General features: G+C 66.1%; 97 protein-coding genes, 1 tRNA gene and 3 pseudogenes (2 of these 101 running past the window's edge). 50 read left to right on the top strand and 51 right to left on the bottom strand.

Annotation, left to right across the window (positions count from 1 at the left end; translation table 11 throughout):
• The 4 genes in view from AX767_RS14980 to AX767_RS14965 are tightly spaced (at most 14 nt apart) and all read left to right on the top strand, a layout consistent with a single transcriptional unit that may run on beyond the window.
• Positions 1 to 342, top strand: the end of a protein-coding gene (locus tag AX767_RS14980; protein WP_237288649.1) for a glycosyltransferase. Its footprint begins 498 nt before the window's first position; 342 of the gene's 840 nt are visible here — the last part of the coding sequence; its start codon lies off the left edge, out of view; it ends in the stop codon at positions 340 to 342.
• 14 nt (positions 343 to 356) lie between these two features.
• Entirely contained in the window at positions 357 to 1,223 is an 867-nt protein-coding gene (locus AX767_RS14975; RefSeq protein ID WP_156481048.1) for an O-antigen ligase family protein, read from the top strand.
• A 5-nt stretch (positions 1,224 to 1,228) separates the two neighbouring features.
• Complete coding sequence (locus AX767_RS14970) at positions 1,229 to 1,645, top strand: hypothetical protein (RefSeq protein WP_156481047.1); 417 nt, start codon at positions 1,229 to 1,231, stop codon at positions 1,643 to 1,645.
• A complete protein-coding gene (locus AX767_RS14965; protein ID WP_068632063.1) occupies positions 1,642 to 2,889 on the top strand; it encodes a glycosyltransferase WbuB in 1,248 nt (415 codons plus the stop codon). Before AX767_RS14970 ends, AX767_RS14965 begins: the two co-directional genes overlap by 4 nt.
• Before the next feature lie 90 nt (positions 2,890 to 2,979).
• Here the strand turns inward: AX767_RS14965 and AX767_RS14960 are convergent, their stop codons facing one another.
• The 7 genes from AX767_RS14960 to hemC all read right to left on the bottom strand — a co-directional run bounded on the left by AX767_RS14960 (position 2,980) and on the right by hemC (position 11,162).
• The gene (locus tag AX767_RS14960) at positions 2,980 to 5,268 is read right to left on the bottom strand and encodes a polysaccharide biosynthesis tyrosine autokinase (RefSeq protein ID WP_082755027.1); all 2,289 of its coding nucleotides are present in this window, start codon (positions 5,266 to 5,268) and stop codon (positions 2,980 to 2,982) included.
• Positions 5,247 to 5,684 (bottom strand): low molecular weight protein-tyrosine-phosphatase, encoded by a 438-nt coding sequence (locus tag AX767_RS14955; protein WP_068632062.1) that lies wholly within the window; start codon positions 5,682 to 5,684, stop codon positions 5,247 to 5,249. Before AX767_RS14955 ends, AX767_RS14960 begins: the two co-directional genes overlap by 22 nt.
• A 17-nt stretch (positions 5,685 to 5,701) precedes the next feature.
• Complete coding sequence (locus tag AX767_RS14950; protein WP_082755158.1) at positions 5,702 to 6,778, bottom strand: polysaccharide biosynthesis/export family protein; 1,077 nt, start codon at positions 6,776 to 6,778, stop codon at positions 5,702 to 5,704.
• A gap of 316 nt (positions 6,779 to 7,094) precedes the next feature.
• Positions 7,095 to 8,378: a heme biosynthesis HemY N-terminal domain-containing protein gene (locus AX767_RS14945; protein WP_068632060.1), complete on the bottom strand. Its 1,284-nt coding sequence runs from the start codon at positions 8,376 to 8,378 to the stop codon at positions 7,095 to 7,097.
• Between the two features lie 5 nt (positions 8,379 to 8,383).
• On the bottom strand, positions 8,384 to 9,475 hold the full coding sequence (locus AX767_RS14940) for a uroporphyrinogen-III C-methyltransferase (RefSeq protein WP_156481046.1): 1,092 nt from the start codon (positions 9,473 to 9,475) through the stop codon (positions 8,384 to 8,386).
• A complete protein-coding gene (locus AX767_RS14935) occupies positions 9,472 to 10,245 on the bottom strand; it encodes a uroporphyrinogen-III synthase (RefSeq protein ID WP_068632059.1) in 774 nt (257 codons plus the stop codon). The genes AX767_RS14940 and AX767_RS14935 overlap by 4 nt, the downstream gene beginning before the upstream one ends.
• Before the next feature lie 11 nt (positions 10,246 to 10,256).
• Positions 10,257 to 11,162 carry a hydroxymethylbilane synthase gene (gene hemC, locus AX767_RS14930; RefSeq protein WP_068632058.1) on the bottom strand — a complete coding sequence of 302 codons (906 nt, stop codon included), beginning with the start codon at positions 11,160 to 11,162 and terminating at the stop codon, positions 10,257 to 10,259.
• A gap of 97 nt (positions 11,163 to 11,259) precedes the next feature.
• Between hemC and ppc the strand changes: the two genes are divergently transcribed.
• Positions 11,260 to 14,088 (top strand): phosphoenolpyruvate carboxylase, encoded by a 2,829-nt coding sequence (gene ppc, locus AX767_RS14925; protein ID WP_068632057.1) that lies wholly within the window; start codon positions 11,260 to 11,262, stop codon positions 14,086 to 14,088.
• 185 nt (positions 14,089 to 14,273) lie between these two features.
• Here ppc and AX767_RS14920 read toward each other — a convergent pair.
• A pseudogene (locus AX767_RS14920) lies at positions 14,274 to 14,980 on the bottom strand (IS5 family transposase).
• A 137-nt stretch (positions 14,981 to 15,117) separates the two neighbouring features.
• Entirely contained in the window at positions 15,118 to 16,014 is an 897-nt protein-coding gene (locus AX767_RS21400) for a hypothetical protein (protein ID WP_156481045.1), read from the bottom strand.
• A 163-nt stretch (positions 16,015 to 16,177) separates the two neighbouring features.
• On the opposite strand from AX767_RS21400, the pseudogene AX767_RS14915 reads away from it, so the two are divergent.
• The 7 genes and pseudogenes from AX767_RS14915 to AX767_RS14895 form a co-directional block, all read left to right on the top strand.
• Positions 16,178 to 16,429: pseudogene (locus AX767_RS14915) on the top strand (phosphoenolpyruvate carboxylase); the annotation flags it as partial.
• 61 nt (positions 16,430 to 16,490) lie between these two features.
• Entirely contained in the window at positions 16,491 to 17,567 is a 1,077-nt protein-coding gene (locus AX767_RS14910; protein ID WP_068632055.1) for a GGDEF domain-containing protein, read from the top strand.
• 167 nt (positions 17,568 to 17,734) lie between these two features.
• Positions 17,735 to 17,953: a hypothetical protein gene (locus tag AX767_RS21040; RefSeq protein ID WP_082755026.1), complete on the top strand. Its 219-nt coding sequence runs from the start codon at positions 17,735 to 17,737 to the stop codon at positions 17,951 to 17,953.
• A gap of 1,023 nt (positions 17,954 to 18,976) precedes the next feature.
• Positions 18,977 to 23,004: pseudogene (locus tag AX767_RS21925) on the top strand (glucoamylase family protein); the annotation flags it as partial.
• A gap of 117 nt (positions 23,005 to 23,121) precedes the next feature.
• The gene (locus AX767_RS21920) at positions 23,122 to 26,151 is read left to right on the top strand and encodes a GH36-type glycosyl hydrolase domain-containing protein (RefSeq protein WP_443082782.1); all 3,030 of its coding nucleotides are present in this window, start codon (positions 23,122 to 23,124) and stop codon (positions 26,149 to 26,151) included.
• 104 nt (positions 26,152 to 26,255) lie between these two features.
• Positions 26,256 to 26,738 (top strand): Rrf2 family transcriptional regulator, encoded by a 483-nt coding sequence (locus tag AX767_RS14900; RefSeq protein ID WP_068632054.1) that lies wholly within the window; start codon positions 26,256 to 26,258, stop codon positions 26,736 to 26,738.
• Positions 26,725 to 27,621, top strand: coding sequence for an NAD(P)/FAD-dependent oxidoreductase (locus AX767_RS14895; protein WP_068632053.1), 897 nt, complete (start codon positions 26,725 to 26,727; stop codon positions 27,619 to 27,621). The genes AX767_RS14900 and AX767_RS14895 overlap by 14 nt, the downstream gene beginning before the upstream one ends.
• Before the next feature lie 72 nt (positions 27,622 to 27,693).
• Here AX767_RS14895 and AX767_RS14890 read toward each other — a convergent pair whose 3' ends face one another.
• Genes AX767_RS14890 through AX767_RS14880 form a run of 3 tightly spaced genes read right to left on the bottom strand, consistent with a single transcriptional unit; the run spans position 27,694 to position 30,688 of the window.
• Complete coding sequence (locus tag AX767_RS14890) at positions 27,694 to 28,863, bottom strand: AI-2E family transporter (RefSeq protein ID WP_237288467.1); 1,170 nt, start codon at positions 28,861 to 28,863, stop codon at positions 27,694 to 27,696.
• Positions 28,860 to 29,609, bottom strand: a complete 750-nt coding sequence (locus AX767_RS14885) for a LytR/AlgR family response regulator transcription factor (RefSeq protein WP_068632052.1) — start codon at positions 29,607 to 29,609, stop codon at positions 28,860 to 28,862. Before AX767_RS14885 ends, AX767_RS14890 begins: the two co-directional genes overlap by 4 nt.
• On the bottom strand, positions 29,606 to 30,688 hold the full coding sequence (locus tag AX767_RS14880) for a sensor histidine kinase (RefSeq protein ID WP_068632051.1): 1,083 nt from the start codon (positions 30,686 to 30,688) through the stop codon (positions 29,606 to 29,608). Before AX767_RS14880 ends, AX767_RS14885 begins: the two co-directional genes overlap by 4 nt.
• Before the next feature lie 49 nt (positions 30,689 to 30,737).
• Between AX767_RS14880 and argH the strand changes: the two genes are divergently transcribed.
• Complete coding sequence (gene argH / locus AX767_RS14875; protein WP_068632050.1) at positions 30,738 to 32,135, top strand: argininosuccinate lyase; 1,398 nt, start codon at positions 30,738 to 30,740, stop codon at positions 32,133 to 32,135.
• A gap of 4 nt (positions 32,136 to 32,139) precedes the next feature.
• Here argH and AX767_RS14870 read toward each other — a convergent pair whose 3' ends face one another.
• The gene (locus AX767_RS14870; protein WP_068632049.1) at positions 32,140 to 32,694 is read right to left on the bottom strand and encodes a DUF3455 domain-containing protein; all 555 of its coding nucleotides are present in this window, start codon (positions 32,692 to 32,694) and stop codon (positions 32,140 to 32,142) included.
• Positions 32,695 to 32,878: 184 nt separating this feature from the next.
• Between AX767_RS14870 and AX767_RS14865 the strand changes: the two genes are divergently transcribed.
• Genes AX767_RS14865 through AX767_RS14855 form a run of 3 tightly spaced genes read left to right on the top strand, consistent with a single transcriptional unit; the run spans position 32,879 to position 34,990 of the window.
• On the top strand, positions 32,879 to 33,454 hold the full coding sequence (locus tag AX767_RS14865) for a sigma-70 family RNA polymerase sigma factor (RefSeq protein ID WP_210392490.1): 576 nt from the start codon (positions 32,879 to 32,881) through the stop codon (positions 33,452 to 33,454).
• Between the two features lie 13 nt (positions 33,455 to 33,467).
• Positions 33,468 to 34,226, top strand: coding sequence for an anti-sigma factor (locus AX767_RS14860; RefSeq protein ID WP_068632047.1), 759 nt, complete (start codon positions 33,468 to 33,470; stop codon positions 34,224 to 34,226).
• Entirely contained in the window at positions 34,223 to 34,990 is a 768-nt protein-coding gene (locus tag AX767_RS14855; RefSeq protein WP_237288466.1) for an SGNH/GDSL hydrolase family protein, read from the top strand. The genes AX767_RS14860 and AX767_RS14855 overlap by 4 nt, the downstream gene beginning before the upstream one ends.
• On the opposite strand, the gene opgC is transcribed toward AX767_RS14855, so the two are convergent.
• Positions 34,935 to 36,098, bottom strand: a complete 1,164-nt coding sequence (opgC, locus tag AX767_RS14850; RefSeq protein ID WP_068632045.1) for an OpgC domain-containing protein — start codon at positions 36,096 to 36,098, stop codon at positions 34,935 to 34,937. The genes AX767_RS14855 and opgC overlap by 56 nt on opposite strands.
• 104 nt (positions 36,099 to 36,202) lie before the next feature.
• Between opgC and AX767_RS14845 the strand changes: the two genes are divergently transcribed.
• Entirely contained in the window at positions 36,203 to 42,145 is a 5,943-nt protein-coding gene (locus AX767_RS14845) for an alpha-2-macroglobulin family protein (RefSeq protein ID WP_210392652.1), read from the top strand.
• Between the two features lie 63 nt (positions 42,146 to 42,208).
• Here AX767_RS14845 and AX767_RS14840 read toward each other — a convergent pair whose 3' ends face one another.
• Positions 42,209 to 42,418 carry a thrombospondin type 3 repeat-containing protein gene (locus tag AX767_RS14840; RefSeq protein ID WP_068632043.1) on the bottom strand — a complete coding sequence of 70 codons (210 nt, stop codon included), beginning with the start codon at positions 42,416 to 42,418 and terminating at the stop codon, positions 42,209 to 42,211.
• 151 nt (positions 42,419 to 42,569) lie between these two features.
• Between AX767_RS14840 and pbpC the strand changes: the two genes are divergently transcribed.
• Entirely contained in the window at positions 42,570 to 44,768 is a 2,199-nt protein-coding gene (pbpC, locus tag AX767_RS14835) for a penicillin-binding protein 1C (protein WP_068632042.1), read from the top strand.
• Positions 44,769 to 44,798: 30 nt separating this feature from the next.
• Entirely contained in the window at positions 44,799 to 46,079 is a 1,281-nt protein-coding gene (locus tag AX767_RS14830) for a CynX/NimT family MFS transporter (protein ID WP_068632041.1), read from the top strand.
• Here the strand turns inward: AX767_RS14830 and cynS are convergent.
• Positions 46,073 to 46,516, bottom strand: a complete 444-nt coding sequence (cynS, locus tag AX767_RS14825) for a cyanase (RefSeq protein WP_068633738.1) — start codon at positions 46,514 to 46,516, stop codon at positions 46,073 to 46,075. The genes AX767_RS14830 and cynS overlap by 7 nt on opposite strands.
• 113 nt (positions 46,517 to 46,629) lie before the next feature.
• Between cynS and yccS the strand changes: the two genes are divergently transcribed.
• Positions 46,630 to 48,831, top strand: coding sequence for a YccS family putative transporter (gene yccS, locus AX767_RS14820; RefSeq protein WP_068632040.1), 2,202 nt, complete (start codon positions 46,630 to 46,632; stop codon positions 48,829 to 48,831).
• Between the two features lie 28 nt (positions 48,832 to 48,859).
• A complete protein-coding gene (locus AX767_RS14815; RefSeq protein WP_068632039.1) occupies positions 48,860 to 50,017 on the top strand; it encodes an alpha-hydroxy acid oxidase in 1,158 nt (385 codons plus the stop codon).
• A 1-nt stretch (position 50,018) separates the two neighbouring features.
• On the opposite strand, the gene AX767_RS14810 is transcribed toward AX767_RS14815, so the two are convergent.
• Entirely contained in the window at positions 50,019 to 50,348 is a 330-nt protein-coding gene (locus tag AX767_RS14810) for a hypothetical protein (RefSeq protein WP_068632038.1), read from the bottom strand.
• Between the two features lie 122 nt (positions 50,349 to 50,470).
• Between AX767_RS14810 and AX767_RS14805 the strand changes: the two genes are divergently transcribed.
• The 4 genes from AX767_RS14805 to AX767_RS14790 all read left to right on the top strand — a co-directional run bounded on the left by AX767_RS14805 (position 50,471) and on the right by AX767_RS14790 (position 55,681).
• Positions 50,471 to 53,152, top strand: a complete 2,682-nt coding sequence (locus tag AX767_RS14805; RefSeq protein ID WP_068632037.1) for a response regulator — start codon at positions 50,471 to 50,473, stop codon at positions 53,150 to 53,152.
• Positions 53,153 to 53,240: 88 nt separating this feature from the next.
• Positions 53,241 to 54,572, top strand: coding sequence for an MFS family transporter (locus AX767_RS14800; protein ID WP_068632036.1), 1,332 nt, complete (start codon positions 53,241 to 53,243; stop codon positions 54,570 to 54,572).
• A gap of 151 nt (positions 54,573 to 54,723) precedes the next feature.
• On the top strand, positions 54,724 to 55,437 hold the full coding sequence (locus tag AX767_RS14795; protein WP_068632035.1) for a glycosyltransferase: 714 nt from the start codon (positions 54,724 to 54,726) through the stop codon (positions 55,435 to 55,437).
• Positions 55,438 to 55,447: 10 nt separating this feature from the next.
• Entirely contained in the window at positions 55,448 to 55,681 is a 234-nt protein-coding gene (locus tag AX767_RS14790) for a hypothetical protein (protein WP_068632034.1), read from the top strand.
• Here the strand turns inward: AX767_RS14790 and AX767_RS14785 are convergent.
• Positions 55,665 to 56,228 (bottom strand): putative glycolipid-binding domain-containing protein, encoded by a 564-nt coding sequence (locus tag AX767_RS14785; RefSeq protein WP_068632033.1) that lies wholly within the window; start codon positions 56,226 to 56,228, stop codon positions 55,665 to 55,667. The genes AX767_RS14790 and AX767_RS14785 overlap by 17 nt on opposite strands.
• A gap of 32 nt (positions 56,229 to 56,260) precedes the next feature.
• Here AX767_RS14785 and AX767_RS14780 point away from each other — a divergent pair, with 32 nt between their 5' ends.
• Entirely contained in the window at positions 56,261 to 57,565 is a 1,305-nt protein-coding gene (locus AX767_RS14780; protein ID WP_068632032.1) for a Y-family DNA polymerase, read from the top strand.
• On the opposite strand, the gene AX767_RS14775 is transcribed toward AX767_RS14780, so the two are convergent.
• Positions 57,562 to 58,590, bottom strand: a complete 1,029-nt coding sequence (locus tag AX767_RS14775) for a purine-nucleoside phosphorylase (protein ID WP_068632031.1) — start codon at positions 58,588 to 58,590, stop codon at positions 57,562 to 57,564. The two genes, AX767_RS14780 and AX767_RS14775, sit on opposite strands and share 4 nt — an antisense overlap.
• A 120-nt stretch (positions 58,591 to 58,710) precedes the next feature.
• Here AX767_RS14775 and AX767_RS14770 point away from each other — a divergent pair, with 120 nt between their 5' ends.
• Complete coding sequence (locus tag AX767_RS14770) at positions 58,711 to 59,859, top strand: DNA topoisomerase IB (RefSeq protein WP_068632030.1); 1,149 nt, start codon at positions 58,711 to 58,713, stop codon at positions 59,857 to 59,859.
• On the opposite strand, the gene AX767_RS14765 is transcribed toward AX767_RS14770, so the two are convergent.
• From AX767_RS14765 to yaaA, 6 genes are all read right to left on the bottom strand, one after another.
• Positions 59,802 to 60,482 (bottom strand): hypothetical protein, encoded by a 681-nt coding sequence (locus AX767_RS14765; RefSeq protein ID WP_068632029.1) that lies wholly within the window; start codon positions 60,480 to 60,482, stop codon positions 59,802 to 59,804. The genes AX767_RS14770 and AX767_RS14765 overlap by 58 nt on opposite strands.
• Positions 60,479 to 60,829, bottom strand: coding sequence for a response regulator transcription factor (locus tag AX767_RS14760; protein WP_068633737.1), 351 nt, complete (start codon positions 60,827 to 60,829; stop codon positions 60,479 to 60,481). The genes AX767_RS14765 and AX767_RS14760 overlap by 4 nt, the downstream gene beginning before the upstream one ends.
• A gap of 84 nt (positions 60,830 to 60,913) precedes the next feature.
• Positions 60,914 to 61,780, bottom strand: a complete 867-nt coding sequence (gene queF / locus AX767_RS14755) for an NADPH-dependent 7-cyano-7-deazaguanine reductase QueF (protein ID WP_068632028.1) — start codon at positions 61,778 to 61,780, stop codon at positions 60,914 to 60,916.
• Complete coding sequence (locus tag AX767_RS14750) at positions 61,777 to 62,688, bottom strand: alpha/beta fold hydrolase (protein ID WP_068632027.1); 912 nt, start codon at positions 62,686 to 62,688, stop codon at positions 61,777 to 61,779. Before AX767_RS14750 ends, queF begins: the two co-directional genes overlap by 4 nt.
• 15 nt (positions 62,689 to 62,703) lie before the next feature.
• Positions 62,704 to 63,543 (bottom strand): 2OG-Fe(II) oxygenase, encoded by an 840-nt coding sequence (locus AX767_RS14745; RefSeq protein ID WP_068632026.1) that lies wholly within the window; start codon positions 63,541 to 63,543, stop codon positions 62,704 to 62,706.
• 13 nt (positions 63,544 to 63,556) lie between these two features.
• Positions 63,557 to 64,342 (bottom strand): peroxide stress protein YaaA, encoded by a 786-nt coding sequence (gene yaaA / locus AX767_RS14740; RefSeq protein WP_068632025.1) that lies wholly within the window; start codon positions 64,340 to 64,342, stop codon positions 63,557 to 63,559.
• 57 nt (positions 64,343 to 64,399) lie between these two features.
• On the opposite strand from yaaA, the gene AX767_RS14735 reads away from it, so the two are divergent.
• Together AX767_RS14735 and galU are read left to right on the top strand one after the other, a co-directional pair.
• Positions 64,400 to 67,285, top strand: coding sequence for a valine--tRNA ligase (locus AX767_RS14735; RefSeq protein WP_068632024.1), 2,886 nt, complete (start codon positions 64,400 to 64,402; stop codon positions 67,283 to 67,285).
• A 103-nt stretch (positions 67,286 to 67,388) separates the two neighbouring features.
• Positions 67,389 to 68,279, top strand: a complete 891-nt coding sequence (galU, locus tag AX767_RS14730; protein ID WP_068632023.1) for a UTP--glucose-1-phosphate uridylyltransferase GalU — start codon at positions 67,389 to 67,391, stop codon at positions 68,277 to 68,279.
• Between the two features lie 3 nt (positions 68,280 to 68,282).
• On the opposite strand, the gene AX767_RS14725 is transcribed toward galU, so the two are convergent.
• Genes AX767_RS14725 through cysM form a run of 4 tightly spaced genes read right to left on the bottom strand, consistent with a single transcriptional unit; the run spans position 68,283 to position 71,086 of the window.
• On the bottom strand, positions 68,283 to 69,386 hold the full coding sequence (locus AX767_RS14725; protein WP_068632022.1) for an SGNH/GDSL hydrolase family protein: 1,104 nt from the start codon (positions 69,384 to 69,386) through the stop codon (positions 68,283 to 68,285).
• Positions 69,387 to 69,395: 9 nt separating this feature from the next.
• Positions 69,396 to 69,623, bottom strand: coding sequence for a sulfurtransferase TusA family protein (locus AX767_RS14720; protein WP_068632021.1), 228 nt, complete (start codon positions 69,621 to 69,623; stop codon positions 69,396 to 69,398).
• Between the two features lie 27 nt (positions 69,624 to 69,650).
• Positions 69,651 to 70,187: an NUDIX hydrolase gene (locus AX767_RS14715; RefSeq protein WP_068632020.1), complete on the bottom strand. Its 537-nt coding sequence runs from the start codon at positions 70,185 to 70,187 to the stop codon at positions 69,651 to 69,653.
• On the bottom strand, positions 70,184 to 71,086 hold the full coding sequence (gene cysM / locus AX767_RS14710; protein WP_068632019.1) for a cysteine synthase CysM: 903 nt from the start codon (positions 71,084 to 71,086) through the stop codon (positions 70,184 to 70,186). Before cysM ends, AX767_RS14715 begins: the two co-directional genes overlap by 4 nt.
• A gap of 122 nt (positions 71,087 to 71,208) precedes the next feature.
• Between cysM and AX767_RS14705 the strand changes: the two genes are divergently transcribed.
• A tRNA-Leu gene (locus AX767_RS14705) sits at positions 71,209 to 71,293 on the top strand.
• Between the two features lie 18 nt (positions 71,294 to 71,311).
• Here AX767_RS14705 and AX767_RS14700 read toward each other — a convergent pair.
• Positions 71,312 to 71,947 carry a response regulator gene (locus tag AX767_RS14700; protein ID WP_068632018.1) on the bottom strand — a complete coding sequence of 212 codons (636 nt, stop codon included), beginning with the start codon at positions 71,945 to 71,947 and terminating at the stop codon, positions 71,312 to 71,314.
• On the bottom strand, positions 71,944 to 73,299 hold the full coding sequence (locus tag AX767_RS14695; RefSeq protein WP_068632017.1) for a cache domain-containing protein: 1,356 nt from the start codon (positions 73,297 to 73,299) through the stop codon (positions 71,944 to 71,946). The genes AX767_RS14700 and AX767_RS14695 overlap by 4 nt, the downstream gene beginning before the upstream one ends.
• A 239-nt stretch (positions 73,300 to 73,538) precedes the next feature.
• Between AX767_RS14695 and AX767_RS14690 the strand changes: the two genes are divergently transcribed.
• The 4 genes from AX767_RS14690 (at position 73,539) to AX767_RS14675 (ending at position 78,324) form a co-directional block, all read left to right on the top strand.
• Entirely contained in the window at positions 73,539 to 74,678 is a 1,140-nt protein-coding gene (locus AX767_RS14690) for an ABC transporter substrate-binding protein (RefSeq protein WP_156481134.1), read from the top strand.
• Positions 74,679 to 74,757: 79 nt separating this feature from the next.
• Complete coding sequence (locus tag AX767_RS14685; RefSeq protein ID WP_068632015.1) at positions 74,758 to 75,633, top strand: branched-chain amino acid ABC transporter permease; 876 nt, start codon at positions 74,758 to 74,760, stop codon at positions 75,631 to 75,633.
• Positions 75,634 to 75,644: 11 nt separating this feature from the next.
• Positions 75,645 to 77,591, top strand: coding sequence for a branched-chain amino acid ABC transporter ATP-binding protein/permease (locus AX767_RS14680; RefSeq protein WP_068632014.1), 1,947 nt, complete (start codon positions 75,645 to 75,647; stop codon positions 77,589 to 77,591).
• Between the two features lie 10 nt (positions 77,592 to 77,601).
• Positions 77,602 to 78,324, top strand: a complete 723-nt coding sequence (locus AX767_RS14675; protein WP_068632013.1) for an ABC transporter ATP-binding protein — start codon at positions 77,602 to 77,604, stop codon at positions 78,322 to 78,324.
• Positions 78,325 to 78,346: 22 nt separating this feature from the next.
• Here the strand turns inward: AX767_RS14675 and AX767_RS14670 are convergent, their stop codons facing one another.
• Positions 78,347 to 79,270 (bottom strand): NAD-dependent epimerase/dehydratase family protein, encoded by a 924-nt coding sequence (locus tag AX767_RS14670; RefSeq protein WP_068632012.1) that lies wholly within the window; start codon positions 79,268 to 79,270, stop codon positions 78,347 to 78,349.
• Positions 79,271 to 79,307: 37 nt separating this feature from the next.
• On the opposite strand from AX767_RS14670, the gene AX767_RS14665 reads away from it, so the two are divergent.
• From AX767_RS14665 to AX767_RS14650, 4 genes are read left to right on the top strand one after another with little or no spacing between them, the layout of a single operon-like run.
• Positions 79,308 to 80,372, top strand: coding sequence for a CDP-6-deoxy-delta-3,4-glucoseen reductase (locus AX767_RS14665; RefSeq protein WP_068632011.1), 1,065 nt, complete (start codon positions 79,308 to 79,310; stop codon positions 80,370 to 80,372).
• Complete coding sequence (locus AX767_RS14660) at positions 80,369 to 81,343, top strand: Bug family tripartite tricarboxylate transporter substrate binding protein (RefSeq protein ID WP_068632010.1); 975 nt, start codon at positions 80,369 to 80,371, stop codon at positions 81,341 to 81,343. Before AX767_RS14665 ends, AX767_RS14660 begins: the two co-directional genes overlap by 4 nt.
• A 12-nt stretch (positions 81,344 to 81,355) precedes the next feature.
• A complete protein-coding gene (locus tag AX767_RS14655) occupies positions 81,356 to 81,895 on the top strand; it encodes a hypothetical protein (protein ID WP_068632009.1) in 540 nt (179 codons plus the stop codon).
• Between the two features lie 8 nt (positions 81,896 to 81,903).
• Complete coding sequence (locus tag AX767_RS14650) at positions 81,904 to 83,076, top strand: PrsW family intramembrane metalloprotease (RefSeq protein ID WP_237288465.1); 1,173 nt, start codon at positions 81,904 to 81,906, stop codon at positions 83,074 to 83,076.
• Between the two features lie 9 nt (positions 83,077 to 83,085).
• Here the strand turns inward: AX767_RS14650 and AX767_RS14645 are convergent, their stop codons facing one another.
• The 8 genes from AX767_RS14645 to AX767_RS14610 form a co-directional block, all read right to left on the bottom strand.
• On the bottom strand, positions 83,086 to 83,802 hold the full coding sequence (locus AX767_RS14645; RefSeq protein WP_068632007.1) for an ABC transporter ATP-binding protein: 717 nt from the start codon (positions 83,800 to 83,802) through the stop codon (positions 83,086 to 83,088).
• 1 nt (position 83,803) lies between these two features.
• Positions 83,804 to 84,574 carry an ABC transporter ATP-binding protein gene (locus tag AX767_RS14640; RefSeq protein WP_068632006.1) on the bottom strand — a complete coding sequence of 257 codons (771 nt, stop codon included), beginning with the start codon at positions 84,572 to 84,574 and terminating at the stop codon, positions 83,804 to 83,806.
• 13 nt (positions 84,575 to 84,587) lie between these two features.
• Positions 84,588 to 85,778, bottom strand: a complete 1,191-nt coding sequence (locus AX767_RS14635; protein ID WP_068632005.1) for a branched-chain amino acid ABC transporter permease — start codon at positions 85,776 to 85,778, stop codon at positions 84,588 to 84,590.
• 11 nt (positions 85,779 to 85,789) lie between these two features.
• Entirely contained in the window at positions 85,790 to 86,719 is a 930-nt protein-coding gene (locus AX767_RS14630) for a branched-chain amino acid ABC transporter permease (protein ID WP_068632004.1), read from the bottom strand.
• Between the two features lie 237 nt (positions 86,720 to 86,956).
• Positions 86,957 to 88,249, bottom strand: a complete 1,293-nt coding sequence (locus AX767_RS14625; RefSeq protein ID WP_068632003.1) for a replication-associated recombination protein A — start codon at positions 88,247 to 88,249, stop codon at positions 86,957 to 86,959.
• Between the two features lie 25 nt (positions 88,250 to 88,274).
• Complete coding sequence (gene lolA / locus AX767_RS14620; protein WP_068632002.1) at positions 88,275 to 88,907, bottom strand: outer membrane lipoprotein chaperone LolA; 633 nt, start codon at positions 88,905 to 88,907, stop codon at positions 88,275 to 88,277.
• Between the two features lie 16 nt (positions 88,908 to 88,923).
• Positions 88,924 to 91,314: a DNA translocase FtsK gene (locus AX767_RS14615; protein ID WP_068632001.1), complete on the bottom strand. Its 2,391-nt coding sequence runs from the start codon at positions 91,312 to 91,314 to the stop codon at positions 88,924 to 88,926.
• 130 nt (positions 91,315 to 91,444) lie between these two features.
• Positions 91,445 to 92,119 (bottom strand): Crp/Fnr family transcriptional regulator, encoded by a 675-nt coding sequence (locus AX767_RS14610; protein ID WP_068632000.1) that lies wholly within the window; start codon positions 92,117 to 92,119, stop codon positions 91,445 to 91,447.
• A gap of 172 nt (positions 92,120 to 92,291) precedes the next feature.
• Here AX767_RS14610 and trxB point away from each other — a divergent pair, with 172 nt between their 5' ends.
• The 3 genes from trxB (at position 92,292) to rpmG (ending at position 93,792) form a co-directional block, all read left to right on the top strand.
• Entirely contained in the window at positions 92,292 to 93,254 is a 963-nt protein-coding gene (gene trxB / locus AX767_RS14605; RefSeq protein WP_068631999.1) for a thioredoxin-disulfide reductase, read from the top strand.
• Positions 93,255 to 93,373: 119 nt separating this feature from the next.
• The gene (gene rpmB / locus AX767_RS14600; RefSeq protein ID WP_028251282.1) at positions 93,374 to 93,607 is read left to right on the top strand and encodes a 50S ribosomal protein L28; all 234 of its coding nucleotides are present in this window, start codon (positions 93,374 to 93,376) and stop codon (positions 93,605 to 93,607) included.
• An 11-nt stretch (positions 93,608 to 93,618) separates the two neighbouring features.
• Complete coding sequence (gene rpmG, locus AX767_RS14595) at positions 93,619 to 93,792, top strand: 50S ribosomal protein L33 (RefSeq protein WP_007830291.1); 174 nt, start codon at positions 93,619 to 93,621, stop codon at positions 93,790 to 93,792.
• Positions 93,793 to 93,913: 121 nt separating this feature from the next.
• On the opposite strand, the gene AX767_RS14590 is transcribed toward rpmG, so the two are convergent.
• Both AX767_RS14590 and AX767_RS14585 read right to left on the bottom strand, forming a co-directional pair.
• A complete protein-coding gene (locus AX767_RS14590; RefSeq protein WP_068631998.1) occupies positions 93,914 to 95,128 on the bottom strand; it encodes a DesA family fatty acid desaturase in 1,215 nt (404 codons plus the stop codon).
• A gap of 131 nt (positions 95,129 to 95,259) precedes the next feature.
• Entirely contained in the window at positions 95,260 to 96,531 is a 1,272-nt protein-coding gene (locus AX767_RS14585; protein WP_068631997.1) for an RsmB/NOP family class I SAM-dependent RNA methyltransferase, read from the bottom strand.
• Positions 96,532 to 96,570: 39 nt separating this feature from the next.
• Here AX767_RS14585 and AX767_RS14580 point away from each other — a divergent pair, with 39 nt between their 5' ends.
• Positions 96,571 to 96,807 carry a DUF1653 domain-containing protein gene (locus AX767_RS14580; RefSeq protein WP_068631996.1) on the top strand — a complete coding sequence of 79 codons (237 nt, stop codon included), beginning with the start codon at positions 96,571 to 96,573 and terminating at the stop codon, positions 96,805 to 96,807.
• On the opposite strand, the gene purN is transcribed toward AX767_RS14580, so the two are convergent.
• Positions 96,804 to 97,412 (bottom strand): phosphoribosylglycinamide formyltransferase, encoded by a 609-nt coding sequence (gene purN / locus AX767_RS14575; protein ID WP_068631995.1) that lies wholly within the window; start codon positions 97,410 to 97,412, stop codon positions 96,804 to 96,806. The genes AX767_RS14580 and purN overlap by 4 nt on opposite strands.
• A gap of 141 nt (positions 97,413 to 97,553) precedes the next feature.
• Here purN and AX767_RS14570 point away from each other — a divergent pair, with 141 nt between their 5' ends.
• The 3 genes from AX767_RS14570 to AX767_RS14560 all read left to right on the top strand — a co-directional run bounded on the left by AX767_RS14570 (position 97,554) and on the right by AX767_RS14560 (position 101,358).
• On the top strand, positions 97,554 to 98,735 hold the full coding sequence (locus AX767_RS14570) for an acyl-CoA dehydrogenase family protein (RefSeq protein ID WP_068631994.1): 1,182 nt from the start codon (positions 97,554 to 97,556) through the stop codon (positions 98,733 to 98,735).
• 37 nt (positions 98,736 to 98,772) lie between these two features.
• Positions 98,773 to 99,888, top strand: coding sequence for an acyl-CoA dehydrogenase family protein (locus tag AX767_RS14565; protein ID WP_068631993.1), 1,116 nt, complete (start codon positions 98,773 to 98,775; stop codon positions 99,886 to 99,888).
• A gap of 87 nt (positions 99,889 to 99,975) precedes the next feature.
• Entirely contained in the window at positions 99,976 to 101,358 is a 1,383-nt protein-coding gene (locus AX767_RS14560; RefSeq protein WP_068631992.1) for an alpha/beta fold hydrolase, read from the top strand.
• A 17-nt stretch (positions 101,359 to 101,375) separates the two neighbouring features.
• On the opposite strand, the gene AX767_RS14555 is transcribed toward AX767_RS14560, so the two are convergent.
• Positions 101,376 to 101,936 (bottom strand): HNH endonuclease, encoded by a 561-nt coding sequence (locus AX767_RS14555; protein WP_068633735.1) that lies wholly within the window; start codon positions 101,934 to 101,936, stop codon positions 101,376 to 101,378.
• A 177-nt stretch (positions 101,937 to 102,113) separates the two neighbouring features.
• Here AX767_RS14555 and AX767_RS14550 point away from each other — a divergent pair, with 177 nt between their 5' ends.
• The 4 genes from AX767_RS14550 (at position 102,114) to AX767_RS14535 (ending at position 108,327) form a co-directional block, all read left to right on the top strand.
• A complete protein-coding gene (locus AX767_RS14550) occupies positions 102,114 to 103,151 on the top strand; it encodes a bifunctional riboflavin kinase/FAD synthetase (protein ID WP_068631991.1) in 1,038 nt (345 codons plus the stop codon).
• A 118-nt stretch (positions 103,152 to 103,269) separates the two neighbouring features.
• Positions 103,270 to 106,128, top strand: coding sequence for an isoleucine--tRNA ligase (gene ileS / locus AX767_RS14545; protein WP_068631990.1), 2,859 nt, complete (start codon positions 103,270 to 103,272; stop codon positions 106,126 to 106,128).
• Positions 106,128 to 106,628 carry a signal peptidase II gene (lspA, locus tag AX767_RS14540; RefSeq protein WP_068631989.1) on the top strand — a complete coding sequence of 167 codons (501 nt, stop codon included), beginning with the start codon at positions 106,128 to 106,130 and terminating at the stop codon, positions 106,626 to 106,628. The genes ileS and lspA overlap by 1 nt, the downstream gene beginning before the upstream one ends.
• 37 nt (positions 106,629 to 106,665) lie before the next feature.
• Positions 106,666 to 108,327, top strand: coding sequence for a Na/Pi cotransporter family protein (locus AX767_RS14535; RefSeq protein WP_068631988.1), 1,662 nt, complete (start codon positions 106,666 to 106,668; stop codon positions 108,325 to 108,327).
• Here the strand turns inward: AX767_RS14535 and AX767_RS14530 are convergent.
• Positions 108,324 to 109,334, bottom strand: coding sequence for a bile acid:sodium symporter family protein (locus AX767_RS14530; RefSeq protein WP_068631987.1), 1,011 nt, complete (start codon positions 109,332 to 109,334; stop codon positions 108,324 to 108,326). The two genes, AX767_RS14535 and AX767_RS14530, sit on opposite strands and share 4 nt — an antisense overlap.
• Positions 109,335 to 109,404: 70 nt before the next feature.
• On the opposite strand from AX767_RS14530, the gene AX767_RS14525 reads away from it, so the two are divergent.
• Entirely contained in the window at positions 109,405 to 110,301 is an 897-nt protein-coding gene (locus AX767_RS14525; protein ID WP_068631986.1) for a LysR family transcriptional regulator, read from the top strand.
• Here AX767_RS14525 and AX767_RS14520 read toward each other — a convergent pair.
• The 6 genes in view from AX767_RS14520 to AX767_RS14495 are tightly spaced (at most 49 nt apart) and all read right to left on the bottom strand, a layout consistent with a single transcriptional unit that may run on beyond the window.
• A complete protein-coding gene (locus tag AX767_RS14520) occupies positions 110,288 to 110,680 on the bottom strand; it encodes a response regulator (protein ID WP_068631985.1) in 393 nt (130 codons plus the stop codon). The genes AX767_RS14525 and AX767_RS14520 overlap by 14 nt on opposite strands.
• Before the next feature lie 49 nt (positions 110,681 to 110,729).
• On the bottom strand, positions 110,730 to 111,716 hold the full coding sequence (locus AX767_RS14515) for a quinone oxidoreductase family protein (protein ID WP_068631984.1): 987 nt from the start codon (positions 111,714 to 111,716) through the stop codon (positions 110,730 to 110,732).
• 43 nt (positions 111,717 to 111,759) lie between these two features.
• Complete coding sequence (locus AX767_RS14510; RefSeq protein ID WP_068631983.1) at positions 111,760 to 112,563, bottom strand: SDR family oxidoreductase; 804 nt, start codon at positions 112,561 to 112,563, stop codon at positions 111,760 to 111,762.
• Positions 112,564 to 112,572: 9 nt separating this feature from the next.
• The gene (locus AX767_RS14505) at positions 112,573 to 113,541 is read right to left on the bottom strand and encodes a DMT family transporter (protein WP_068633733.1); all 969 of its coding nucleotides are present in this window, start codon (positions 113,539 to 113,541) and stop codon (positions 112,573 to 112,575) included.
• Positions 113,519 to 115,132 carry a gamma-glutamyltransferase family protein gene (locus AX767_RS14500; RefSeq protein ID WP_068631982.1) on the bottom strand — a complete coding sequence of 538 codons (1,614 nt, stop codon included), beginning with the start codon at positions 115,130 to 115,132 and terminating at the stop codon, positions 113,519 to 113,521. The genes AX767_RS14505 and AX767_RS14500 overlap by 23 nt, the downstream gene beginning before the upstream one ends.
• 4 nt (positions 115,133 to 115,136) lie before the next feature.
• Positions 115,137 to 115,343, bottom strand: the end of a protein-coding gene (locus AX767_RS14495; RefSeq protein WP_068631981.1) for a tripartite tricarboxylate transporter substrate binding protein. Its footprint extends 765 nt past the window's final position; only the last 207 of its 972 coding nucleotides appear in the window; its start codon lies off the right edge, out of view; its stop codon occupies positions 115,137 to 115,139.

The raw sequence follows: 115,343 nt of genomic DNA, 5'->3' as shown, positions 1-115,343 counted from the left end.
GTGCTGCCCAGCCGGTTCGACGGATGGGGTGCGGTGGTGAGCGAAGCGCTCACCTCCGGACTGCCGGTGGTGTGCAGTGACCGCTGCGGCGCCAGCGACCTGCTCGTCAACCAGGCCAACGGATTCGTGTTCCGTGCCGACAGCGCGGCCGACCTAGAAAAAGGCATCCGCTACACACTGACGTCGCCAGAAGTGATCAAGGGCAAAGCCCTGCGCGACTGGTCGGACAAAATCGCGGGCCCGTCCGCTGCCGACTACTTTGTCGACATCGTGGATCATCTGGCCGCAGACGCGAAAAGTGCCAAACCTCGTTGCCCCTGGCTCGAGACCCGTACGGCTTGAGCAAGGAAAAAAACATGCGCACGATCAAGCTTCCGAAGCCTTCACGCAACGCACCGGTCAGTGCGCTGTCATTCATTGCATTGATGGTGTCAGCACTATCCTCAATCAGCGAACAACAGCGAATAATTCAAGTTGGCGCCGTTATCTGCTTGGCTTGCGCGGCGATGCTGGCACTTTTGATGCGGCGAATTCAGCCGGTGAAATTAAGTTTTTTTGAACTTCTTTTGCTTTTTTGTGCATTGACTTCAGCCTTTATTTCCTCGCTTCTCGGTTACGACACCGTCTCTCAGTACTCATTTTTATTTTTTCTTTGCATGATTTCTATTACAGCCATTGTGCGAACTTTGGCTCTTAGAGATTTATTTGACATCTTTGTACTCGTCGCCTTTGCCTTGTTGATGATTCCTCTGTTTGGATACATGCCTCAGCTCGTCGCTGCGCTCTCGCTCCGCATTAGCGACACTGGACTCGAGCGCTTCATGCCGCTCGACATGCACCCCAATCTGGTCGGGTTCACATATGCAGGGATGTTCATGATCATGGCGTGCCGCTTCATGATCGCTTCAAGCTGGTTTGGGAGAGTCTTTTTTCTTGCATTGACTGGCCTGTCGTTGGTTTACATCATCGCGTCGTCATCTCGATCAGCCATGTTGGGCGTCTTGGTGGCAGGCACAATTTACATTTGGGCGTTCGCCACGGCGCGCGATGGAAACCGCAAACGTAGGTTGCAGATACTTTTTATCTTAGGCGCCCTAGCACTGGCAGTTTTGTTGTTGGGACCGATGCGCGGCTATCTCTTCAGCGCATTCGAAGTCCAGTCTGACGCACGGGGTGTGAATTCTGGTGCGACGGGTCGCGTCGAGCTTTGGGGGCTGGCATAGATCTTTTGCTGTCCAGTCCGTTTCGTCTGCTGTTTGGGTATGGATTTCGGAGTGCCGAGTTCAACATCATCGGCTTTCCTGTAGAAAGCTCTTATATTGTCTTGTGTCTCGAGATTGGCGTGCTGAGCGCAGCACTGCTTATTGGCCTATTTCTTTTATCGGCGCTCAAAATGGTGTTGATCGGGCGATTGGGCGCCTACGCAGACGAGGGACGCATATACCAATTTTTTGGCTTGGCGATCGTGGCATTCATGGTGCATTCAGCTTTCAATCGATATCTGGTGGGGATCGGCAACCCAGCGTCCCTTATGGCGCTCATGATGATGAGCGCATTCGGTGTCCGTCAGCGCTTTCTTGCAAAGAGACTAGCACCGCCTCAGTTCAGTACACCCACCTTGCCACGAATGGGCAATCTGTCGTGAAAATTTTGCTCTATGGGATCAACTTCACGCCGGAGTTGACGGGGATCGGTAAGTACACGGGTGAGATGGCGCGCTGGCTTGCCAAGGCGGGCCACGAAGTCCGGGTGATCACGGCGCCGCCCTACTATCCCAACTGGTCGGTGCAGCCGCCGTTCCGGGCCGATCGCTATACCCGGGAAACCTGGGAAGGCGTCGAGGTGTACCGGGCACCGCTCTGGGTGCCCGCTGTGCCCTCCGGCCTCAAGCGTCTGGTGCATCTTGCGAGCTTTGCCGCGAGCAGCTTCCCGCTGCTGGTCGCGCAATGGCGCTGGAAACCGGACGTGGTGTGGGTGACCGAACCCCCCTTGCTCTGCACGCCGGGTGCCTTGTTGTTTGCCAAGCTGCGCCAAACGATTGCCTGGCTTCATGTGCAGGACTACGAACTGGACGCCGCATTCGATCTGGGCCTGCTGCGTGGCGAGACCACGCGCTCGGTGGCCACCGCCATGGAGCGCCGGCTGATGCGCGCGTTCGACTGCGTCTCCACGATCTCCGGGCGGATGCTCGATCGCGCACGCTCGAAAGGCGTGGACGAAGCCAACCTGTTCCTGTTGCCGAACTGGGTCGACCTGAACGGCGTCCGGCCACTGGCCCAGCCGAGCGCGTACCGTCAGAAGCTGGGCATTCCGCTGGATGCGACCGTCGCGCTGTACTCCGGCAACATGGGAAACAAGCAAGGCCTGGAAATCCTCTCGGACGTTGCGCGCCGCGTTCACGACCGACCCGACATCCATTTCGTTTTCTGCGGCGACGGCTCGGGCCGTGCCGAACTGGTTGCGCAGTGCGCGGGACTGGACCGTGTCCACTTCCTGCCGTTGCAACCACTCGAGAATCTTTCGGACCTGCTGGGACTGGCCGATGTGCACCTGCTGCCACAACGCGCCGATGCGGCCGACCTCGTCATGCCGTCCAAGCTGACCGGCATGCTCAGCAGCGGTCGACCGGTCATTGCGACGGCGCACCCCGGCACCGAGCTGGCATCGGTGGTCGAGCAGTGCGGCATCGTCGTCGCGCCGGCCGATGCGGCTGCGCTGACCACGGCATTGCTGACGCTGGCGGCCGACGCGCCCTTGCGAAGCGAACTTGGTACAAAGGCACGACACTACGCTGAACAGCATCTGGGCCAGGATGCCGTGCTTCGCCGGTTCGAGCTCGAGTTGGAAAAGCGCGTTGCAGCGCGGCGCGGCGAAGTCGCCGCCACCTGAACCCTCGGGTCTGGCCAACGCGAAAGCGGGCCTCCCAAAAAAAACCGGCGTCAAGCGCCGGTTTTTTCATGGCCGTCAGGGCCGCAACACTCACTGCTCGTCCGGCATCACGCTTTCGTAGTTGTAATTCGTGTATCGATAGCGACCGTACTTGTAGGTTCCAAAGTTGCGACGCTTGGTATCGATCGCGTTCAACAGAATGCCGGAAGCCGCCTTGCCGCTCAACGCGAGCCGGCGCGTGCTTTCCTTGAGCTCACCCATGGTCGACACACCGGCGCGCGCCACCAGCAGCACCGTGCCGGCCTGCATGGCGATGGTCGCCGTGTCGGCTGCCACGAGCACAGGCGGGGTGTCGATGATGACCAGCTCGTAGAGCTCCGACAGCTTTTCGAGCGCGGTGAAGAATGACGCGGACGTCAGCAACTCCGAGGGGTTGGGCGGCAGCTGCCCGGTGGCCAGAAAATCGAGCTGCGTCACGACATTGCGGTGCACCGTCTGCTGGATCGTCAGGCTGCCCGCGATGAGTTCGGACAGACCGCCGTGCCGCTGCAACCCGAAGTACTGGTGCATGTGGCCACGACGCATGTCGGCATCGATGACCAGCGTCTTCTTGCCCGCCAGCGCCATCAGCACAGCGAAATTCGCCGTCACAAAGCTCTTGCCGGCGCCGGGTGTCGCGCTGGTGATCACGACGCGGTTGTTGGGCGACTCGATCATGGCGAACTGCATCGCCGTGCGAAGACTGCGCAGGCTTTCGATCGCCGGATCGTCGGGCAATTCGAGCGCCAGCAGCCGGGCGCCAGTCGCACCCGTCAGACGCTTGCGAGCAAGGCTAAGCTGCAGGGGGCTGTGCGGAATCGTCGAGAACACAGGCAAGCCGATGCTGTCTTCGAGTTCGTCCGGATCCTTGATGCGCTGTTCGACGAACGCATTGCGCACGAAGGCCATGAAAATGCCCATCAACAAGCCCGCGGCCAGCGCCACGGCCAGGATCGTCTGGCGCTTCGGCTTCACCGGGTTCTCGGGCACGACGGCGTTGTCGAGCATGCGCGCATTGCCGACCTTGCCTTCCTTGACCAGTCGAAGCTGCATCGCCTGATTGAGCAGCGATTGGTACAGCGTGGTGTTGACCTTGACGTTGCGCTCCATGCGGACGGCGTCCTGCTGGATACCGGGCAGCGCCTTGACGCGGCTCTGGATGCTGCCGATTTCACCGGTCAGGGCGGCGATCTGGCTGTCGAGCGTTTGCATCAACGGGTGGTTGTCGGTGAAGCGCGCGGTGAGGTCGCGACGCTTTTGCCGCGCTTCCAGCAGCTTGGCTTGACGATCGACTTCGGTCGCGAGAATCAGCTTGGCTTCTTCATCGAATGCGACGGTGCCCTTCTGGTTGCGGAAACGGCTGTACACCTCCTCCGAATCTTCCATCTGCTTCTTGTAGGTCGGCAGCTGGTCATCGAGGAAGCTGAGCGTTTTCTGGGCTTCTTCACCCTTGCGGTCGACGTTCTGACGAACATACTGGGCGCCGATGGCGTTCAGAATCTGCGCGAGGCGCGCACGGTCGGTGTCCTGCAGCGCGACGTCGATCACGCCGGACTGCTTGCCGCGTTCGCTCAGCACCAGGCGCGACTGGAGGCTGTCGATCATCTGGTCGAGCGAATTGCGCACGACAACGAATTCGGCACCCGGTTTGCCCGACATCTGGCTGACCAGGAGCTCGACGCGGCCGCTCGGCGTGTCGGCCACCAGAGGCACGCCAACCTTGCCGGCGATCGCTTCCTTCCAGTCGCGGTAGTGGAGCTCGTAGAGCCCATCGCCCTTGGCTCTCAGGATGAAGTCGTAGCCTTCGACCTTGGCCGGAACCACGAAGCGGGTCACCGTGATTTTCTCGGTCCCGGACACATAGCCGCCAAACCCCAGGAGCCCCGGGTTGGAAAGCCCTTGTGCTCTCCTGGACAACCATCCGCCGATCACCGGGAGGTAGTGCGGCTCCGCGGTGATCGCCTGGCCGGTCGCTTCCACGGCCCGGCCGATGACTGCGCGCGAACGGATGATTTCCATTTCTGCACTGGTCGCCGTCTTGACGTCGAACATCGAGGACGCTTCCCCGAGGAAACTCTTGTTCGCCCGGTTTTCGGTGTCTTCCACCTGGACCAGCAGGTTGGCTTCGTACACCGGCTTGGTGAACAGCGCCACGCACATGCCGATCGCCAGGGCGACGACCGTGATCGCTGCGATCAGGTATTTGTTCGCCCCGAGGATGTCCAGGTAGTGACCGACGTCGAGCACATCGTCCGCTGGCTGCTGATTGGCGTAGGCGCCGGAAGGCCCGAGCGTCGAACGCGTATTCGCCGCGGGATTTATCGTTTGGAGAGTTGACATATACGCTCGACCCACTGTTTCACGCCACCTTCGATTTGCGCCATGGCGCACGTAAACGCGTCGATACCCAGGTGGTACGGGTCCAACACGTCGCCACGGGGTCCGAGAAACCGGAACAGTTTCCCGCTGGCGAAAGGAAAACGCTGCCGCACCTCAAGGCGATGCACGTCTTCCATGACAAGAATCAGATCTGCTTGCGTGCACATCTCGCTGTCGAGCTGCCTCGCCCGGTGAGCGTCGATCCGCACATCGCGCCGAAGCAACAGCTCGCGCGCAAGCGGGTCGGCTGGACGCCCGACCAATGCCGCGGTGCCGGCAGACGTCACGCGCGCGTCAGGCAACGCCGCCGCCATCAGGCCTTCGGCGATCGGGCTGCGACAGATGTTGCCGGTGCACACGAAGAGGATGTTTTGCATGGCCGCTCGAGCCGGACCTACTTGTAGGTCGCGCGGATCAGGTTGGCACCCTGGGCGCTCGGCAGCAGCAGGTTGACCACGCGGCTCCAGCGAACGAGTGGCACCGGATCGACGAAAACGACGTCTTTCGGCTCCAGTGCAAACCCATCGGCCATGGCCAGCGCCGTCGCATTGCTCGCATCCAGATGGAAGATCGACTGCCCGCCTTCGACCCGGTTGCGCACCACGTAGATCTGCGCCGGATTTGCCGTGCCCAGATCCACGCCACCTGCTTCGCCGAGTGCATCGTTCAGGCTCAGGCGGCCGTTGCGCATCGGCATGGCTTGCGGACGAAGCACTTCGCCCATGACGGTGACCTTGCGGTCCTCACGGCTGCGCACGGTGATCATGTCGCCGTTGTGCAGCGGAATGCGGCTCGGGTCGACGCCGACCTCGGCCATGCCCATCAGGTCGATCGCCGTGGTGGCGCCGCTGCGCGTGAGCGTCACGAAAGAGCGGTCACCCGTCGTCGGCAAAACGCCACCGGCGCGGCTGATGGCTTCGGGCAACGTCATCGGAATGTCGGTGAACACCTGAAGACCGGGCAGCCGGACTTCGCCCTCGACATAGGCGCGCTTGCTACGGAAGGCCTGGATGCGGACGTTGACCTGCGGTTCCTTGAACACGCGCGCGAGCCGTTTCGTGATGGTGTCTTCCAGCTCCTGGACGCTCATGCCGGCCACACGCAGCGTGCCGGCATACGGGAAGCTGAGTTGCCCGGTGTTCGACACGATGAAACCCGGTGCCGGCGAGACGCTGGCCGGATCGGCCACGGTGGTGGCTGGAACTGCGCTGGAGATGATTTCAGGGTGATCGAAGACCGTGATGCCGATGACGTCTCCGGGCCCGATCTTGTAGACCTCCGGCTCGCCCAGCAGCGCTGCCACGCTGGGTGGCAGCCCCTTCGGACGGGCAGCGAACTGCGTCCGGATGAGCTCTGGCGAGATGGCGGCAAGCACGCCCTCCGGCGGACGGTCGGCGTCGGCGCCGCCGACCCCGGTCGTCGCGGCGACCGGCTTCGTGCTCGCGGTGCGCGCTGCGTCCGCAGTTGACATGTAGCCGGGCCCGATCGCGCACCCCGACAAGGCGATTGCCGCAAGTGCAGAGACCACCGACACAACAGATTGATGAATTCGCTTCAAACCAAACCCCCGAGATCACCCAAGAATGAATACTTTTGCTAACAGTTACGAATGTACCTCACCTCCTGCCCGATGCCCAAATTGTTTCTGGTGCTAAGTCGTTTGGCAGAGAAATGCGAACTTTCGAACTAGCTCCAAAAAGTACCAAAATGAGCATTTTTGCCTTGCAGAGCAAGCTTTGTTTGCTACGAATTCAATAGCAAAACCTCACTTACAAATTCAGCTGCGCTCAGGGGTTTTCGGTTTGGGCCGCACGCTTCCAGGCCACAGCGGCCTGATCAGGGTCGTTCCGGCCCTCGGCCAGCACCGCCAAAGCCTGCCAGGCACGCCGGCAAAGACCGACGTCCTGGAGGCCGGAGCCTGCCTGCGTCAGCAATTGCTGGGCCTTGCCCCAGAGCTGACGCTTCATGCAGGCCATGCCGGCGAGGTACTGCAGATTGGCGTCGCGTGGATTGTTGCGCTGCGCCAACTCGATGCGTGCCAGCCATTCGGCGTCGACCGAGTCGAGCCCCGCCTCCAGTGCGCGCGTCAACTTCACGCGAAGGGAATCGCCCACGCTGTCCGGCTGCGCGACCATGCGGTTCCACACGGGCAACAACCAGTTGCGCGCCACGCCGGCGTCGCCTTGCAGCGCAACCATTCGCTGCGCGGCGTGGATCGCGACCTCGGGCATCTCGCGTTCACCGACCTCCAGCTGCGCCCAAGCGCCGCGCAACTGCGTCGGATCGTGCGCGCCCGACAGCAAATCGGTGGCCAGCCCGCGCACGATGCCTTGCGCCCCTGCCTCGGAAAACGCACCGTGCTTGGCGAGCATGCGTGCCGTCTCGAGCGCTTCGAGCGTGCGCTTGTCCTGCCGAGCCGCCTGGAGGTGAAGCCGCAGCGCCAGCGTGCGACGCTGCGCGCCTTGCGGCAACTCTGTCAGCCGTGCGAGTGCCGCCGGCGCATCCCGGTCTTCCAGCGCCCAGCGCGCAGCGCGCAGCTGGACGCCTTCGCGCGTTTCCGGCGTCGGCACGCCGGTGCCGCCGGCACTTTCGTTGAGCGCCTGCTGCAGATGCGCATCGCGCGCCGGATGGTCCTGCAAGGCTTGCGCACTCTCGGCAGCCAGCAAGTGCGCCAGCACCCGAACCTGCTGCGCCTGGGGCAGCTGCGCGTCGAGCGCGGCGAGGGTTCGCTCCTGCACCAAAGCAGTCTGTGCCGCCTTGCGTGCCCGCGAAAACCGGCCTGCCAGCAACTGCGCCAACGCGTCCAGGAGCGATGCATGCAGCACCCGCTCTTTTTGCTGCATTCGCCATTGCCGCGCCTGGCGGGGCAATGAAAACAGGGCCGAGAGACCGCGCAATGCCAGATGCAGCAGCACGAAGGCGCCAGTCAGCAAGAGCAGCACGAGGTTCAGCGACAGATCGACGCGCCACGGTGGCCAGAAAACAGTGATCGTCCCCTGGTTGTTGCCGGCGAACAGCGCCACCGCGGCCGCGATGCCGAACAGCGCCAGGAGCCAGAGCGCGATACGCATGCCCGCTAGCGCCCCGCGGCCGCGGTGGCCAACGCAGCGACGGTGTCGTCGATGCGCAGCGGCTCCGTCGACTTCACCTGCGCCTGCAACTGCTGAAGCAGCGTGGCGGCCGCCTGCGTGCGACGCGATGCCGGGTCGAAATAGCGGTTGAGCGTCGCGCTCACGGTGGCGAGCTCGGTGCGCGCGCTGTCGACCTGACGCGACAACAACGCGAGCCGCAGGTTCAGGAGCTTCAGCTTGAGATTTTCCCGCAGGAAGTAGGTTTGTTCCGGCGCCAGCAACACCGCCTCGGGTTGGTCGATGCGGCCGACGCGCACCAGCGAACGCGCCTCGCTGCGCACGGTGAGGAGCAGCCGCCGCCACCATGGCGCATCGGCCGGCACGGCGTCGGCCTGCCACTCGTTCAGGCCGCCACTGCGCGCGGCCACCGCATTGATCGTGGGCAGGTCGTCGACGCTGCGCATCAGGTCGTCGAGCTTGCGCAGCCCCTCGCTGCTGTCGCTGTTGGCACGGCTGCGGATGCGGTCGGCATCGCGCTGCATGGCGCGCTGCAAGGGCGCGAGCCGCGGTTGCGCCGCGCGCGCGATGCGCTGGTCGCCGGCCTTAAGCGCCGCCAGCAACGGCTCGGTGTTGCCGGTGACCTCGGCTTGCTGCAACGCCAGCCGGACCGCCGATTCGATGTCGACCACCAGGTTCTCGTCGCGTGAGCGCGAAAGACTCTGCATGAGTTCTTCGAGCTGCGAACGCTGCAGCGCCACTTCGCCGACTCGCGTTTCGGCGAGCGCGAGCCGCGCCGCGGTGTCGCGTACCGTTTCGTGTGCCTGGCGCGCCAGGGTGCGCGCTTCGAGCGATTGCGCGAGCGCATCGCCGCTCTGCCGGGCCAGTTGCTCCTGCATGTTGCCGACCTTCTGCCACAGCGCGATCGCGATCGCCAGGGCCACGAAGGCCACCAGCGCCAGCAGGCCGAACACGATGCGCGACAGGGTCTGCGCGGCAAGGCTCGCGTGCGCCGCGGGGGTCAGCGTCGCCGGCACCTGCGCCATCGCCACCGGCTCTTGCGGCAGGTCTTCGTTGGGCAGGGAAGCAGATGCGCTCATGCCAACGATTCTATCGACGCGACCAGCGACGCCTGGAGCGGCTGCGAGAGGCAAACCGTGCCGAAACCCGCATCCGCCGCGGCTTGCGCGATGCGCGGATGCGTCGCCACAGCGCGCGCAGCGTGCCAGTTCGCGGCGGGCATCGCCTGCTGCAGATTGGCGATGGCTTCCGAGCTGCTGAACAGCCAGATCGCCCGGCCCGATGCGCCCTCCGCGGCGATCGCTTGTTCATTGGCGGCGAATCCGGGCGCGAGTCGCCGATAGGCCACCACGGTGTCGCGCCGTGCGCCCGCCGCGTCGACTTCCTGCGCCAGCCAGTCACGCCCCGTCGGACGCCCCGACGCATCGCCGCCGCGCACGATCAGCACGCGCGCACCGGGCGTCACCTGCGCACGGACGTGCGCCCACAGCGCTTCGGAATCGAAGCGGCCTGCGTCGTGGGCGGGCGTGTCGATCGACGCTGCGGGCACCCCGGCCTGCCCCAGCGCGCGCGCCGTGCCGGGGCCGGTCGCCCACCAGCGCGGGAGGGGCTGCAAAGCCTCGGCCCGTTGGTGCCGGAAGAATTCTTCGACGGCCGCAGCGCTCACCGACATCACCGCTGCGTACGCGTCGATACGGCGCCAGGCCGCGCGCAACGGCTCGACATCGTCCACCGGCGCGATCTGGATGAGGGGCAGAGCGACGGCATCGACCCCGGCGGCGCGAAGGTCGTTCACCCACCGTTGCGCCTCGCGCAAGGGCCGCGTGACAATGACACGCACACCGCCCATCGTCGTCGCCTTCAGCCCGCGCCGCCGGCGCGCAACATCCCGGCCGCCCGTTCCCCGAGCGAGCGGGCCTCGGTCATGTCGTCGGCCCGGTCTTCCAGATGCACGCGGACCAGCGCGGACCGGCCTTCGGGGTCGCCCCAGGCAGCATCGATGCGCAAATGGCCGCTCGGCTGCCAACGCGCGTGCGCGGCCAGCGGCATCGAGCAGCTGCCGCCCATCGACCGGCTCACCGCGCGCTCGGCCGCGGTGGCGAGCCCGTCGCGCTGGCTGGCCAGCGGCGCCAGCGCCTCGATGAGGTCCACGCGATCCGCCCGCACTTCGATGCCCAGTGCGCCCTGCCCGGCCGCGGGCAGCAGGGTGTCGGGCTCGAAGGCGACGCGGATGCGGCTGGCGAGGTCGAGCCGGATCAAGCCCGCCGCGGCCAGCACGATCGCGTCGTACTGGCCCTCATCGAGCTTGCGCAAGCGGGTGTCGAGGTTGCCGCGCAAGGGCTCGATGCGCACGTCGGGACGCAGCGCCTTCAGCAGCACCACGCGGCGCAGGCTCGACGTGCCGACGACGGCGCCCTGCGGCAGCGCGTCCAGCGATGCATAGCGCGGCGACACCAGGGCATCACGCGGGTCTTCGCGCTCCAGCACGCAGGCCAGCACGAAGCCGGCGGGCAAGTCCATCGGTACGTCCTTGAGCGAATGCACCGCGATGTCGGCGCGACCGTCTTCAATGGCGGTTTCGAGTTCCTTAACGAACAAACCCTTGCCGCCGACCTTGCTCAGCGAGCGGTCGAGGATCTGGTCGCCCCGGGTGGTCATTCCGAGCAGGCTGACGCTGTGGCCCTTTTCTTGCAGCAGTGCCTTGACATGCTCTGCCTGCCACAAGGCCAGACGGCTTTCGCGCGTGGCGATCACGATGTTGCTCAAGGCCGTTTTCCAGTGGTAAAGAAGACCCGCGGAATGCTAGCATGTTGCGCTGCAGCAACGCCCCGCTATCCCTGTCACCCCGAGGAGATCAGTCGAAGTGAAGAACAACAAGACACCGCCTGCCACCAAACGCTCCGCGAGGAGCGAGGACCAGCCGCTCATCGACGACATCCGGCTTCTGGGCCGCATCCTCGGCGACGTGATCCGCGAGCAGGAAGGCGAAGCCACTTATGCGCTGGTCGAAAAGATCCGCACGCTGTCGGTGGCCTTCCGCCGCGATGCCGACCATCAGGCCGACCGCGCGTTGAAGAACCTGCTCAAGGGCTTGAGCGCCGCCGAGACGGTGCGCGTGATCCGCGCCTTCACTTATTTCAGCCATCTGGCCAACCTCGCGGAAGACCGCCACCTGATCCGCCGCCGGACCGACATCGACCGAGCCGGAGAAAGCGTCGACGGCAGCCTGCAGACGGCGCTCGCGCGCATCAAGAAGGCCGGCATCGCCCCGGCCGCCATCGTCGAAAGCCTCGCGCACAGCTACGTGTCGCCGGTGCTCACCGCGCACCCGACCGAGGTCCAGCGCAAGAGCATCCTGGACGCCGAACGCGGCATCGCGCAGCTCATCACGCTGCGCGACGAGATTCGCCAGCGCCAGCAACTCTTTGCCGGCCAGAAAGACGCGCTCACGCCGCTCGAGCTGGCCGACAACGAACAACAGATTCGCACCCGCGTCACGCAGATCTGGCAGACCCGCCTGCTGCGCTTTTCCAAGCTGACGGTGGCCGACGAAATCGAGAACGCGCTGAGCTATTACGAAGCGACCTTCCTGCGCGAGATTCCGCGCGTCTACGCCGAACTCGAACTCGCGCTCGGGCAGGACGGCACCGCGCCGATCGCGCCCTTCCTGCGCATGGGCCAGTGGATCGGCGGTGACCGCGACGGCAATCCGTACGTGACATCCGAAACGCTCGAGTACGCGCTCAAGCGCCAGTCGGAACTCGTGCTGCGCCACTACCTCACCGAAGTGCATTACCTCGGCGGCGAGCTGTCGCTGTCGGCCACGCTGGTCGATGTGTCGGTCGAGATGAGCACGCTCGCCGAGCGCTCGCCCGACACCAACGAACATCGCGTCGACGAGCCCTATCGCCGCGCGCTCACCGGCGTGTATTCGCGCCTTGCCGCGACGCTGAAAAAGCTCACAGGCGGCGACGCCGCGCGCCACGCAGTGGCACCGCAGAACCCGTACGCCAACGCGGAAGAGTTTCTCGCCGACCTGCGCACCGTGGCCGATTCGCTGCGCGAAAAACATGGCGGCGTGCTCATCGCCCACCGCATCGGACCCCTGATCCGCGCGGTCGAGGTGTTCGGCTTTCATCTCGCGACGGTCGACCTGCGCCAGAGTTCCGACAAGCACGAAGCCGTGGTGGCCGACCTGCTCAAGGCGGCGCGCATCGAGTCCGACTACAGCGCGCTCGACGAAGAGGCCAAGCAGGTGCTTTTGCTGAAGCTGCTCGACGACGCCCGGCCGCTGCGCGTGCCCGATGCCGACTACGAACCGCTCACCACCAAGGAGCTCGCCATCTTCGCGGCGGCCCGCACGATGCGCGCGACCTACGGCACCGCCGCCATCCGCCACTACATCATCAGCCACACCGAAACGGTCAGCGACCTGCTCGAAGCACTGGTGCTGCAAAAGGAGGTGGGCCTGCTGCGCGGCACGCTGAGCGCCGACGCGGTGGTCGACCTCATCGTGGTGCCGCTGTTCGAGACCATCGAAGACCTGCGCAATGCCGCGCCCATCGTGCGCGCGTATTACGCGCTGCCCGGGATCGCCGCGCTGGTGCAGCGCTCAGGCGCCGAACAGGACGTGATGCTCGGCTACAGCGACAGCAACAAGGACGGCGGCATCTTCACCAGCAACTGGGAGCTGTACCGCACCGGCACCGCGCTCGTCGCGCTGTTCGATGAGCTCGCCCTCGGCATCCGCCTGCGCATGTTCCATGGCCGCGGTGGCACGGTCGGTCGCGGCGGCGGACCGAGCTACCAGGCGATCCTCGCGCAGCCCCCCGGCACCGTGCGCGGCCAGATCCGGCTCACCGAACAGGGCGAAGTCATCGGCTCGAAATACGCCAACCGCGAGATCGGCCGGCGCAACCTCGAGACGCTCGTGGCAGCCACGCTCGAAGCGACCTTGCTGCCGCCGCCGAAAGCAGCGCCGGCCTCGTTCCTCGCGACCGCCAACGTGCTGTCGACGGCGAGCATGGCGGCCTACCGCAAGCTGGTCTACGAAACCCCCGGCTTCGGCGACTACTTCTTCGGCGCCACGCCGATCCGTGAGATCGCCGAACTCAACATCGGCTCGCGCCCCGCATCGCGCAATCCGAGCCACAAGATCGAAGACCTGCGCGCGGTGCCGTGGAGCTTCAGCTGGGGCCAGTGCCGGCTCACGTTGCCGGGCTGGTACGGCTTCGGCTCGGCCATTGAACAGTTCCTGGCCGACAGCAAGCCCGCCGAGCGCAAGGAGCGCGCTGTCCTGTTGCAGCGCATGTACGCCCAGTGGCCGTTCTTTCGCACGCTGCTGTCGAACATGGACATGGTGCTCGCCAAGAGCGACTTGGCGCTCGCATCGCGCTACGCCGAGCTGGTGGCCGATCGCAAGCTGCGGCAAAAGGTGTTTTCGATGATCGAGGCCGAGTGGCATCGCACGTCCGATGCGCTCACCCTCATCACCGGCGCCAAGCAACGGCTCGAAGGCAACGCCGACATGCAGCGCTCGGTGCGGCACCGCTTTCCGTACATCGATCCGCTGCACCACCTGCAGGTCGAACTGATGCGCCGCTATCGCGCGGGAGAAGGCGGTGAACGGCTTCAACGCGGCATCCACATTTCGATCAACGGGGTGGCTGCGGGGTTGCGCAACACGGGGTGAGTCGGGCTCAGTTCTCCGGGCGCTTAGGGATGGTCTGAACAAAGCGATTCCCAGCGTGCATCTGAGATGCCTGAAGGTCAGCGGCCCCCGCTGAAGCCGACTTCACATTGATTGGGGCACCGCGCGAAGGCAGATTGCGGCCCCTTTCGCCCTTGCACGCGAGTTTTGCCAGGCAGCACGCGCGCTCATCCCTGCATCGCAATCAATTTGTGCCGCACCATCCACAGGTTCGACAGCGCGAACAGTGTGACCAGTTGCGCCGTGTTCTTCTTCAATCCACGGTAGCGCACCTTCGCATGGCCGAACTGCCGCTTGATCACCCTGCACGGATGCTCGACCTTGGCGCGCACGCCAGCCTTGAGCTTCTCGACCTGGTCGATCAAGGCATCGATCGCGTTTTCTTGGACTGATGCATCTCGGGGTCCCGCTGGCCATCCTTGTTCTTGGTCGAGCTGGGCGCTGCGATCAACGTGGCATCGACCACCGTGCCGGCCTTGAGCAGCAAGCCTTTGCCGGTCAGAAGATCGTTGACGAGCGCGAGGATGTGCTCGGCCAGCTTGTGCTTCTCCAGCAGGTGGCGGAACCGAAGGATGGTGCTCTCGTCGGGCAATCGGCTGTCCCAGCCCAGGCTGGCGAACTCGCGGAACAAAGGCACGTCGTGCAGCGCCTCTTCCATCGCCGGATCCGACAGGGTGAACCACTGTTGCATGAAATGAATGCGCAGCATGGTCTCCACTTCGAAGGGTGGGCGGCCTTTCTTGCCTTCGGGGGCGAAGGGCGCCAGCAGTTCGACCAGCGCCGCCCACGGCACCACGCGCTCCATCTGCGCGAGGAACTCACGCTTGCGTGTGCGCTTGCTCGTGAGGTTAAGGCCCAGATCGCTTTGCTTCATGCATCACATCGTCGCCGCAGCCACACGATCAGACAAGCACACCGGGGATGGATTTATGCAGACTGTCCTTAGTACATGTTGCCGCGGGGCGAAGAAAGTCAGCATTCGCGCGTTGAGTGGTTATCTACACCGTAAATCTACTTACAAATGGTCTTCAGCGTATTTTGGTTACAAATATTGCTGTAGAAAATTTTATCCAGTACGGTGTTTCCGTCGCGACTTGGGTGAATTTCATCACGATAGAGAGCTGGCGTCCATTCGACAGAATCCGCAACCTTGAAAATTCGCACATTCCTCGAAATACTTTTCTCTATATCAGGAATCAACGCATTAAGACGATTTGTTGAAATATTTCCAGCCTTCAGTTCGCCAATGTCGGGATACAAAAATAAATAGATTGGCTTATTAAATTTTTCTGCAACCTCATTAAAATCATTGCGCCATTCCCTCTTGGCCACTTTAAGTTGAGATGGTGACGGCTGAGGCCTCTCCTTGAGCAGGTACTTTTTTGCCAAATATATAATTCCAGGAAAAGGATGATGCCGTGGGTGCGTCATTTCAGACGCCCAGCTGGACGGCTCGTCAAAATCACCAGAATTTGACAACCAAATAATAGCGTCAATTTTTTCAAGAAGATCGCGATGCTGTTTCAAGTAGGTCAACTCGTTTTGCAGCGCCCAACTCCCTGCGGAAATCGGCCACACCTGCCAATTGGTCAGCTTTTCCAACTGCGGTCCCAACCGATCTTCCTCGGAAATTGGATTGCCGCCAAGCACTAGAGAGTCCCCGATCAACAACACATTGAAACGATTAGAGTCGGGTTTGAATGGGCCAGCGCCCATACTAAACTCATTGAATCGCCAATCATGGGATCGCAAAAATGAACCCGACTGATTTGGAGCTGGGATATAGCCAATTTCCTTATCTGCCATATAAATCGGGAAATCAACCATTCCAGATAATTGCACAGCGGCTTCGCCCAGAGCTAGAACGGCGATTAACGCCAACACTAAAATTCTCTTCTTGATCTTCATGCGTTTCCCCAGTGCGATTTAAGTTTTAAAGTTTACCAATTGTAAACAAAAGATCTGATTTCTCGGTCGATACTGCTCGGGGAATGCTCAGCTTGTGCGCTTCGTCACGAGTCGGCCAAAAAAAGCACCTTAACCACGCAGGCACCACCCAACGCGGGACCACTCGATGATCGAGGCCGAGTGGCATCGCACGTCCGATGCGCTCACCCTCATCACCGGCGCCAAGCAACGGCTCGAAGGCAACGCCGACATGCAGCGCTCGGTGCGGCACCGCTTTCCGTATATCGATCCGCTGCACCACGTGCAGGTCGAACTGATGCGCCGCTATCGCGCGGGAGAAGGCGGTGAACGGCTTCAACGCGGCATCCACATTTCGATCAACGGGGTGGCTGCGGGGTTGCGCAACACGGGGTGAGTCGGGCGGCACCGGCCCGAACCCGGCAAACTCCACCTCCTTGCCAGAACAAGAGGTGCCATTGAAATCCGACAAGACAGTCGCCGCCGCGCGCGAAGACGCCTATCGCCAGCAGACGCTCAGGCGCCTGCAGCTCACTGCATTCGAAATGGGCACGACGGCCGTGCTGGGGTCGGCGGTGGCCCTGCTGGCGCGGCTGCTGATTCCCACACCGGAGTACGTCTGGCTGCGGGTGCTGCTGCTGCCGATGACGGCGCTGTTCGCCTTCATCATCGTCCGGGCGCCTTCGGTTCGCGCCTACGGCTTCGCGTGCATGGCGACCATTGCCACGGTGAGCTTCAACAGCTACCTGGGCGCGTTGGGCACCGACCGACCGCTGATTTACTTCGTGCCGGCGGCCGCGATCATCGTGTTGACGAGCAGCTTCTTCTGGATCACGCTGGGCCAGTGGATCGGCGGCGCGCTGGCCTGCTACGCCATGTTCCTGCCTTTCCTGATCGATTACACCGCCAGCCGCACCGACACGGTGTTCAGCGTGCTGTTCGCGGTGATGGCCCTCGTCACGGGTCTGGTCAGCCACCTCCGACTGCAGGACTACCAGCAACGCGCTTTCGACCAGGAATGCCAGTTGGCCGAGCTGTCGGTCACCGACACGCTCACCGGCGCCCGGAGCCGGGCGGAGTTCCTGCAACTGGCCGAAACCGCGGCCGCCCGGGCGCGCGCGTCCGGCGCGCCGCTCACGCTGCTCTATCTGGACATCGATCATTTCAAGCGCCTCAACGACGGTCACGGCCACGCGGCCGGTGATGCCGTGTTGCGCAGCATGTCGGACGTGTTGCGGCAGGCATTGCGCGCCAGCGACGTGTTGGGCCGGCTGGGCGGGGAAGAATTCTGCGTTCTGCTGCCCGACCAGGGGGAAGACAAGGCCCTGAAACTCGCGGTTCGCCTGCGCCTGCTGCTGGCAGCCGTGCCGCGGCCCGACGGACAACTCACCGTGTCGGTCGGCGTGGCCGGCATGCGCAACGGCGAAGCCGTCCTGGAAACGCTGCACCGAGCCGACCTGGCCATGCTCAAGGCCAAACAATCTGGTCGCGACACGGTGCGCGTGGCAGACGCCTCCGCGACACCAGTAGCGTAGGATGGGCCGCGTCGGTGCCCGTTGTGCGCCGCCTCCTACGCTCACAACCGCTGCAACGGCGGTGTTCCCGGCAAGGTTCCGGACTACCCTGAAGTCCACCACACAGCTTGCTTTTTTTGCGCATTTTTCATTGCGCAGCGGCTGCAAGGCCGTCACAGGGAATCCCCATGTCAACGCCCCAGTCCTCCGCTCTTTCGCAAGCCGATTTCGTCACCGGTGATGTCAATGCACTCGCGTTGCATATGCGAGATTGCGCGCGGGCGCATGGCAGGATGTTCTCGCTGCGCAGCGGCATGCAGCGCGTGCACTCGATCGCGGCTGGCCGCATCGTGACGGTGGCGTTTGCAGCCCTGGTGATTGCACTCGGCATGGTGGCCCTCGCCTGACGCGTGGCTGCCGATACCCTCTTCGATCGCCTCGACTCGCTCAGCGACTACGCACTCCAGCTTCTCACCCGACCGCACGACGCGGTTGAACCTCCGATTCGTGCCGAGCTCTTCGGCTCACAGCGCTTCGAGCAGCACGGGCGCAGCCTCGCGCGCGCGCAGGTGGTGCAGGACGAGAACGCGGCCATTGGCGGCGCGCCGTTCTTTCCGCGCGTCGACGAGAACCTCGCTTCGCTGCGCAGCGCCTTCGACTACATCGCGCTGACCTCGCGCACCGGGCGCTATGTGTCGCCGGCGGCCGAATGGCTGCTCGACAACTTCCATCTGGTCGAAGCGCAGCTGCAGCAAATCCGCGAGGGGGTTCCGCGCAGCTACTACGCGCGCCTGCCCAAGCTGGAGGCGCCGCCGCTGGCGGGCCTGCCGCGCGTCTACGGCATCGCGTGGGCCTATGTGGCGCATACCGACAGCGTGCTGAACCAGGCGCTGTTCACCGCCTTCCTGGACGCCTACCAGGACATCGACGAACTCACCCTCGGCGAGCTCTGGGCGCTGCCGACCACGCTGCGCGTCGTGCTGCTCGAGAACCTCCGGCGGGTCGCCGAGAGCATCGCCGCGAACAAGGTGGCGCGCGAGGTCGCGCATGCCGCGTGGGACGCGGCCGCCACGCTGTCGGTGCAAGACCTCGACGTGCTTTACCGCGGGCTCCAAAGCCGCGGCCTCGAAGACAGCTACCTCACCCAGCTGTGGCAGCGCCTGCCGGTCGAGCACGGTGACAACGCGCCACCGCTGGTGCGCTGGACCGAACAGCACTGCCCGAGCGGCCCTGCGCTGATCGGCGTGGCGCATGCCGACCAGGCGGCCGCCAACCTCACGGTCGGCAACATCATCACCACGTTGCGGCTGATCGGCCAGGTCGAGTGGGCCGACCTGATCGAGCCGGTGAGCCGTTCGCTGCGCGTGCTGCGCGAGCTCCCGAGCTTTGCCGACGAAAGCGAGCTCACGCGCCAGCAGATCACGCACGCGATGGAGCAGGTCGCGCGCACCACGCAACGGCCCGAACGCGAAGTGGCGCAAGCCGTGGTGCGTCTCGCGTGCGCGGTGCCGCCCGATGGCGCGGCGCCCTGCACCGCAGGCTATTACCTCTTCGGCCGTGGCCGGCGGGTGCTCATCGGCGCGCTGCGACCGACGGTTTCAGACAGCGGCAGCGACAGAGCCGTCAGTGGCCGCGCGACGAACGCCGCACGCGACGGGTCGTTGCGCCTGCCGCTCTACGTGGGCACCGTCGTCGCCAGCACCGCGCTGGTGCTGATGCTCGTGGTGCATTTCCTGCACAAGGCCGGCTGGCCGGATGCGGGATGGATGACCACGCTGGCGCTCGCGCTGCTGCTCTGGCCGCTGTCCGAATCGGTGATGGCGCTGGTGCATCGCATCGTCGCCGAATCGGCGCGCGTACAGCCCCTGCCGCGCCTCGAATTCCCCGACGGCATCCCGTCTGCCCACCGCGTGCTGGTCGTCGTACCCGCCATGCTGACGTCGGTGCGCGGCAGCGCCCAACTCGCGCGCCGGCTCGAACTGCACTGGCTCGCCAACCGGGAAGACAACGCCCAGTTCGCCTTGCTGACCGACTGGGCCGATGCACCGCAGCAGTCGCTGCCCGCCGATCAGCCGCTGCTCGACGAGGCGCTGCAACGCATCGCCGACCTGAATGTGCGCTACCCCGCCGGCAACGGCGAGCCGCCCCGCTTTCTGCTGCTGCAGCGACCGCGTACTTGGAGCGAGACCGAACGACGCTGGATGGGTTGGGAACGCAAGCGCGGCAAGCTCGAAATGCTGGTGCGGTGGCTGGCCACCGGCGACGCCAGCGGCTACCTGCCCCTGGCCGAGGGCCTCCAACTCGCGCAGCAGGCGCCGTATATCGTCACGCTCGACAGCGATACCGGCCTGCCGCCCGGCGCATTGCGCGAACTGGTGGCCATTGCCGCGCATCCGCTCAACACACCGCAGATCGACCCGGCGACGCGGCGCGTCACGCACGGCTTCGGCATCCTGCAGCCGCGCATCGTGACGCCGTTTCCGGAACGCCACGAGCGCTCGTTCTTCCATTGGCTGTTCGCTGGCCAGTGCGGGCTCGACCCCTACAGCAGTGGCGCCTCCGACATCTACCAGGATCTCTTCGGCACCGGTTCCTTCACCGGCAAGGGCCTGCTTCACGTGAGCGCCATGCACGATACGCTGGACCGCCGCCTGCCCGAAGGCGCGGTGCTGAGCCACGACCTGCTCGAAGGCACGGTGGCGCGCTGCGCCGTGGTGAGCGACCTCGTGCTCATCGAAGACCATCCGCACCACGCCGGCGTGGCGGGCTCCCGCGTGCACCGCTGGACGCGCGGCGACTGGCAACTGCTGCCCCTGATGCTGCGCGCCGGCCGTTACGGCATCGATGCGCTCGGCCTCTGGAAGATGGCCGACAACCTGCGCCGCTCGACGGTGGTGCCGGTATCGGTCTTGCTGCTGGTCTGGGTCGTGTTCACCGGCGCGCTGCCCTTGCAGTGGACGCTGGCCGCCGTGGGCAGTGCGCTCATCCTCGGACCGCTGCTCGGCGCGCTGGCCGGCCTGGTGCCCACGCGCCGGTCCATCGAGCTGCGCCACTTCTTCGACGTCGGCTTCGTCGACCTGCTGCGCGGCCTCGCCAGCGCGGCCTGGCAGTTCGTGCGACTCTTCTCGCAGGCACGCCTCTTGGTCGACGCCACGCTGCGCGCGCTTTGGCGCCTCGGCGTCAGCCGCCGTCACCTCCTCGAATGGACGACCGCCGACCAGGCACAGGCACAGGCGCGCTATCACCTGGTGCCCTTCCTGCGCGCCGGCCTCACCACGATCACGCTGTGCACCGCGCTGGCCATCGCCGCGCACTGGACGCGCCACCCGTGGCTGGCACCGGCGCTCTTCGTGGTGTGGGCCTGCGGCCCCTTGCTCTCGTGGTGGAGCAGCCGCGTGCCGCACGCCGATGCCCCGGCGTATCCGCTCAGCGACGACCACCGCGACTACCTCGCCACGCTCGCGCGCGACACTTGGCGCTTCTTCGAGCACGTGGTCGGCCCGGACGACAACCACCTGCCGCCGGACAACCTGCAGCTCGAACCGCAGCCGACGCTCGCGCACCGCACCTCGCCCACCAACATCGGCATGTACATGCTGGCGGCCTGTTGCGCGCGCGAGTTCGGCTGGACCGATTCGGCCGGCCTCGCGACGCGCCTGAACGCCACGCTCGACACGATCGACCGAATGGACAAGCACCAGGGCCATCTCTACAACTGGTACGACACGCAGTCGCTGCGCCTCTTGCCGCCGGCCTACGTGTCGAGCGTCGACAGCGGCAATTTCGCCGGCCACCTCATCGCCGTCGCGCAGGCCTGCCGTGCCTTCGCGGCACAGGACGGCGCCGAGGCCGCCGCGCTGGAGACCTTGGCGAAGCGCTGCGAAGCGCTGAGCGACGGCATGGACTTCAGCGGCCTCTATGACGCCAAGCGTCACCTGTTCCACATCGGACTGCGGGTGGAAGACAACGCGCTCGACGCGAGCTATTACGACCTGCTGGCCTCGGAGTCGCGCCTGCTCAGCTTCCTGGCGATCGCCAAGGGCGATGCGCCGCGGCGACACTGGATGGCGCTCGGCCGGCCTTTCCTCTCGGTCGGCGACAAGCCCAGCCTCAAGTCGTGGTCGGGCTCGATGTTCGAGTACCTGATGCCGGCGCTGGTGATGCCCGAACCCGACAACGGCCTGCTGCAAGTGGCCAACCGCGCCGCCGTGGCCGAGCAACAGGCCTTCGGGCAGGCGCAGCAACTGCCCTGGGGCGTTTCGGAATCGGCCTACTTCGCGCAGGACCATTCGCTCGCCTTCCAGTACTCGCCCTTCGGCGTGCCGCGCCTCGCGCTGCGCAGGACGCCGCCGACCGACCGCGTCGTCGCACCGTACGCGAGCGCGATGGCGACGCTGATGGCGCCCGACGATGCGGTGGTCAACCTGCGTCTGCTCGAGTCGATGGGCGCGCGCGGCGAATTCGGCTTCTTCGATGCGGTCGATTTCACCGTGTCGCGGCAGCCGGAAGGCCAGCCTTCGACCGTGGTGCGCAATGTGATGGCGCACCACCAGGGCATGTCGCTGGTCGCGCTGTGCAACGTGCTGAGGGACGATGCGCCGCGCCGTTGGTTCGCCAGCGCGCCGCTGGTCGAGGCCCATGTGTCGCTGCTGCACGAACGCACGCCGCGCCAGATCATCGGCAGCGCCGACCCGCGCACGCCGCCCGAGCCGACCGAGGGCGAAGCGCCGCCGGTGTTCCAGCCGCGCGCGGTCGATCCCTCGGCGCCCGGTTTCCAGCCCACGCACCTGCTGTCGAACGGCCGCTACACGGTGGCATTGCGCGCCAACGGCGCCGGCGTGAGCCGCTGGCGTTCGTTCAACGTCACGCGCTGGCGCGACGACCCGCTGCGCGACAGCTACGGCACCTTCTTTTACCTGCGCGACGTCGGCGATCGCGTGCTCACCTCGGTCACGGCCCTGCCGGCACCCGGCGCCGACTGGCAGTACCGCGCGCGCTTCCTGGCCGACCAGGTGCAGTTCGATGCGAAGGCGCCCGGCCTGCAGGTGCGCACCACCGTGCTCATCAGCCCGAGGACGACACCGAGCTGCGCACCGTCGCGATCCACAACACCGGCGACACCCCGCGCACGATGGAACTGATCTCGTACTTCGAGCCGGTGCTGTCGAACCCGAAAGCCGACGAGGCGCATCCGGCCTTTGCCAACCTGTTCGTCGAAACGCGCTGGGAAGCGGGATGGCGCGCGCTGCTGCTGTCGCGCAAGCCACGGCTGCACGGCGACCCGGTGGTGGCCGCCGCGCACTTCGTGGCCTCGGTCGATGCGCACGTGCTGTCGGTCGACTGCATGGTCGACCGCCGTGCCTTCATCGGGCGCAATCGCACGCTGGCCACGCCCGCGCTCGATCCGCAGCCGATGGCGACCGACGGCACGCCGATCAACGGGCTCGACGCCATCGCCTGCCTGCGCGTGAAGCTCGAGATCGCCCCCGGCGCCACGGCGCGCGTCACCTTCGCCACCGCCGCCGACGACAACGTCGCAGCGCTGGAACCCGCCATCGACCGCTACCTGCAACCGATGCACGTGGCGCGCGCGGCCCGCATGGCGGCCACGCTGGCGCAGGTGCGGCTGCGCGACCTGAGCATCGACCCGGCGCAGAACCTCGCGCTGCAAGACCTCACGACCATCCTCACCTACACGACGCCGCGCGTCATGCGCGACCGCGGCCTCATCGACCTGCGCCAGATCTGGCGCTTCGGCATTTCGGGCGACAAGCCGATCGTGCTGGTGCTGATCCACTCGCTCACCGGCATGCGCCTCATCAACACCCTGCTGCGCGCCCAGCCGTGGTGGGGTTTCGGCGGCGTGGCCTGCGACCTGGTGGTGATCAACAGCGAGCCGAATTCGTACCTGATGCCGCTGCAACGCGAGATCGAGGCGCTGCGAGCCCGGGTCGGGCAGGAAACGCAGAACAGTTTTCCGCGCAACGACGCGGCCGGCTTCTACCTGCTGCGCGACCAGGACGTTGCGCCCTCGGAAAAGGCGGCGCTGTCGAGCTTGGCACGCGCCGTGTTCAGCGCCGACGGCCGCGCGCTCGAAGTGCAGGTGGCGGCCGCGTTGCGCGATGCCTCGGCCGCCGCTTCGCCGTCGACGGCCACCGACGCCCCCAGGCCGCGCAGCATTCCGCTCGCGGCGCTGCCGTCCTTCGGCCAGCTGGCCGAGAGCGTGACCGCGCCGCAGGGCGGCTTCGACGCGCCGACGGGCGAGTTCACCTTCGAGGTCGACCTGAACCGCCGCACGGCGCGGCCCTGGGTCAACGTGATCGCCAACGCATCGTTCGGTTTCCAGGTGTCCGAGGCCGGCACCGGCTACACCTGGGCGGTGAACAGCCGCATGCACCAGGTCACGCCGTGGTCGAACGACCCGGTGACCGACCCGGCCTTCGAGCACTGGCTGCTGCAGGACCTCGACACCCGCGAGCTGCTGCCGCTGACGCCGGCCGGGCGCGGCGCGGTCGCGGCGCGACACCGCGTTCGCCACGGCCAGGGCTACACGGTGTTCGAGTGCCTTCACCACAACCTCGTGCTCGAAACCACCTTCTTCGCCGACCGCGACGACCCGGTGAAGCTGGTGCACGTCAGCGTGCGGCACGAGGGCATCGGCTCGCGCCGGCTGCGCGCACTCGCGATGGTCGAGTGGCAGCTTGGCGACAAGCGCGGCGACCGCCGCACCGTCCACACCTGGAAGCCGGAAGACCAGCCGGCCGTGTTCGGGCAACAGCGCGAATCGGGCGGCGGCTTCGGAGGCAGCACGGCCTTCGTGCAGCTCGCCGGACTCGATACGCTGAACGGCGGCATCACGCAATGGACCTGCGACCGCAGCGAATTCTTCGCCGGCCGCGGCACGGTGGAACTGCCCGACACGCTGGCGCAACGCGCCGGCAGCGGCCTCGATGCCTGCGCCGCGATCGCCGGCGAATTCACGCTCGCGCCGGGCGCGACCGCCCGCTTCACCTTCGTGCTCGGCCATGCCGCCGATGCCGACGCGGCCACGCAGCTCGCGCGCCGCTGGCAGCAGCGCGACGTGCCGCAAGCGCTCTCGCAAGCGCGCGGCTTCTGGGACGAATTGCTCGGCCGTCTGCAGGTGCGCACGCCCGATCCGCTGTTCGATGCGATGGTCAACCGCTGGCTGCCGTATCAAACGCTGGTGTGCCGACTGTGGTCCAAGGCCGGCTTCTACCAGGCTGGTGGCGCCTTCGGTTTCCGCGACCAGTTGCAAGATGCCATGGCCTTCGCCCTGACCGACCCCAAGCGGCTGCACGACCAGATCCTCGTCAACGCCGCGCGGCAATTCCCCGAAGGCGATGTGCAGCACTGGTGGCACATGCCCGGCGGTGCCGGCGTGCGCACGCATTTCTCCGACGACCTGCTGTGGCTGCCCTACGCCTGCGCCCACTACGTCGAGGTGACCGGCGACCACGCGGTGCTCGATGCGATCGTGCCGTTCATCGACGGCCCCGGCATTCCGGACGGCGCTGAAGACGCGTACTACGCGCCGCAGGTCACCGGCCAGGTGGCGAGCCTGTTCGAACATGCGGCCCGCGCCATCGACCACAGCCTGAAGACCGGCGTGCACGGTCTGCCGCTGATGGGCACCGGCGACTGGAACGACGGCATGAACCGTGTCGGCCACGAAGGCAAGGGCGAATCGGTCTGGCTCGGCTGGTTCTTGTGCAGCGTGGTCGCGCAGTACCTCCCGCTGGCCGAAGCCCGCGGCGAGCACGAACGCGTCGCGCGCTGGACCGACGCACGGCAAGGCTGGATCGCTGCACTGCACGACGCCGGCTGGGACGGCGCCTGGTTCCGTCGGGCCTTCTTCGACAACGGCGCACCGCTCGGCTCGTCGGCCAACGACGAATGCCGCATCGACCTGATCGCGCAGGCGTGGTCGGTCATCTCCGGCGCGTCGAGCGAGCAGTTCACCAAGCCCGCGATGGCCTCGCTCGAATCGCATCTGCACGACGAGCCCGCGGGCTTGTTGCGCCTGTTGGCACCGCCGCTCGCGAACTCAGTCAACAGCCCCGGCTACATCCAGGCCTATCCACCGGGTGTGCGCGAAAACGGCGGCCAGTACTCGCACGCCGCCGTGTGGGGCCTCATGGCACAGGCGCTGCAGGGCGACGTCGACGCGGCGTGGCAGAGCTTCGAGGGCCTCTCGCCCGCCCACCGCGCGCGCCATCCCGAGCGCGGCCCGCTCTACGAGATCGAGCCCTACGTGATGGCCGGCGACATCTACGGCGCGGCGCCCTATGTGGGCCGCGGCGGCTGGAGCTGGTACACCGGGTCCGCCGCGTGGCTGCACCGCGCTGCCATCGAGACCCTGCTCGGCCTCGAAGTGCGTGGCGACAAACTCGCTGTGACGCCCCGCATTCCGAGCCACTGGCCAGGCTTCGAGATCACCCTGAATCTCGACGGCCGCACGCTCACCATCCGCTGCAGCCGCGACACCCATCACGGGCAGGAGAGCGGTGCGACGCACGCGGCGCCGGGCGAATGGGTCTCGCGGACCGCACTGCCGGATGGTGGTGTGCTGCATCTGAAGATCTGACCTGGGGCGGGGTTGCCGTTCAGGGCGGGGCCGAGGGCGGCGGGTAGCCCCTCCCGATTGACATCCTCCTCACGGGGCGAATGTTATGCAACTATGATGGTTGCATGAAACAAAACAGCCGACTCTCCGATGTTCTGCATGTGCTTCTTCATTTAGCGCACGCTGAAGCTCCGGTCACTTCGGAGGTGCTCGCCGCGGCGATGAGCACCAACCCTGTCGTGCTCCGCCGGCTGATGTCCGGCTTGCGCGAGGCAGGCTTCATCACGTCCGAAAAGGGGCACGGCGGCGGCTGGGTGATGGCCGCGCCGCTGGAAAGCGTCACGCTGCACGATGTGCACATGGCACTGGGCGCTCCTGCGCTGGTGTCCCTCGGATTTCGGGAGGACCGGCCCGAATGCTTGGTCGCGCAGGTCGTCAATGACTCACTTCGGACTGCGATGCAGGAGGCGGAGGCCTCTTTGTTATCGCGTCTGGAAGGTATCACTTTGGCCCAGCTGTCGAAGGGTTTCGACAGCCGCTTGAGGGCACATCGACCGGCGAAAGGGGCCGCCATCCATCGTTTGGAGGACCACCATGGTCAAGACTGAGTTCGCTGTCATCGGCGGAAGCTACGCCGGCCTGTCGGCAGCCCTGCAACTGGCCAGGGCGAGGCGGAACGTGACCGTCGTCGATGCCGGCCTGAGACGCAATCGCTTCGTCGATGAGGCTGGCGGTACATCCCACGGGTTCCTGTCGCGTGATGGCGTGGCGCCCGGCGCCATCGCGGCGGAGGCCCGTCGGCAGCTGTTGCGCTATCCGACCGTGCGATGGCTGGATGGCCTCGCAGAGGAAGCCTCGCAGCGCGAGGACGGGCGCTTCGGCTTTCAGGTCGGCGGTGAGAGCGTGGACGCGGCGCGGCTTGTGTTGGCCACCGGCGTGCGGGATGAGTTGCCGCCTGTCTCGGGTCTGGCCGAGCGCTGGGGGCGGAGCATCTTTCACTGCCCCTATTGCCACGGGTATGAACTGGAGGCCGGCCCCATCGGCATCATTGCGGCATCGGAGTTGGCCCACCACCACGCTGTGATGCTGACCGATTGGGGAACGCCCACCCTGTTCCTCAACGATGCCTACCGGCCGTCAGAGGATGACCTTGCCGCTTTCGCGCGTCGCGGCACACGAGTGGAGGCGGCACGCATCGTTCGCATCGACGGGGTGGCCGATGTGGTTCTGGCCGATGGGCGCACGCTGTCGATGAACGGGCTTTTCACGCAGCCACGCACGCACCTCGCCAGCCCCATCGCGGCACAACTGGGTTGCACGCTGACGCAGGGGCCCATGGGGGCCTTTATTCAGGTGGACGCCATGCAGCAAACGTCTGTGTCAAATGTTTTTGCCTGCGGCGATGCAGCGCGTGCAGCGGGCAACATCGCAATGGCAGTCGCCGATGGCGCGATGGCGGGGGTCGCCGCACACAGGTCGACCATGGTTTAGATCCAACAGAGCCCAAACCTGACCGGCTGCTCCGCACAGAAAAGCGGAAGCCAACAGTGGGCGCAAACCGCCTCAGTCCCCCAGCAGTTCCCCGATCGGTTGCAGGTCTTCCACCCGGTCGCAAACGGCCTTGATCACCATCGTGATCGGGATGCCGAGCAGCAAGCCCCAGATGCCCCAGAGCCAGCCCCAGAAGATCACGCCGACGAACACCGCGACCGGGTTCATGCGGCTGGTGCGGCTGGTGAGCCAGGGAACCAGCAGGTTGCCCACGAGCGTATGGATCAGCAGCGAGACGCCGCCGATCGTGAGCGCCATCGACACGGTTCCGAACTGCAGGAAGGCCACCAGGCCCGCAGCGCCCATGACAATCACCGAACCGATGTACGGAATGAGGTTGGTGACGGCCGCGATGATTCCCCACACCGCGGCATCCTGCAGCCCGAGCGCCCAGAAGGCCAGGCCGGTGGCGACGCCGACCAGCACGCTGCTGAGGATCTGCACGAGCAGGTAGCGCTCGATGTTGCGGGTGATGTCGTCCAGCACATGCACCGTGATCTTTTTCTTTTCGAGGCTCGAGCCGGTGATCTTCACGAGCTTGCGCCGGAAGGTGTTGCCCGATCCGAGCGCGAAGAAGGTGAGAAAGGCGACCAGCGTGAGTTGCCCGGCCGCGCCGAGCAGGCCGACCGTACCGCTCCAGAGATAGTCGCGCACGTTGAACGAAGGTCGCTCGATGGTCACGCGCGTCACGCCGCGGCGCGCCGCCACCTGCGCCGAATTTTCCGAAGCCGCTTGCTCGAGTTGCGCGGCCGCCTGCTGCACCGTGTCGATTGGGCTCGTGTTAGCGCGCGCGTTGGCGCGAATCGCCATGCGCAATTTCTGCGTGGCGACCGGCACCGAATCGAGCAGCTGCGATGCGCTACCGGCCAGCGAGAACGCAGTCCACCCCATCGCACCGCCGATGCCCAGCAGGACGACGGCAGCACCGATCCAGCGCGGCATGCGCCAGCGTTCCAGCCGATCGACCACGGGCGACAGCGCGTAGGTCAGCAACAGGCTCAGCATCAGCGGAATGAAAACCGCGGCAGCCCATCGCAACGCGAAGATGCTGGCGAGCACGGCCAGCACGACGAGCGATGCACTGCGCACGTCGACCGGCATGTGCAACATGAGCCGCTCGCGCTGTTTCTGGACATTCGCCGCCTTGGCAACGGCTGCAGGATTCGTCTCGGGAGTGCTCATCGGCCTTCTTTCATCGCTTCACGCACGCCCGGCAGCTGCCGGCGCGACACCACCACGGGTTCGGGAATGCCTTCGAGGCGCAGCGCCCAGCCTTCGGCGTCTTCGCCATCGTCGTGTTTCTCCAGCGCGCGGATCGCGGCGCGCGCCACCAGCGCATTGCGGTGGACCCGCACGAACCGGGTCGGGTAGCGCTCTTCGAAATCACTGAGTGCGCCGTCGAAGATGTGGCTGCGCGTCGCGGTGCGCACGGTGAGGTATTTGTATTCGGACTTGAGGTAGAGCACCTCGGCCAGCGGCACGCGCTCGGCGCGTCCGCGGTCCTGGATCAGCAGCGATTCCTGCGGCGTATTGGGCTGCAGTGCGCGCCGGTCTTTCAGGAAGCGCTGGGCTTTTTGCAGCGCCTGCTGCAGCCGCTCGACGCGCACCGGCTTCGTGAGGTAGTCGACCGCGTCGAGCTCGAAGGCGGTCACTGCGTGCGACGCGTGCGCGGTGACGAACACCACGGCCGGTGCATCGGGCCGGCCGCGCAGCGTGCGGGCGACCTCGATGCCGTCCATGCCCGGCATGTGGATGTCGAGCAGCACCAGGTCGAGCGGCGCGCCGCTGTTCAGGTGCAGCACCGCATCGCTGCCCTGCGCGGCTTCGGCCACCACGTCGGCGCCCGGCGCATGGCAGTCGCCCAGCAAGGTGCGCAGGCGCGAGCGCGCCAGGGCTTCGTCGTCGACGATCAGGGTCTTGAGGGTCATGGTTCCGCCGGGATCACGATGCGCACGCGGTAGTGGTCCTGGTCGATGCCGGCGCTGAACTGCGCCTGCATGTCGTGCATCAAGCGCAGCCGGTCGCGCACGTTGTCCAGTGCGATGCCGTGGCCGCGCGGCAGCGGCTGGTCGGCCCAGCGCAGCGGCGGCAGGCTGTTGGTGACCTCGATCACCACCATGCCGCCGCGTCGCTCGGTGCGGATGCGCAGGCGCGCGCCCTCGGGGCTGGGCTCGACACCGTGCTTCACCGCGTTCTCCACCAGCGGCTGCAGCAGCAACGGCGGCAGGCGGGCATGGCTCGCGTCCGGATCGAGGTCCCAGCGAATGCGCAGTCGGTCTTCAAAGCGCACTTGCTCGATCGCGAGGTAGCGTTCGGCCAGCGCGATCTCGTCGGCCAGCGTGACCGACTCGTTCGGTTCGGCCAGCGCCTGGCGGAACAGCTCGCTCAGGTCTTCCAGCATCGCCTCGGCCTTGGCCGGCTCGTCGCGCACCAGCGCGATGGCGCTGTTGAGTGTGTTGAAGAGGAAGTGCGGACGGATGCGGGCCTGCAACTCTTCGAGTCGCGCCGTGGTGGCGGCCGGCGTACGGCCGCGCGCCCGCAGCACCAGTGCCGCCATGACGATGGCGGCGAACATCGCGCCGGCCAGCGCACTCGCGACCCAAGGCGCGGCGCCCAGCACGCCAGTGAGGCGCAACAGGCCGCAGCCGTAGAGCGCCGCCACCGCACCGAGCAGCGCGCCGGTCGCGAACTGCGCCTCGCGGCGCATGCGTCCCAGCATTCTCTTGAGCCCGCAGGCCGCGACCAACCAGAGCAGCGTGGCCGGCAACGCGCCGCCCGTGATGGTCGCGGCGAGCGTGAGCCAGTCGACCGCCGTGGAGGCCGCGAACAGCGTGGCAATCGCGACCACGGCTTCCACGAAGAGCACCGTGCGCAGCACCACGCCGATCTGGCAGGCATCGAACAAGGCAGGCACCGCTTTGCGCGACGCGCGCGGCTTGACCGGCGCCGGAGCGCCCGCCCTGTGGGGCCTGGCAGGGGTGGCCGATAAAATCGACGGATTGCGCATCGCAGATACGTTGGGTGACAAACCCATTATTGCTTTCTGATCGGCTCCCATGACCCAAAACCAACTCGACAAGAAATCCGAAGCCTGGTCCGCCCTCTTCTCCGAGCCGATGAGCGACCTCGTCAAGCGCTACACCGCCAGCGTGTTCTTCGACAAGCGGCTGTGGCAAGCAGACATCGAGGGTTCTCTGGCGCATGCCGGCATGCTCGCCGCGCAGAACATCATCAACGCGCAGGACCATGCCGCGATCCAGCGCGGGATGACGCAAATCCGCAACGAAATAGAGTCCGGCGGGTTCGACTGGAAGCTCGACCTCGAAGACGTGCACCTCAACATCGAGGCGCGCCTGACGCAACTGGTGGGCGACGCCGGCAAGCGCCTGCACACCGGCCGCAGCCGCAACGACCAGGTCGCGACCGACGTGCGCCTCTGGCTGCGCGGCGAGATCGATCTGATTTCAGAATTGCTGGTCGCGCTGCAGAAGGCACTGGTCGACATCGCCGAGAAGAACGTCGAGGTGATCCTTCCGGGCTTCACGCACCTGCAGGTCGCGCAGCCGGTGAGCTTCGGCCACCACATGCTGGCGTACGTGGAAATGTTCAGCCGCGACGCCGAGCGCCTGGTCGACGTGCGCCGCCGGCTCAACCGCCTGCCGCTGGGCGCCGCGGCGCTGGCCGGCACGAGCTATCCGCTGGACCGCGAAATGGTCGCCCGAACGCTGGGCATGGAGGGTGTTTGCCAGAACAGCCTGGACGCCGTGAGCGACCGCGACTTCGCGATCGAATTCAGCGCCGCGGCCAGCCTGTGCATGGTGCACATCAGCCGCATGAGCGAAGAACTGATCCTGTGGATGAGCCAGAACTTCGGCTTCATCCAGATCGCCGACCGCTTCACGACCGGCTCGTCGATCATGCCGCAGAAGAAAAACCCGGACGTGCCCGAACTGGCGCGCGGCAAGACCGGGCGCGTGGTCGGCCATCTGATGGCGCTCATCACGCTCATGAAGGGCCAGCCGCTGGCCTACAACAAGGACAACCAGGAAGACAAGGAGCCGCTGTTCGACACCGTCGACACGCTCAAGGACACGCTGCGGATCTTTGCGGAAATGATCGAAGGCATCACGGTGCGGCCCGAGGCGATGGAGGCCGCCGCCCTGCGCGGTTACGCCACCGCGACCGACCTGGCCGACTACCTCGTCAAGAAGGGCCTGCCCTTTCGCGACGCGCACGAGACGGTGGCGCACGCGGTCAAGGCGGCGATCTCGCACCAGGTCGACCTGTCGGAACTGCCGCTCGCCGTGTTGCAGCAGTTCAACCCGAGCATCGAGAAGGACGTGTACGACGTGCTGAGCCTGCGCGGCTCGCTCAATGCACGCAGCACGCTGGGCGGCACCGCGCCGGCCCAGGTGAAGGCGCAGGTCGCGCGCCACCGCGCGCGTCTGGCCTGAGGCCTTACATCGCCTTGTAGAAGATGTAGTCGGCCTGGTACTTCACGACCTGCTTCTGTCCCATCGAGGCCGCGGCGCAGGGCGCCATCGGTGCGACGCCGCCCTGGGTGGCGACGCGCTGAATGTAGGTCACGCCTTGCATCGCGCCGCTGCCCATCGCCGGGTTGGCCTTGACCAGCTGGTACGGGATGTTGGCCATGCCGTTGGGCGCGACGGCGACCTGCGTGGCGGTCAGCTTGGAGCCGTCCATGCTCTCCCAGGTGGCGGGCGGGCCGTAGTACTTGCCGACCTGCTTGCCCGCACGGTCCATCAGTTTCGCGTCGGGGCCGACGAACACCCACTCGAACTGGCCGGGCATGCCCGCCTTGGCGCGGCACTCGTAGGTGATGTCGCCGGCGCCCACGGTCTGCATCGCCACGGCGTTGCCGGCCGGCACCTTCACGGTGTCGGGCAGGCTGGCCTGCGAATACATCATCGGCTTCGCGCCCATGCCGGAGCATGCGGCGAGGCTGGCGACGGCAGCCACGGCTGCGAGGGAGGTCAGGGTGCGGAAGGTCATGGACTTTTTTCCTGTTTCGGAGGGTTTGTTGCAGAAATGCGAGACCTTTTTTGTCGTTTTGAACGGGTCTCTCCCCTTGAGCGTGGGGCATTGACACCCACGCTGCTGACTTTCCCACGTTGAATCCGACCGGGCCGTAGGACCGTATCGTTTGACATGAGCAGCAATGTTTCACAATCCGTGCATGACCGATTCAAGCCCCGACGCCGAATTGATGGCGCTGCTCGACCGTGTGGGTCGCAAAGACGAAGCCGCGCTGCGCCTCCTGTATGACCGCACTTCTCCCAAACTTTTCGGGTTGGCGCTGCGCGTCGTTCGGCAGCGCGAACGGGCCGAAGACGTCCTGCAGGAGGCGTTCATGACGATCTGGCGCGTGGCCGGCGATTACCGCAGTACCCTGAGCCCGCCGATGGCCTGGATGGGCCTGATCGTGCGCAGCCGTGCGCTCGACCTGTTGCGTCGCCGCACCGCCGACCGCGCCCAGCTCACGCAGGAGTTCGACGAGGTGCTGGCCGACACGCTCGAATCCGACGCACCGAACCCGGTGGACACCGCCGACGCCAGCGAGCAGGCGTGGGCGCTTCACCAGTGCCTGAGCCAGCTCGAAGGCCGCCAGCGCGAGGTTGTGAGCTTGGCTTACCTTCGCGATATGAGCCACGGCGAACTGGCCGAACAACTGAAGCTGCCGCTGGGCACGGTCAAGACGTGGATCCGGCGCGGCATCGAGAAACTGCGCGTTTGCATGGGCCGCTTCGCGTGAGACAGGAATCCCCATGAACATCGCCTCACACCCCGAACTCGTCGAACTGCTGGCCGCCGGCCATGCGCTCGGCACCCTGCGAGGCGGCGCCCGCCGTCGCTTCGAAGCCATCGCGCGCGAACAGGCGCCGGTGCGCGCGGCGGCACTGGTCTGGCAGATCCGGCTGGCCAGCATGACCGAGCTGGAGCGCCCCGTCGTGCCGGACGGCGCGGTCTGGACCCGCATCCGCAACCTCATCGAGGCCGAGCAGAGCGAGCAGGCGATCCAGCGGCAACGCGCTGCCGTGACCACGACGCCAGCGGCGGCACCCGTCGCCGGATGGCTGCGCAGCCTGGCGCTCTGGCGCGGCGCGGCGGGCGTCGGCGCGCTGGCGACGGTGCTGGCCGTGGTGGTCGGTTTCAACCTGCGCGAACAGCTGAACGCTGCGCCGGCCGTGCAATACGTGGCCGTGCTGCAGGACGACAAGTCCGCCGCCTCGATGCTCGTCACCTTCGACCCGAAGAACCGCCAACTCGTGCTGCAACGCGTGGGCGGCTACCAGGAAGCGTCGGACCGCTCGCTCCAGCTGTGGGCACTGCCACCGGGCGGCGCACCGCGTTCGCTGGGCGTGCTCGGCTCTCAGCCGGCCCTCAAGCTGGCCGCAGCCGCCTCCGAAATCCAGGCCGTGCCCACGTTGGCGATCAGCCTCGAGCCCAAGGGCGGCGTCCCGAGCGCGGGCGGCCCGACCGGCCCGGTTCTCTTCAAAGGCGCACTGATCGAGAAGATGCTTTGAGGCCCGTTCCGCTGGTGCGCAGCGCGCTGCTGGCGCTGTCGCTGGCGCTCGCGGCAGGGTTCGCTGCACAGGCCCAGCTGTCGGTGCCGGCCGTCGATCCGGATGCCGCCGCGACTCTGAAGGCGACCGACGCGGCGCGCGCACGCTGGCGCAGCGAACTCGAGGCCTACGACGCCGCCGACAGAGAGCGACCGCCGCCCGAAGGCAGCGTGCTCTTCGTCGGCAGCTCGACCATCCGGCTCTGGCCGCACTTCGCGCAGGATTTCCAGCAGCAGACGCCGCACACCATCAACCGCGGCGTCGGCGGCTCGACGATGGCCGAATGCAGCCTCCTGGTGCGCGACCTGGTGCTGCGCTACAAGCCGCGTCAGGTGGTGGTGTACGCCGGCGACAACGACCTGGCCGAAGGTCGCACGCCGCTGCAGATCCTGGAGAGCTTCGCGCGCTTCGCGCGGGCGGTGAGGGCAGAACTGCCGAACGCCCGCATCACCTTCGTGTCGGTCAAGCCGAGCCCCTCGCGGGAGCGCCTTCTGCCGCAGGTGCGCGAGACCAACAACATCATCACGGCCTATCTGAACACGCTCGGGAACAGCGCATACGTCGACATCTTCACCCCGATGCTCGGCGCCGATGGCCGCCCGCGGCCGGAACTGTTCCGGCCCGACCGCCTGCACATGAACGAATCCGGCTACGCGCTGTGGCGCTCGCTCATCGCTTCGCACCTGCTGGCGACGGCGCCTCCGACTTTGCCGCCGACGCAGTGAGCGCGGCGCGCCGGTCCCACCGGAGGGTGAGCCACGCCACCGCGTAGAGGGAGCCGAACACCGCGACAAGCAGCAAAGCATCGCCCCACCACGGCCGCGCTGTCTGGCTGTCGCCGTAGAAGGCCAGCACGGTGAGCACGGCCACGAGGTGGGCGCAGAACACCGGCAACGACGCCGAGCCCATCGCCTCCAGCCAGTGAAAACGCGGCAGCCGGCGCGCGAGCGTCGGCCCGAAGCGCACCATCAGCACGCCGAGCGCGCAGAGGTTGACCAGCCGCAGCGGACCGAGCTGCCATTTGTCGAACAGCAGGTTGAGCTCGACGTCGCCGCCGAACGGCGCCTGCCCGTGCTCGCCGAAATGACGCCACACCAGACCGTAAAGCGCCAGCATCGCGGCCAGCGCGACCACCCATGACGGGAAAGTCAGGGGTTTCGCCTCGGGCGCATTGCGGCCCGCGCCAAGACACATGCCGCCGAACCACAGCAACTGCCAGCCGAAGGTGTTGAACGCGCCCATCTCCTGGAACGGCACCGGCAGCCCAGTCCAGCGCGCGGCCTGTGCGTAGACCCAATCGCTGAGCCCGAACTGCGCGAGCGTCCACAGCAACACACTCACCGCCATCACTGCCGCCCATCCGTGGCGCAGCGCGAACGCCATCACCCACGGGCTCAGCAGCATGAAGAAGATGTACATCGGCAGGATGTCGAGCAGCGCCGGCTCGTAGATCAGCAAGAGCCCGTAGAACAGCCCGTGGTGCGGGCTCGCGAGGTAGTAGGACGCCAGGTTCTTCACCGCTTCCTGGTCGATGCGCATGCTCACCGCGGTGATGATGAAGAACAGGAAGAGCAGCGTGGCCGCCTGGCTCAGGTAGACCTTGAGCGCGCGCTTGAAGAACGCGCTGCGCATGCGGTCCACGCCCTGCGTGTAGCCGATGCGGCTGTACACCATGCCCGACACGAAGGCAGAGAGAAGCACGAAGCCCTCGGCCGCAGAAACGAATCCGAAAGGCTGCCCCAGCGGATCGGTGAGGCGGGTCGGCAGGTGGGTGACGGTCATCAGCACGAGCATCAGCCCGCGCAAGGCGTCGATTTCCCAAAGGCGTTTCATGAAGTGCGCAGATTGTATGAAGCGTGTCGCAGGCCGCCTGAATCCGAAGGACAAATCGGCTACGCTGCACCCCGAAACGGACGGAGGACACAAGAGTGAACAAAATGATTACTGCGCTGGCGCTGGCCGCGAGCGCCCTGCTGACGCTGCCCGCGCACGCGCTTCAGATCACCAGCCTCACGCCGCAGGGCGAAGTGGCCCGCGTGCGGCAGATCGTCGCCAAATTCGACCAGGCCGCCGTCAACTTCGGCGACCCCAAGGCGCCGGCGCCGCTGGCCGTGAGCTGCACCGACGCAGCCGCCGCCAAGGGCACCGGCCGCTGGACCGGCGAGAAGCAGTGGGTCTACGACTTCGAGAACGACTTGCCGCCCGGCGTGCGCTGCACGGTCACGCGGATCGCGTCGTTCAAATCCGGCACCGGCGCCGAGATCACGGGCACCGAGCGCTACCAGTTCAACAGTGGCGGCCCCTTCGTGCGCAACATCCAGCCGAGCTACGGGAAGATCGACGAGCAGCAGTCCTTCGTGCTGCAGCTGAACGGCCCCGCCACGCTGGCCAGCGTGCGCGAGAACGTCTGGTGCGCGGTCGACGGCGTCGGCGAGCGGGTGCCGGTCAAGCTGATCGAAGGCGCAGAGCGCGTCGGCTTTCTGCGGGCGCTGGGCCTCGACAAGTCGGCGGAAAAGTCGCCACTCGCCTTCGTCACGATGCAATGCAATCGCACCCTGACGGCGGCCAGCAAGATGCAGATCGTCTACGGCAAGGGCGTCGCCACGCCTTCGGGCGTCGCGAATGCCGTCGAAAAGCGCTTCAGCTTCGAGGTGCGCGAACCCTTCGCCGTGTCGTTCAGCTGCGAACGCGAAAACGCGCAGGCGGCCTGCCTGCCGCTGCGCCCGATGGAACTGCGCTTCAACGCGCCGGTGTCGCGCAAGGTGGCCTCGCAGATCGAGCTCAAGGGCGGCGGCAAGACGATCAAGCCCAAGGTCGACGACGAGAACGCCAACAGCGATGACGCGGTGGTCGATTCGGTGACCTTCCCGGCCCCATTCGACGAGCAGACGCAATTCACGATCACGTTGCCTTCGAACTTCCAGGACGCCTCCGCCCGACCGCTCGCCGCGCCCGACAGCTTCCCGCTCAAGACCGCCACCGGCCTGATGCCACCGCTGGCCAAGTTCGCCGCCTCGCCGTTTGGCGTGATCGAGCGGCTGGCCGAACCCGGCGGCGTCGCGCTGATGCCGGTGACGGTGCGGCGCGTCGAGCCCGCGCTGATGGTGAACGCGCTCACGCCCGGCAAGGTGAGCGACATGAACCCGCAGACCGATGCGGAAATCATCGCGTGGTATCGCAAGGTCAAGCGCTACGACAACAGCTACACCGTGGACCGCAAGGAAGCGCAAGCCGACGTGAAGGGCGCGCTGCCGAAGGTGATCGACAAGGACAACAAGACGAGCGTGCAGACGCGCATGCTGTCGCTGCTCGGCGGCCAGCCCGGCGTGAAGACACTGGACATGCCGAAGGCCGAAAGCGGCGACCCCCGCCCCTTCGAAGTGATCGGCATCCCGCTCACGCCCGGCTTCCATGTGCTGGAGATCGCCTCGCAGAAGCTCGGCGATTCGCTGCTCGACGAGCGCTATGGCGGCGGTCGCACGATGTACGTGCGCACCACCGCGCTCGCCACCAACCTCGCGGTGCATTTCAAGCTCGGCCGCGAGAATTCGATGGCCTGGGTGACTTCGCTCGACAAGGGCAAGGTCGTCGCTGGCGCCAGGGTGCGCGTCTCAGGCTGCGACGGCAAGGAAATCGACGCCGGCACCACCGACGCGAACGGCATCGCGGCGCTCAAGGGCATCTCGCCCGACAGCCCATCCTGCGGCGGCGAGGAAGGCAGCGGGTACTTCGTCAGCGCGCGCGCCAAAGACGACAAGGGCGTGGAGGACCTCGCCTTCACCTGGAGCGACTGGCAGCGCGGCATCGAGCCTTGGCGCTTCAATGTGCCGACCAGCCAGGATTCCCAACCCGATGCGGTCGCCCACACCCTGTTCGACCGCACGCTGCTGCGCGCCGGCGAAACCGTGTCGATGAAGCATCTGATCCGCACGCAGACCAGCAAAGGCTTCGGCCTCCCCGACGACCTGCCCGGCACGCTGGTACTGACGCACGTGGGCAGCGGCCAGCAATTCACGCAGCCGGTCGGCTGGCGCAAGACCGCCACCGGCGGCCAGAGCGCCGAGAACACCTTCGCGATCCCGGTGGCCGCCAAGCTGGGCGTCTATCAGGTGGCGCTGCGCAAGGGAGACGACAAGAACAACGACGGCGAGCTGGACGGCCAGCGCAGTTTCAGCACCGGCCAGTTCCGCGTCGAGGAATTCCGCCTGCCCGTGCTCGAAGGGCGCGTGACGCCGGTGGAGAAGAAGCCGCTGGTCAACCCCGGCACGGTGCCGACCGACGTGCAGATCAACTACGTCGCCGGCGGTGGCGCGGCCAACCTGCCGGTGCGCGTGTCGGCATTGGTGCGCGGCAAAAACCTCAGCTTCGGCGACTATGACAGTTTCACCTTCTCCCCGCCGCAAAAGCAGGACGCCTCGGCCGCGGGTGCCGACGAAGAGGCCGACGCCTCGCAGGACGCACGCGTCATCGCCGACAAGCTGCCCGTGACGCTCGACCGGAACGGCGCCGGCAAAGTGACCGTCGACAAGGTGCCAAAGAACATCGCGCCGCGCGAGCTGCTGCTGGAAGCCACCTACTCCGACCCGAACGGCGAGGTGCAGACGATTCGCAGCACCCAAACGCTCTGGCCCGCGGCGGTGATCGCCGGCGTGAAGACCGAGAGCTGGGTGTCGACCAGCCAGAAGCTGAAGTTTCAGGCGCTCGCGCTCGACCTCTCCGGCAAGCCGCAGGCCGACGTGCCGCTCGAAGTGAAGGCGGTCGCCCGCATCACGACCAGCAGCCGCAAGCGCATGGTCGGCGGCTTTTACACCTACGACAACAAGACCGAAACAAAGGACCTCGGCACCGTGTGCAGCGGCAAGAGCGACAGCCGCGGCCTGCTGCTGTGCGACGCCTCGCTCGGCGAACCGGGCCGCGTCGAACTCATCGTGAGCGCGAAGGACAAGGACGGCAACACCAGCGTGGCGGCCAACTCGGTCTACGTCACGAAACAGGGCGAAATCTGGTTCGGCGGCGAAGACAACGACCGCATTGACGTGCTGCCCGAAAAGAAGAGCTACCAGCCCGGCGAGGTCGCCAAGTTCCAGGTGCGCAGCCCCTTCCGCTTCTCGACCGCGCTGGTGTCGGTGGAACGCGAAGGCATCATCGAGACGCACGTGGTCCAGCTCAACGGCCAGGACCCGACGGTCACGCTCGAAGTGAAGCCCGAGTGGGGGCCGAACGCCTATGTGAGCGTGCTCGCCCTGCGCGGCCGGCTGCGCGAAGTGCCCTGGTACAGCTTCTTCACCTGGGGCTTCAAGGCACCGCGCGAATGGTGGACCGCCTTCTGGTACGAGGGCAAGGAATACGTCGCGCCGACTGCGATGGTCGACCTCAGCAAGCCGGCCTACCGGCTCGGCCTCGCGGAGATCCGCGTGGGCACCAAGGCGCACCAGATCGACGTGAAGGTGACGAGCGACAAGCCGAGCTACCCGGTGCGCGGCAAGGCGCAGATCACCATCACCGGCACGCTGCCCGACGGCAAGCCGGCGGCCGGCGCCGAAGTGGCGCTGGCTGCGGTCGACCAGGCGCTGCTCGAACTCAAGCCCAACGACAGCTGGAACCTGCTCGACGCGATGCTGCAGCGGCGCAGCTGGGGCGTGAGCACCTCGACCGCGCAGATGGAAATCGTCGGCCGGCGCCACTACGGTCGCAAGGCCGTGCCCGCGGGCGGTGGCGGCGGCAAGGGCGCCGCGCGCGAACTGCTCGACACGCTGCTCTTGTGGAATCCGCGCGTGGTGCTCGACGCCAACGGCCAGGCCGTGGTGACGGTGCCGCTCAACGATGCGTTGACGACCTTCCGCATCGTCGCGGTCGCCGATTCAGGCGTCGGACTGTTCGGGACGGGCCAGACAACGGTCCAGGCGACGCAAGACCTGCAGATCATCAGCGGCCTGCCGCCGCTGGTGCGCGAGGACGATCAGTTCCGCGCACAGATCACGCTGCGCAACACGACGCAAAAGCCGATGAAGGTCGAAGCCGCACCGCGCGCGACGCTGCTCACGCTGGAACCGCAGACCGTCGACATCCCCGCCGGCGAAGCGCGCGAGCTCGCCTGGAACGTGACGGCGCCCGCGCAGCTCGCGCAAACGCGTGCCGAAGCCATCCTGTGGGAGATCGAGGCGAAGGACACCACGGGCAGCGCACGCGATGCGCTCAAGGTGCGCCAGCGCATCATCCCGGCCGTGCCGCTCACGGTGCAGCAGGCGACGCTGGTGCAGATCGACGGGCCGTTCACGCTCGACGTGGCGCCGCCGGCCGACGCCCTGCCCGGTCGCGGCGGCCTGAAGATGTCGCTCCAGCCCAAGCTGGCCGAAGGCCTGCCCGGCGTGCGCGACTGGTTCGCCAACTATCCGTTCATCTGCCTGGAGCAGAAGACCAGCAAATCGGTCGGCCTGCGCGACGCGAAGATGTGGCAGGGCGTGCTCGCGCAGCTGCCCGGCTATCTCGACGGCGACGGCCTCGCCAGCTACTTCCCGCCGCGCGACGGCGAGGCGAACCGCGGCAGCGACATCCTCACGTCGTACCTGCTCGCCGCCACGCACGAAGCGGCGGCACTGGACCCGGCCTTCGCGCTGCCCGACGATGCACGCGCGCCGATGGAAGCCGGCCTGATCGCCTTCGTCGAAGGCAGGATCCAGCGCGAGTTCTGGAGTCCGCGCAAGGATCTCGACGTGCGCAAGCTCGCCGCGCTCGAAGCGCTGTCGCGCTACGGCAAGGCGACTGGCCGCATGACGGCGAGCATCACCCTCGCACCCAACCAGTGGCCGACCAGCGCCGTCATCGACTGGATGAACATCCTGAAGCGCGTGCCCGACGTGCCCGAGCGCGCGAAACGCCTGGACGAAGCCAACAACATCGTGAAGGCGCGACTGAGCTACCAGGGCACCAAGCTGATCTTCAGCACCGAGCAGGACGACTACTGGTGGTGGCTCATGACCAACGGCGACGTCAACACCGCACGCCTGCTGCTCAGCGTGATGGACGACCCGGCCTGGAAGGACGACATCGGCAAGCTGGCCAACGGCTTCATCGGTCGCCAGCAGAACGGCGCCTGGCACACGACGACGGCAAACCTGTGGGGCGGGCTGGCGCTGGAGAAGTTCAGTAAAGTGTTCGAGAGCACGCCGGTCGCCGGCATCACCGCCGCCACGCTCGGCACGGCGAAGGCGCAGGTCGACTGGGCGAAGGTCGAACGCATCAAGACCACGGATGCAGCCGGTGCGCCGAACCAGACCACCTTCTTCGGTGCGCCCGCGTCGCCGGGCAACCTGCGCAACAACAGCATGTTCCTGCCGTGGCGCAATCCGCCCGTGCGCGACACGCTGCTGGTGCTGCAGGAAGGCACGGGCAAGCCGTGGCTCACGCTGCAGTCGGTCGCGGCCGTACAGCTCAAGGCACCGTTCGCCGCCGGCTACGCGATCAAGAAAACGATCACGCCGGTCGAGCAGGCCGTTACCGGCAAGTACACGCGCGGCGACGTGCTGCGCATCGCGCTCGAAGTGAACGCGAGCGCCGACATGACCTGGGTCGCGATCACCGACCCGGTGCCCGCCGGCGCCACCATCCTCGGCAGCGGCCTCGGCCGGGATTCTCAGATCGCGACGCAGGGCGAGAAGAAAACGGGTGCCGGCTGGCCCGCCTTCGAGGAGCGCAGCTTCGAATCCTTCCGCAGCTACTACGAGTACCTGCCGAAAGGCGTGGTGAAGATGGAGTACACGGTGCGGCTCAACAACGTCGGCGACTTCGCGCTGCCTCCGAGCCGCGTCGAGGCGATGTATGCACCCGAGATGTTTGGGGAGTTTCCCAATGCGCGCGTGAAGGTGGAGCCGGTGAAGTGATCACGCGCGTTCGCGCAGTCACGGCGGTCGCGCTGCAAGTCGGCCATTGAGGCCGACGCCCGATCAGTTGCGATTCGGGTTGTTCGGCTTGCGGTCGTAGCGGTTCGGCACGCCGTCGCCGTCACGGTCGCGGTCCGCGCGGTTTGGCACGCCGTCGCGGTCCCGGTCGCCCTGCGCGCGTGGCGGGGCCGGACGGTCGTAATACGGCGCGGGGGCGACGCAGCCGACGAGCAAAACGGCTGACGTGGCGATGACCAATGCGAGTGTTTTCATGGAGTGATCCTCTGTTTTTGAAGAATGATCACCGTGCCACCCGCGTTCGACACGCCTTGCAGCGTGGGGCGCGGATTGAAGTAGGCGATGGACCCGCCTGCTGCACGGCTTACAGTCGAAGACTGCCCGGTTCTCCCCTGCCCTGACCCCCATGCACGTCCGTCCCTCGCCCCTCTTGTCCGCTGTGTTCTGGATGGCCTGCTGCACCAGTCCGGCCGGGGCCGTGGCCTCGTTTGAACAGACCAAACACGACTTCCGCTCGTCCGATGCCGCCGTGTTCGACCGCAACGGCGAACTGCTCCAGCGCGTGCGGATCGATCCCACCGTGCGACGCGGCCAGTGGATCGCCCTGGCCGACGTGTCGCCGGCCTTGCGCACGGCCATGGTGTTGAGCGAGGACAAACGCTTCTACGAACACAGCGGCGTCGACTGGCGCGCCGTGTCCGCGGCCGCCTGGGGCAATCTGTGGAACACGAAGACGCGCGGTGCCTCGACCCTCACGATGCAGCTCGCCGGCCTGATCGACGACGACCTGCGCCGCGCGAGCGGCGGTCGCAGCCTGACGCAGAAAGTTGGGCAAACGCTCGCTGCGACGCAACTGGAGCGCGAGTGGCGCAAGGACCAGGTGCTGGAGGCGTACCTCAACACCGTGCCGTTTCGCGGCGAGATCGTCGGCATCGATGCGCTGTCGCGCACGCTGTTCGGTAAAGCGCCGCACGGGCTCGATGCGCGCGAAGCGGCCGTTGCGGCAGCGCTGGTGCGTGCGCCGAACGCCCGGCCCGCGGTGGTCGCGCAGCGCGCCTGCGAAGTGCTGCGCACGATGGCGCCCGAGACCAAGAACAACAGCAACAACAAGGCCGACTGCGAGGCGCTCGACATGTTCGCCAGCGCCGCGCTGCAACGGCGCGCCTTCGATGCGAGCGACGGCATCGCGCCGCATCTGGCGCGGCGCGCATTGCGCGAATCGGGCAACGGCGCCGACATCCACACCACCTTGCGCGCGCCCCTGCAGCGCTTCGCACTGACCACCTTGCAACGCCACCTGCGCGAGCTGCGAGGCCGCCACGTCGAAGACGGCGCGCTGGTCGTGCTCGACAACGCGAGCGGCGAGGTGCTCGCGTGGGTCGGTTCGTCGGGCGTGCTGAGCCAGGCGGCCGAGGTCGACGGCGTCGTGGCACAGCGCCAGCCGGGCTCCACGCTCAAGCCGCTGCTGTATGCGCAGGCCATCGCCGAACGCCGGCTCACGGCGGCGTCGCTGCTCGACGATTCTTCTGCGCAGATCAGCACGGCGAGCGGCCTCTACATCCCGCAGAACTACGACCGCCAGTTCAAGGGGCTGGTGTCGGCCCGCACCGCGCTCGCCGCTTCGCTCAACGTGCCGGCCGTGCGCACGCTGGTGATGGTGTCGCCCGAAGCCTTCGCACGCCAACTGCGCGCGGCCGGGATGCCGCTGCGCGAAAACGGTGATTACTACGGCTACAGCCTGGCGCTCGGCAGCGCAGAGGTGTCGCTGCTGTCGCTGACCAATGCGTACCGGACGCTGGCGAACGGCGGAAGGGTTGGGGAGACGCGGTTTTTGCCAGGACAGGGAAGCAACACCACGAACGCGATCGATCCCGGGGCGGCGTTCATCGTCGGCGACATCCTGTCGGATGCCAACGCGCGGGCGCGCACCTTCGGGCTCGACAGCATCCTGTCGACGCGTTTCTGGACCGCCGTGAAGACCGGCACCAGCAAGGACATGCGCGACAACTGGGCGGTCGGCTGGTCGGCGCGCTACACGGTCGGCGTGTGGGTCGGCAATGCCAGCGGCGCGCCGATGTGGGACGTGAGCGGCACCAGCGGCGCGGCGCCCGTATGGGCCGAGCTCATGGGCTTCCTGCACGCGCGCGAGCCGAGCCGCGCGCCGACGCCGCCACCGGGCCTGGTGCACGCGCCTGTGACCTTCGGGCGCAACGCAGAGGGCGGCCTGCTCGAAGCGTCGCGCGATGAGTGGTTCCTGCAGGGCACCGAGCAAGCCGAATTCGCGATCGATCCGGTCGCTGCACGCCACGCCGCCACGGGCGCCGCAGCCCGCATCACCTCGCCGACGCGCGGCACGATCATCGCGCTCGACCCCGACATTCCGCCGAACCGCCAGCGCGTGCGCCTGGAGGCCGAGGGCGCAGGCGTGCGCTGGCAGATCGACGGCAAGCCGTTTGCGCGCGGCGCCACCGCCCAGTGGCTGCCGTGGCCGGGCCGGCACGCCATTCAGCTGGTCGACGCACGCGGGCAGGTGCTCGACGAGGTGAAACTCGAGGTGCGCGGTGCCGGCGTGGCCGCAGGCGCCAGCGCGCCACCGCGCCCCTGAAAAAGAAGACGAACGAGACAAAACAAGACGATGAGTGCTTCCGACCTGTTGATCGACGCCGAGTGCGACACCACCCCCGCACCGCGCCCCACGCCCGCCGCCACACCGGCCCGCCGCTTGCTGCTGGCGCTCAGCGTGGTGCTGATCGCCTTCAATCTCCGCCCGGTGTTTTCGAGCCTGTCGGTGGTGTTGCCCGAGATCATGGCGTCGACCGGGCTCACGCCGGGCGGCGCGAGCCTGCTCACGACACTGCCGATCGTCTGCCTGGGCCTCTTCGCGATGCTGGCGCCCCGCCTGGGCCGCCGCTTCGGCACCGAACGCACGCTGCTCGGCTGCATGGTGCTGATCCTGGTCGGCACGCTGCTGCGCGGCACGGGCAGCGTGCCTCTGCTTTTCATCGCCTCGGCCATCGCGGGCACCGGCATCGCCGTCGCGAACGTGCTGCTGTCGGGTCTGGTCAAACGCGATTTCTCGCAGCAGGCCGCACTGATGATGGGCCTCTACACGATGGCGGTGTGCGGCGGTGCCGCCAGCGGCGCCGGCCTCACCGTGCCGCTGGAACATGCGCTCGGGGGCAGCTGGACGACGGCGCTCGCGCTGTGGGCCGTGCCAGCCGCGGCGGTCACGCTGCTGTGGGCGCCGCAGGCCTGGCGCCTCGCGCCGGTGCCGGGCGAATCGGGCTTCGTGGTCAGCGGCCTCTGGCGCGACCCGCTGGCCTGGCAGGTCACGCTCTTCATGGGATTGCAGTCCGCGCTGGCGTACATCGTGATGGGATGGCTCGCGCCGATCCTGCGGGAGCGCGGCCTGGCGGGCGATGTCGCCGGCTACGTGCTGTCGCTGTCGGTCATCGTGCAGGTCGTGACCTGCCTCATCGTGCCGTCGCTCGCCGTCAAGGCCCGCAACCAGATCGCGCTGGCGGTGGTGCTGGCGGTGCTGATCGTCGCGGCCATGCTGGGCGCGCAGTTCGCACCGCTCGACCAGATCTGGTGGTGGGCCGTGCTGCTCGGCATTGCCCAGGGGGGCTCGTTCGCGCTGGCGCTCACGCTGATCGTGTTGCGCTCGCGCGATTCGCACGTGGCCGCACAACTGTCGGGCATGGCCCAAGGCGTCGGCTACCTGGTGGCCGCATTCGGGCCGCTGCTGGTCGGCCTGCTGCGCGGATGGACGGGCAGCTTCGATGCGTCCGCCGCCCTGTTCGTGCTCATCGGCGTCGCGCTGGTGGCCGCCGCGCTGGGCGCCGGACGCTCGCAGTACGTCGGCGCGGTCACCGCCGCGCGGCGCGACGGCCGCCATGGCAGCGCTCTTCAGTAGGTCTTGTAAGGCAGGAACTTGCCCGAGAGCACCACGTTCACGCGGTCGCCCTTGGGGTCGGCGGTGCGCTGGATGTCCATGCTGAAGTCGATCGCGCTCATGATGCCGTCGCCGAACTCTTCGTGGATGAGTTCCTTGATGGTGGTGCCGTACACGCTGACGATCTCGTACCAGCGGTAGATCAGAGGGTCGGTCGGCACCGCGGTGGGCAGCGACCCCTTGTAAGGCACGACCTGCAGCCACTTCTGCTCTTCGCTCGTGAGGCCGAAGATCTTGCCGACGACCCTGGCCTGCGCCGCGTCGAAGGTCATCTGACCGAGGCAAGCGGCCGTGACCCACTCCTTCGACAAGCCGACTTTCTTGGCCACATCGGCCCATTGCAGGCCCTTGGCCACCTTGACGGTGATGATTTTTTCGGTGACGTCGTTGCGGTTCATGGTGCGTTCCTGGTTGAGATGCACTTGGCAAGCAACTGGCGTGCCGCGTCTTCGGCGGCGTAACCTCACGGGTTGGTACGGCGTTTGCTCGCACCCGGTTCGCCTCCCATTCCATGTTCTCCGTCACCGCTTCCCGTCCTTTCCGCCGTCTCTGGGCGCTCAACAGCTTCGCCTACAGCGTCCGGGTGTTCATCGCGCTCGCGGTGCTCATGGGCCTGTGCTGGTCGCTCGACACGATGCCCCGGATCGTGCCGCTGCTGCTCGGCGCGGTGGCTTGCGCGCTGGCCGAAACCGACGACAACTGGCGCGGCCGGCTGCAGGCACTGCTGCTCACGCTGGGGTGCTTTGCGGGTGCAGCCTTCGCGGTGCAAGCGCTGTTTCCGCACCCGTGGGCCTTTGCCGCCGGCATCGTCGCGGCCACCTTCGGACTCACGATGCTCGGCGCCATCAGCCGGCGCTACCAGGCCATCGCCTACGGTACGCTGATCCTCTCGCTCTACACCACCATCGGCATGGACCAGCGCAGCGACCTGACGCAGGCTTTCTGGCTGGAGCCCGCGTTGTTGCTCGCCGGTGCGAGCTGGTACGGGCTGCTGTCGGTGCTGTGGTGCGCCCTCTTCCTGCACCAGCCGGTGCAGCAGACGCTGGCGCAGCTTTTTCGGGAACTGGACCTGTACCTGCGCCTCAAATCGACTTTGTTCGAGCCGGTGCGCGCTACGGAAGGAAGCCAGGCCGAGGTGCGACGCATCAAGCTGGCGCAGCGCAGCGGCCAGGTGGTGATCGCGCTGAACGCGGCCAAGGAAAGCATCTTCAACCGGGTCGACGCCACGCGTGCGAGCAGCCGCATGACGCATTACCTGCACCTGTACTTCATCGCACAGGACATCCATGAACGCGCGAGTTCGTCGCACTCGCCGTACGAGGAACTGATCGACGTCTTCTTCCACAGCGACGTGCTGTTCCGCTGCCAGCGTCTCATGCGGGTGCAGGGCCGCGCGTGCGGTCATCTGGCGCGCGCCATCCTGCTGCGCCTGCCCTTCGACAAAGGCGATGAAAGCGCCGCCGCGTTGCACGACCTGCAGGCATCCATCGACCAGTTGCAGGCGCGGCAGCATGCGGACTGGGCGCCGCTTCTGAAATCGCTGCGCGCGCTGGCCGGCAACCTCGGCACGCTCGACGCCCAACTCGAGCGCGCTGGCGCACCCCAGGCCCGGGGCGACGCCGGCGACGGCGCGCTGTTCGACCGGGCGCCGCGCTCGTGGGCCGACGCCTTCGGCCGCGTCAGGGCGCAATTCAGCACCGGCTCGCCGGTGTTTCGCCATGCGCTGCGCCTGAGCCTGGCGCTCGCCGCCGGCTATGGCCTGCTGCACGTGGTGCATGCGCGGCAGGGCTACTGGATCCTGCTGACCACGATCTTCGTCTGCCAGCCCAGCTTCGGCGCGACGCGCCGCCGCATGCTGCAGCGCGTGACGGGCACCTTCCTCGGCCTCGCGCTGGGCTGGGCGCTGTTCGACCTGTTCCCGAGCCTGCTGCTGCAATCGATGTTCGCGGTGGTGGCCGGCGTGGTGTTCTTCAGCACGCGCACCACGCAGTACACGGTGGCGACCACCGCGATGACGCTGGTGGTGCTGATGTGCTTCAACCAGGTGGGCGACGGCAACGTACTGATCGTGCCGCGCTTGGTCGACACCCTCATCGGCAGCCTGATCGCCGTTGCCGCCGTGGTGCTGGTGTTGCCCGACTGGCAGGGCCGGCGCCTCGATGCGCTGGCAGGCCGCGCGCTCTCGACCCTGGCGGGCTACCTGCGCGAACTCACGGCGCAATACCGGCGCGGCCGCAACGACGACCTGCCCTACCGGCTGGCGCGCCGCAACGCGCACAACGCCGATGCCGCGCTCTCCACCGCGCTCACCAACCTGTTGCAGGAGCCGGGGCGGCGCGAACAGGAAGGCGACCGCGGCCTGCGCTTTCTCGTGCACTCGCACACGGTGCTCAACTATTTTTCCGGGCTCGGCGCGCACCGCGAAGCATTGGCCGACGGCGAAACCACGCAGGCAATCCTGCAAACAGCCGATGCGCTGGCGACGGCGCTCGATGGGCTGGCCGCAGGCCTCGCGCAGCGCAGGGTCGCTGCAGCCGACCCGGCCATGGCCGCGCTTGGCGAAGCGCTCTCTCGGGTGCCCGCCGACATGACCGATGCACAGCGCCTGGTGCGCGACCAGTTGCGGCTGGTGCAGGGCCAGCTGGTGCCGCTGACATCCGCGGCAGCGGCCCTGGTTCACGACCTGCGGATAATGGGTGCAGGCGCGCCCTGAATCGCGCCGTCAGCAAGGAGACTCCCCAGTGCCCGACCTCTCAAAGATCACCTCGATCGAAGACCTTCGTGTGATCGCCCAGCGCCGCGTGCCGCGCATGTTCTACGACTACGCCGATTCCGGCGCATGGACCGAAGGCACCTACCGTGCCAACGAAACCGATTTCCAGAAGATCAAGCTGCGCCAGCGCGTGGCCGTGAACATGGAGGGCCGCAGCACGCGCACCACCATGATCGGCGAAGAGGTCTCGATGCCCGTGGCCATCGCGCCGACGGGCATGACCGGCATGCAGCACGCCGATGGCGAAATCCTCGGCGCGAAGGCGGCCAAGGCCTTCGGCATTCCGTTCACGCTCTCGACCATGAGCATCTGCTCGCTCGAAGACATCGCGGCCAACACCAACGGGCATCCGTTCTGGTTCCAGCTGTATGTCATGAAAGACCGCGACTTCATCGAGCGGCTGATCGACCGGGCCAAGGCCGCCAATTGCTCGGCGCTGCAGCTCACGCTCGATTTGCAGGTGCTCGGCCAGCGCCACAAGGACATCAAGAACGGCCTGACCGCGCCGCCCAAGCTGACCATCGCCAACATGATCAACCTGGCGACCAAGCCGGCCTGGTGCTTGGGCATGCTGGGCACCAAGCGCCGCACCTTCGGCAACATCGTGGGCCACGCCAAGAACGTGGGCGACCTCTCGTCGCTCAGCTCATGGACGGCCGAGCAGTTCGACCCGGCGCTCAGCTGGGCCGACGTGGAATGGATCAAGAAGCGCTGGGGCGGCAAGCTGATCCTCAAGGGGATCATGGACGTGGAAGACGCGCGGCTCGCCGCGTCGAGCGGCGCCGATGCGCTGATCGTGTCCAACCACGGCGGCCGGCAGCTGGACGGCGCTCAGTCGTCGATCGAGGCCCTGCCCGCGATCGTCGAAGCGGTGGGCACCGAGATCGAGGTGTGGATGGACGGCGGCATCCGCAGCGGCCAGGACGTGCTGAAGGCGCGTGCCCTCGGCGCCCGCGGCACGCTGATCGGCCGCAGCTTCCTGTATGCGCTGGGCGCCTACGGCGAAGCCGGCGTGACCCGCGCGTTGCAGATCCTGCACAAGGAGCTCGACATCACGATGGCGTTCTGCGGTCGCACGCAGATCGACGACGTCGACTCGAGCATCCTGCTGCCCGGCACCTTCTAGTTCAGGCGAGCCCAGAGCCTTCGGTGGTCGGGCGCATCGCCAGCGCGATGGCATCGCGCGCACGTTGCTCCGACGCCAGCGAGGCGTCCAGCAACGAGCGGCACAGGCCAGCGTGCTGGTAGTTCATGTTCTCGTAAAGCTGCGCCGCGGCCGGGTGCGCCTCGAGCACGCTGTTGAGCGCATCGACATCGGTCACGCGGCGGAGCTCGTCGGTGAGCCGCCGGGCGACCATGCGGTACTGCGCTGCGTCGGGATGGCCGCCGCGCTCCAGCCGCTCCAGCAGCTGGGCCAGAAGCACGGCATTGGTGGTGTAGGTACTGGATGTGTTCATGGAGGGAAATTTGGGCCGGCGCGCGCGAATGCAAGGGCCGGCTTCGAGGCCCCCGCCGACAGGCTTTCACGGCACCGGCTGGTGCGTCGATCAGGCCTGGCATCGCTACCCTCTTCCCCGACATGCCGCCTCCGAACGCCGCCCTCACCGACCGCTATGCCGACATCTTCGTCGGGCACAGCGAGATGGCAACACGCATGCGGCAGCACGATTGGGCGGCGACATCGGTCGGTCCGCCCGAGCGCTGGCCGCAGTCGCTCAAGGTGGCGATCCGCATCCTGTTGACTTCGCGCTTCGAGATGTGGCTGGGCTGGGGCCCGGACCTTGCCTTCTTCTACAACGACGCTTATCGGCCGACGCTGGGCCTCAAGCATCCGACTGCGCTCGGTCAGCCGACTCGGGTGGTCTGGCGCGAAATCTGGGACGATGTGAAAGGCCGTATCCACACCGTCTATGACAAGGGCGAGTCGACCTGGGACCGCGCGCTGCTGCTCATCCTGGAACGCTCCGGCTACCCCGAAGAGACGTATCACACGTTCTCGTACAGCCCGCTCATCGGCGACGGCGGTCGCATCGAGGGCATCTTCTGCGCGGTGTCGGAGGACACCGACCGCGTGCTCAGCGAGCGGCGGCTCGCCGCGCTCAACGATCTCGCCGCACGCCTGGCCACGGCCGACCTTCGCAGCAGCGTGGTCGAGGCCGCATGCGAGGCGTTGGGCACGGTAACGCACGACCTGCCGTTCTCGATGCTCTACCTCTTCGACAAATCCGGCCACGCGCGCCGTGCCTGCCACGCGGGCATCGCAGACGACCATCGGCTGGCGCCGATGCACATCGCGCCCGGCAACGATTCGCTGTGGGGCACGCACCGCATCCTGGCCGGCGATCCGCACGTCCAGTGTCCGCTGGCCGCAGCGGCCGATGTGCCGCACGGGCGGTGGACGCTGCCGTCGCCCGGCGCGCTCGTGGTCCCGCTGGCGGCACAGGGTTCGACTCGACCCGCAGGCTTCCTGGTGAGCGGCCTGAACCCCCACCGTCGACTCGACGAAGACCACATCGGCTTCGTGAAGTTGATGGCAGGCCAGATCGCCGCCAGTCTCGCGAACGCAGCCGCTTTCGAGGCGCGTACGGCCGAGCGCGATCGCATGCGCGACCTCTTCAAGCAGGCGCCCAGCTTCATGTGCGTGTTGAGCGGGACCGACCATGTGCTCGAACTGGCGAACGCGTCGTATCGCCAGCTGGTCGGTCACCGGGAGATCGAAGGCAAGCCGGTCCATATCGCGCTGCCCGAGCTCGCGCAACAAGGCTTTGTCGAGCTGCTCGACGAGGTCTACAAAAGCCGCAAGCCCTTCCTCGGCCAGGCCATGCCGATCGCGTTGCAGCGGCAGCCCGGCGCGCCGCTGGAAAATCGCTACCTCGACTTCGTGTACCAGCCGATCGTCGACGGTCACGGCGCCGCCACGGGCATCTTCGTGGCGGGCTACGACGTGACCGATCAGGTGCAGGCCGAGAGCAAACTGCGCACGCTGAACGACAACCTCGAAAGCCGTATCGCCGGGCGCACGCAGGATCTCGAAGACGCACTCGCCCGACTGCGCAAGGAATCCGAAGAGCGGGAAGCGGCCCAGGAAGCCTTGCGCCAGGCCCAGAAGATGGAAGCGGTCGGCCAGCTCACCGGCGGCATCGCGCACGACTTCAACAATTTGCTGCAGGGCATCACCGGCTCCCTCGACGTGCTGAAGCTGCGCTTGCAACTCGGCAAGACCGACAACCTCGAGCGACTCATCGCCGGGGCCATGGCTTCCGCGCAGCGCGCAGCGGGCTTGACCCATCGACTGCTCGCATTCTCGCGGCGGCAGCCGCTCGACCCGAAGCCGGTCAAGGCCAACCAGCTGGTGGCGCCGATGGAAGACCTGTTGCGCCGCACGATGGGCGAGCGCATCCGCATCGAGCTGGTGCTCGCGGCCGGCTTGTGGACCACGCTCTGCGATGCGAACCAACTCGAAAGCGCCATCCTCAACCTCTGCATCAACGCGCGGGACGCCATGCCCGACGGCGGCATGCTCACGATCGAAACGTCCAACACCTCGCTCGACGACAGCTACGTCGCGCAAACCCAGACGCTCGACCTGAAAGCCGGCCAGTACGTGTGCGTGAGCGTCACCGACACCGGCGCCGGCATGACGGCCGATGTGCTCGCGAAGGCCTTCGAACCCTTCTTCACCACCAAACCGATCGGCCAGGGCACGGGCCTCGGCCTCTCGATGATCTACGGCTTCGCCAAGCAGTCGCACGGCCTCGTGAAGCTCTACAGCGAACCGGGCAAGGGCACCAGCGCGAAGTTGTATTTGCCGCGTCATCGCGGCGAGGCCGCGCCGCCCCAGAGCATCCCGCAGATCCGGTCGGACCACCACACCGAAGTCGGCGAAACGCTGATGGTGGTGGAAGACGAGCCGGTGGTGCGCACGCTGGTCGTCGACTTGCTGCAAGGTCTCGGCTACCGGACCGTGGAGGCGGCCGACGGCGCGCAGGCGCTGCGCATTTTGCAGTCCGAACAGCGCGTCGATCTGCTCGTGACCGACGTCGGACTGCCCCTCATGAACGGCCGGCAGGTGTACGACGCTGCCCGGCTGACCCGTCCCGACCTGAAGGTGCTTTTCATGACGGGCTATGCCGAAAACGCCATGCTCGCCCACGGCTTTCTGAAGCCCGGCATGGAAATGATCACCAAGCCGTTCGCGATGGAAAAACTCGCGAGCAAGGTGCTCAAGATGCTCCGGCCCCACGACCGCGCGGCTGACTGAAGCCACCAGTACCTGACTGGCGGCAACGTTTTGCGTTGCCGAACAAAATCAACGACGCCACAACAACATTCAGAGAGGCAACGACACCATGAGTGCCACCGTTCCCGTTTCGCCCGCGACAGCCGCGGGCACCCCTGAACCTCACTACACCGCCGCTGAAAAACGCCATCGCGTGTTCGCGATCATGGCGGCCTCCTCGGGCAACCTGGTCGAGTGGTTCGACTTCTATGTGTACGCGTTCTCCGCGCTCTATTTCGCGCCGGCCTTCTTCCCGAAATCCGACCCGACCGCACAGTTGCTCAACACCGCGGGCGTGTTCGCTGCCGGCTTCCTGATGCGGCCGGTCGGCGGCTGGCTGTTCGGCCGCGTGGCCGACCGGCTCGGGCGCAAGACCTCGATGCTGATCTCGGTGACGATGATGTGCGGCGGCTCGCTGGTCATCGCCTGCCTGCCGACCTATGCGCAGATTGGCGCGTGGGCGCCGTTCCTTCTGCTGGTGTGCCGCCTGTTCCAGGGGCTGTCGGTCGGTGGCGAATACGGCACCACGGCGACCTACATGAGCGAGGTTGCGCTCAAGGGGCAGCGCGGGTTCTTCTCGTCGTTCCAATACGTCACCTTGATCGGTGGGCAACTGCTCGCGGTGCTCGTGATCGTGGTGCTCGAGCAGTTGCTCGACGAGGCCGAACTCAAGGCCTGGGGCTGGCGCATTCCGTTCGTGATCGGCGCCATCGCGGCCGTCGTTGCCCTGCTGCTGCGCCGCACGTTGCACGAGACGCAGACCGCCGAATCCAAAGCCAACAAGGATGCCGGCAGCATGTCGGCGCTGTTCCGCAACCACAAGGCGGCCTTTTTCACGGTGCTGGGCTACACCGCCGGCGGCTCGCTGATCTTCTACACCTTCACCACCTACATGCAGAAGTACCTGGTGAACACGGTGCACCTGCCGATCAAGACGACCAGCTACGTGATGACCTGCGCGCTGTTCGTCTACATGTGCATGCAGCCGCTCTTCGGCATGCTGTCGGACCGCATCGGCCGCCGCAACAACATGCTGCTCTTCGGAGCGCTCGGTGCGTTGTGCACGGTGCCGATCATGATGGCGCTGCAGCGCGTGCAGAGCCCGGTGATGGCCTTCGTCCTGATCATCCTGGCACTCGCAATCGTGAGTTTCTACACCTCCATCAGCGGCATCGTGAAAGCTGAAATGTTCCCGCCCGAAGTGCGCGCACTCGGCGTCGGCTTGGCGTACGCGGTGGCCAACGCGATCTTCGGTGGCTCGGCCGAATACGTGGCGCTCGGGCTCAAGTCGCTCGGTCACGAATCCGCTTTCTACTGGTACGTGACGGTGATGATGGTGATCGCATTCTTCGTCAGCCTGCGGCTGCCGCGGCAGGCCGCCTACCTGCATCACGATCATTGAGGCTCAGGGGTCCGCATCATGGTGAGACGTCGCATGTCAAAAGACGTACCGTGAGCGTCGACATCGCCTACGTGGGCTGAGCCTTGCCGCCGACGGGCGCAAAACGATAGCGTTTCTATCTTCGGTGCTCCCTTCGCGTCGAAAGATCCAAATGCTTGGCATCGTCATACCCGCCCACAACGAAGAACGCGACATTCACGCCTGCGTACGCGCCGCACAAGAGGCCGCGCACCATCCCGCGCTGGCCGGCGAAACCGTCGAGGTGCTGGTGGTGCTCGACAGCTGCACCGATGCCACGGCCGTCCGCGCTGCGCAGGCCGGCGCGCACACGCTCAGCATGCGCGCTCGCAACGTGGGGACCGCTCGCGCCATGGGCGCCGAAGCGTTGCTGGCGCGCGGGGCACGATGGCTGGCCTTCACCGACGCCGACACGGTGGTGTCACCCAGTTGGCTGGTCGACCAGCTCGCCCTCAACGCAGAAGCCGTGTGCGGCTCGATCGGCGTCGACGACTGGTCGCCTCACGGTGCCCACGCGGCCTTGCTGAAGGCCCACTTTCTGGAAACCTATACCGACGCCGATGGGCACAGCCACATCCACGGCGCCAACTTGGGCGTGTCGGCCGCTGCCTATCGCCGCGCTGGCGGCTTCCAGCACCTGACGTGCAGTGAAGACGTGGCGTTCGTGCGCGCGCTCGAAGCCGCCGGGATCCAGATCGCATGGAGCGCACGGCCGCGGGTGATGACCAGCGCACGCCGGGAAGCACGCGCCGAAGGCGGCTTTGCCGATGCGTTGCTCAACGCCATCGCGATGCGCGTGTCAGCAGCCACGGGGGTCCCGGGTGACCAGCCGGTGGTGTCGGCCTGAGCACGCCTCCATGGACGACGCACTCTCGCTGATCCAGTGGCCCGCCTTCCTCGCATCGGTGATCGCCGCGTGGCTGGTCGGTTCCAACGCCAAAGCAAGACGCAACATCGGTTTCTGGGTTTTCCTGACCAGCAATGTGCTGTGGGTGATCTGGGGCGTTCATACGCAGGCGTGGGCGCTGATCGCGTTGCAGGTTTGTCTGGCCGCACTCAACGTGCGGGGTCTGTTCAAGACGGAACAATGACCCACCGTTCCGGGTAGTCGCGCACGAAGCCCTCGGCAGTCACTTCGAGCCGGGCGGCGTAGTCGAATCGTTCGGCGCGATAGTCGTAGGCCGACTCGCCGCACCGTTCGTAGTGTTGTTCCAGCAATCCCAACTCGCCCCCTTCCAGGTCCAGCCATGCGGCCGGCGCGGCAGCACGTTCGCCCTGCGCGAGCTGCAAACGCCGCAACGGAATCAGGTTCGTGGCTGGCGTGAAGCCGAGGTCCAGGTCGATGCAGTGCGCGAGTTCGGGCACCGGCGTGTCGTTCAACAGCCAGCGGCCGTGCGCATCGTGGGCCACCGAAAAATCCACCGTCGCATCGCCCAGCCACCCGCGCACCGTGCCCCACTGCGTGTGCCAGTGCAGATCGCAACGCACGCGGTAATGCAGTTGTGCGATGCGCCCGTCGGCTTGGCGGAACACGGCGGCACCGTCGAGTTGCCAGGCTGTTTCAGAGCGCTCGAGCCGGCAGGCGTCGTGCCCCGGCGCATCGAGGCGTTGCCAGAGGATGGAGGCGACGGTTCGCATGGGCGTCCTTCTGCACCCGGAGCGGGGCGACCATGAGCTTAGTCCGCAGCGCCGACGCGCACCCGCGGCAAAATCGCGGGGTGCCTCCTGCCAGCCCGCCCATCCGCCGCATCGCCCATCTCGACATGGACGCGTTCTTCGCGTCCGTCGAGCTCTTGCGCTATCCGCAACTGAAGGGCTTGCCGATGGTGATCGGCGGTGGCCGACGACGCGTCGACGAGGCGCTGCGCCAGGCGCAGGACGAACGCGGAATCGCACTGCACGAGATTCCGGCCTCGGCTTTTCCGCTGCTGAAAGACTACGTCGGCCGCGGCGTGATCACCACGGCGACCTACGCTGCGCGCCAGTTCGGCGTCGGCTCGGCCATGGGAATGATGAAAGCCGCCAAGCTGTGCCCGCAGGCGATCGTGCTGCCCGTCGATTTCGACGAGGTGCGGCGGTTGTCGCGCCTGTTCAAAAGCATCGTTCGCGACATTGCGCCGCTGGTGGAAGACCGGGGCGTCGACGAGGTGTACATCGACTTCACCGACGTGCCGGGCGGCCAGCGCGAGGGCGGCCGGGTGCTGGCGCGGCTCATCCAGAAATCGATCTTGCAGGCCACCGGCCTGACCTGCTCGATCGGCGTGGCGCCCAACAAGCTGATCGCCAAGCTGGCGAGCGAATTCAACAAGCCGAACGGCATTTCGATCGTCTACGAAGACGATCTCGAATCGAAGATCTGGCCGCTGCCCGTGCGCAAGGTGAACGGCATCGGGCCGAAAGCCGACGAAAAGCTGGAACGGCTGGGCATCCGCACCGTCGGCGAGATCGCGGCGAAGGATCGCGACTGGCTCATCGCGAATTTCGGCAAGTCGAGCGGCGCCTGGATGCACGAGATTTCATGGGGTCGCGACGAGCGCGCGGTGGTCACCGAGAGCGAGCCGGTTTCGATGAGCCGCGAGACCACTTTCGACCGCAACCTGCACCCTGTGCGCGACCGCGCCGCGCTGGGGGCGATCTTCACGCAGCTCTGCGAAAAGCTCGGCGACGACCTGCAGCGCAAGGGCTACGTCGGCAAGACCATCGGCATCAAGCTGCGCTACGACGACTTCAAGACCGCGACGCGCGACCAGACGATCGCGTGCTTCACGGACGACGGCAAGACGATCCGCCAGACCGCCGGCCAGTGCCTGAAGCGCGTGCCGCTGGAGCGCCCGCTGCGCCTGCTGGGCGTGCGTGTCGGCACGCTGGCGCGTGCCGGCAGCGACGAAGCCGTGACGCCGAACCGGGCGCCTGAGACCGGCGCGCGGGCGCAAGGTTCGGGCGACGCGAACGCGACGACCGCGTCCCTGTTCTAGCGCGCCGGGACGCCGGCCTGCCACTGGCCCCAGTTCGCCGTGATGTGGTCAACCACGCGCGCGCCGACGCGCTCGATGTTCTCGACTGTTTCGGCAAAGCCGCCGGCCGTCTCGCCCGGCGCCGGGTCGAGGTGCTGCAGCGTGGTTTCCCGCGGATTGCCCTGGTCGAAATTGACCGCGCCACGCAGGCTCATGACACGGTCGGTGCCGTGCGTGCGCTTGATCACCAGCGTGATCGCGGCGGCTTCCATCTCGGTGATGACGTAATCGTCCGCCCCGTAGAGCTTCGCGATGTATTGCGCCTGCTTCGACATGCCGGGGCCATGGAAGAAGGTGTCGCCCGTCATGTGCGTGCCGGTGCCGACGAAGGGCGCGCGACGTGCCGCCGCGTCGGGATAACGCTGCCGGTAGGCGCGGGCCGAGTCGGCGTCTTTCAACGGCGTGTCGGCCGAGAGTTTCATGGCCCAGGCCACAAGCTCGGGGTTCAGCTTGAAGCGGCGGTATTCCTCGTAGCCCTTGCGTGGCATGAAGGTCGGCTCGCCGGCCTTGTTTTCTTCGGGTGCCCAACGGTGGCCGAGGTCGTAGTCGACCAGCCAGGTCGCCCAGCTCACCTCGCCGATGGTGCCGCGCGCCGGTGGCGTGCCGCCGACGCCCGAGATCACGTAGTAGGCCTGCGAAAAGTCGAAGGCGGGATTGACGAGGATGGCCTGCATCGACGACGACGAATTGACCTTGCCCATGCCGAGCACCGAGCCGCACACGCCGTCGGCATTGCAATACACCGGGCCGAGCGCGCCGGCGACGGTGATCGGCGTGGCGTCTTTCCAGTAGCGCTCATACCAGTGCTGGAACTCGCCGGCGCGGTCGCCGGTGTTCTTGCCGATCTCGAACATCGCCGCCACGAACACCTTGACCTTCACGGGTTGCGCGGTGCGCGTCGCCGGTGCCGACGCACAGGCCGACAGCAGCAAGGCTCCGGCGCACAGCGCAAGGCCGCGCATTGTTTTGATCCAGCCATTCGTCATCACTCGTCTCCTCGGAAGTCGTTGAAAAAGCGCCCATCGCACCGCGGACGATTGCGCCGTCCTACAGCGGTGCCGCGCGCTGTCGCGGACACCCTCATTTCATTTTCGTTCGCAATCTCCATGCCCACCACTTCGCGTCCGCCTCTTCTTGCCAACGGCCTCGTTTATGTCGACGCGCACATGCCCGGCTGGTCGCGCGTGAAGCGCGGCACCAACTTTCGCTACCGCGACGTGAAAGGCAAGTGGCTGCAGGACGTGGACGAAATCTCCCGCATTCAGCGTCTGGCGATTCCGCCGGCCTACACCGAAGTCTGGATCTGTCCGCTGCACAACGGTCATCTGCAGGCCACCGGCATGGACGCGCGTGGGCGAAAGCAATACCGCTACCACGCCGACTGGCGCGTGCTGAAGGACGAGACCAAGTTCGAACGGCTCGAAGCGTTCGGGCGCGCGCTGCCGAAGATCCGGGCCCGCGTGGCGCGCGACCTGAAGACCGCCGGCGAAATGCTGAGCCGCGACCGCGTGCTCGCCACGCTGGTGCGTCTGCTCGACACCACCTTCGTGCGCGTGGGGAATGAGGAATACGCGAGCAGCAATGGCTCGTACGGGCTCACCACGCTGCGCAACCAGCACGCGGCTGTACGTGGCAGTGCGCTCAAGCTCAGTTTTCGCGGCAAGAGCGGCGTGATGCAGGAGGCGAGCCTCGACGATCCGCGGGTGGCCAAGGTCGTGCGCAGTTGCCAGCAGCTGCCGGGGCAAGCCTTGTTCCAGTACATCGGCGACGACGGGGCACCGCACGGCGTCTCGTCGAGCGACGTGAACGACTACCTGCGCGACGCCGCCGGCAACGGCTTCACCGCCAAGGATTTCCGCACCTGGCACGGCACGGTGCAAGCACTCGAACTCACCCGATTGGCCTGCGACCACAACGAGTCGGCACTGGAAGACGCCGCCGCCGCGCGCTACAGCGCCAAGGACATCATCGGCGCGGTGGCCAAACAGCTCGGCAACACGCCGGCGGTTTGCAAGAAGTCCTATGTGCATCCGGCCGTGCTCTCCCTCGGCGGCCAGCTTTCAAGCGACCCGGCTGGCATGCAGGCGGTGTGGAAATCGATCAGCGGCCGCGGCACACAAGGCGCGAGCCGGCTGCGTGCCGCCGAAGCGCGATTGCTGGCTTTCCTGTCATCGGAGCGCCGCCGCGCGGCACGCGCTCAGCGCGGCAGCGCGAGCACGAGGCGAACGGCGTCGGGCTCGACCGTCACGGCATAGCCGAGATCGTCCGCCAGCGACTGCAGCGCGACGGCATCGATGGCCAATGCGCGGGGTGCGCGATGGTCCTCGACCATCCGGTCGACCTGGTCTGGACGGCGCAGCGTTGCTGTGAAGCGCAGCGCGTCGCTGCCATCCGGCGTCACCGCGATGCTGCCGAGCTCGTCCACGAAATCGTGCAGGTAGCCGAGCACGCCGAGCATCAGATAACGCAGCGCGGCGCCGCCGTCCCAGGTGCTTTCGTCGGCCTCCGACGTCAGCGATTCATCGACCTCGAGCGTGACGCCGTTCAGGTCGAATGCGGCCCGCATCAGACCGGTGCACTGCGTGACCAGCGCACTGCGCGTGATGCCGTGGTCGCCAATGGCGAGCTCCCAGTCGCGCAGCGAGCGGATGGCGGTCACAAGAGCGCCAATCTGGTCGTCGATCAGTGCCACGCGCTGTTCCGCAGCCGCCGCATCCAGCTCGGGAGCGGCGACCTGCCGCTTGAGCATGAGCAATGCCATGCGGATGACGGACACCGGCGCGGCCATGTCGTGGCGCAGGGCGGGCAAGGCGCGCGTGAGCAGCTCGTGCCGGACGCCGGCAGCGATCCAGCTGCGCGCGCTGGGCGACGCCTTCATTGCAGCGCAAGGATGCGGTCGAGCGCATCGAAATCGATCGGCTTTTGCAGGTAGTGATCGAACACGCCGGCCGCACCGGGCGTGTCGCCGGCCGAGAGGCCGGAGATCGCCACCAGCAGCGGCGTCTTGCCCACGACGGCGGACGAGCGCAGGTGCCGCGCCACCTCGATGCCGGGGCGATCGGGCAGCGTGAGGTCGATGAGCGCAGCGTCGAACATCTCGCCGGCGCAAGCATCGAGGGCTTGCTGCGCCGTGTAGGTACAGCGAACGGTGTGGTCCTGCAGCGAAAGCAACTCTTGCAGCAGGTCGGCCGCAGCTTCGTTGTCGTCGACGATCAGCACATTCACGGTGACTTCCTGGAACAAAAGCTGAAGAGTATCCGCGCGGGATTCCGATGCGGGCGTAGGAGCGAGCCTACTTCGCCGCGCCGGCTACTGGCGCGCGGTTCGAAAGGCCGGCGGCAGGGTTTGCGGCGAGCTGGTGCGAAACGGGCTGATGTCCAGTCCGCCGCGCCGCGTGTAGCGCGCGTACACCGCGAGCTGGGTGGGGCGGCACTGGCGCCAGATATCGGTGAACATGCGCTCAACGCATGGCTCGTGGAACTCGTTGTGATTGCGAAAGCTCACGATGTACGCGAGCAACCCGGCCTGGTCGATCGGCAGGCCGGTGTAGCGAATCTGCACGCTGCCCCAATCCGGCTGGCCGGTCACGAGGCAATTGCTTTTGAGCAGGCGGCTGGTGAGCGTTTCGGTGACCGGCATCTCGGTCAGGCCATCGACCCGCAGCAGGTGCGGCGCCGGCTGGTAGTGCGTGCATTCGATGTCGAGGCGGTCCAGGTCGAGCCCGTCGAGCTCGTGCACCGGCTCGCGATCGAACAGCTCCGGCGTCACCAGTCGAACGCCGATGCCGGCGCTGCGGTCGCTGCCGCGCCACAGGGCTTCGGCGAGGTCGACGCGCAGCCGCTCCCGCACCTCGTCGATGCTGGCGAAGGCCGTGCCGTTGAAGCTGTTGAGGTAGAGCTTGAACGACTTGCTCTCGATGATGTTCGGAGTTTCGCAGGGCACGGTGAAGTGCGCGAGCGCGACCTGCGGCTTGCCGCGCAGGTTGAGCCAGCTGAGCTCGAATGCGGTCCAGAGATCGGCGCCGAAAAAGGGCAGCGCGTCGGGGCGAATGCCCATCGCTTCGCGCTTGGTGGTGCGCGCGATCGGGAAGAGTTGCGTCGGGTCGTACTGGTCGATATAGGCCGAGGTGCGGCCGAGCTGCGAGCCTTCAGGCGAATCGGGAATGCCGTGCGTCATGCGCTTGCCTTTGCGTTGGCGGATGGGGGAGCCTCGCGCATGAACGGGATCATGTGGCCCAGGAGAATCTGCCCGACTTCGGGCGGCAGGTCGTGGCCCATGCCGGGCACCGGCACGAAGGTCGCGCCCGGAATGCGGCGCGCCGTGTCCTGGCCGCATTCGATGGGCACCAGCGCGTCGGCCTCGCCATGCAGCACAAGCGTCGGCGCGGTGATGGAGGGCAGCACTTTCTCGCGGCCCGCGTCGGCGCCGATGGCCAGCATCTGGCGCAGCATGCCGCTCGGGTGATACGCGCGGCGCATCGCGAAGGTGACGCGTTCGGCGATCGCTGAATCGGGCTGCGGATACGCCGGGCTCGCAATCAGCTTGATGAAGCCGAGGCTGTGCGCGACCAGCGCCGCCTCGTTCTTCCCAGTCGGACGGCGCAGCAGGGCGGCGCCGACATCGCGACGCGGACCGGGCAAGCCGCGCGCGCCGCTCGAACTCATGATGCTGACCAGGCTCGCGGCACGCTTCGGCGCCGTGGCGGCGACGCGCTGGGCGATCATCCCGCCCATCGACGCGCCGACAATGTGCGCCTCGGCGATGCCCAGGGCATCGAGCACGCCGATCGAATCGTTCGCCATGTCCTGCAGCGCATAGGCCGACTGCACCGGCAGGCCGAGCCGCTGGCGCACGGTCTGCCAGACGAGGTTGCCGATGCCTGCGTGATCGAAGCCCTGCGAGAGGCCGATGTCGCGGTTGTCGTGTCGCACCACCCGAAAGCCCGCGTCGACCAGGCCTTTCACAAAGGGCTCGGGCCAGGCGATGAGTTGCATACCCAGACCCATGATGAGCAGGACCACCGGACGGCCCTCGCCGCCGGTGTCTTCGACTTCGATCTGCAAACCGTTTGCTGTCAATTTCATGGTGGTCCCGCTGAGTCAGACAAATTCGCGCTCGCGCAGCCATTTGGTCGCGACCCACTTTTCGCCCGCGAGCACGGGCGCGCCACCGTGCAATGTGCGCGTGGCCGGGTCGGGCCGGTCATAGCTGAAGAAGACGCCGGTGCCGCGCGTGGGCGCGACTTCGAGCCCGACATCGGGGAAGGTGGTCGCGCCGCCCTGCTCCGGCTCCTGCAGGTACATCAGCAAGGTGCCGACGCGCTGGCCGCCACGCCGCAGAATGGTCGGTGTGCCGGGCTCGGCCGGGTCGAAGTAGTCGTAGTGCGGCCGGTACTGCGCACCGGGTGCGTAGCGCAGCACCTGCAGACCCTCGCCGAATTCGAGCGGCCACTGCAGGAGGTGCGCGATGCGCAGCTCGATGCGCGCGACGATCTCGTTCTCGCCGCGCTCGAAGAACATGCCGTCGCTGGTGCGATCGACGTTCAGCACCTCGCCGCCGGTTTGCGTCTCGACGGTGAGGGAGCGCGCCAGCCGCACGCGGGCTGCGGCGATCAGCGCCTCGCACTCCGCCGCGGAAAGCAGGTCGCCGAACACGACGACACGCGGGTGCCGCAGCGTTTGCAGCACGCGCACCCGCCGGTCGCCAGCGTCCAGATGCATCGGCGCGCCGTCGAGATCGGGGCCCGGCAGCGCGACGCGGGCCGGTGCGACAGCGGCCAGGCCGGTGTCCTGCGATTCGATCTCCAGCAGCGCGGCATCGGCGATGTCGGCCTGCCAGCCGGCATCGCGCATCGAGCCGCGCAACGCGGACAACGAGTGGCCCGCAGCCAGTTGCGCCGTGACCCAGGCACGCAATTCGGGACTGATCACCTGGGTCATGCTGCGTTGTCCTTCAAGCCGCCTGTCGACGAAACACCAGGCGGTCGGGCGACGACACGGCGGCCGCAAACCCGTAGCCTTCGAGGTCGAATTTTTCCAGCGCCTTCGGTGTCGCCGTCTTGTGCAGCACGGCCCAGCGCGCCATCAGGCCGCGAGCGCGCTTGGCGAAGAAGCTGACGATCTTGTAGTGATCGCCCTTGCCTTCCTGAAACACGCACTCGACAACGCGCGCCTTCAGCACCGACAGGTCGACCGACTTGAAGTATTCCTGCGACGCGAGGTTGATGACGACCGGCGTGTGGTCTGCAGCGAGCCGGTCGTTCAGGTGGTCGGCGATGCGCGCGCCCCAGAACGCGTAGAGGTCGCTGCCGTGGCGGTTGGCCAGGCGGGTGCCCATTTCGAGGCGGTAGGGCTGCAGCCGGTCGAGCGGCCGCAGCACGCCGTAGAGACCGCTCAGGATGCAAAGGTGGTCTTGCGCCCACGCGAGCTGCGTCGGCGTGAGGCTTTTGGCGTCGAGTCCGCCGTACACGTCGCCGTTGAAGGCCAGCGCGGCCTGCTTCGCGTTCTGGTCGGTGCTCTTGCTGGCCCAGGCGGCATAGCGCCCGACGTTGAGCGCCGACAACTTGTCCGAAAGGTGCATGAGCGCTGCGATCTCCTGCGGCGACTTCGCGCGAAGCAGCTTGATGAGTTCCGTGGACGGGCCGCGCGGGCCTTCGAAATGGGGGGGGGTTGCGGGCAGTCCGACCGGGGGCGGCGTGTCGTAATCGAGCGACTTGGCAGGAGAGAGCAGAAACAGCATCGAACGATTATCTGCGGCGGCGGAAGGCCGATGGGCCCCCGGTAAAATTGTCCGCCCATGACCGATACCACCTCCCCCCAGCCCGCCCTCCAGCCGGGCCTCGACAGCCTCTCCAAATCGTTCGAACCCGTTGCCATCGAGGCACATTGGGGGCCCGAGTGGGAAAGACGGGGCTACGCGAAGGCGGGCTACCGCGGCACGCAGATGCCCAAAGACGGCCAGGACGCTTTTGCGATCCAGCTGCCGCCACCCAACGTGACCGGCACGCTGCACATGGGCCATGCGTTCAACCAGACCATCATGGACAGCCTGGCGCGCTACCACCGCATGAAGGGCGACAACACGCTGTGGGTGCCGGGCACCGACCACGCCGGCATCGCCACGCAGATCGTGGTGGAGCGCCAGCTGCAGGAACAGAAGGTCTCGCGTCACGAACTCGGCCGCAAGAACTTTGTCGCGCGCGTCTGGGAGTGGAAGGAAAAGTCGGGCAACACCATCACGCAGCAGATGCGCCGCATGGGCGACACCGTCGACTGGAGCCGCGAGTACTTCACGATGGACGACGACCTGTCGAAGGTGGTCACGCAGACCTTCGTGCAGCTTTATGACGAAGGCCTCATCTACCGTGGCAAGCGCCTGGGCAACTGGGACCCGGTGCTCAAGACCTCGGTGAGCGACCTGGAAGTCGAGAGCGAAGAGGAAAACGGCTCGCTCTGGCACATCGCCTATCCTTTGGAAGACGGCAGCGGCACGCTGGTGGTGGCCACCACGCGTCCCGAGACGATGCTCGGCGACACGGCGGTGATGGTGCATCCGGAAGACGAGCGCTACAAGCAACTGATCGGTCAGCACGTGAAGCTGCCGCTGGTGGACAAGCTCATCCCGATCATTGCCGACGACTACGTCGACAAGGCCTTCGGCACCGGCGTGGTGAAGGTCACGCCGGCTCACGACTACAACGACTATGCGGTCGGCCAGCGTCACCAACTCGAGGTGATCGGCATCCTCACGCTGGACGCGACGGTCAACGACAACGCGCCCGAGAAGTACCGTGGCATGGACCGCTTCGTGGCGCGCAAGGCCATCGTGGCCGACCTCGACGCGCTCGGCTTGCTGATCGAGGTCAAGAAGCACAAGCTGATGGTGCCGCGCTGCGCGCGCTCAGGCGCCATCGTGGAGCCGATGCTCACCGACCAGTGGTACGTCGCGATGACACGGCCGGGCCACGACGGGCAATCGATCGCGCAGAAGGCGATCGACGTGGTGAAGTCGGGCGAGGTGCGCTTCGTGCCCGAGAACTGGGTCAACACCTACAACCACTGGATGGAGAACATCCAGGACTGGACCATCTCGCGCCAGCTCTGGTGGGGCCACCAGATTCCGGCCTGGTACGACGAGGACGGCACGGTGTACGTGGCGCAAGACGAAGCCCAAGCGCAGGCCAAGGCGCCCGGCAAGCGACTCCGCCGCGACGAGGACGTGCTCGACACCTGGTACTCGGCCGCGCTGGTGCCTTTCTCGTCGCTCGGCTGGCCCGAAAAGACCGACGATCTGGCGCGCTACCTGCCCTCCTCGGTGCTCGTCACCGGCTACGACATCATCTTTTTCTGGGTCGCCCGGATGATCATGATGACCAAGCACTTCACCGGCCAGGTGCCCTTCAAGGACGTCTACATCCACGGCCTGGTGCGCGATGCGCAGGGCAAGAAGATGAGCAAGTCCGAAGGCAACGTGCTCGACCCGGTCGACCTGATCGACGGCATCGCTTTGCCTGAACTGCTCGACAAGCGCAGCCAGGGCCTGCGCAAGCCCGAGACCGCACCGGCGGTGCGCAAGAACACGCAGAAGGAATTCCCCGAAGGCATCCCGGCCTTCGGCGCCGATGCGCTGCGCTTCACCTTCGCGTCGCTCGCTTCACTCGGCCGCAGCATCAACTTCGATTCGAAGCGTTGCGAGGGCTACCGCAACTTCTGCAACAAGCTCTGGAACGCCACGCGCTTCGTGCTGATGAACTGCGAAAGCCAGGACTGCGGGCTGATGGAGCACAGCAAGGAAGACTGCAAGGTCGGCGGTCCGGCGCACGGCTACCTGAAGTTCAGCCGTGCCGACTTCTGGATCGTGTCGCAGCTGCAGCGCGTCGAGGCCGACGTCGCCAGGGGCTTCGAGGACTACCGGCTCGATAACGTGGCCAACGCGATCTATCAGTTCGCATGGGACGAGTTCTGCGACTGGTACCTGGAAATCGCCAAGGTGCAGATCCAGACCGGCACCGATGCACAAAAGCGCGCCACGCGGCGCACGTTGATCCGCACGCTCGAAACGCTGCTGCGCCTGGCGCACCCGGTGATCCCGTTCATCACGGAAGAACTCTGGCAGAAGGTGGCGCCCGTCGCAGGGCGCGAAGGCGCATCGATCATGGTGGCCGCCTACCCGCAGAGCCAGCCGGAGAAGATCGACGAAGCCGCCGAAGCCCATGTGGCGCGGCTCAAGGCGCTGGTCGACGGATGCCGCGCCCTGCGCAGCGAGATGAACGTCTCGCCAGCCACCCGCCTGCCGCTGTATGCGGTGGCCGACGACGCCGAAGGCGCCGCCTTCCTGCGCGATGCGGCGCCGGTGCTGCAGGCGCTGGCCAAGCTGAAGGAAGTCCGCGTGTTCGACGATTCGACGTCGTGGTCGAGCGCCGCCGAGGCCTCGCCGGTGACGGTGGTCGGCGCGGTGCGGCTGTGCCTGCACATGGAAATCGACAAGGTCGCGGAAAAGGCCCGCATCGCCAAGGAGATCGCGCGGATCGAAGGCGAAATCGTCCGGGTGAACGGCAAACTGGGCAACGAAGCCTTCGTTGCCAAGGCGCCGCCGCTGGTGATCGAGCAGGAGCGCAAGCGGCTCGCCGACTTCAGCACGACGCTGGAACGCCTCGGCGATCAGCTTGTGCGCCTCGGCTGACAGACCGCAACGCGGGCGGCATTTAGTATTCGAAACCGGCGGGGCGGCTGCGCCCTGGCGGGCCCTGCCTCTCTTTTTTTCCCGAACCGACGTCTGATCGCCCATGTCCACTTCTCCGACACGCATTCGCAAGGCCGTATTTCCAGTGGCGGGCTTCGGCACCCGTTTTCTGCCTGCGACCAAGGCCCAGCCCAAGGAAATGCTGCCGGTGGTCGACAAGCCGCTGATCCAGTACGCCGTCGAGGAAGCGTATGCCGCCGGCATCCGCGACATGATCTTCGTGACGGGCCGCAACAAGCGCGCGATCGAGGACCACTACGACACCGCCTACGAGCTCGAGAGCCAACTCGAAGCCAGCGGCAAGATCGAACTCCTCAACATCGCCCGCTCGGTCATGCCCGACGACATGACCTGCTCGTATGTGCGGCAGCCGCGCATGTTGGGCCTCGGCCACGCCGTGCTGTGCGCCGAGCACCTGGTCGGCAACGAGCCCTTCGCCGTGCTGTTGGCGGACGACTTGATGGTCGGCCCGGACGGCGGCGAGCCCGTGCTGGCGCAGATGACGCGCATGTTCGAGAAGCTCGGGGGCTCGTTGCTCGCGGTGCAGGAAGTGCCGCTGGATCACGTCAAGCGCTACGGCATCGTGGCGGGCGACCCGGTCGAAGACCGCCTGGTCAAGGTCAACCAGATGGTCGAAAAGCCGAAACCCGAGGCCGCACCGTCGCGCCTGGGCGTGGCCGGCCGATACATCCTCACGCCGGCTGTGTTTGCGGAAATTCGCAAGCAGTCGAGCGGCGCCGGCGGCGAAATCCAGCTGACCGATGGCATCGCCTCCCTTATGAAGAAAGAGGCGGTCTACGCCTATTCGTACCAGGGCACACGCTACGACTGCGGTGCCAAGGAAGGCTTCCTGCAAGCCACCGTCGAATTGGCGCTGGCGCACCCTGAAGTGGGCGCGTCGTTTCGCGCTTACCTGAAGAGCCTGCCGCTTTAAGGGCTACCTCGGCGGCTGCTGCGCGAGCGGCAGCACGAAGTCGGCGACCTGCTGATCGCTGATCGGTGTCAGCGGCAACCCGAACGCATTGTTCAGGCGCGCCACCAGCGACTGCGCCCAGAGCGCGTTCCACACGAGCCCGGCGTGGTGATCGGCCACCAGCGCATTGCGCGGGTCGTCGCCAGCGGTGTTAGCGACTTGCAGCGTTGTTCCGATCGCCACGGTCTTGTAGTCGGGTCGGCCTTCGGCGTCGCGCCGGCCCCAGCGCGCCACCACCCATGCTGCATCGTCGAAGTAGGCCGTGTTGTTCGACGACTCGGCCAGGGCGCGCAGGGAACCGTTGAAGTCGTTCAGGGCCTTGTCGATGTTGGCGCTTTCGCGCGCGGTGCCGAAGCGATCGACGTAGCCCGGGTCGTCCGCTTCATTGACGATGCCGACGACCAGCACTTTCGTCTCGGGATGCGTCGCGTGAATGAGCGCGACGGTCTCCCGAATCGCACGGGTGCATCGGGCGGTCACGTCCCGCACGCCGGGCGCAGCCGGGTCTTGCGCGATGACGTCCAGCTGGCCTGCCCAGTCGTTGAGCCCCATGCGGATCACGACGACGCCCCGCTTCCAGCGGTCGGCCTCGGTGTCCATCAGTGCCAGCAAACGCGGCGCTTGCTGGAACCGCCCCGCCATCAGGTTCGCGCAACCGGCGCCTGAATTGGCGAAGTTGTAGCGATAGTCTTCCTTCCTGGGCGCACGGTCACCGCTCGCGCCCAGAGCCTCGCGCGCCGATGCGATCACGCCCGAGTGGCCCCAGACCCCCCATGGCCCGGGGTCCAGTTCCTTGCCTCGGAGCCGCGCGATGATTTCGATCCAGTTGAAGGTGCGCGCCCGGAAGGCGCCGCCACGGCCCTCGCTGCCCGGCTTGAACGCCAGGCTGTCCTGGTAGGAATGGCTGTTGGAGTCGCCCAGCACGGCGAGCGGAATGGCGTCGGCCGGCACGGGGCGATTCAAGGCACTGGCTGGCAAGGCATCACTCCCCACGTTGAAGGCCACGACGCCAGCGGCGAAGAGCAGTGCGAAGCCACCCGCAACGGCAAGGCGCCCGAGCCTTCTCACGGCGCTGCTTCAGCGCCGGCGCAGGACGTGGATGAAATCGCTGCCGACGGTCTGCTGCTCGACCAGGTCGTTGCCGGTCTGCCGCGCGAAGGCCTGGAAGTCACGCACTGAGCCGGCGTCGGTGGCGACCACCTTCAACAGCTGGCCGCTCTGCATGTCGTTGAGCGATTTCTTGGCCTTGAGGATGGGCAGCGGGCAATTGAGACCGCGCGTATCGAGTTCTTTGTGGATGTGCATCACCGTTCCTTGAAACTGGAAAAGATTCTAGGAGGCCGGCTTCGGCCATTCCAGGAACTGGGGTTCGTGGCCGCGCGTGCGCAGCCAGTCGGCGAGTGCGTAGCCGGTGCCGGCCGGCCAGCAGCGCAACGCTGGCAGGTCGTACAGGCGATAGTCGACCAGTTCGGGCGAGAGCGACACCTCGCCGTCGGCCACCGCGTGGTACGCGATGATCACCTGGTTCATGCGCTTGAAATCGTAGACGCCGACCAGGTTGAGCTCGCTCGTTTCCAGGTTGGTTTCTTCCTTGATCTCCCGCGCGATGCCTTCCTGCGGCGTTTCGCCGGCTTCCATGAAACCGGTGATCAGTGCGTACATCTTGGTCGGCCATGCCGCGTTGCGCGCCAGCAAGACCTGTCCTCGGTATTCGATGATGGCGGCGAGCACCGGCGTCGGGTTGTTCCAGTGCGTGTGGCCGCAAGCGGGGCAACGCAAACGGGCCTTGGGCCCGCCGTCTTCCAGCGACTCGATCCATTCGAGCGGCGTGGCGCAGGCCTGGCAGAACTTCGGGTCGGGCGCGCTCATGCCGGGAAGACGCCGGTGGAGAGGTAACGGTCGCCGCGGTCGCACACGATGAACACGATGACCGCGTTCTCCACGGTCTTGGCGATGTCGAGCGCGACCCAGAGCGCGCCGGCAGCGGAAATGCCGCCGAAGATGCCCTCTTCGCGGGCCATCCGGCGGCACATTTCCTCCGCGTTGTCCTGACTCACGTTGACCACTTGGTCGACCCGGCTGGGCTCATAGATCCTCGGCAGATATTCTTCCGGCCACTTGCGGATGCCCGGGATGCGGGAGCCTTCTTCGGGCTGCGCACCGACGATCTGCACCGCGCTGCTCTTTTCCTTCAGGAAGCGCGAGACGCCGGTGATCGTGCCGGTGGTGCCCATCGCGCTCACGAAATGCGTGACCTTGCCGTTCGTGTCGGCCCAGATCTCGGGGCCGGTCGTCTCGTAGTGAATCCGGGGGTTGTCGGCGTTGGAGAACTGGTCGAGCACGCGGCCCTTGCCCTGCGCCACCATCTGGTCGGCCAGATCGCGCGCGTACTCCATGCCGCCGCTCTTGGGCGTGAGCACCAGCTCGGCGCCGAACGCCTTCATGGTTTGCGCGCGCTCCACCGACAGGTCCTCCGGCATGATCAACACCATGCGGTAACCCTTGATGGCGGCCGCCATCGCGAGAGCGATGCCGGTGTTGCCGGAAGTCGCTTCGATCAGGGTGTCGCCGGGCTTGATTTCACCGCGCTCTTCCGCTCGCTTGATCATCGAGAGCGCCGGGCGGTCCTTTACCGAACCGGCCGGATTGTTGCCTTCGAGCTTGCCAAGAAGCACGTTGCCGCGCCGGGCATTCTCGGCCGCGTCGATGCGCTGCAGCGAGACCAGCGGCGTCTTGCCGATGGCATCTTCGATCGTCGGGTATTTCATCGCAGCGCCTGCGCGGCCGCCCGAAGGGCGCTGGCCCCCCGCAGGGGGGTGGCGAACAAAGTGAGCTTGGGGGGATTCATGCGGACGACTGTGCCATAATTTTGGGCTTGCTTCCTGCTCGTGCCCGGGTGGTGAAATTGGTAGACGCAGGGGACTCAAAATCCCCCACCGAAAGGTGTGCCGGTTCGATTCCGGCCCCGGGCACCACGTTTTCAGGACCCGCGCTCACAGCGTGGTCCAGCCGTTCGTCACGGCGATCTTCAGCAGTTCACTCGCCGAATCCACCCCCAGCTTGCGACGCAGGCTGAACCGGTGGGTTTCCACGGTCCGCACGCTGATGTCCAGTTCTTTCGCGATCAGCTTGTTCGAGCGCCCGTGCGCCAGCAGCAACAGCACTTCGTGCTCGCGCGCCGTGAGTTGCGGCACCGTCGCGCCCAGTTGCAGCATCAGGTCGGACACCTGCGCGCTGAAGTAACTGCCGCCGCCGCACACCGCGCTGATCGCGCTCAGGATTTCCTCGGTCGGCGACTCTTTCAGCACGTAGCCCCTGGCGCCCGCGCGAATCGCGCTCAGCACGTACTCGCGGTTGTCGTACATGCTCAGCATCAACACCCGCACTTCGGGATGGCGCGCGCGCAGCGCGGTCGCGAGCTCGATGCCGTTCATGCCGCGCATGCCGACATCGATCAGCATCAGGTCGGGTGGATCGGCCGCGGCCAGCGCCAGCGCTTCGGCACCGCTCGCCGCTTCACCGATCACCTGCAGGTGCGGCACCACTGCCAGCCGCGCGCGCAGCCCGTCGCGCACCAGCGAATGGTCGTCCACGATGACGAGCCGGATCGGTCCAGGAAGATCGTTCATGCGTGCGCCGCCAACGGAAAACTGGCCACCAGCGCGGTGCGGCCCGGCTGCGAGAACAGCTGGAACTGGCCGCCGTTTCGCTCCACGCGCTCGCGCATGTTGGTGAGGCCGATGCCGCGGTCCTTGCTGAGCTCGACGTTCTGCACGTCGAAGCCGCGGCCGTCGTCGGTGATGCGAAGTTCGAGCCGGTCGTGCGCATCGTCGAGCCGGATGTCGACGCGGCTCGCGCCCGCATGGCGCTCGACATTGCGCAGCGCCTCCTGCGCCACGCGGAACAGGCTCACCGCCTGCAGCTCCGGCAGCCGCTCTTCCTGCACATGCGGCGACACGGTCACAGTCAGGCCGCTGCGCTGCGCGAGCTGGTTGCCGATGTGTTCCAGCGCGGCCGGCAGGCCGAGATCGTCGAGCAACGCAGGCCGCAGGTCGTGCGAGATCCGGCGCACTTCGCCGATCGCCTGCGACAGCGCGCCGATCTCCTTGTCGATCGCGGTCACCGGCGCGTCGCCCGGATGGGTCAGCCGGTGCCCGACCAGTTCGAACTGGTACTTGATCGACACGAGCAGCTGGCAGATGTGGTCGTGCAGTTCGCGCGAGACGCGGGCGCGCTCGTCTTCCTGCGAGCTCACCACGCGGTGCGCCAGCGCCTTCAACTTGCGGTCGGCCTGGCGCTGCTCGCTGATGTTGAGCGCCAGCCCGCCGGCGAACACGGCGAGGGACGCGATCATCGCGACCGTCGCCAGGCCGAGCAGCGTTTGCCGGATGCTGACCAGCAAGCTCCCGCGCAGCTTGGCGGCCGCCGCATCGACGTCGTCCAGGTAGATGCCGGTGCCGAGCATCCAGCCCCAGCGCGGCAGCTCGACCGAGTAGCCGAGCTTGCGTTCGATGCGGCCGGTCGACGGCTTGGGCCACAGGTAGCGCTGGTAGCCGCCGCCTTCGTGCGCCCGCGCGATGAGCTCGCGGATCATGTAGGTGCCCTCGGTGTCGCGCCGGTCCCAGAGGTTCTGGCCGACCAGCTCGGGCTGGCGCGGATGCACCAGCGTCAGGCCCTCGCGGTCGTACACATAGAAGTAGCCGTCGTCGCCGAAATTCATGCTCGAGAGGATGGCCTTGGCCTGCTCCTTGGCGGCCTCGTCGTCGCGGCCTGCGCCGTACAGGTTGCCGATGGAGGTGAGCGCCAGCGCGATGTAGCTGCGCAGTTCCTCGCGCTTGCCGGTGAGCAGGACCTCTTCGAGCACCTGGGCCTGCCGCGCCTCCAGCCGCTGGGTTTCGACCACCAGAAGTCCGCCGATCGCCGCGATGGCGAACAACAGCGGCGCGACGGCGAGCAGGAGGATCTTCGCCTTCGGTTTCATGGGCGTGATTGTGCGTTGCCGCTGCGGGTTCGCATCTCGTCGAGGCGACTTCGCGTTTTCCCTTATGCATTACTACCGAGGGCATCCCCGCAGTCATGCGCATACAAAAATTAACAGTGCCACCGATAATTGCGCCGCCTGGAACCGCTAAACACAACCTCTGCAGGAGACACACCTTGATCCGATTCCCGAAAAAATTCGCCACGGCCGTTGCGCTGGCCGCCCTCACCACTTTCGCCATGGCCGCCGACCCGATCAAGATCGGCGTCGACGGTCCGTTCACCGGCGGTTCGTCGTCGATGGGCGTGAGCATGCGCGACGGCGTGCGCCTCGCCGCTGAGGAAATCAACAAATCCGGCGGCGTGATGGGCCGTCAGATCCAGCTCGTCGAGCGCGACGACGAAGGCAAGAACGAACGCGGCGTGCAGATCGCCCAGGAGTTCATCAACAAGGAGAAGGTCGTCGCCGTCGTGGGCTACATCAACACCGGCGTGGCGCTCGCCTCGCAGCGCTTCTTCCAGGACGCGAAGATTCCGGTCCTGAACAACGTGGCGACCGGTTCGATCATCACGCACCAGTTCGACAAGGACCCCGAGAACTACGTGTTCCGCAACGCGGCGCACGACAGCATCCAGGCGCCGATGATCGTGGAAGAAGCGGTCACGCGTCGCGGCTACAAGAAGGTCGCGATCCTGGCCGACTCCACCAACTACGGCCAGCTGGGCCGCGAAGACCTGGAGAAGGCGCTCAAGGCCAAGGGCATCACGCCAGTCGCTGTCGAGAAGTTCAACATCAAGGACGTCGACATGACGGCCCAGTTGCTGAAGTCCAAGGAAGCTGGCGCCGAAGCGGTGCTGACCTACGGCATCGGCCCTGAGCTGGCACAGATCGCCAACGGCATGACCAAGCTGGGCTGGAAGGTGCCGATCATCGGAAGCTGGACGCTGGCGATGGCCAACTTCATCGACAACGCCGGCCCCGGCGGTGATGGCGCGCGCATGCCGCAGACCTTCATCCAGGAACCTACGACGCCCAAGCGCAAGGCCTTCATCGACAACTTCGTGAAGACCTTCAAGCCGAAGAACAACCGCATGGATTCGCCGGTGTCGGCCGCGCAAGGCTACGACTCGATCTACCTGCTGGCCGCCGCCATCAAGCAGGCCGGCAACACCGAGGGTCCGAAGATCAAGGCCGCGCTCGAAGATCTGAAGACGCCGGTCGAAGGCGTGGTGACCACCTACACCAAGCCTTTCAGCAAGGACGACCACGACGCCATCACCGCGAACATTCCGGTGTTCGGTGAAGTCAAGGGCGGTCGCGTGATCTTCGCGAACGCCGAAGACCAGAAGTCGGCCGGCACGGTCCGCCTGAAGAAGTAACCCGCTACACCCGCTCGCGCCGCCACGAGGACAACGGTCCTGCGGCGGCGCGTTTTCTTGTTGACCTATCAGAGTCGCCATGCAAATCCTGACCCAACTCATCTTCAGCGGCATCGCGCTGGGCATGATCTACGCCGTCATCGCGTTCGGCTACCAGCTCACCTTCGCGACCTCCGACACCTTGAATTTCGGTCAGGGCGATGCACTCATGCTCGGCGCACTGGTCGGCCTGACGCTGGTCGGCCTCGGCGTGAACTACTGGCTGATGATCCCCATCGTGTGCCTGTTCGGCGCGGTGCAGGGCGCCGTGGTGGAACGCATCGGCGTGCGGCCCGCCATCAAGATCAAGAGCGAGTTCGGCTGGATCATGTCGACCATCGCGCTGGGCATCATCTTCAAGAACGTGGCGGAAAACGTGTGGGGCCGAGACGACCTGAAGTTCCCGTCGCCGCTGCCCGAATCGCCGCTCAAGTTCCTCAACGCCAACGTGCTGCCGATGGAAATCCTGGTGGTCGGCGGTGCGTTGCTGATGATGCTGGCGGTGGAATTTTTCAACCGCAAGACGATCTACGGCAAGGCCGTGGTCGCGACCTTCAACGACCGGGATGCCGCCAAGCTGATGGGCATCAACACCGGGCTCGTGATCACCTTTTCGTACGCGCTGTCGTCCATGACGGCGGCCTTCGCCGGCGTGCTGATCGCGCCGCTCACGCTCACCGGCGCCACCATGGGCGCGGTGCTCGGGCTCAAGGCCTTCGCCGTCGCGATCATCGGCGGGCTGACCAGCGGCATGGGCATCGTGGTGGGCGGGATCATCCTCGGCATCGCCGAAACCACCACCGGCTTCTACCTGAGCACCGGCTACAAGGACGTGCCCGGCCTGGTGCTGCTGCTCATCGTGCTCGCCGTGCGGCCCGCCGGCCTCTTCGGCAAGACCGCGATCAAGAAGGTCTGAGGACCGACAGCATGAAAAAGCAACATTTCCTCCTCTACGTCATCGGCTTCGCCGCGCTGATGCTGTTCCCGCTCGGCATCGACAACCCCTACTACATTCACCTGCTCGAGACGATCATGATCTACGCGATCGTGCTGTTCGGGCTGGACATCGTGGTCGGCTACACCGGCCAGGTGTCGCTCGGCCATGCGGGCCTCTTCGGCTTGGGCGCCTACACCGCCGGCGTCATGGTGATGAAGCTGGCCGCGCCGATCTGGCTCACCGTGCCTGCCGCCGTGTTGTTCACCGCCGGCTTCGGTGCATTGCTGGCGCTGCCGGCGCTGCGCGTGTCGGGCCCGTACCTCGCGATGGTGACGCTGGCCTTCGGCACGATCATCCAGATCCTCATCAACGAGATGAGTTTCCTCACCGAAGGCCCGATGGGCATCAAGCTCGAAAAACCTTCGCTCTTCGGCCACAAGCTCGACGAGCGCGAGTATTACTGGCTGGTCGCGGTGCTGATGGTGCTGGCACTCATCGTGGTGCACCGCATCCTGCGTTCGCATCTGGGCCGCGCGTTCGAGGCGTTGCGCGGCAGCCCGGTGGCATCGGATTGCATGGGCGTCTCGGTGTACCGCTACAAGGTCTATGCCTTCGTGATCAGCGCGGGCTTCGCGGGCCTGGCCGGTTCGCTCTACGCGTACTCGGAGCAATACATCTCGCCCAACTCGTACAACTTCGAGCTCACGGTGCTGTTCCTGCTGGCCGTGATCATGGGCGGACGCAAGAGCCGCATCGGCAGCCTGGTCGGCGCCACGATCATCGTGCTGCTGCCCAAGCTGCTCGACGACATCGAGATGTTCCGCTACGTGTCGGTCGCGCTGGCGGTGATCGTCGCCGTGGTGGCGGTGGTGGCAGTGCAGCGCGGCAAGACCACGCCGAAGCACATGGCGATTCCGGTCGTCGGCACGGTCGCGCTGGCCGCGCTCTCGTTCTGGCTGCAGACCATGACCGACTGGCGCCTGTCGATCTTTGGCGTGATCACGCTGTTCGTCGTGTACTACCTGCAGGACGGCATCGTCGGGTTCGTGCGCAGCGCGCTCAACCTCAAGCGGCCACTGGCGCGTTCGGACATCAACGGCGCGGTGCAGATCGCACCGGCGGATGCGGTCGCGCAGGCGGGCGGCGCTGGCGGCGATGCCGAAGTGCTGAACGCGAAGGGCGTGCTGATGCAGTTCGGTGGCCTGAAGGCGCTCAACAACGTCGACCTGAGCATCAAGCGCGGCACGATCCACGGCCTGATCGGCCCCAACGGCTCGGGCAAGAGCACGATGATGAATGTGCTGACCGGCATCTACGTGCCGACGGCCGGCGCCATCTCCTTTGCGGGGCGTTCGCTGGTGGGTCGCACGTCGTCCGACATCGCGTTGTCAGGCATCGCGCGTACCTTCCAGAACGTGCAGCTTTTCGGCGAAATGACCGCGCAACAGAACGTGCAGGTTGGCCTGCACCACACTTTCGAGAGCAACCTGCTGGATGTGTCGGTGCACACGCCGCGCTACCGGCGCGAGAGCGTAGCCTCGATCGAGCGCGCGCTCGGCCTGCTGCGCTTCGTCGGGCTGGAAGACCTGTCGCAGGAAGAAGCCCGCAACCTGCCCTACGGCAAGCAGCGGCTCCTCGAAATCGCCCGCGCGCTGGCGCTCGATCCGCAGCTGCTGCTGCTCGACGAACCGGCGGCCGGCCTGACCGCACCCGACATCAAGGAACTGATCGCGATCATCCGCAAGATCCGCGACCACGGCGTGACCGTGATCCTGATCGAGCACCACATGGACGTGGTGATGAGCATGTGCGACACGGTCTCGGTGCTCGACTTCGGCCAGAAGATCGCCGAGGGCGAGCCTGCCGCGGTGCAAGCCGACGAGAAGGTCATCGAGGCGTACCTCGGCGGCCAGGACACCGAAGCGCACCCTGCCTGAGGACAACACCATGCTGACCATCAAAGATCTTTTCGCCGGCTACGGCAAGGTGCAGGTTTTGCAGGGCATTTCGATCGAAGTGCCCAAGGGCAAGGTCGTGACGCTGATCGGCTCGAACGGCGCCGGCAAGACGACCACGATGCGCGCCGTGTCCGGAATGATCGCGCCCACGGGCGGCGAGATCACGCTGAACGGAAAGCGCATCGACGGGCTCGAGTCGTATCACATCGCCAAGCTCGGCCTGGCGCATTCGCCCGAGGGACGGCGCGTGTTCGCGACCATGACGGTGACCGACAACCTCATCCTCGGCGCGTTCCCGCGGCTGACCGGCAGCCGCCCCAAAGGCGACGTCAACGCCGACCTCGAACGCGCGCTGGAGCTCTTCCCGCGCCTGAAGGAACGGCGCACGCAGCTGGCCGGCACGCTCTCGGGCGGCGAGCAGCAGATGCTGGCGATGGCGCGCGCCATCATGCTCAACCCCGAAGTCGTGCTGCTGGACGAGCCGTCGATGGGCCTCGCGCCCATCCTGGTCGAGGAAGTGTTCCGCATCATCGCGCGGCTCAAAAGCGAGGGCGTCACCATGCTGCTGGTGGAGCAGTTCGCGGCGGCAGCGCTCAAGGTGGCCGACTACGGCTACGTGCTGGAGAACGGCCGCATCTCGGTGCACGGACCGGCCGAAAAGCTGCGCGACGACCCCGCCGTGAAAGCGGCGTACCTCGGCGGCGGTCACTGACCCTGCGACCGGCGCGCGCGACTCAGGCGCGAAGCCCGGTCGCCACCGTCGGATGGCGCAACCGCACACGCAGCTCACGCTTGAGCCGCGTGTTGTCGAGCCTGCGCGATTCGCCCATGAAGCTCAGCAACGACAGCGGCAACTGCGCCTGTGCTTCTTCCCGCGCGATCCGTTTCGGCCGCGGCAGGCCGTACAGGTCGGCCGCCAGGTCGACGTAGTCGCCCATCAAGATGCCGCTGTCGTCGCTCACATTGAAGGTGCGCTGCGTGCCGCCGCGCCACAAGGCCGCGACGCAGGCACGCGCCAGGTCGTCGGCATGGATGTGGTTGGTGTAGACGTCGTCCTCGGCGCGCAGCACCGGCGTGCCCTTGTGCAATCGCTCGCGCGGCGTGCCGCCTTTTCGGTCGGCCGCATAGATGCCGGGAATGCGCAGGATGCGCGTCGCCACGCCGGCCCGGCCGAGCCAGCGCACCGCGCGCTCGGCATCGACGCGACGGTGCGCGCGGGGCGTGTGCGGGCGCACGCCGCGCGTTTCGTTCACCAGCGCCCCGCCGCAGTCGCCGTACACGCCGCTGGTCGAGCCGTAGACGAACGCGTCCGGCAGCGACCGCAACCGCAACGCACGCACCAACGCCGTCGTGCGCGCATCGCGCCACCAGTGCGCGCCCTCCACGCTGGCGGGCGGCGCGAGATGCATCACGCGGGTCGCGACCCCTGCCAGACGCCGCAGCGATGCAGGCACATCGAGATCGGCGACGACAGGCACGAGCCCGGCCGCACGCAATGCCGGCCGCCGGTCCGGCGTGGACGTGACGGCGACGAGCTGTACGCGACCCCGGAGGATCTGTGCGGCGCGCATCCCCACGTCGCCGCAGCCGACGATGAGCACCCGCGGGCGGCGAAAGCGTGCAGGCCTTGCACCGATGGGGCTGTTGATTGAAGGCAAAATCCGGTTCCCTTTAGCGATTCACCCAAGAATACCCATGACCAGCGCCGCGCCGCACGAAGCGGGCTTTTCCATCACGGTCGAACCGAGCGGGCGACGCTTCGCCGTCCACGCCGACGAAACCATCCTGGCTGCCGGCATCCGACAGGGCATCGGCCTGCCCTACGGCTGCAAGGACGGCGCCTGCGGCTCGTGCAAATGCCGCAAGCTCTCGGGCGAGGTGACGCTCGGCCCGCACCAGAGCAAGGCGCTGAGCGCCGAGGAACGACTCGCCGGGCTCGTGCTGACCTGCTGCGCCTTCGCGCAAAGCGACGTGGTACTCGAGTCGCGCCAGGTCACCGAGGCCAACGCCTACCCGATCCGCAAGATGCCGGCGCGGGTCGCGGCGCTGGTCAAAAAGTCGCACGACGTCGTGATGCTGCGCCTGCAATTGCCTGCGGGCGAACCGCTGCAGTTCCACGCGGGCCAGTACGTCGAGTTCATCCTGCGCGACGGCGCGCGACGCAGTTACTCAATGGCGAACGCGCCGCACACGCTGGGCGAACCCGGCACCGGCATCGAGCTGCACATTCGCCACCTGCCCGGCGGCAAGTTCACCGACCACGTGTTCGGCGCGATGAAGGAAAAGGAAATCCTCCGCATCGAAGGGCCTTACGGCAGCTTCTTCCTGCGCGAGGATTCGGACAAGCCGATCGTGCTGCTGGCTTCCGGCACCGGCTTCGCGCCGATCAAGGCGCTGCTGGAACACATGAAGTTCAAGGCCATCGACCGGCCCGCCACGCTGTATTGGGGCGGCCGCCGGCCGGAAGACCTGTACATGGACGATTGGGTCCGCGAACACCAGGCGGAGCTGCCCAACCTGCGCTATGTGCCGGTGGTCTCCAACGCGGTGCCTGAAGACAACTGGACAGGCCGCACCGGCTTCGTCCACCGCGCCGTGCTCGAAGATTTTCCCGACCTCTCCGGCTACCAGGTCTACGCCTGCGGTGCGCCGATCGTGGTCGATTCCGCCAAGCGCGATTACATGGCCGAAGCCGGTCTTCCGGAAGAGGAATTCTTCGCGGACGCGTTCACCACCGAAGCAGACAAGGCCCAGCCATGAAAAGACGCACCCTCGCCACCTGGATCGCGCTCGGCGCACTCGCCGCCTCCCCGATGGCGCAAGCGCAGCCGGCCGGCCGGCCCATCCGCCTCGTCGTGCCCTATGCGGCCGGCGGCCCCATCGACGTCACCGCGCGCGTTCTGGCCGAACGCGTGAAGGATTCGCTGGGCACGGTCATCATCGACAACAAGCCGGGCGCTGGCGGCAACATTGGCGCCGACGCCGTGGCCAGGGCGGCGCCCGACGGCCTCACGATCGGCATCGCGGCCACGGCGACGAACGCGGTCAACCCGTGGCTCTACAGCAAGATGCCGTTCAACGCGGCGACCGACTTCGCGCCCATCACGCAGATGGTGAGCGTGCCGAATGTGCTGGTGATGAACGCCGAGACGGCGCAGCGCCTGAAGATCGACACCGTGGCCGACCTCATCCGCTACGCGAAGGCCAATCCCGCCAAGCTCAACTACGGCAGCGGCGGCAACGGCAGCGCCGGCCACCTCGCCGGCGAGCTGTTCAAGAAGGAAGCGGGCATCTTCGCGGTGCACATTCCATACAACGGGGGCAATCCCGCGCAGTTGGCGCTGCTCTCGGGCCAGGTCGATTTCAACTTCGACAACCTCGCGACGGCCGCGCCCAACATCCGGGCCGGCAAGCTGAAGGCGATCGCGGTGACGACGTTGAAGCGCAGTGCATCGCTGCCCGATGTGCCGCCGGTCTCGGACACGCTCAAGGGTTTCTCGATCGACACCTGGTGGGGACTGGTCGCGCCGGCCGGCACGCCGCACGACGTGGTCGTGAAACTGAACCAGGCCTTTGTCGCGGCGCTCAATTCGCCCGAGACGAAGACGCGCTTCGCCACGCTGCTGGCCGAACCCGTGTCGAGCACGCCGGAGCAGTTCGCTGCGTTCATGAAGAGCGAACTCGGCAAGTACGAAAAGGTCGTGAAGGCCACCGGCGCGAAGGTGGACTGACCCCGGCGCCGCATGCCGTACCGCACCTGGCCCGGCGCGCTCCTCGTGGTGCTGGCCATCGTGGCTTATGTGGGCGGCCTGCGGGTCTGGGACCGCCTGACGCCCGGCAACCGCGCACTGCCGGCCGGGCAAACGGTCAGCGTCGGCCAGGCCCGGTTCGTGCCGGTGGCCGGTTGGGAGATGGACGTGTCGCGCTCCCGGGCCGGCCAGTCCCTCATTCTCTTCAAAGGCAGCCACAAGTTTCAGGTCCGCACGGACGACTGGGCGGGCGGGCCCGACGGACCCATCGCCCGCCAGCGCCGGCTCATGGAACGCGGCCAGCATCTGCGCATCGACGGTGACGCCACCCCCTTCGTCACGTCTTGGGGCCTGCAAGGCATGACCTTCGCCTACTACGGTCCGACGCTGGCCGGTCGCTTCTGGCAAGTGGTCGACGTCCAGCGCCGATCGCTGGTGCAGATCGATTTCTACGGCGCCAACGACGGCTTGAGCGATGCGCTCACCGAGGCGCGCAGCATGCTCGATTCGATGGACCTGGAGGCCTCGCCTTGAATCCCGGCGTGAGCGAGCCACTTGGCGGATCCGCGGTCGGCATCGATTCGTTCTTCCAGCCGCGCCGCGTTGCGTTCTGGGTGCTCGCGGCCTTCATCGCCAACGGCATTTTCTACACCGGCACCCTGTTCGCGATGGGCCTTCGGGTGGTGCCCGTGACCGCATTGCTCGGCCTCGCCGTGTGGGCCGCGTACACGCTGTTGCTTCTCGTCGCTTTCCGCACGCTGGACCTGCTGGAGCAGCACGCGCCCGAAGCCTTCGTGCTGGCCTTTGCGTGGGGCGGCTTCGGAGCGGTGTATTTCGCCGCGCCGGCCAACGTCGCCATCCAGAGCCTTTGCGCCAAGCTGGTGTCGCCCGAATTCGCGGCCGTGTGGGGGCCGGCCGTCGCAGCGCCGATCACCGAAGAATTCCTGAAGATCGCGGGCGTCGTCCTGCTGATCCTGCTCGCGCGCAACCAGTTCCAGACGCACCTGTCCGTGTTGATCGTGGGTGCCCTGGCCGGACTGGGATTCCAGGTGGTCGAGAACCTGAACGCCACCGTCAACGCCTCGCTGCATTTCCCGCTGGAAAACCAGGTGCGCCCCGTGCTGCTCAACCTGCTGACGCGCGGGCTGATGAGCGGGCTCTGGAGTCATGCGGCCTACACGACCATCGCGTCGTACGGCATTGCGTGGTTCCTGCTCCACCCTCAGCGGGGGGTGCCCGTGCGGCTCCTGGTCGCGCTGCTGTGCTTCGCGCTCGCCTGGGCCATGCACTTCGCGTGGAACTCGCCGCTGCTGGAGGATTTGTTCGGCAATAGCTGGATGGACATGACGCTGCTGCTCGCCATCAAGGGCATGCCGACGGCCATCGCGGCCGGGCTGTTCTGGCACGTGGCCGCGCGCGAGAACGGGGCTTGGCTGCACACGCTGGCGGCCACGTTCGTGCCGGAGCGCGACCTGATTCGCGACGACGAATGGCTTGGCCTCGGCGCGCCGCTCACGCGCTACCGGGCTCGCCGGGCGATGGGCCACGCCTTCGGCGCGCGGGCACGTCTGCTGAAGACGCGGCTGCAGCGCGAGCAGCTGAGACTGATTCGCAAGGCTGCCACCTCCGGGCGCGGGCCGCAGACGCTGCGCCACGAAGTCGAGGTACGGCGCCTGCGCGCCGAGCTGGATGCGCTGACCGTGACGGCGGTCTGACGCCGCGCGCTATTCGCCGAGGTAGGCGGCGCGCACCTTCGGGTCGTTCAGCATCACCTTCGCGTCGCCGCTCATGGTGATGAGACCCGACTCCATGACGTAGCCGCGATCGGCCAGGCCGAGCGCGCGGTTCGCGTTCTGCTCGACCAGCAGAATCGTCACGCCCTGCGCCGCCACCGTTTGCACGACCTCGAAAATCTTGTCGCACATGATCGGCGACAGGCCCATGGTCGGCTCGTCGAGCAACAGCACCTTGGGACGCGCCATCAGCGCGCGGCCCATGGCCAGCATCTGCTGCTCGCCACCGGACATCGTGCCCGACAGCTGCGTGGCGCGTTCCTTCAGCCGCGGGAAGGTGGCGAACACCTTTTCCATGTCTTCGGCAATGGCGTCCTTGTCGCTGCGGATGAAGGCGCCGATCTGCAGGTTCTCGGTGATGGTCATGCGCGTGAACACGCCACGGCCTTCCGGCACCATGACCAGGCCTTCCTTGACGAGGTCCCAGGCGCCACGGCCCTTGATGCTCTTGCCGAGGAATTCGATGGAGCCGCCCAGGTGCGGCAACGTGCCGGTGATGGCCTTCATCGTGGTGGTCTTGCCGGCGCCGTTGGAGCCGATGAGCGACACGAGTTCGCCTTCGCGCACTTCGAAATCCACGCCCTTGACGGCCTGGATGCCGCCGTAAGCGACCTTCAGGCCGCTGACTTTCAACAGGGTTTGCGCCATCTCAATGTCCTCCGGTGCCGAGGTAAGCCTCGATCACCTTTTCGTTCTTCTGCACATCGGCGGGTACGCCTTCCGCGATCTGTTTGCCGTAGTCGAGCACCGTGACGCGGTCGCACAAGCCCATGATGAGCTTCACGTCGTGTTCGATGATCAGCACCGTGCGGTTGTCCTTGCGGATCCGGTCGATCAGCTCGCGCAGCTGGACCTTTTCGGTCGCATTCATGCCGGCGGCCGGCTCGTCGAGCGCGATGAGCTTCGGGTCGGTGGCAAGCGCGCGGGCAATCTCCAGGCGGCGCTGGTCGCCGTAGCTCAGCGTGCGCGCCTTGAAGTCCGCGTACTTGCCGACGCCGACGTAGTCGAGCAGTTCGCGTGCGCGCTTGGCGATCGCGGCCTCTTCGGCCTTGAAGCTGCGCGTGCGCAGGATGGCCCCGAACACGCCGGAATTCGTGCGCACGTGGCGCCCGACCATCACGTTTTCGAGCGCCGTCATTTCGGCGAAGAGCCGGATGTTCTGGAAGGTGCGCGCAATGCCTGCCTTCGCCACTTCGTGCACGGCGGTCGGCTGGTAGGGCTTGCCACCGAGTTCGAAGCTGCCGCTGTCCGGCGTGTAGAGCCCGGTGATCACGTTGAAGAACGTGGTTTTGCCGGCGCCGTTGGGGCCGATCAGGCCGTACACCTGACCGCGCTTGATCGTGATGCCGACGTCCGACAGCGCTTGCAGGCCGCCGAAACGTTTGGAGATGCCACGCACCTCGAGGATGGTTTCAGTCATGTGCGGGGCTCGTTCAGGGATTGATCGACATCGGACGGGCAGCGCCACCGGGCACCTGGTCGGACGGGCCTTCGAGGCCCGAGCCGTGTTGCTGGATCGAACCGTCGATCGCTTCCGGCCCACCGGCCGGGGCGTCGAGCGACTTGCCGTGTTCCGGCGAAGGCCAGAGGCCACGCGGACGCACCAGCATGATGATGATCATGGCCAGCGCGATGAAGAGCTGGCGCAGGATCGAGGCGTCGAGCCGGCCATCGGTCAGCGACTGGAGCGGACCCGCCACGTAGCGCAGCACTTCGGGCAGCGTGGCCAGCAGGACCGCGCCAAGGACCACACCCGGCAGGTGGCCGATGCCGCCGAGCACGACCATCGCGACGATCATCACCGACTCGTTCAGATTGAAGGACTCCGGCGTGATGGCACTCTGGAACGAGGCGAACATGGCACCCGACACGCCGCCGAAGCTGGCGCCCATGCCGAAGGCCAGCAGCTTCATGTTGCGGGTGTTGATGCCCATCGCCTTGGCGGCGATTTCGTCTTCGCGGATCGCCATCCAGCCGCGACCGACGCGCGAATTCTGCAAGCGGCTCGAAATGATGATCGTGGCGATCACAAAGACCAGAAAGAGGTAGTAGTACAGCGTGACGGAGGCCAGCGTGTAGCCGCCGATGACCAGGGGCTTGCCCAAATTGAGACCGAAGAAATGGACGGCATCGATTCCGTCGATGCCCTTGGCGCCGTTCGTGATGTTGACCGGATGGTCCAGCGTGTTCATGAACACACGGATGATTTCACCGAAGCCGAGCGTCACGATGGCCAGGTAGTCACCGCGCAGTTTGAGCGTCGGCGCGCCGAGCAGCACACCGAACACCCCCGCCAGACCCAGCGCCAGCGGAATCACCACCAGGAGCGGCGTGTGCAGTCCCCCGGGGAACATCGCGGCGATGGCCGGGAAGTTGTCGGTCAACTGCGCCGAATTGAGCAACGCGTACATGTACGCGCCGATCGCATAGAAGGCCACATAGCCCAGGTCGAGCAGACCGGCGTAACCCACCACGATGTTCAAGCCGAGTGCCAACAGGCAGTAGAGCAAGGCGGTGTCGGCGATGCGCACCCAGGCATTGCCGAACTGCTGCAGGATGTGCGGCAGCACGATGAGGCCGATGGCCGCGAGGATGAAAAGGACGATGCTCTTTTTCTTTTGCATGGTGCCGCTCCTTAAGCCCGGTCTGCCACGCGCTCGCCCAACAGCCCGGAAGGCCGCACGGTGAGCGTGAGGATGAGGATCACGAACGCGAAGATGTCGGCGTGCTGGCTGCCCAGCACATCGCCGGTGAGCGTGCCCAGGTAGCCGGCACCGATCACTTCGACCAGCCCCAGCACCAGACCGCCCACCACGGCACCCGGCAGGTTGCCGATGCCGCCGAACACGGCCGCGGTGAAGGCCTTGAGGCCCGGCAGGAAGCCCATCGAGTGGTTGGCGATGCCGTAGTTGGAGGCCTGCATCACGCCGGCGATGGCCGCGAGCACCGCGCCGATCACGAAGGTGGCCGAAATCACCACGTCGGGCCGGATGCCCATGAGCGACGCGACGCGCGGGTTCTCGGCGGTGGCGCGCATCGCGCGGCCGAGTTTCGTGTAGTTGACCAGCCAGGTCAGCACGGCCAACGAGATGGCGGTGACGACGAGGATCATGATTTGCGTGGGCGAGATCGACGCGCCGGCCACGTTGATGGAGTCCGAAGGCAGCAGGGTCGCGTACGGCTTGTTGGTCGGCTTCCAGATGATCATGGCCAGCGTCTGCAGCAAGATCGACATGCCAATGGCCGTGATGAGCGGGGCCAGCTTGGGGCTGTTGCGCAGCCGGCGATAGGCCAGCTTCTCGATCACGAAATTGAGGGTGCCGGCGACCACGCAGGCAATGAGCAGGGCGATGATGAGGATGATCCATCCCGGCGTGCCCGGCATCGCCGCCTGCATCCATCCGATGATCGTCCAGCTGGTCAGTGCGCCCACCATCAGCACTTCGCCGTGGGCGAAGTTGATGAGGTTGATGATGCCGTACACCATGGTGTAGCCCAAGGCTATCAAGGCATACATGCTGCCCAGAACCAGACCGTTGATGATCTGCTGCAGCAATATTTCCATATCGAAATCCTATGTGGTTGCACCGGGTAGAGGTGCCATCGCCGAACTGGCGCACCGGATTGGCGCCGCGGGTTACCTAAGCAAATTTCCCGCCAACTCCATCACGGAATGGCGAGGTGGGCGGGATTGTAGGCACGGGTTGTCGCTACTTTGGTGCACCCGGCCCACGGGTTTTCCCGCTGCCGTGCGCCCGGTTTTGCCGATTGCGCATGCCGCCATGTGCGGCCGGCATCGACTTCAGGCCTTGTCGTTGCGGGACCGCAGCTCGCGCAGCTTTTCGGCGATCCGGATCTCCAGGCCACGTTCGACCGGCCGATAGAACGGCGGTGCGTTCAGGCCTTCCGGAAGGTAGCTTTCCCCGGCGGCGAATCCGTCTTGCTCATCGTGCGCGTAGCGGTAGCCCTTGCCGTAGTCGAGTTCCTTCATCAACTTCGTCGGGGCATTGCGCAAATGCATCGGAACCGGGCGCGTGCCGTCTTTCTTGATGAAGGCGCGCACTTCGTTGTAGGCCTTGTAGACGGCGTTCGACTTCGGCGCCATCGCCAGGTAGATGACGCATTCGGCCAGTGCCAGCTCGCCTTCGGGCGTGCCGAGCCGCTCGTAGACCTCGGCCGCATCAAGCGCCAGGCGCAACGCGCGCGGGTCGGCCAGCCCGATGTCTTCGCTCGCCATGCGGACAAGCCGGCGCGCCATGTAGCGCGGGTCGGCGCCACCGTCGAGCATGCGCACGAACCAGTAGAGCGAGGCGTCAGGGTCGCTGCCGCGCACGGACTTGTGGAGCGCGCTGATGGTGTCGTAGAACTGCTCGCCGCCCTTGTCGTAGCGACGCATGCGCTCGCCGAGCACGCGCAGCAGCCACGCGTCGGCGATGGTGTCGAGCTTCTCGGCGGTGGCCGCGACGGCCAGCGTTTCGAGCGTGTTGAGCAAGCGACGCGCATCGCCGTCGGCATAGGCCACGAGCCGGTCGACCGCCGCGTCCTCAATCGCGGGCACAGCGCGGATCGCCTGGGCGCGCACGACGATCTGCTTCAGGTCGTCTTCTGTCAGGGGCTGCAGCACGTAGACGGCCGCCCGCGAGAGCAAAGCCGAATTCACCTCGAACGACGGGTTCTCGGTCGTCGCGCCGATGAAAGTGAAAAGCCCCGACTCCACATGCGGCAGGAACGCGTCCTGCTGGCTCTTGTTGAAGCGGTGCACCTCGTCGACGAAGACGATCGTGCGGCGCTGCTCCAGCCCGTCACGCGCCACGGTCGCGCGTTCGACGGCCTCGCGAATGTCCTTCACGCCACCCAGCACCGCGCTGATGCTGAGGAACTGCGCGTCGAACGCGTCGGCCATCAGGCGCGCGATGGTGGTCTTGCCGGTGCCGGGCGGCCCCCAGAGGATGCAGGAGTGCGGCTGGCCCGACTCGAAGGCGATGCGCAGCGGCATGCCGGGCCCCAGCAGGTGTTGCTGGCCGATGACCTCGCCGAGGGTTTTCGGACGCAGGCGCTCGGCGAGCGGCTGGTGCGGCGCAGAAGGGGAAGCCACTCTCTTGTCGTCGATGGCAACGCGCCTATTGCTTGATCACGTCGGCGCCGGCGGGCGCCTTGAACGCGAACGCGCCGGCGCCCAGCGCCGGATTCACCTGGACCTTGCTGAATTTCAGCACCGAGCGCTGGCCGAAGCTGTCGAGGATTTCGAGCGCCGCCAACGCGTCGCCCTCGAAACCGACCTGCACGCTTTGCAGTTGGCCGTCCTTGGTTTTCGGCGTGGCCTTGACCCACTGCAGGCCGTCGCGCTCCGGCGCTCCCTCGAGGGCGAAATCAGCCTGCAGGGCGCGCAGGTCGGGTGCGGCCGCAATCAGTGCAGCCGGCGTCGAGCCGAGCGCCTGCGACTGCGCGCGCTGCGTGACCTGGTTGAGGTCGGCGTCGTAGAGCCACAGCGTCTTGCCGTCGGCCACGATGCTCTGGGCAAACGGCTTCTGATAGTCGAACTTGAATTTGCCGGGGCGCTGGAATTCGAAGGTTCCGGTCGACGTCTTGGCGCGGCCCGGTTGGCCGTCGCGCGGCGGCGCGGTCACGGTCTGCGTGAAATCGGCGCGGCCGCTCTTGACCGTCTTCACGAACGACTCGAGGCTTTCCATGCCGCCCGCCCAGGCCCCGCCTGCGCAGGCAGCCAACAAAAACGTCGCAAAAATCTTCTTCATCGAAATTTAATCCATCTCATTCGGCGCGCGCCGGAACCAGGATTTCGCGCTGGCCACTGCCGCTCATCGAGCTGACCAGGCCGGCCTTTTCCATGTCTTCCACGAGCCGCGCTGCGCGGTTGTAGCCAATCTTCAGGTGGCGCTGCACCAGCGAAATGCTGGCCTTGCGATTTTTGAGCACGACTTCGACCGCCTGGTCGTACATCGGATCCTTCTCGGCATCGCCGCCCCCGTCGCCCATGAGATCGCCGTCGCCGTCGACGGTTCCCCCTTCGAGCACGCCTTCGATGTAGTCCGGCGCGCCCTGGCTCTTCAGATAGGCCACGACGCGGTGCACTTCTTCATCGCTGACGAACGCACCATGCACGCGGATCGGCAAGCCCGTACCGCTCGGCATGTAAAGCATGTCACCCATGCCCAACAGCGCCTCGGCGCCCATCTGGTCGAGGATGGTTCGGGAGTCGATCTTGCTGGACACCTGGAACGCGATGCGGGTCGGGATGTTGGCCTTGATCAGGCCGGTGATCACGTCGACGCTGGGCCGTTGCGTGGCCAGGATGAGGTGGATGCCGGCCGCGCGCGCCTTCTGCGCCAGGCGGGCGATGAGCTCTTCGATCTTCTTGCCGACCACCATCATCAGGTCGGCCAGTTCGTCGATGACGACGACGATGTGCGGCTCGCGCTTGAGCGGTTCCGGATCGTCCGGCGTCAGGCTGAAGGGGTTGTAGATGAACTCCTCGCGCGCCTTCGCCTCGTCGATCTTGGTGTTGTAGCCCGCCAGGTTCCGCACACCGAGCTTGCTCATCAGCTTGTAGCGGCGCTCCATTTCAGCCACGCACCAGGTGAGGCCGTGCGCCGCCTGCCGCATGTCGGTCACCACCGGCGCCAGCAGATGCGGAATGCCTTCGTAGACCGACATTTCGAGCATCTTCGGATCGATCATCAACAGGCGGACGTCGCGTGCTTCGGCCTTGTAGAGCAGCGACAGGATCATCGCGTTGATGCCCACCGACTTGCCCGAGCCGGTGGTGCCGGCCACCAGCACGTGCGGCATCTTGGCAAGGTCGGCCACCACGGGGTTGCCGATGATGTCCTTGCCCAGGCCCATCGTGAGCATCGACTTGCCTTCGTTGTAGATCTGCGAACCGAGGATTTCGCTCAGCTTGATCGACTGGCGTTTGGCGTTCGGCAGTTCGAGCGCCATGTAGTTCTTGCCCGGAATGGTTTCGACCACGCGGATCGACACCAGCGACAGCGACCGCGCAAGGTCCTTGGCGAGGCCGAGAATCTGCGAGCCTTTCACGCCCGTGGCCGGCTCGATCTCGTAGCGCGTGATCACCGGTCCCGGCGATGCCAGCACGACGCGCACCTCGACACCGAAATCCTTGAGCTTCTTCTCGATCATGCGAGACGTCATTTCGAGCGTGTCGGCCGACACCGTCTCCTGGCGCACCTGGGCCGCGTCGAGCAGATCGACCTGCGGCAACTTGCTGTCGGGCAACTCCTTGAAGAGCGGCTTCTGACGCTCCTTGACGACGCGTTCGCTGCGCGGCACTTCGGTCATCGCGGGTTCGATCTGGACCGGTGGCGACGGGGCGCGACGCGGCTTGGCAGGCGGATCGATGCGCAACTCTTCGTCGGCGGATTCGACTTCGCTGTCGTTGCGCATCAGCGGCATGTCTTCTGCGGCGGCGCGCTCGCGCACGGCCTGTTTGCCCAGTGCGATGTCCGCCGCGATCTCGCGCTTTTCACGACGCGATTCGAACAACGAATAGACGCGCGAGCCGATGCGCTCCGCGATCTGGCTCCACGAAAAGCGGAACACGAGCGCCGATCCGATGACGCCGCCGGCGATGGCGATCAAGGCCGATCCGGTGAATCCCATCCACTTCACGCTCATCGGTCCGACAAAGTAGCCGAGCACGCCGCCGCCGTGGCCGGGCAGCCGGAACTCAAGGCGGTAGAGGCGAGACCATTCGAGCATCGCGCTGGCGCACAGCAGCAACACGAGACCGCACCAGAAAGCCAGACGGCTGCGGTTGAAGCGTCCGCGGACCGGCTCCTCGGCCGGGGCCACTTCGCCACCGCGAAGCCAGCCGGCCAGCGACGACAGCCAGACGCGAAGGCCCGCCGCAAGACACCACCAGACCGAATAGCCGGCGAGGAAATAACTGCCGTCGGCCAGCCATGCGCCCAGCCTGCCGGCCCAGTTTTTCACCTCGCCGCCGGTGCCGGACGTCGACCACGCGGCGTCGGACGGGGTAAAGCTCAACATCGCGAGCAACCAGAACAGCAAGACCACGAAACCGGCGATCAGCGTGATTTCGTGAGCGAAGCGCATCGCGCGCTGGCGCACGGGCTGGCCGTCGGCCGAAGAGGATTGAAGCGTATTGAGCGAATAGGTCATGAAAAGCACGGCGTCCAGCCCGCAGGTGCGGGCGATGGAGGCATGAACACTGCAACGAATAAAGTAGCGGGCGCGTCGGCAGCCCCCGCCATTGTCGGCGCGGCGCGAGGCGCCGGGCGATGCCGGCAGCTCAGGTGAGCGATAGCAGCCGGTCCTTGACGATCATCGAACCGTCGTCTTGCGTCTGGACGAAGCCGCGCTCTTCGAGGTCCTTCATCACGCGGCTGACCATCTCGCGCGACGCGCCGACCATCTTGGCCAGATCCTGACGGGAAATCTTGTCCCGCACCTTGAGATTGCCGGCGCCGTCGTCGACCGCGAATTCGAGCAGCGACCGGGCGACGCGCCCGTAGACATCCATCAACGCCAGCGACTCGATCTTGCGATCGGCGTGGCGCAGGCGCTGGACCAGCCCCCGCATGATGTTGTACGACATCGACGAGTTCTCGGGCAGGCAGCGCGAGAAGGCTTCGCGACCGAGCATGAGCACGTCGGTCTGGATTTCGGTGCGGACGGTGGCCGAATGCGGCTCGTCGTCGATCAGGCTCATTTCACCGATGTAGTCGCCCGGTTGCAGCGTGGCGAGAATCACTTCACGACCGCGGCTGTCGGTGCTCATGACACGCGCGCGCCCGGTGAGGATGATGTAGAGCGCATCGGACTTCTTGCCTTGCTCGACCACCATTTCAGCGCGCTTGAATCGCTTCTTCACGATGGCGTCGGCAATGCTTGCCGACTGCATGGGGGTCAGCGCGGCAAAGAGGGGAACGCGCCGCAGGAGCTCAAGGTTGGACAGCATCGACATTCAGGAATCCTTGATATCGCGCGTTGCAGCACCAACTGGGACAACCCATGGATTCATACAATCACGCGCATTGAAAACGGACCGAACCCGGCCCAGACCGAGCGGTGATACTCCCTGCATCACCCCTGAAAATGTACACGCTGACGCAGCGTAATTCCTAGGCTTTCTCATCATGTCCTCCTACATCCAACACGCGAAGGTGCTGATCCTCGGTTCCGGCCCGGCTGGCTACACCGCCGCCGTCTATGCGGCTCGCGCCAATCTCCAGCCCATGTTGATCACCGGAATGGCGCAGGGCGGACAGCTCATGACGACCACCGAAGTCGACAATTGGCCGGCCGATGTGCACGGCGTGCAGGGGCCTGAATTGATGCAGCGCTTCCTGGAACATGCCGAGCGCTTCAAGACGCAGATCGTGTTCGATCACATCAGCAAGGTCGATTTCAGCAAGCGTCCGTTCACGCTCACCGGCGACAGCGGCACCTACACCTGCGACGCACTGATCATCGCGACCGGCGCCTCGGCCAAGTACCTCGGCCTACCCACCGAAGAAGCCTTCATGGGCCGCGGCGTGTCGGGCTGCGCGACGTGCGATGGATTCTTCTACAAGGGCGAGGAAGTCTGCGTCATCGGCGGCGGCAACACGGCCGTGGAAGAAGCGCTCTATCTGTCCAATATCGCAAGCAAGGTCACTCTCGTGCATCGCCGCGACAAGTTCAAGGCGGAGCCGATCCTGGTCGATAAGCTTCATGAGAAGGTCGCTGAAGGCAAGATCGCGCTCAAAACGCACCACACGCTGGAAGAAGTGCTCGGCGACAACACGGGCGTCACCGGCATCCGGCTGAAGAGCACCGAAACCGGCACCACCGAAGATATCTCGCTGAAGGGCTGCTTCATCGCGATCGGCCACCACCCGAACACCGACATCTTCGAAGGTCAGCTCGACATGAAGGGCGGCTACATCGTGACCCGGTCGGGGCTGCAGGGCTTCGCCACCATGACGAGCGTGCCCGGCGTGTTCGCGGCCGGCGACGTGCAGGACAACATCTACCGCCAGGCGATCACCAGCGCCGGGACGGGCTGCATGGCTGCACTCGACGCACAACGCTTCCTCGAGCAAGACGGCACGCTATAATCACAGACTTTGCCGAATTCGGCAGGGGTTACCGCCACCCGTTCTTGGCGAGGTCAAGCTGCAACCCACCCCGCAATACCGTTGCGACGGGTGCCAGCTGTTCATGAAAGAGTGTCCACATGGCACGCGTATGTGAAGTCACGGGCAAGGGCCCGATGGTCGGAAACAATGTTTCCCACGCCAACAACAAAACCAAGCGCCGGTTCCTGCCGAACCTGCAATACCGTCGTTTCTGGGTCGAAACAGAAAACCGTTGGGTGCGTTTGCGCGTTTCGAGCGCCGCCCTTCGCCTGATCGACAAGAACGGCATCGACGCCGTGCTCGCAGACCTGCGCGCACGCGGCCAAGCTTAAGGAGCTGAATCATGGCAACGAGCAAAGGCGGACGCGAAAAGATCAAGCTGGAATCCACCGCGGGTACCGGCCACTTCTACACGACCAGCAAAAACAAGAAGACGATGCCTGAAAAGATGTCGATCATGAAGTTCGACCCTAAGGCGCGCAAGCACGTCGAGTACAAGGAAATCAAGCTGAAGTAAATCAGCCTGAGCCACAAAAAACCCGCTGCGATCCAGCGGGTTTTTTGTCGCCTTCAGTTTGTGATCACACATAAAAAAGCCGGCTCGAAAGCCGGCTTTCTCAACAGACCGCCCGACCCAATCAGGCGCGTGCAGCCCGCAACCGGACCGAGAACTCGTGCAGCGCAGCAATGCCGCTGGCTTCGGCACGGTGGCACCAGGCGGCGAGATCCACAGCCAGTTGCTCGCGCGACTGCGAGGTGTTTAACCACAGCTGACGAAGTTCTTCGCGCATCGTGACCATCTTGTCGATCACCGGGTGTGCCGCGCGGGCCTGCACCAGGGTCGGCTTGGCCGCAGCCGGCACCTTGTCGTCGTCCCGGTGCAGCCAGCGATTGGCCGACTTCAGCACCGACAAATCGGCGCCCTTGGACTTGAGTTGCGCCAGCTCGTCCTTGACGGTGCTGCGCATGCCGCGGGCGTAACCGGCCATCACTTCGTAGCGATTGGCGATCACCGCCTCGAGCGTCTTTTCGTCGGCCACCGGGCGAACCTCGCCGATCAGCATCTTTGGCGGCACCTTCTTGACCTTGGCCCAGCCAACGGCCTGGAACATCTGGATATAAAGCCAGCCAATGTCGAACTCGTATTTCTTGACCGAGAACTTGGCCGATGTCGGATACGTGTGATGGTTGTTGTGCAGCTCTTCGCCGCCGATGATGATGCCCACTGGCGAGATGTTCCGACTGGCGTCCACCGCCTCGAAATTGCGGTAGCCCCAGAAATGGCCGATGCCGTTCACCACGCCGGCCGCCCAGAACGGGATCCAGAGCATTTGCACGGCCCACACGGCCAGACCGATCGCGCCGAACAAGGCCAGGTTCAGGATGAGCATGACGCCCACACCCTGCCAGCTGTAACGGGTGTACAGGTTGCGCTCGATCCAGTCGTCAGGTGTGCCGTGGCCGTAACGGGCCATCGTTTCCTTGTTCTTCGATTCCTTGCGATACAGCTCGGCGCCGCGCCACATGACTTCGTCGATGCCCTTGACTTGCGGGCTGTGCGGGTCTTCTTCCGTCTCGCACTTCGCGTGGTGCTTGCGGTGAATCGCGACCCATTCCTTGGTCACCATGCCGGTTCCCAGCCACAGCCAGAAGCGGAAGAAGTGCGAAGGGATCGGGCCCAGATCCATGGCCCGGTGCGTTTGCGTGCGGTGCAGGAACACCGTCACACCCACGATGGTGATGTGCGTGGTGACGAGCGTGTACAACACGATTTGCCACCATGTGAGGTTCCACAAGCCGTGTCCGAGCCAGTCGATGGCCGCGCTCAGGACGGCCCAATCAGGAAGCAACATTGAGTCAGGTACTCCATGGCCACACGAAGGTGCAGCCTTAAGATAACCACAGATTTTACGGCTGCGGGGCCAAATTGAGGCCCTTTATCCTTGGCAAACCGTGTGATTACCACTTCTTTGGAGCGTCGCGCCTACTTGCGGTTCCACACGGCGGCAAAGAAACCGTCCGTCGCGTGAAGGTGGGTCCAGAGCCGCAGGTAGCGCGTACCGGTTTCGCCGCCGGCGCAAAGCCCTTCCGCACCCTCCACTTTCAACGCCTTGAGCAACTCACCGGCATCTTGGGGCTCGAAATCGGGATTCGCCGCTCCGAAAGCTTCCGCGATGGCCTCGTTTTCTTCCGGCAGAACACTGCAGGTCGCGTACACGAGGCGGCCGCCCGACTTGAGCAGCCGGGCTGCGCTTTGCAGGATCGCCGTTTGTTTGGCGGTGAGTTCGGCCACCGACTGGGGCGACTGGCGCCATTTCAGGTCGGGATTGCGCCGCAAGGTGCCCAACCCCGAGCACGGCGCGTCGACCAGCACACGGTCGATCTTCCCCGCCAGCCGCTTGACGCGGTCGTCGCGCTCGTGCGCGATGGCGGCCGGATGCACATTTGACAGCTTGCTGCGCGCGAGGCGCGGCTTGAGCGCGTCGAGCCGGTGCGCCGACGTGTCGAATGCGTACAGGCGACCGGTATTGCGCATCGACGCGCCGATCGCGAGCGTCTTGCCGCCGGCACCGGCACAGAAATCCACCACCATTTCGCCACGCTTGGCGTCGAGGATCAGCGCGAGCAGTTGCGAGCCCTCGTCCTGGACTTCAACCGCACCGCGCGCGAAGGCGTCGAACTTGTTGAGCGCCGGCTTGCCGTCGATGCGCAGGCCCCACGGCGAAAAGGGCGTCTCGAGGGCCGGCACGCCGGCTTTCTTGAGTTCCGCCTTCACATCGGCGCGCTTGTCATTGAGCGTGTTGACCCGCAGGTCGAGCGGCGCGGGCTGCTGGAGGCTTTCGACCAGCGGCCAGAACCCGTCGCCCAACTGGGCCTTCAGCGGCGTGACCAGCCACTCCGGCAGGTTGTGGCGATGGCGGTCGAGCAGGTCGTCCGGCTTGACGGCGTCGCAGTTGTCGAGCCAGCGCTTTTCGGTGTCGTTGAGCGCGCTCTTCAGAAAATCGCGCGGGCCGTAGAAGCCCAGGATCGCCATGCGCCGCTCCTTGGAGCCGCTGCCCGAGGGCGAGAGGTGGTCGAACAGCAATTTCTTGCGCAGCACGGTGTAGACGGTTTCCGCCAGGGTGGCGCGCTCGCGTGGGCCGAATTCACGGTGCTCGCGAAAAAAGCGCGAAACGACCTGGTCGGCGGGATGATCAAATTTCAGGACGAGGCCGACCAGATCGGTGGTCGCCTCCAACAGGGCTTTGGGGTGCATGGGTCGATTGTCCCATCCGCGCCCTCCGACAATGCCGGCATGAACGACGACGACCTGCCCCCACTGATCGCCACCCCGCCGGGACGCTACCGCCACTACAAGGGCGGCGAGTACGACGTGCTCGACACCGTACGCCACAGCGAGACGCTGGAGCCGATGACCTTGTACCGCGCGCTCTACGGACAGCGCGGACTGTGGGTCCGTCCTGCCGCGATGTTCGGCGAGACCGTGGAAATCGATGGCGTGGTGCGCCCGCGCTTCGAGCGAATCCGCTAGCCGCCGCGCAGGCCTTCGTCCGCGTTTTCGGTCCGAAGCCACCGTTCCACGGCCGCCGGATAGAGACGGTGCTCCTGAGCCAGCACCCGTCGGGCCAGATCTTTCGCGGTGTCGCCGGGCAGGACCGGCACCGCGGCCTGCGCCAAGATCGGGCCGTGATCGAGCTCCGTCGTCACCTGGTGCACCGTGACGCCGGCCACCTGGCAGCCCGCGTCGATCGCGCGCTGGTGCGTGTGCAGACCCGGAAAAGCCGGCAACAGCGACGGATGGATATTGATCAGGCGCCCCGCATAGCGCGCCACGAAGCCCGGCGTCAGGATGCGCATGAAACCGGCGAGCACCACCAGCGCCGGCGCATGCACGTCGATGGCGGCGGCCAGCGCCGCGTCGAACGCCTCGCGTGACGCGAATGCGGTGTGGTCGACCACCGTGGTCGCCACGCCGTGCGCGGCCGCCAGCGTCAAGCCGGCAGCCGCCGGCTTGTTGCTCAGCACCGCAACCACCCGGGCGTCGAAACGCGCGGCCCAGCGCTCCCGCTTGGCGGCTCGCACGATGGCCGCCATGTTGGAGCCGCTGCCGGAAATCAGGATGACGATGTTCTTCATGGAAGGGCGGGATTATCTGTTCTCCCTTCCGCGGGGGAAGTTGTCGCCGCGCGGACATCGAAAATCAGCACGACCGTGCTAAAACACCGGATTCCGGAGACAGCGCCACACCGGCGCCCCGATCAACTGAGCGAGGCACGCATGGATTTGAGCTTCACGCCCGAAGAACAGAAGTTCCGCGAAGAGATTCGCGCTTGGGTCAAAGAAAACCTTCCCGAAGAGATCTCCCACAAGGTCCATAACGCGCTCGAACTGACGCGCGCGGACCTGCAACGCTGGGCCAAGATCCTCGGCAAGAAAGGCTGGCTGGGCTACGGCTGGCCCCAGGAATTCGGCGGACCGGGCTGGACCGCGATCCAACGTCACCTGTTCGAAGAAGAAACCGCACTGGCCGGCGCCCCGCGCATCATCCCTTTCGGCCCTGTCATGGTGGCGCCGGTGATCATGGCCTTCGGCAACGCCGAGCAGCAAAAACGCTTTCTCCCAGGCATCGCCAGTGGCGACGTCTGGTGGAGCCAAGGCTACAGCGAGCCGGGATCGGGTTCCGACCTGGCTTCGGTCAAAACCAAGGCGGAGCGCGTCGGCGACAAATACATCGTCAATGGCCAGAAGACCTGGACCACGCTCGGCCAGTACGGCGACTGGATGTTCAACCTCGTGCGCACCAGCAACGAGGGCAAGCCGCAGACCGGCATCTCGTTCCTGCTGCTCGACATGAAGTCGCCCGGCGTGACGGTTCGTCCGATCAAGCTGCTGGACGGCGGCCACGAAGTGAACGAAGTGTTCTTCGACAACGTCGAAGTGCCGGCCGAGAACCTGATCGGTGAAGAAAACAAGGGCTGGACTTACGCCAAGCACCTGCTGAGCCACGAGCGCACCAACATCGCCGACGTCAACCGCGCCAAGCGCGAGCTGGAACGGCTCAAGCGCATCGCCAAGAGCGAAGGCGTCTGGGAAGACCAGCGCTTCCGCGACGAGATCGCCAAGCTCGAAGTCGACGTCGTCGCGCTCGAGATGATGGTGTTGCGCGTGCTGTCGGCAGCCAGCTCGGGCAAGAACTCGCTCGACGTCGCCGGCTTGCTCAAGATCCGCGGCAGCGAAATCCAGCAGCGCTACAGCGAACTGATGATGCTGGCCGGCGGCCCTTATTCGCTGCCGCTCATCCGCGAAGCGATGGAAGCCGGCTACCAGGGCAACTTCCCCGGCGGCAACCCGGCGCTCGCGCCGCTCACGTCGACCTTCTTCAACATGCGCAAGACAACCATCTACGGTGGTTCCAACGAAGTGCAGCGCAACATCGTCGCGCAGACCATCCTCGGCTAAGCCTTCGACAACGCTCAGGACGAACGGAGATACACACATGGATTTCAATTTCACCGACGACCAGGAACAGCTGCGCGACGCAGTTCGCAAGTGGGTCGACAAAGGCTATGACTTCGAGCGCCGCCGCAAGATCGAAGCGGCGGGCGGCTTCTCGCGCGAGGCATGGAACGAGGTCAACGAACTCGGCCTCGGCGGTCTCTACATTTCCGAAGACGACGGCGGCCTGGGCATGGGCCCGGTGGCCGGCATGGTCGTGATGGAAGAACTGGGCCGCGGGATCGTGCTCGAACCCTTCGCGCAGACGCTGGTGTCGAGCGGCGTGATCAGCGGCTACGCCGGCGCCGACGTCAAGGCCCAGTGGCTGCCGCGTCTGGCCGGCGGCGAGGCGATCGTGGTGCTCGCCTACCAGGAGCGCAAGGCGCGCTACAAGCTCGACGTGTGCGCGGCCAAGGCGACGAAAGTCGGCGACGGCTACACCGTGAACGGCACCAAAAGCCTCGTCGCGGTCGGTGACGAAGCGGATGCCTATCTCGTGCCGGCGCAGCTCGACGGCAAGATCGCACTGTTCCTGGTCGAGCGCGCTGCCAGCGGCGTCGAATCACGCGGCTACAGCACGCAGGACGGCGCCCGTTCGTCCGAGGTCGTGTTCGACAAGGCCGCTGCAACGCTGGTCACGACCGACGGACTCGCGGCGCTCGAGCACGCGGTGGACATCGGCATCGCAGCCCTGTGTGCCGAAGCCGTCGGCGTGATGGACAAGACCGTCGCGCTCACCATCGACTACATGAACCAGCGCAAGCAGTTCGGCGTGGTCATCTCCACCTTCCAGGCACTGCGCCATCGCATCGCAGACATGAAGATGCAGCTCGAACTGGCGCGCTCGATGAGCTACTACGCCACGCTCAAGCTGAACGCGCCCACGGAAGAACGCCGGCAGGCGATGGCTCGCGCCAAGTACCAGCTGGGCCTGTCGATGCGCTATGTGGCCGCCAATGCGGTGCAGCTGCACGGCGGTATCGGCGTGACCGATGAATACATCGCCAGCCATTACTTCCGCAAGCTGACGCAAATGGAGATGACTTTCGGCGATACGCTGCACCACCTGGAAGAAGTGTCGAGCCGCATGAACGACACTGCGGGCGTCTTCGCCTGACCATGCGAGCGCTATCTTCTTGATCGCCATTCGCGCCCGCCAGCATCGCGCTGGCGGGCGTTTGTATTTGGAAAACCGAGACACCCGATGCCCACCCGTCGCCATCTGATTGCCAGCGCCCTGGCCACCTCCTTGCTTGCCGCCTGCAGCACCATGAACGTTTCGTCCAGCGACCGACCGCCGATTGTCTTCGTGCATGGCAACGGCGATTCGGCCGCGCTGTGGCAGACGACGATGTGGCGCTTTGAATCGAATGGCTGGCCACGCGATCGGCTGTTCGCTGCCGATCAGCCCTACCCGCTTGCACGCGACAACGACACCGCTGCGCAGCCGGGGCGCACGTCGACGGCGGAATCGTCGGCTTTCCTGAAGGCAGAAGTCGACAAGGTGCTGAAGGCGACCGGGGCGAGCAAGGTGGTGCTGATCGGCAATTCGCGCGGTGGCAACACCATCCGCAACTACGTGCAGAACGGCGGTGGTGCAGCCGTCGTGAGCCATGTGGTGCTCGGCGGCAATCCGGCGCACGGCATCTGGGCCATCCAGGGCTTCAACGAGCAGAGCGAGTTCTCGGGTCTGTCGACCTTCATGCGGCAGCTCAATGCGCCCAAGGGACCGAATGGCGACGAGGTCACGCCCGGCGTGAAGTGGCTGACCCTGCGTTCGGACAGCAACGACAAATACGCCCAACCCGACGGCGTGTGGATCGGCGCGCCCGGCAAGCCGACGAACATCGGCTACGACGGACCGGCGCTCAAAGGCGCGACCAACGTCGTCCTGCCCAAGGCCGACCACCGCGAGACGTCTTTCTCGCCGGCGGCGTTCGCGTCGACCTGGCAATTCCTGACGGGCGAATCACCGAAGTCGCCGGTCATCGCGACGGAAGCGAGCCTGGTCCTCGACGGTCGACTGACGGGCCTGGGTCTTTCCAGCACCGACCCGGCGGGCGGCCAGTTCACCAACAACCTCGCGCTGGTCGGCGCACAGCTGGCCGTTTACGCGACCGATCCCGCCACCGGTGCACGGCGCGGCGAGGCGGCCTATCGCAAGACCATCGCCGCCGACGGCCGCTGGGGGCCGTTCGCAGCGCAAGCCGGCACCGCGTACGAGTTCGAGATCACCGCGCCAGGCTACGCAACGACACACATCTATCGGAGCCCGTTCGCGCGCAGTAGTCAGGTGGTCAACCTGCGGCCCGACCGCATCCTGCCGCCCGATGCCGATGCGAAGGCCATCGTGATCTTCACGCGGCCGCGCGGGTACTTCGACGCCCAGCGCGACACCATGCGCTTCGACGGCCAGACCACGCTTGCCGGTGTGCCGCCCCAGGGCGCAGGCGTGTCGAGTTCCAAGCGCAAGCTGGCGACCGATGCGCAGCGCACGGTGACAGCCGAATTCAACGGAGAACACGTCACCGGCCAGACCTGGCCGGCCGCGCGAGGCCACATGACCTTGCTGGAACTGACCTACTGACCGCCTCGCGGGCGAGGTCAGTTTTCGTGCAGCCGCGAGGAATGCGGCAGATGCGCCATCAGGAACTCCATCTGGTCCGCCAGGATGCGGCGATTGCGCAGGATGAAGTCTTCCCACAGGCTGGGCACATACGGCGCATAGAGCAGCGGCATGTGCGCCTGTTCGGGCGTGCGGCTGCTTTTTCTGTGATTGCACGGCTTGCAGGCCGTGACCACGTTCATCCAGGTGTCGATGCCCTTTTGCGCGAACGGAATGATGTGTTCGCGCGTGAGCTCGTCTTCGGGGAAGTGCCTGCCGCAGTAGGCGCAGACGTTTCGGTCGCGCGCGAAAAGCTTGCTGTTGCTGAGTCCGGGGCGCTGCGTGAAAGGGTTGATGCGGGGCACGCCCTTGGTGCCGATGATGCTGTTGATCGCAATCTGCGATTGCTTGCCGGTGACGGCGTTGTGCCCGCCGCGGAACACCGCCACCTGGGCGCCCACTTCCCAACGCACCTCGTCCGCGGCGTAGTGGATCACCGCCTGTTCAAGCGAAATCCACGACTGGGGCAGCCCTTGGGCCGACAGCTTCAAGACCTTCACCACACGCCTCCTCATCACAGGGAAGAACAAAGGAAAGACCAGGGACACGGAGCACGCCACCTGCCGATGGCAACTGACGCACTGCGTCACAATATACCGGCTTTGTGACAAATCGCTCTTGCGCGCTGATCCAGCGGGCGCAGGTTGCTATCAAAAAGATACCGATCGACAACGCCTATGCAGGTTTTCCGCGGCTTCAGACACCCCGGCGTGGCATCCGCCTGCGCCCTCACCATCGGCAATTTCGACGGCGTGCACCGCGGCCACCAGGCGATGCTGGCCTTGTTGCACACCGAAGCGCGCCAGCGCGGGCTGCCGAGTTGCGTCATGACCTTCGAGCCGCATCCGCGCGACTATTTCGCGGCGCTCGCCAAACGGCCCGAACTGGCGCCGGCGCGCATCGGCACGCTGCGCGACAAGCTCACCGCGCTCGCCGAATGCGGCGTGGCGCAGACCATCGTGCTGCCCTTCGACGCCCGGCTGGCTTCGCAAACGCCCGCCGAATTCATCCAGCAGGTGCTGCTCGACGGCCTGGGCGCGCGCTATGTCCTGGTGGGCGACGACTTCCGTTTCGGCGTCAAACGCGCGGGCGACTACGCGATGCTGGACGACGCCGGTCGGCAGCACGGCTTCGACGTGGCCCGCATGAACAGCTACGAAGTGCATGGCATTCGCGTGTCGAGTTCCGCCGTGCGCGAGGCGCTGGTCGAAGGCCGCATGGCCGATGTCCAGGCGCTGCTCGGGCGGCCCTACGCGATTTCCGGCCATGTAGTGCACGGCCGCAAGCTCGGACGCACACTCGGCGCAACGGCACCTGGCCGCGATGATGGTTTTCGCACGCTGAACCTGCGCTTCAAGCACTGGAAGCCGGCGGCCAGCGGGATCTTCGCGGTGTGGGTTCATGGCCTCGCGGCCACGCCGCTGCAAGGCGTCGCCAACCTGGGCGTGCGGCCCTCGCTGGACGCCAACGACGTGAACGCCGGCCGCGTTCTGCTCGAAACGCACTGCCTCGACTGGCCCGCCGAACTCGGGGTTGAAGGGGCCTACGGTAAAATCGTCCGCGTGGAACTGCTGCACAAACTGCACGACGAATTGCGCTACACCAGCCTCGAAGCCCTGACTGCGGGCATCGCGAAGGATGGCGCGGACGCACGCGCCTTCTTTGCGTCGAGCCACGCCGAAACCCACCGTCAGACCACACGCGACCGAATTTAGGGCGGGAAGCCGATCCCGCTCCTTCGTCATTCCGTCGTGTCCGGCGCCCAGTTCTTCTGCGCTGCACGCACCTATCGATTCTTCTCGCGCTGCAGGTCGGCGCAGATTCTGGAACCTCATGGCTGACAACACCCCCGCCGGCGGCACCGACTACCGTGCCACCCTGAACCTGCCCGACACCCCGTTTCCGATGCGCGGCGACATGGCCAAGCGCGAGCCTGGCTGGGTCCAGCAGTGGGAAGACGAAGGCCGCTATCAGCGCCTGCGCGACGCGCGCATGGGCGCGCCCAAGTTCATCCTGCACGACGGCCCGCCCTATGCCAACGGCCAGATCCACATGGGTCACGCGGTCAACAAGATCCTGAAAGACATGATCACCAAGGCGCGGCAGCTCGAAGGCTTCGACGCGCTTTACGTGCCGGGCTGGGACTGCCACGGCCTGCCGATCGAGAACGCGGTCGAGAAGAAGCACGGCCGCAAGCTGAGCCGCGACGACATGCAGGCCAAGAGCCGCGCCTTCGCGACCGATCAGATCGCCCAACAGATGGTGGATTTCAAGCGCCTGGGCGTGCTCGGCGAATGGGACCATCCGTACAAGACCATGGACTTCGCCAATGAAGCGGGCGAGCTGCGCGCGTTCAAGCGCGTGATCGAGCGCGGCTTCGTCTACCGCGGCCTGAAGCCGGTGTACTGGTGCTTCGATTGCGGCTCCTCGCTGGCCGAGTTCGAGATCGAATACGCCGACAAGAAATCACAGACCCTCGATGTCGCGTTCAAGTCGCACGAGCCCGCCAAACTCGCAGCGGCTTTCGGCCTGCCTGCGCTCGACAAGGAAGCCTTCGCCGTCATCTGGACCACGACCGCATGGACCATCCCGGCGAATCAGGCGATCAACCTGAACCCCGAGCTGGACTATTCGCTGGTCGACACCGAGCGCGGCCTGCTGGTGCTTGCGAATTCGCTGGTCGAAATGTGCATGACCCGCTATGCGCTGGACGGCAAGGTGCTGGCCACGGTCAAGGGCGAAGCGCTCGGCGGGCTTGAATTCGAGCATCCGCTTTACGACGTGAAGGATGAGAACGGTGTTCAGGGCTACAAGCGCCTGTCGCCGGTCTACCTGGCCGACTACGCGACCGCGACCGACGGCACCGGCCTGGTCCACTCGTCGCCCGCCTACGGCGTGGACGACTTCAACTCCTGCATCGCCCACGGCGTGGCCTACGACGACATCCTGAACCCCGTGCAGGGCAACGGCAGCTATGCCGCCGACTTCCCGCTGTTCGGCGGCCAGAATATCTGGAAGGCGGTGCCCGAAGTGATCGCCGCGCTGCGCGATGCCGGCCGGCTGATGACCACCGAGGCGATCACGCACAGCTACCCGCACTGCTGGCGCCACAAGACGCCGGTGATCTACCGGGCCGCGGCGCAATGGTTCATCCGGATGGACGAAGGCGATGGCGTCTTCACCAAGGACAAGGCGCCGAAGACGCTGCGCCAGACTGCACTCGAAGCCATCGAGCAGACGACCTTCTATCCCGAGAACGGCAAGGCGCGCCTGCACGACATGATCGCCAACCGGCCTGATTGGTGTATCTCGCGCCAGCGCAGCTGGGGCGTGCCGATCCCATTCTTCCTGCACAAGGATTCGGGCGAACTGCATCCGCGCACGATGGACATCCTCGACCAGGCGGCCGACATCGTCGAGCGGGGCGGCATCGAAGCGTGGAGCCGCGTCACGGCCGAGGAAATCCTGGGCGCCGAAGACGCGGCCTGCTACACCAAGAGCACCGACATCCTGGAGGTGTGGTTCGACTCGGGCTCGACCTTCTGGCACGTGCTGCGCGGCACGCATCCCAATGTGCACCACGAGACCGGCCCCGAAGCCGACCTCTACCTCGAAGGCCACGACCAGCATCGCGGCTGGTTCCACTCGTCGCTCCTGATCGCCTCGGCACTCGAAGGCCGCGCGCCTTACAAGGGCCTGCTCACGCACGGTTTCACGATCGACGCGCAGGGCCGCAAGATGAGCAAGTCGCTCGGCAACGGTCTCGACCCGCAAGAGGTCAGCAAGAAGATGGGCGCGGAAATCATCCGCCTCTGGGTGGCTGCGAGCGACTATTCCGGCGACATCGCCGGCGACGACAAGATCCTCGCGCGCGTGGTCGACAGCTATCGCCGCATCCGCAACACGCTGCGCTTCCTGCTGGCGAACACCAGCGACTTCGACGTGATGAAGGACGCGGTGCCGCTCGGGCAGATGCTGGAGATCGACCGCTACGCGCTCAGCCGCGCGGCGCAATTCCAGGCCGAGGTGCTCGCGCACTACAAGATCTACGAGTTCCATCCGGTGGTGGCCAAGCTGCAGATCTACTGCTCGGAAGACCTGGGCGGCTTCTACCTCGACATCCTGAAGGACCGGCTCTACACCAGCGCGCCGGGCTCGCTGGCACGACGCAGCGCGCAGACCGCGCTCTGGCACATCTCGCAGGCGATGCTGCGCTGGATGGCGCCGTTCCTGAGCTTCACCGCGGAGGAAGCGTGGAGCGTGCTCGGCCACCGCGAGTCGATCTTCACGCAGGTCTACAGCGAATTCGCCGCGCCCGACCAAGCCCTGCTCGCCAAGTGGACGCGCATCCGCGAGATCCGCGACGGGGTGAACAAGGAGATCGAAACCGTGCGTGCCGAAGGCAAGGTCGGCTCGTCGTTGCAGGCTTCTCTCCGATTGACGGCCGGACCGGAAGACCACGCGCTGCTCGCCTCGCTGGGCGACGACCTGAAGTTCGTGTTCATCACCTCCGCCATCGATCTGATCGCCGGCCCGACGATCTCCACGGGCGTCACCGCCTGTGCCGACACCAAGTGCGAGCGCTGCTGGCACTACCGGGCCGACGTGGGCCACGACCCGGCGCATCCGACGATCTGCGGACGCTGCACGAGCAACCTGTTCGGCGCTGGCGAGCATCGGAGCTTTGCCTGATGGCCCGCTCGATCTCACTTTCGCGCGGCGGCAGCATGTGGCCCTGGCTGGGCTGGGCGGCGATCGTCCTGATCGTCGACCAGTTCACCAAGACGCTGATCCTCGGCTACTACCGGCTCGGCGACCACACGCCGATCACCGGCTTCTTCAACATCGTGCGGGCCCACAACACCGGCGCTGCCTTCTCGTTCCTGGCCGATCATTCAGGCTGGCAGCGCTGGCTGTTCACGGTGATCGGCATCGCGGCGGCGGGCTTCATCGTGTGGATGCTCAAGTCGCACGCCGGCCAGAAGCTGTTTTCGTTCGCGATGGCCTGCATCCTGGGCGGCGCGATCGGCAACGTGATCGACCGCATGCTGCACGGCTACGTGGTCGACTTCCTCGACTTCTATGCGGGCAACTGGCACTTTCCGGCCTTCAACGTGGCCGACAGCGCGATCACGCTGGGCGCAATTTGCCTGGTGCTCGACGAGATCCGGCGCGTCAGACGCGGCAAGTGAACCCCGCCAAAGTCGGGGCGTATAGTCCCCGGCTTCCATGAAGCATTTACTCAACCTGCTGGCAGCCGTCGCGTTGCTGGTGTGGGGAACCCATCTCGTTCGCACCGGCGTGCTGCGCGTCTTCGGCGCCAACCTGCGCAAGATCCTCGTGCGCAGCATGCGCAACCGGTTCACCGCAGCACTTTCGGGCATCGGCGTGACGGCGCTGGTGCAGTCGAGCACCGCCACCTCGCTGATGACCTCGTCTTTCGTGGGGGCCGGCCTGGTCACTTTGCCGGCCGCGCTGGCCGTGATGCGGGGCGCCGATGTCGGCACTGCGCTCATGTCGGTGCTGTTCTCGACCGACCTCTCGTGGTTGTCGCCGCTCTTCATCTTCGTCGGCGTGGTGCTCTTCATCACGCGCTCGGCCACCGCCGCCGGCCGCATCGGGCGGGTGCTGATCGGGCTCGGGCTGATGTTGCTGGCTTTGCAACTGGTGGTCGAGGCGACCGGGCCGCTCTTCACGTCGCCCGTGGTGCGCGCCCTGCTCGCTTCGCTCAACAGCGACGTGCTGCTCGAGATCACCATCGGCGCGGTATTCGCGGTGGTGGCCTATTCGAGCCTGGCGGTGGTGCTGCTGGTGGCGGCGATGGCCAGTTCCAACGTGGTGCCGCTCGACGTGGCGCTGGGGCTCGTGCTGGGCGCCAACCTGGGAAGCGGCTTGCTGGCGGTGCTGACCACCGCGAAGTCCTCGGTCCCGGTGCGCCAGGTGACCGTCGGCAACCTCGCCTTCAAGCTGGCGGGCGTCGCCATCGCCGCGCCCTTCGTCGGCCTCTACCTGCGCGAGGCGCGGCACTATGTGTCGGACGCGACGCAGCTCGTGGTGCTGTACCACCTGGCCTTCAATGTGTTCGTGAGCATCGGCTTCATCGGCTTCACCGGCTGGGTCGCCAGGATCGTGTCGCGCCTCATGCCGATGCCGGTCGAGAACACCGGCACGCAGCGCCCACACCATCTCGACCCGTCGGCCATCTCGACGCCGTCGCTCGCCATTTCGAACGCGGCGCGCGAGGCACTGCACCAAGCCGACATCGTCGAGACCATGCTCATCGGCATGCTCAACGTGATCCGCCACAACGACCTGCGACTCGCGCAGGAGCTGCGCAAGCTCGACGACACGGTCGACCAGCTCTACTCCGCGATCAAGTACTACATGACGAAGATCTCGCGCGAGGCCCTCGGCGAGGAAGAGAGTCAGCGCTGGACCGACATCATCAGCTTCACCATCAACATGGAGCAGATCGGCGACATCATCGAGCGGGTGATCATCGACATCGAGGACAAGAAGATCAAGCCGCAGCGCAATTTCTCGGAAGCCGGCATGGCCGAAATCGTCGAACTCCACGAGCGGCTGGTGGCCAACCTGCGGCTGGGCATGAGCGTGTTCCTGAACGGCAACGTGCGCGATGCGCAAAAGCTGCTGCAGGAGAAGGAGCGTTTCCGCGACCTCGAACGCGCCTACGCGGCGACCCACCTGGTTCGACTGTCCGACCAGACCGCGCTGAGCATCGAAACCAGCTCGCTGCACATCGACCTGATCAGCGACCTGAAGCGCATCAATTCGCACATCTGCTCGATCGCCTACCCGATCCTCGACTCCGCCGGCGCGCTGGCACCGAGCCGGCTGCGCGCATCGCGCCTGGGCGAGCTCGACGCCTAGCCCGTCGTCGTGGTCGACGCCGGGGCGGGCGTCTCCGGGCGGGTCACCACCAACCGGCGCGCATAACGCTGCGCGAGCACCGCGCACACCATCAGCTGGATCTGATGAAACAGCATCAGCGGCAGCACGATGGCGCCCACCGCGTGCGAGGCGAACAGCACCTTCGCCATCGGGATGCCGCTGGCCAGGCTCTTCTTCGAGCCGCAGAACACGATGGTGATCTCGTCCTCCTTGTCGAAGCCGAGCTTTCGCGCGAGCACGGTGCTCAAAACCAGGGCGAGCGCCAGCAGCACGCCGCAAACGAGCAGCAGGCCCAACAGCGCCGACATCGGCACCTGCTTCCACAGTCCCTCGATGACGGCCGCGCTGAAGGCGGTGTAGACGACCAGCAGGATCGAGCCCTGGTCGACGAACTTGAGCACGCCCGCGCGCTGCTTGATCCACTGGCCGATCACGGGCCGCATCAGGTGGCCGACCACGAAGGGCAGCATCAACTGCAGCAGGATGCGCCCGATCGCATCGAACGATCCGCTGGTCCCGCCTTTCACGACGAGCAGGTTTACCAGCAGCGGCGTGACGAACACGCCGAGCAGCGTCGAAGCCGATGCGCTGCACACGGCGGCGGGGATGTTGCCCCGCGCCATCGAGGTGAAGGCGATGGCCGACTGCACCGTGGCGGGCAACACGCAAAGGAACAGCACGCCGGTGTAGAGCTCAGGCGTCACGAGCGGCGACAGCACGGGCTTGAGCGCCAGCCCCAGCAGCGGAAACATCGCGAAGGTGCAGCCGAACACCAGCAGGTGCAGGCGCCAGTGCGTGACGCCCGCCAGGACGGCCTCGCGCGACAGCTTGGCGCCATGCATGAAAAACAGCAGGCCAATCGCCACGGTCGTCAAGCCTTCGAAGAAATGCCCGGCGGTACCGTTGGCCGGCAGCAGGCTGGCGAGCGTGACGGTCGCGAGCAGCGCGAAGGTGAAGTGGTCGGGGAGGAATTTGGGACGGGCCATGGCACCGATTGGACCGCCACCCGATTCAAAAGAGAAATGGATTTATTTGATGGATATATGATTTCCCAGCATGAATATCACCTTGCGCCAGCTCCGCGTTTTCCGCTCGGTGGCAGCGGGCCGCAACTTCAGCCGCGCCGGCGACGAGATCGGCCTCACGCAACCGGCCGTGAGCCGCGCCATCGGCGAGCTCGAGGCGCAACTCGGCCTGCGGCTGCTCGACCGCACCACGCGCGAGGTCACGCTGACGGTGGCGGGCCAGTCGTTGGCAGCGCGGCTCGACCGGGTGCTCGACGAACTCGACCAGGCGCTGCACGACGTCGCCGGCCTGGCCGATGCCCACGGCGGCAAGGTGCGCGTGGCGAGCAGTCCCACGCTGTCGGCCAACCTCATGCCGGCCTGCATCGCGGCCTGCGCCGTGCAGGCGCCAAGCATCCGCTTCATGCTGCTCGACCGCATCCAGCAGGACGTGCTGGACAGCGTGCGCAACGGCGCAGTCGACTTCGGCCTGGTCATCGAACCGTCGTCCACCGAAGACCTGACGTTCGAAACCATCCTCAGCGATCCGTTCGTTCTGGTGACGCCGGAAAACCACGCGCTCGCGCAAAAGAAAAACGTGCGCTGGTCGGCGCTGGACGGCTTGCCGCTGGTGCTGCTCGATCACGCCTCGGGCAGCCGTCGCCTGATCGATGACGCGCTCGCGCAGCATGGCGCGGTGTGCGATGTGCGGCAGGAGCTGGGCCACCCGACGACGGTGTTTCGCATGGTCGAGGCGGGCATCGGCATCAGCGTGATGCCGGCACTGGCGTTGCCGGCGGCAGGCCTCGGCGCCCTGGCTGCGCGACCACTGCTGCCGCGTGTGCAGCGCAACATCATGTTGATCCGCCGGCGCAATCGCGCCTTGTCGCCCGTCGCCGAACGCGTGTGGGCGCTGGTGCGTGAGACCGTCGCGGCTAGTGCACGTTGAGCTTTTCCTGGCGGCGACGCAGGCAGTAGTCGATGAGGTCTTCGATCTCGGTTGCCTTGTCGAACACCGCATCGGCGCCGAGTTCGGCGCAGCGCTGGCGCACCAGTTCCGTGGTGTGGTTGCTCAGCACCACGATCTTCTGGCTGGGCAACCGGTCCTTGCAGGCTTCGAGCACCCGCATGCCGCTGCCTTCCTTCAGGAACAGGTCGACGATCAGCAAGTCCCACTGCGTCGGATTGCGCAGCAGCCACGCCAGTCCCTGGGCCTCGGATTCCGCCTGACCCACCGGCTCGACCCGGGCCACCTCGCGCAGCGTTCCCGCGAGGTTTTCGCGGATCGTAGGGTTGTCCTCGACGATGAAGGTTCTGACGGTTTCCATGCACTCGACGCTATCAAGAAGAGGAAGCGCGACGGGTAGGACGGAAACCTCAGAGCGTGAGAATGGTGCAACCCGTTGTCTTGCGCGCCTCGAGATCGCGGTGCGCCTGTTGCACGTCCGCCAAGGCATAGCGCTGGTCGATCGGGATCTTCACCGCACCGCTCGTCACCAAGGCGAACAGATCGTCCGCGGCCGCCTGCGTCGACTCGCGCGTGGCGATGTGGGTGAACAGCGTCGGCCGCGTCACGTAGAGCGAACCTTTCGACGCCAGCAAGCCGAGATTGACCGGCGGCACCGGCCCGGACCCATTGCCGAAAACCGCAAGCAGTCCGAAGGGGCGCAAGCAGTCGATCGAGCCTTCGAAGGTGTCCTTGCCGACCGAGTCGTACACCACCTTCACGCCCTTGCCGCCGGTGATTTCCTTGACGCGCGCAGCGAAGTTCTCGGTGCTGTAGTTGATCGCGTGTGCGGCGCCATGGTCCAGCGCCATCCTGCATTTGGCATCGGTGCCTGCGGTGCCGATGAGTTCCAGTCCGAGCGCCTTGGCCCACTGACAGGCGATGAGGCCCACGCCACCTGCGGCCGCGTGAAAGAGGATGGCGTCGCCCTTGTGCAGGCCTTCGGCTGGCAGCGTTTTCTTGAGCAGGTACTGCACCGTGAGGCCCTTGAGCATCATGGCGGCGCCGGTCTCGAAGGAGATGGCATCGGGCAGCTTGCACACGCACTTGGCGGGCATCACCCGCAGCTCGCTGTAGGCACCCGGCGGCGCGCTGGCATACGCGGCGCGGTCGCCGGCCTTCAGGTGCGTGACGCCCTCGCCCACCGCTTCCACGATGCCGGAGGCTTCCATGCCGAGCTGCAGCGGCATCGCGAACGGATAGAGACCGCTGCGCTGGTAGGTGTCGATGAAATTGAGGCCCACCGCCTTGTGGCGGATGCGGATCTCGCCGGGGCCGGGTTCCCCGACATCGACCTCGACGATCTTGAGTTCTTCAGGACCGCCGGGGCGATCGATGCGGACGGCTTGGCTCTTCATCGTGGTGTGCTCCAAAGAAAGACGGGCATGGTGCCACGGTGGCTCAATACGTGCCCGGATACGCGCCGCCGTCGGCCAGCACGTTCTGGCCGTTCATGTAGCCCGCCTGGACGCTGCACAGGAACGCGCAGATCGCACCGAACTCTTCCGGGTTGCCGAAGCGCCCGGCCGGAATCGACTTCTGCCGCGCGGTGCGGATCGCGTCGACGTCCTGGCCGGTCTTGGAGGCCGTGCTGGCCAGCGTGCCCTTCAAGCGGTCGGTGTCGAACGCGCCGGGCAGCAGGTTGTTGATCGTCACGCCCTTGGCCGCCAGACCGCTGCGCGCCACGCCGGCCACGAAACCCGTCAGCCCGCTGCGCGCGCCGTTCGACAGACCCAGAATATCGATCGGCGACTTCACCGAGCTCGATGTGATGTTGACGATGCGCCCGAACCCGCGCGCCGCCATGCCGTCGACCGTGGCCTTGATCAGCTCGATCGGCGTGAGCATGTTGGCGTCGACGGCCTTGATCCACGCATCGCGGTCCCAGTCGCGGAAATCGCCGGGCGGCGGGCCGCCGGCGTTGGTGACGACGATGTCGTAGTCCTTGTGCATCGCGAACGCCGCGGCGCGGCCTTCGGGCGTCGTGATGTCGGCCGCGACGTATTTGACGAAAGGCGCCGTGGCGTCCGTGCCGCCTGCGCGCGCTGCGGTCAGCCTGGCCGCCGCGGCTTCGAGCGCCTCGGCACCGCGCGCCACGATAACGACGTTGACGCCCTCTTGCACCAGCGCCAGTGCCGAGCCGTAGCCCAGGCCCTTGCTCGCGCCGCAGACCAGTGCGGTCTTGCCTTTGATTCCGAAGTCCATGTTGTCTCCTTAACGCCCTTGACGGGTAAACACAAAAATGCCGGCGATCACCAGTGCCGTACCGGCCGCGATCCAGGCGGTGAAAGGCTCGCCGAGGATGACGACGCCCATGAGGATGGTCGACAGCGGCCCGACCATGCCGGTTTGCGCGGCGACCGCGGCGCCGATGCGCTCGATCGCCATCATGACCATGAGCACGGGCACCGCGGTGCACAGTGTCGCGTTCAACACCGACAGCCAGATGACTTCAGGCGCCACCTCGACCGCGGCGCTCATCGGCCGCAACACCACGAACTGCGCGATGCACAGCACGCACGCCACGCTGGTCGCGAGGCCGACGAGGCGCAGCGAGCCGAGCTTTTTCACGAACTCGCCGCTGTAGACCAGGTAGCCGGCATAGCTCACCGCACTCAGGAAGCACAGCAGTGCACCCCAGGCCGCAGAACCGCCGCTGCGTCCCGCGGTGGTGCCGCCGAAGATCTCGTGACCGAACACCAGCAGCACACCCGCGTAGCTGATCACCATGCCGATGATCTGCCGGCGCGACGCGCGACGCCGGTACAGCAGCCAGCCGAACAACAGCACCAGTGTGGGATTCAGGTACAGGATGAGGCGCTCGAAACTCGCGCTGATGTACGCCAGCCCGGCGAAATCGAGAAAGCTCGCGAGGTAGTAGCCGGAGAAGCCGAGCCCGAAGACACCGATCCAGTCGCGCGTGGTGAGCGCGGGCTTGCCGCGGCCCGCCCACCACGCCATCACGGCGAACAGCGGCAGCGCGAACAGCATGCGCAGCATGATCAACGTGACCGCATCGACGCCGTGGCGGTAGGCCAGCTTGACGATGATCGCCTTGCCGCTGAACGCGATCGCGCCGAGGGTGGCGAGGATCAGGCCGGGCGCGATGCTTTTGGCAGCGGTTGGCGCGGGCAGGACGGACGTGGCGCGCACTGCTTCCTTAAAAGCCCGCGGCCACGCCATCGCGGCGCGCGTCACTGGCGGCGACGTAGCCTTCGACGGCCGGATCGCCCATCTTCCAGATGAACTGGCCGGCGCCGAAGTCCTGGTAGGCGTCGTTGATGACGTCCATCTGATGGCCCAGCGCGGCGAGGCCTTCGATGGTCGCTGGCTTCATTCCGGGCTCGACATTGATCTCCAGGCCGGCGTTGAAACGCCAGCGCGGCGCATCGCACGCGGCCTGCGGGTTCTGGCCGTAGTCGATCATGCGCACCAGCGTTTGCATGTGGCCTTGCGGCTGCATGTTGCCGCCCATCACGCCGAAGCTCATGACCGGGGCACCGTCCTTGGTGAGGAAGGCGGGAATGATGGTGTGGAACGGCCGCTTGCCCGGCGCGACCACATTGGCGCTTGCCGCATCGAGGCTGAAGCCATGGCCGCGGTTCTGCAGACTGATGCCGAACTCGGGCTCGACGCACCCCGAACCGAAGCCCATGTAGTTGCTCTGGATGAAGCTCACCATCATCCCGCTCTCGTCCGCGGCGGTGAGGTAGATGGTGCCGCCCTTGACCGGGTTGCCGACCTGGAAGTCCTGTGCTTTCTTCACGTCGATGAGTCTGGCACGCGATGCGAGGTAGCTGTCGTCGAGCATTTGCAGGTGCGTCAACGCCATCGACGATGACTCGGCCACATGGTGGTACACGTCGGCGAAGGCGAGCTTCATGGCCTCGATCTGCAGATGCTGCGACTCGACCGAATCGACCGGCAGCGACGCGATGTCGAACTTCTCCAGGATGCCGAGCGCAATCAGCGCGGCGATGCCCTGCCCGTTCGGCGGGATCTCGTGCAGCGTGTAGCCGCGGTAGTCGCGCGAGATGGGCTCGACCCATTCGGGCTTCCAGGCCGCGAGATCGCTTGCCTTCAGGCTGCCGCCGTTGGCGGTCGAAAACTTCTCGAGTGCCTCGGCGATTTCGCCGCGGTAGAACGCTTCGCCGCGCGTGGCGGCGATCGCCTTGAGCGCCCGCGCAGCCGCCGCGAAGCGGAACAGCTCGCCGACTTCAGGCGCGCGACCCCACGGCATGAAGCCCTGCGCAAAGCCGGGTTGCGAGGCGAGCAGCGGCGTCGCGGCCGCCCATTTCCCCTGCACCACGGGCGGGATCAGGTAGCCGCGCTCGGCGGTCTCGATGGCCGGTGCCATGAGGTCGGCGAACGGCAGCTTGCCGAAACGCTCCGACATCGCGACCCAGCTGCCCACGGCGCCGGGCACGGTGACCGAATCCATCCCGCGCTGCGGCGGGGTGCGCGCATCGCCGCCGTACTTGCGCTTGAAATACTCGGGCGTCCACGCGGCGGGCGCGCAGCCGGAGCCGTTGAGCCCATGCAGCTTCTGGCCGTCCCACAGGATGCAGAACGCATCGCTGCCCAGGCCGTTGCTGACCGGCTCGACGAGCGTCATCACCGCGGCGGTTGCCACGGCGGCGTCTACCGCGTTGCCACCCTGCTGGAGGATGCGCAAGCCGGCCTGCGCGGCGAGCGGGTGCGAGGTCGACACGACGTTGCGTGCGAACACCGGCGTACGGGTCGAGGTGTAGGGGTTGGTGTAGTTGAATTTCATGGCTTCATTCCGTCGTGATCTTGCGTTCGGTGATGATCTTTTTCCACTTGGCCGCATCGGCGGCGACGAGTGTGGCGAGTTGCTGCGGCGTGCTGGCGGTCGGCTCGATCCCGAGGCGCGCGAGCTTGTCGCGCACGTCCGGATCGGCCAGCGCCTGGTTGGCCGCGGTATTGATGCGAGCAACCAGTTCGGGCGGCAGTGCTTTCGGTCC

It is taken from the genome of Variovorax sp. PAMC 28711 (genome assembly GCF_001577265.1).
Taxonomy (GTDB): Bacteria; Pseudomonadota; Gammaproteobacteria; order Burkholderiales; family Burkholderiaceae_C; genus Variovorax.
This window is presented reverse-complemented; position numbering and strand designations above follow the sequence as displayed.

Coding starts and splice junctions, on each gene's coding strand:
- AX767_RS14975 (WP_156481048.1), top strand. CDS start 357: ATGCGCACGATCAAGCTTCCGAAGCCTTCACGCAACGCACCGGTCAGT.
- AX767_RS14960 (WP_082755027.1), bottom strand. CDS start 5,268: ATGTCAACTCTCCAAACGATAAATCCCGCGGCGAATACGCGTTCGACG.
- AX767_RS14955 (WP_068632062.1), bottom strand. CDS start 5,684: ATGCAAAACATCCTCTTCGTGTGCACCGGCAACATCTGTCGCAGCCCG.
- AX767_RS14950 (WP_082755158.1), bottom strand. CDS start 6,778: ATGTCAACTGCGGACGCAGCGCGCACCGCGAGCACGAAGCCGGTCGCC.
- AX767_RS14945 (WP_068632060.1), bottom strand. CDS start 8,378: ATGCGTATCGCGCTCTGGCTCCTGGCGCTGTTCGGCATCGCGGCCGCG.
- AX767_RS14940 (WP_156481046.1), bottom strand. CDS start 9,475: ATGAGCGCATCTGCTTCCCTGCCCAACGAAGACCTGCCGCAAGAGCCG.
- AX767_RS14935 (WP_068632059.1), bottom strand. CDS start 10,245: ATGGGCGGTGTGCGTGTCATTGTCACGCGGCCCTTGCGCGAGGCGCAA.
- AX767_RS21400 (WP_156481045.1), bottom strand. CDS start 16,014: ATGAAGATCAAGAAGAGAATTTTAGTGTTGGCGTTAATCGCCGTTCTA.
- AX767_RS21040 (WP_082755026.1), top strand. CDS start 17,735: ATGTCAACGCCCCAGTCCTCCGCTCTTTCGCAAGCCGATTTCGTCACC.
- AX767_RS21920 (WP_443082782.1), top strand. CDS start 23,122: ATGCACGTGGCGCGCGCGGCCCGCATGGCGGCCACGCTGGCGCAGGTG.
- AX767_RS14900 (WP_068632054.1), top strand. CDS start 26,256: ATGAAACAAAACAGCCGACTCTCCGATGTTCTGCATGTGCTTCTTCAT.
- AX767_RS14895 (WP_068632053.1), top strand. CDS start 26,725: ATGGTCAAGACTGAGTTCGCTGTCATCGGCGGAAGCTACGCCGGCCTG.
- AX767_RS14890 (WP_237288467.1), bottom strand. CDS start 28,863: ATGAGCACTCCCGAGACGAATCCTGCAGCCGTTGCCAAGGCGGCGAAT.
- AX767_RS14885 (WP_068632052.1), bottom strand. CDS start 29,609: ATGACCCTCAAGACCCTGATCGTCGACGACGAAGCCCTGGCGCGCTCG.
- AX767_RS14880 (WP_068632051.1), bottom strand. CDS start 30,688: ATGCGCAATCCGTCGATTTTATCGGCCACCCCTGCCAGGCCCCACAGG.
- argH (WP_068632050.1), top strand. CDS start 30,738: ATGACCCAAAACCAACTCGACAAGAAATCCGAAGCCTGGTCCGCCCTC.
- AX767_RS14870 (WP_068632049.1), bottom strand. CDS start 32,694: ATGACCTTCCGCACCCTGACCTCCCTCGCAGCCGTGGCTGCCGTCGCC.
- AX767_RS14865 (WP_210392490.1), top strand. CDS start 32,879: ATGACCGATTCAAGCCCCGACGCCGAATTGATGGCGCTGCTCGACCGT.
- AX767_RS14860 (WP_068632047.1), top strand. CDS start 33,468: ATGAACATCGCCTCACACCCCGAACTCGTCGAACTGCTGGCCGCCGGC.
- opgC (WP_068632045.1), bottom strand. CDS start 36,098: ATGAAACGCCTTTGGGAAATCGACGCCTTGCGCGGGCTGATGCTCGTG.
- AX767_RS14845 (WP_210392652.1), top strand. CDS start 36,203: ATGATTACTGCGCTGGCGCTGGCCGCGAGCGCCCTGCTGACGCTGCCC.
- AX767_RS14840 (WP_068632043.1), bottom strand. CDS start 42,418: ATGAAAACACTCGCATTGGTCATCGCCACGTCAGCCGTTTTGCTCGTC.
- pbpC (WP_068632042.1), top strand. CDS start 42,570: ATGCACGTCCGTCCCTCGCCCCTCTTGTCCGCTGTGTTCTGGATGGCC.
- AX767_RS14830 (WP_068632041.1), top strand. CDS start 44,799: ATGAGTGCTTCCGACCTGTTGATCGACGCCGAGTGCGACACCACCCCC.
- cynS (WP_068633738.1), bottom strand. CDS start 46,516: ATGAACCGCAACGACGTCACCGAAAAAATCATCACCGTCAAGGTGGCC.
- yccS (WP_068632040.1), top strand. CDS start 46,630: ATGTTCTCCGTCACCGCTTCCCGTCCTTTCCGCCGTCTCTGGGCGCTC.
- AX767_RS14810 (WP_068632038.1), bottom strand. CDS start 50,348: ATGAACACATCCAGTACCTACACCACCAATGCCGTGCTTCTGGCCCAG.
- AX767_RS14805 (WP_068632037.1), top strand. CDS start 50,471: ATGCCGCCTCCGAACGCCGCCCTCACCGACCGCTATGCCGACATCTTC.
- AX767_RS14800 (WP_068632036.1), top strand. CDS start 53,241: ATGAGTGCCACCGTTCCCGTTTCGCCCGCGACAGCCGCGGGCACCCCT.
- AX767_RS14795 (WP_068632035.1), top strand. CDS start 54,724: ATGCTTGGCATCGTCATACCCGCCCACAACGAAGAACGCGACATTCAC.
- AX767_RS14790 (WP_068632034.1), top strand. CDS start 55,448: ATGGACGACGCACTCTCGCTGATCCAGTGGCCCGCCTTCCTCGCATCG.
- AX767_RS14785 (WP_068632033.1), bottom strand. CDS start 56,228: ATGCGAACCGTCGCCTCCATCCTCTGGCAACGCCTCGATGCGCCGGGG.
- AX767_RS14780 (WP_068632032.1), top strand. CDS start 56,261: ATGAGCTTAGTCCGCAGCGCCGACGCGCACCCGCGGCAAAATCGCGGG.
- AX767_RS14775 (WP_068632031.1), bottom strand. CDS start 58,590: ATGACGAATGGCTGGATCAAAACAATGCGCGGCCTTGCGCTGTGCGCC.
- AX767_RS14770 (WP_068632030.1), top strand. CDS start 58,711: ATGCCCACCACTTCGCGTCCGCCTCTTCTTGCCAACGGCCTCGTTTAT.
- AX767_RS14765 (WP_068632029.1), bottom strand. CDS start 60,482: ATGAAGGCGTCGCCCAGCGCGCGCAGCTGGATCGCTGCCGGCGTCCGG.
- queF (WP_068632028.1), bottom strand. CDS start 61,780: ATGACGCACGGCATTCCCGATTCGCCTGAAGGCTCGCAGCTCGGCCGC.
- AX767_RS14750 (WP_068632027.1), bottom strand. CDS start 62,688: ATGAAATTGACAGCAAACGGTTTGCAGATCGAAGTCGAAGACACCGGC.
- AX767_RS14745 (WP_068632026.1), bottom strand. CDS start 63,543: ATGACCCAGGTGATCAGTCCCGAATTGCGTGCCTGGGTCACGGCGCAA.
- yaaA (WP_068632025.1), bottom strand. CDS start 64,342: ATGCTGTTTCTGCTCTCTCCTGCCAAGTCGCTCGATTACGACACGCCG.
- AX767_RS14735 (WP_068632024.1), top strand. CDS start 64,400: ATGACCGATACCACCTCCCCCCAGCCCGCCCTCCAGCCGGGCCTCGAC.
- galU (WP_068632023.1), top strand. CDS start 67,389: ATGTCCACTTCTCCGACACGCATTCGCAAGGCCGTATTTCCAGTGGCG.
- AX767_RS14720 (WP_068632021.1), bottom strand. CDS start 69,623: ATGCACATCCACAAAGAACTCGATACGCGCGGTCTCAATTGCCCGCTG.
- AX767_RS14715 (WP_068632020.1), bottom strand. CDS start 70,187: ATGAGCGCGCCCGACCCGAAGTTCTGCCAGGCCTGCGCCACGCCGCTC.
- cysM (WP_068632019.1), bottom strand. CDS start 71,086: ATGAAATACCCGACGATCGAAGATGCCATCGGCAAGACGCCGCTGGTC.
- AX767_RS14700 (WP_068632018.1), bottom strand. CDS start 71,947: ATGAACGATCTTCCTGGACCGATCCGGCTCGTCATCGTGGACGACCAT.
- AX767_RS14695 (WP_068632017.1), bottom strand. CDS start 73,299: ATGAAACCGAAGGCGAAGATCCTCCTGCTCGCCGTCGCGCCGCTGTTG.
- AX767_RS14690 (WP_156481134.1), top strand. CDS start 73,539: ATGGCCGCCGACCCGATCAAGATCGGCGTCGACGGTCCGTTCACCGGC.
- AX767_RS14685 (WP_068632015.1), top strand. CDS start 74,758: ATGCAAATCCTGACCCAACTCATCTTCAGCGGCATCGCGCTGGGCATG.
- AX767_RS14680 (WP_068632014.1), top strand. CDS start 75,645: ATGAAAAAGCAACATTTCCTCCTCTACGTCATCGGCTTCGCCGCGCTG.
- AX767_RS14675 (WP_068632013.1), top strand. CDS start 77,602: ATGCTGACCATCAAAGATCTTTTCGCCGGCTACGGCAAGGTGCAGGTT.
- AX767_RS14665 (WP_068632011.1), top strand. CDS start 79,308: ATGACCAGCGCCGCGCCGCACGAAGCGGGCTTTTCCATCACGGTCGAA.
- AX767_RS14660 (WP_068632010.1), top strand. CDS start 80,369: ATGAAAAGACGCACCCTCGCCACCTGGATCGCGCTCGGCGCACTCGCC.
- AX767_RS14655 (WP_068632009.1), top strand. CDS start 81,356: ATGCCGTACCGCACCTGGCCCGGCGCGCTCCTCGTGGTGCTGGCCATC.
- AX767_RS14645 (WP_068632007.1), bottom strand. CDS start 83,802: ATGGCGCAAACCCTGTTGAAAGTCAGCGGCCTGAAGGTCGCTTACGGC.
- AX767_RS14640 (WP_068632006.1), bottom strand. CDS start 84,574: ATGACTGAAACCATCCTCGAGGTGCGTGGCATCTCCAAACGTTTCGGC.
- AX767_RS14635 (WP_068632005.1), bottom strand. CDS start 85,778: ATGCAAAAGAAAAAGAGCATCGTCCTTTTCATCCTCGCGGCCATCGGC.
- AX767_RS14630 (WP_068632004.1), bottom strand. CDS start 86,719: ATGGAAATATTGCTGCAGCAGATCATCAACGGTCTGGTTCTGGGCAGC.
- lolA (WP_068632002.1), bottom strand. CDS start 88,907: ATGAAGAAGATTTTTGCGACGTTTTTGTTGGCTGCCTGCGCAGGCGGG.
- AX767_RS14615 (WP_068632001.1), bottom strand. CDS start 91,314: ATGACCTATTCGCTCAATACGCTTCAATCCTCTTCGGCCGACGGCCAG.
- AX767_RS14610 (WP_068632000.1), bottom strand. CDS start 92,119: ATGTCGATGCTGTCCAACCTTGAGCTCCTGCGGCGCGTTCCCCTCTTT.
- trxB (WP_068631999.1), top strand. CDS start 92,292: ATGTCCTCCTACATCCAACACGCGAAGGTGCTGATCCTCGGTTCCGGC.
- rpmB (WP_028251282.1), top strand. CDS start 93,374: ATGGCACGCGTATGTGAAGTCACGGGCAAGGGCCCGATGGTCGGAAAC.
- rpmG (WP_007830291.1), top strand. CDS start 93,619: ATGGCAACGAGCAAAGGCGGACGCGAAAAGATCAAGCTGGAATCCACC.
- AX767_RS14590 (WP_068631998.1), bottom strand. CDS start 95,128: ATGTTGCTTCCTGATTGGGCCGTCCTGAGCGCGGCCATCGACTGGCTC.
- AX767_RS14585 (WP_068631997.1), bottom strand. CDS start 96,531: ATGCACCCCAAAGCCCTGTTGGAGGCGACCACCGATCTGGTCGGCCTC.
- AX767_RS14580 (WP_068631996.1), top strand. CDS start 96,571: ATGAACGACGACGACCTGCCCCCACTGATCGCCACCCCGCCGGGACGC.
- purN (WP_068631995.1), bottom strand. CDS start 97,412: ATGAAGAACATCGTCATCCTGATTTCCGGCAGCGGCTCCAACATGGCG.
- AX767_RS14570 (WP_068631994.1), top strand. CDS start 97,554: ATGGATTTGAGCTTCACGCCCGAAGAACAGAAGTTCCGCGAAGAGATT.
- AX767_RS14565 (WP_068631993.1), top strand. CDS start 98,773: ATGGATTTCAATTTCACCGACGACCAGGAACAGCTGCGCGACGCAGTT.
- AX767_RS14560 (WP_068631992.1), top strand. CDS start 99,976: ATGCCCACCCGTCGCCATCTGATTGCCAGCGCCCTGGCCACCTCCTTG.
- AX767_RS14550 (WP_068631991.1), top strand. CDS start 102,114: ATGCAGGTTTTCCGCGGCTTCAGACACCCCGGCGTGGCATCCGCCTGC.
- ileS (WP_068631990.1), top strand. CDS start 103,270: ATGGCTGACAACACCCCCGCCGGCGGCACCGACTACCGTGCCACCCTG.
- lspA (WP_068631989.1), top strand. CDS start 106,128: ATGGCCCGCTCGATCTCACTTTCGCGCGGCGGCAGCATGTGGCCCTGG.
- AX767_RS14535 (WP_068631988.1), top strand. CDS start 106,666: ATGAAGCATTTACTCAACCTGCTGGCAGCCGTCGCGTTGCTGGTGTGG.
- AX767_RS14530 (WP_068631987.1), bottom strand. CDS start 109,334: ATGGCCCGTCCCAAATTCCTCCCCGACCACTTCACCTTCGCGCTGCTC.
- AX767_RS14525 (WP_068631986.1), top strand. CDS start 109,405: ATGAATATCACCTTGCGCCAGCTCCGCGTTTTCCGCTCGGTGGCAGCG.
- AX767_RS14520 (WP_068631985.1), bottom strand. CDS start 110,680: ATGGAAACCGTCAGAACCTTCATCGTCGAGGACAACCCTACGATCCGC.
- AX767_RS14515 (WP_068631984.1), bottom strand. CDS start 111,716: ATGAAGAGCCAAGCCGTCCGCATCGATCGCCCCGGCGGTCCTGAAGAA.
- AX767_RS14510 (WP_068631983.1), bottom strand. CDS start 112,563: ATGGACTTCGGAATCAAAGGCAAGACCGCACTGGTCTGCGGCGCGAGC.
- AX767_RS14505 (WP_068633733.1), bottom strand. CDS start 113,541: ATGGCGTGGCCGCGGGCTTTTAAGGAAGCAGTGCGCGCCACGTCCGTC.
- AX767_RS14500 (WP_068631982.1), bottom strand. CDS start 115,132: ATGAAATTCAACTACACCAACCCCTACACCTCGACCCGTACGCCGGTG.